This window comes from Pikeienuella piscinae (assembly GCF_011044155.1).
Lineage (GTDB): Bacteria > Pseudomonadota > Alphaproteobacteria > Rhodobacterales > Rhodobacteraceae > Pikeienuella > Pikeienuella piscinae.
Genome location: NZ_CP049056.1, coordinates 3,654,911 through 3,765,768 on the forward strand (window position 1 = coordinate 3,654,911; position 110,858 = coordinate 3,765,768).

A 110,858-nucleotide genomic window follows, 5' to 3' on the forward strand; every position below is an offset into this window, starting at 1 on the left:
GCGATGGCGATCATGGCCGCGCCCCTGATCTTCCTTCCGCCGTGGCGGCGCGCCGTGCAGCGCGCCCGCGCGCTGCGCGGCGGCTCGGCGCCAGCCTTTCGGTCGCAATAGCCCTGCCGGGCGTCGCATCCCGCCTTGCCCCCGTCGCGCCGCCGGCGTAGATAACGCGCGTTCTGGTCCGGGCGGGAAACTGTCCGGATAAAAGGGAATTCCGGTGCGCTGGGGAGGTACCCCGCAAGTCCGGAGCTGCCCCCGCAACTGTAAGCGGCGAGCGCGGCCGGCATATGTCACTGGGGCGATCCAAGCCCTGGGAAGACCCGGCCAAGCGACGACCCGCGAGTCAGGAGACCTGCCAGATCGATCACCCGGTTCGGGCGCGGGGCGCGCCATGAACGGCGGATTTTCCGTAGCGGTGACGTTCCACCGCCTGCGGAAGCTCAAATCTTCCAGAGGCGAATTTTCAATGGGCCGCATCGGCCCATGCTGCGGGAGACATGACGTGCGATCTATTTCCATACTGGCCATCGCCATCGGGGCCGCCGCCTCCGCCAAGCCGCTTCTGGCCCAGTCGCTTGTCGATGGAGAGCAGCCGGCCGAGCCGTTTCTCACCGAGGATCCGGCGGTCATCGAGCTTGACGAGATCGTCGTGTCCGGCGGTCTGACTCCGGCCCCCGCCGCCGCGCTCGGCCGCTCCGTCACAGTGGTGACCGCCGAGGAGATCGAGCGTCAGGGCGTTGCCTACGCGGTCGACGCGCTCCGCTCCGTTCCGGGCGTCGCGGTCAGCCGCACGGGAAGCAGCGGCGGCGTCACGACCGTGCGCATCCGCGGCGCCGAGAGCAGCCACACGCAGGTCTTCATCGACGGAATCAAGGTCTCCTCGCCCGATAATCTCGACTATGATTTCAGCGGTCTTCTCGCCGCGGATATCGAACGGATCGAGGTGCTGCGCGGCCCGCAATCGGCGCTTTTCGGGGCGAACGCCATCGGCGGCGTGATCTCGATCACCACCAAACGCGCGAGGACGCCGGGCGTCACCGCCCAGGGCTCGGCCGAGGGCGGCTCGGATGGCTCCTGGGGCGGCGATGTCGCGCTCAGGGCGCGGGGCGGGATGGGCGGAATCAGCCTGTCCGTGGCGCGCCGTTCGACCGGCGGCTACGACATTTCCGACACGCCCGGCGGCAAGGATGACGGCGACGACAACCTGACGCTCAATCTCGCCGGCGATCTCGATCTTTCCGACGCCTTCCGGCTTGGCGGGACCTTCCGCTATGTTGATCGCTCGTCTGATTTCGACCAGTTCAATTTCGCCGCGCCTGACCGCGCCGGGCTGGTGACCGACGCCGATCTCGAGGCGAAGCGCGAGGAGTTCTACGGCTCGGCCTTCGCCGAGGTCGATCTCTTCGACGGCCGGCTGGAGACGCGGCTCAGCCTCGGCCATATCGACTATGACGACGACCAGTTCGCCAATGATGTGAAAACCACCGCGACCACTGCGCGCCGCTCCACCGCGCGGCTTCAGGCGACCGTCGCGCTCGACGCCGCGACGGTCGCGACGGCGGACCACACGCTGACCGGAGCTTTCGACTATGAGCGCGAAACCTTCCGCAACACGGACCCGGCGCTGGTCTTCGACCCGACGCAGCTCGACAAGCAGAAGCGCGAGCAGCTGAGCGGCGCGCTCGAATATCGCGGGCGGTTCTTCGACGATTTCGACCTCCAGCTCGGCCTTCGCCATGACCGCAACGACAGTTTCGAGGATTTCACCACCTGGAGCGCCTCCGGCACCTGGCGGCTGCCCAACGGCTCGACCCGGCTGCATGGCTCGGTCGGGACCGGCGCGCAGAACCCGTCGCTGATCGACCAGTTCGGCTTCTTCCCCGGCAGTTTCGTCGGCAATCCCGATCTTGAACCGGAGCAGAGCTTCGGTTGGGATATCGGCGTCGAGCAGAGCTTTCTGGACGGGCGCGCGGTGATCGACGTGACCTATTTCCAGGACCGGCTGAAAGACGAGATCAGCACCGTCTTCGATCCGGTCACCTTTCTCTCGACCTCGGTCAACACGCCGGGAAAGAGCCGCCGGCGGGGGGTGGAGGTCGCGGCGAGCATCCAGCCCGTCGAGCGCCTCTCCCTCGGCCTCACCTACACCTATCTCGACGCCGAGGACCCCGGCGGCGCGACCGAAGTGCGCCGCCCGAAACATGATATCGGGCTGGAGGCGAGCTTCCTCTTTCCCGACGAGCGGACCCGGATCACGCTCGACGTGAACCATGTCGCGGGGCTTCGCGACAGCGACTTCACCGCGCCCTTCGTCGCCGGAAGCCAGGTGAAGCTCGATGATTACACGCTGGTCGGGATCGCCGCGTCCTACGCGGTCTCCGAGCAGGTCGAACTGACCGGGCGGGTCTCGAACCTTCTCGATCAGAACTACCAGGAGATCGACGGTTACGACGCCGCCGGGCTTACGGGCTTCATCGGCCTCCGGGCGCGCTGGTGAGCGCGGGGCGCGTCATCGGTGCGGCTTTCGCGGCGTTGGCCCTCGCCGGCGTCGCCACCGCCGACGGCGCGCCTCCCCAGCGGCCCGAGCGCGTCGTCTCGATCAATCTCTGCACCGATCAACTCGCGCTCTTGCTCGCGGCGCCGGGACAGCTCATCTCTGTCTCGAACATGGCGCATGATCCGCTGAGTTCGGCGATGATCGAGGCGGCCTCAGGCGTGCCGGAGAATTACGGGCGGGCGGAGGAGGTCTGGATGCTGCGGCCCGATCTGGTGCTCGCCGGCGCCTTCACGCCGGAGCCGACAGTGGCGATGCTGCGCCGGCTCGGGCTCAAGGTCGCGCGTTTTCCCGCCGCCGCGACAATGGCCGATGTCGCCGCGAACATGCGATTGATGGGAGAGGCGCTGGGGCGCGAGAAAGCGGCGGAGGCGGAGATCGCGGCGTTCGAGGCCAGGCTCGCCGCGCTCCCGATTGGTCACGGCCGGCGCCCGCGCGCCGCGCTCTATCAGGCCAGCGGCTGGACGGTGGGCGACGCCACGCTCGCCGGGCGCATCCTCGCGCGGGCCGGGTTCGCCAATCTCGCGGAGGATTTCGCGATTGACTACGGCGGGGTGATTCCGCTTGAAGCGCTGGTCATGGCCGCGCCCGATATCATCGTCACCGGAACGCGCTACGCCGGCGCCTCCAGGGCCGAGGAGGTCCCGCGTCACCCCGCGCTCACGACCCTCAACCGGGTGCAGGCGACCGACTCCGACTGGATCTGCGGCGCCCCGCACGTCCTCGACGCGGTCGAGGCGATGGCGGCGGCGCGCCGAAGGCTGGAGCCGGGCGGGTGAACCGGCTGGCGCTGATCGCCATTCTGGCTCTGATCGCGTCGCTCTTCGTCGGCTCACTTCTGATTGGACCGGCGGGCGCGGCGCCGGGGGCTTCGCTGCGGGCGCTTGTTCTCGGTGGCGACGGGCCGCTGGCGCTGGTGATGCGCGAGATCCGCCTGCCGCGCGCGCTTCTGGCGCTGGCGATCGGGCTCAGCCTTGGCGTGTCCGGCGCCGCGCTGCAGGGCTATCTCAGGAACCCGCTGGCCGAGCCGGGGTTGATCGGCGTCTCCGGCGGCGCCGCGCTCGGCGCGGTGATCGCGCTGCAGACCGGTTTCGCGCTCGCCTTTCCGCTGGCGTTGCCGGGGGCGGCGCTTCTCGGCGCGCTCGGGGCGGTCATGCTCATCCTCGGTCTCGCGGGGTCGCGCGGCTCCTCGCTCACGCTTATTCTCGCCGGCGTTGCGATCAGCGCGCTCGCCGGCGCGTTGACCTCGCTGGTTCTCAATCTTTCGCCCAATCCCTTCGCCGCCAGCGAGATCGTCTTCTGGATGATGGGTTCGCTCAGCGACCGGTCCTTCGCGCATCTATGGCTCGCGCTGCCTTTCATGGTGATTGGCTGGGCGCTGCTCCTGCCGCTCGGTCGCGGGCTGGACGCATTGACCTTGGGCGAGGATGCGGCGGAGGCGATGGGCGTGCGCCTGGCGCGCCTGCGGCTGATGCTGGTTCTCGGCGTCGCGGCGGCGGTGGGCGCCTCGGTCGCCGTCGCCGGCGCGATCGGTTTCGTCGGGTTGGTCGCGCCACATCTGATGCGACCCTTCGTCGGCGCGCGCCCGGCGCCGCTTCTCTACGCCTCGGCGCTTTGCGGCGCGGCGCTGGTGCTGGGCGCCGATATCGCCGTGCGGCTGGTGATGCCCGAACGCGACCTGAAGCTCGGCGTGATGATGGCGCTGGTCGGGGCGCCGTTCTTCCTGCATCTCGTCTTCCGGATGCGAGGGGCGTTCCGGTGACGCTGCTCAAGGTCGAGGACCTCACGGTCCGGCGCGGCGCGCGTGCGGTCCTGGACGGGATATCGCTTTCCGTCGCGCCCGGCGAATGCGTCGGGCTGATCGGGCCGAACGGGGCGGGCAAGACGACGCTGATGCGCGCCGCGCTTGGGCTCGAGCCGGCGCTGGGGGCCAGCAGCCTCGCGAAGCTCAAACCCGCCGCGCGCGCCCGCGCCGCCGCCTTCGCCCCGCAGGCGCGCGAGATCGCCTGGCCGCTGACGGTTGAGGCGCTGGTCGCACTGGGCCGCATTCCGCACCTGCCGCCCGGCGCCGCGCTCGGCCCGGCGGACGACGCGGCGGTCGATCGGGCGATCGCCTGGCTAGGGCTCGACGGGTTTCGAGGCCGCCTGGCGACCGAGATTTCGGGGGGCGAGCAGGCGCGCGTCTTGATCGCCCGCGCGCTGGCGCAGGAGACGCCCCTGCTAATCGCGGACGAGCCGACCGCCGGGCTCGACCCTGCGCATCAGATCGCCGCGATGAAGGTCTTCGCCGGGCTGGCGAAGGAGGGGCGCGCGGCGCTTGTTTCGTTGCACGATCTCGGATTGGCGCTGCGCTGGTGCACGCGCCTCGTCCTCCTCGACCGCGGCCGCATCGCGGCCGACGGGCCGCCGCGCGAAGTGTTGACCGCGCCGCTCCTCGCCGCCGTCTTCGGCGTTGAGGCGTTCATCGCCGAGACCCCGCTCGGCCCGGTCCTGCAACCGATGGAGATGCGCCGTTGAGCGCCGCGAGAGCCGCCCATGCGCCGCTTCCCGCCTGAGCGCATCGTCTGCCTGACCGAGGAGACGGTCGAGACGCTCTATCTCCTCGGTGAGGAAGCGCGGATCGTCGGCGTCTCCGGCTACGCCGTCCGCCCGGCGCGCGTGCGGCGGGAAAAGCCGCGCGTTTCCGCATTCACCACGGCCGATATCCCCAAGATCCTCGCGCTTGACCCGGATCTCGTCCTCACCTTCTCCGATCTTCAGGCCGGGATCGCGGCCGATCTGATCCGCGCCGGCGTCGCCGTCCACGCTTTCAACCAGCGCGATCTGGCCGGGATCATGGCGATGATCCGCAGCCTCGGCGCGCTGGTCGGCGCCGCCGAGCGGGCCGAGACGTTGGCGGCGGGCTTTGAAGCGCGGCTTGACGCGATGCGCGCCCGGCCCCTCGCAAGACGCCCGCGCGTCTGGTTCGAGGAATGGGACGAGCCGTTGATTTCCGCCATCGGCTGGGTTTCCGAGCTGATCGGGGTGGCGGGAGGCGAGGATGTCTTCGCCGGATTGTCGCGCCAAGGGTCTGCGAAGGGCCGGATCGTCACCCGGAAAGCGGTGCTCGCGGCGGCGCCGGAGGTCATTCTCGCCTCGTGGTGCGGCAAGAAGGTGCGCGCGGAGAAGATCTCTGCGCGGCCGGGCTGGGATGCGATTCCGGCGGTCCGCTCCGGCCGGATCGTCGAGATCAAGTCGCCGTTGATACTGCAACCGGGCCCGGCGGCGCTGACCGACGGGCTAGACGCGATCCGCGCGGCGCTGACGGCGCACTGACGAATCGCCGGCTCAGCCCGGCGTCCGCTCCAGCATCCGGCCGAGCGGCCGCCCGCCGAGCACGTGGACATGGAGATGCGGCACCTCCTGCACCCCGGCCTCGCCGGAATTGGCGATCAGCCGATAGCCGCCGGCGCCGGCGCCGGGGGTCACGCCGATCTTGCGCGCCACCGCGTCGATCGCGCGGGTGAAGTCGAGAATTTCGGCGTCCGACGCTTCAGCGGCGAAATGATCGTAGTTCACGTATGGGCCTTTGGGGATCACCAGCACATGCACCGGCGCCTGCGGCGCGATGTCGTTGAAGGCGAGGCTGTGCTCCGTCTCCAGCACCGTCGCGTTTGGAATCTCGCCGCGCAGAATCTTGGCGAAGATGTTCTGGTTGTCATAGTCATAAGGCATGTCTGCGGGTCCTTGCGTGAATTCGGCGGCGCAGGTCAGTCCGGCAGCCGCACCGGGTGCTCGCGCGCGAGCGCGTGAAAGGCGCCGAGCATCGCGAGGAGCGCCGGCATCTCATCGAGCGGGATCATGTTTGGCCCGTCCGAAGGTGCGCGCCCAGGCTCTTCATGGGTTTCGATGAAGACGCCGTCGACACCGACGCTGACGGCGGCGCGCGCCAGCACGGGCGCGAATTCGCGCTGGCCGCCGGAGGAGCCGCCCTGACCGCCGGGCTGCTGCACCGAGTGGGTGGCGTCGAAGATCACCGGCCAGCCGGTTTTCGCCATTTCCGGCAGAGCGCGCATGTCGGTAACCAGCGTGTTGTAGCCGAAGCTGGCGCCGCGTTCGCAGAGCATGATCCGCTCGCCGCCCGCGCCTTCCAGCTTCAGCGCGACGTTCTTCATGTCCCACGGCGCGAGAAACTGGCCCTTTTTCACGTTGACGGCGCGTCCGGTCTTCGCCGCCGCGATCAACAGATCGGTCTGGCGGCACAGAAAGGCCGGGATCTGAAGCACATCGACGGCCGCCGCGACCGGCGCGCACTGCGTCGGCTCATGGACATCAGTCAGCACCGGGCAACCGATCCGTTCGCGCACTTCGGCCAGGATCTCCAGCCCCTTCACCATGCCGAGGCCGCGCGTTCCGGAAAGGGAAGTGCGGTTCGCCTTGTCGTAGGAGCCCTTGAAGACATAGCCCATTCCCGCCTTCTCCGCCGCCGCCGCCATCTTCTCGGCGATCATCAGCGCGTGATCGAGCGATTCGAGCTGGCAGGGCCCGGCGATCAGCAGGAGCGGCGCGCCCGCGCCGGTAGAGACGCCGCCGCCGATTTCGACGGATCGGGGGTCAGAAGTCATGTCGGCTCCTCAGATGGCGGCCTGTTCATGGACGGGCGATATGGCGTGACGCCGATGATACAGGCGGCGGCAAGGATGAGAAAGACCGGCGCGCCCCGTCAAGGCGCGCCGAGGTTGGCGCGGTTCGCGGTCCAGTCCCGATGCCAGCGAACGAATCGGGCGAGGCCGTCCTCCAGCCTGGTGTCGGGACGAAAGCCGACCTCCGCCTCCAGTTCGCGGATATCGGCGCAGGTCGCGGCGACGTCACCGGGCTGCATCGGCGCGAATTCGCGGATCGCCTTCCGGCCGATCTCGCGCTCCAGAATATCGACGAAGTCGGTCAGCCGTTCGCTGCGCCGGTTGCCGATATTGTAGAGCCGCCACGGCGCCCAGGACCGGGCGGGGTCGGGGGAGGCGCTGTCGAAACCGGGGTCGGGTCGCGCAGGACGCGCCAGAATCCGGACGACGCCTTCGACGATGTCGTCGATATACGTAAAGTCGCGCTCCATCTCGCCATTGTTGAACAGCCGGATCGGCCGCCCGGCGCGAATCGCGTCGGCGAAGATGAAATAGGCCATGTCCGGCCGGCCCCAGGGCCCGTAGACGGTGAAGAATCGCAACCCGGTCGTTGGCAGGCCGTAGAGATGGGCGTAGGAATGCGCCATCGCCTCGTTCGCCTTCTTCGTGGCGGCGTAGAGGCTGACCGGGTGGTCGGCGCCATTGGCGACCGAGAACGGCAGCCGCGTGTTGCCGCCATAGACCGAGGAGGAGGACGCGAACGCGAGATGTTTCGCGCCGACCGCGCGACAGCCTTCGAGGACGTTGAGAAACCCGGTCAGATTGGATCGGGCGTAGGCGCCGGGGTTCTCGATCGAATGACGGACCCCGGCCTGCGCGGCCAGATGGCAAACCGTTTCGGGTCGCGTCTCGGCGAAGAGTCGGCGCACCGTGCGTTCGTCCTCCAGCCCCGCCTCCACGAAGCGGAACGCCTCATGCCGGTCGAGCCGGTCGAGCCGCGCGCGCTTCAGCGCCGGATCGTAATAGTCATTGAGATCGTCGAGGCCGACGACCGGGACTCCGTTGTCCAGAAGTCGCGTCGCAACGTGGAAGCCGATGAAGCCTGCCGCACCGGTCACCAGAATCGGCGGGCCGCCGCTCAACCTCGCCGCCCAGCCCGCCGGACCCCCGGCTTCTGTCATCGTCTTTCAGCCCTCTCGCTTCTCGACGCTGCATATCTTCGCCGCCGCGAAGGACATCGCCGCCGCGAAGAACGAGAAGAGCGCGCCCATTTTCGCCGCGTCCTGCACCGGACCCACCGGGAACGCCACCGCCGCGATGAAGAGCGAGACGGTGAAGCCGATCGCGGCGACGCAGCCGAGGACGAAGAGGTCGGATGTCTTCATGCCGACTGGCAGGCCCAGCCCGAGCGGACGCGCCGCGATCCAGCCCATCAGGAAGATGCCGACCGGTTTGCCGACAATGAGACCGAGGAGAACCAGCCAGGTCGCTTCGCCGATCGCGGAAAACTCGACCCCTGCATTCGCCAGCCCGAAGAAGAAGAGGATGACCTCGACCGGGTGCTTCAGGACATGCTCCATCCGGTTCAGAAGGTCGGTGAGGTATTTCTCGGCTTCGGAGAAGATGCCGAACTCGATATCGGAATGCGGGATCGCCGGTATGATCGGCAGAAGGCCGAGAGCGGGGTGAATCCCGGCCTCCTGAAAGCCGTACCAGGAGAGACAGGCGGCGATCAGATAGGGCCAGAAGTCGAGTGTCTTGTTGACGAAGGTTGAGTTCGGCCGGTCCTGTTTGCCGCGGTCCAGTCGCCGCGGCAGCCAGTGGAAGAAGAACCAGACGCCGACCGCCGCGCCGAGCGAAAGCAGAAGCCATTCAGGCGCCAATTCGCCGGAGGGGTAGAATATGGCGAGGATGATCAGCCCTGCGGCGTCGTCCGCGATGGCCAGAAGCAGAAGAAAGCCCACGGCCGGATGACCGGCGCCGAAGATAAGCCGCCCGACCAGATAGGAGAATGCGATATCGGTCGCGGTCGGGATCGCCCAGCCGTTGGCGACCGAGTTGAACGTCTCCCAGCCGATGAACGCGGCGAGCCCGAGATAGACGGAGATTGGCCCGAACATGCCGCCCGCCGTGGCGATCAGCGGAGTCAGGGCCTTCTTGCCGCGAAGACTGCCCTGCTTCAGCGCCACCGCCTCCCAGACTTCTTTCCCCGCGATGGCGAAGAAGAACGCCATGAGCAGGTCGTTGATCAAGTAATGCACGGTCAGCGTGCGCTCGACATGGCCATCGGCGCCCGTGTGCGCGTGGCCGATCCAAGCGTGATCGACCAGAGGGTAGTTGACGAAGTAGTGATAGCTGTCCGGGGAGGTGTTGGCCCAGATCAGCGCCGCGACTGCGCCGATGATCAGCAGAAGTGAGTACTCGGCCAGATATCCCCAGACACGATACATCGGCGGCTCCCCTCAGTGGAAAACGGCGGCGCCCGCCGGGGCGGGCGCCTCTCGTTCTCATCTCTAAAGCGAAGGCGACGGGGTTTCAAACAGTAGAACCGTCCCTTTCTCACCCCAGCGCGCTGTAGGCGAGGCCGGCGATGACCGCGCCCGCGACCGCGAACCCGAAATAGGCCGTGAACACCCTGGGACGCACCAGGCTGTAAACCGCGACCGCGGCCGGGATGCAGGTAACGCCGCCGGCGATCAGGAAGCTCATCGCCGCGCCCGGGTTCATGCCCTGTTCGATCAGTCCGGCGGCAAGCGGCGCCGCGGCGTAGCCGTTGAGATAGGCCGGCGCCCCGAGGGTGGCGGCGAGCAAGATCGACCCGAGGCCGCCGGCGCCGCCGCCGCCCAGAAGCCCGCCGATCGCCTCAGCCGGAACCCAGCGGAGCATCGCCGCTTCGAGGAGATAGGCGAGAAGCAGCCATTTGCCGAGGAAGAGCCCGTTCTCGACGAAGCTCTTGCGGAAGATCGGCGCGCGCCCCTCCTCGCGCCAGAAGGCCCAGACCGGCCGTTCGCCGAACGGGCTCTTCTTCGAGCAGCAGGAGGATTTCCCTGCCATACCATCGGGACGGAGCGGGTCGGCGAAGACCGCGCTCCGAGCCAGCGCCATCACCCCGAACCCTCCGAACAGCCCGATGCCGACGGCGGCGATCGACTTGGCGATGGCGAAGTCGAGGCCGAGCGCGCCGGTGGTGATCGCGAACATCGGCGGGTCCATCAGCGGAGAGGCGAGCCAGAACGCCATCACAGCCGGGAGCGGCGCGCCCATCGCGAGCAGCGCGGCGATGAACGGAATTACCTGGCACGAGCAGAACGGCGACAGCCCGCCGACCAGCGCCGCGAGGACGACCATGCGCGCCGGTTTCCCGGTGAACGCCTTCGCAACCAGCCCTTCGGCGTTCGCTGCGCGGAGATACGCCGTCGCCAGAACGGCGAAGAGTAGGAAGGGGAGGGTGGAGATGAAGGACTCCGCCATCTGCGTCGTCACCGGGCGGAGCGCCTCCGGCGCGATGAGCCCGATCAGCAGCAGGCCGAGCGGGATCGCGGCCCAGGCCCGGTCGATCTTCCGCCAGCCGGCCCGGAAGCCGGAGAGGGAGGCGCTGATATCGGTCATGAGGTCTGGTCCTCTTCAATCCGCGCCGCGTCGGCGTCGGCGCAGCATTCGCGCGTGAGATAGCCGGCGAGCGCGCGGATACGTTCGAAATCCGCCCGGCAGATGATCTGCCGCCCCTGGCGCTCCTGCTCCAGCAGCCCGGTCTGGGTGAGAAACCGGAGATGGTGCGACAGCGTAGAAGCGGGGGCGCCGGTGGCGTCCCTGAGGGCGCCGACATTCATGCCGTCCGGCCCGGCCCGGACCAGATGCCGCAGAACCGCGAGCCGGGCTTCCGAGCCGAGCGCGGCGAAACCGGCCGAGGCCTCCTCCGGGTCGAGAGGAAGCGAGTCCATATCGGGAAGGTGATTCGCATGGGTCATGAGAACGATATAACCGGAAATATCGAATTATTAAAGGGGCTATATAACCAGAAATATAGAACTATGTGGCGCCGGCCGCGCTTGACAGATGCGCGATGCGGCCCATCCTGCCGCGCCATGGCGCATGAAGCGGGCGATATCGAGATGCTGGAGGTAGAGATCGCCAGCTGCAGGGCCTGCGCCGCGGAGTTCGCCGCGACCCGGACCCGGCACGAACCGCGCCCGGTCACGCGGCTCTCCTCCACCGCCCGCATCCTGATCGCCGGGCAGGCGCCGGGAATCAGGGTGCACGAGAGCGGCGTTCCTTTCGACGACCGGTCCGGCGACCGGCTGCGCGACTGGATGGGGATCGACCGCGCGGCGTTCTACGACCGGGCGCGGATCGCGATACTGCCGATGGCGTTCTGCTTCCCGGGTTATGACGCGAAGGGCTCCGATCTGCCGCCGCCGAGGCGTTGCGCCGAACTCTGGCGGGAGCGGGCGCTCGGCGCGCTCCGGTCGGTGGAACTGACGCTGCTGGTCGGCGGGTACGCGCAGAAATGGACGCTGAAGGACCGCCGCCCGCTTTCCGCCCTCGTCTCCGACTGGCGCGCCTACGCCCCCTCGATCATGCCGCTGCCGCATCCGAGCTGGCGCAACACCGGCTGGCTGAAGAAGAACCCGTGGTTCGAGGCCGAGGCGGTGCCCGTCCTTCGCGCCCGGGTCGCGGCGTTGCTGTGAGAGCCGCGTTCGCCGTACTTCTCCTCGCCGTCGCCGGCTGCGTCGGCGGGCCGGCCGGGCCGGCGCCGCCGCTGGGCCCGGTCGAGTTCGGCGAAGGGAGCATCGCAGGGGCGTCAGGCCGAGAGCGGCTCGCGCTCTCGACCTGGACGCCGGAGGGGCCGCTCCGCGGGGTGATTCTCGCTCTTCATGGTTTTGGCGATTACGGCCCGAGCACCTTCGACGGGCCGGCCCGCTACTGGGCGGCGCGCGGCTTTCTAACCTTCGCCTACGACCAGCGCGGATTCGGACGGAACGAAAGCCGCGGGCGCTGGCCCGGCGCCGAACGGCTGATTGCGGACTTCCGCGAAATCGCTGAACTGATTCGCGGCCGCTATCCCGATCTGCCGCTCTTCGTCGTCGGGCATTCAATGGGTGGCGGGGTGGCGCTCGCCGGAGTGGGCGACGGCGCGCCGGTGGATGGGCTGATCCTCGCGGCGCCGGCGGTCTGGGGCGGCGACAGGCTGCCGGCACCTTACCGCGTCGCGGCCTGGGGCGGGACGCTGCTTTTCCCCGACCGGCGCTGGACCGGAAAGGGCATCGTCTCGATCCAGGCCTCCGACAATATCGATGCGCTGATCGCGCTCGGACGCGATCCGCTCTATCTCGCGCCGCCCTCCAGCCGGGAGTTCACCGGCCTTATCCGGCTCATGGACCGCGCCGTCGCCGCCGCGCCGCATGTCCGCACGCCCACGCTCACGCTTTACGGCGAGAAGGACGAAGTCGCGCCGAAAGACGCCGTGCTGGCGGCGCATGAGGCGCTCGCCGGACCGAAGACGCTGATTCTCTACCCCGAGGGCTGGCATCTTCTCTTCCGCGATCTGCAGGCGGAACATGTATGGCGCGATGTCGTCGATTGGATGGAGGCGAGATCGTGACCGAGACGCCGCAAACCCCGCTCGACCGCGCCTGGGCGGCGGCGGCGGACGACGGCGACGCCGGAATGGCGCGCTATTACGATGTTCTTGCTGGGGCGGAGCTTTTCCTCGCCATCGATCCCGCGACGCTCGATGGCGCGGCGCAGACCCCGGTTCTCTTTCCCGTCGATGGGGTGAAGACCGCGCTAGTCTTCGACACGGACTGGAGAATCGCCGAGTTCATGGGCGATGACGCCGCGCATCTGACGCTTTCCGGCCGCGCGGTTTTCGCGATGTTCGCCGGCAAAGGCGTGCAACTCGGCGTCAATCTTGGAGACGCGCCTTCGGCGACGATCCTTCCGGCGGTGGCGATCGACTGGGCCGCCGAAGCGCTCCGACAGCCGGTCGAGGAGGAGGCGGGCGGCGCCATGATTCTGACGCGGCCGATCGGCGCGACGCCTGATTTGCTCGCCCGCATCGATGCGAAGCTCGCCGGAATCGGCCCCGCGCTGGCGGAGGCCTGGCTCTGCGGGGCAGGGGAGCCGGACGGCGCTCTCGTCCTCTGCCTTTCGCTACGCCTGGAGAGTGCGGAGCGCGCCGTCGTCGCCGCGCTGGCGGAAACCGCGCGCTTCGCGGGCGACGCGCGGGCGGCCTTCGACATCGCGGTGCTGCGCGAGCACGACGCGCGCCTCGCGGCGGCGCGGAGGGTCGGGCTCGGATTCGAGATCGCCGCGCCGCCAGATACCGCCCGACAGGCGCCGGACAGGTCGCTCCCGCCCAAATTGCGAAGAAGTCCTTGATTTCGCGAACGGACATCGTTAAAAAGTCCGCCTTACGATGGCTGGACTTCTAACTACATATCCCTGCCGCAAACTGGCGGGAACGGGTTGGGTTTCCGAAAATCGAACTGCGCTTGAGCCCTGCAATCCCTGCGAGGCGGCGCGACAAAGGACGACCCAATGACCGTAGGCACCGTGAAATTCTACAACGACCAGAAGGGCTATGGATTCATCCAGCCCGAAGACGGCTCGAAGGACGTGTTCGTGCACGCGACCGCGCTCGAGCGCGCCGGCATGAGCGGCCTGAACGAAGGCCAGAAAGTCGAGTTCGAGACCGAAATCGACAAGCGTAGCGGCAAGACCGCCGTTAGCACGATCTCGGCCGTCTGATCAGGCTTCTACCTGATTGAGGAATTTGCGCCGCCCCGGAATCGCCGGGGCGGCGTTTTTTTGATTCAGGCGGCGATTTCCGGTGGCCAGGGGCGCAACGCTTCGGCCGCGCTCCACGCCCGCACCCAGTTCGGCGCCGGCGGATTCCAGCCGGGCCGGCCGAGTTCGGCCGCGACCCGCTCCGGCGGAACAAGGCGGCCATTCAGGGTGATCGCGGTCCGACACATCACCGCCGCCGTAGCCGCGCCGTCGCGAAACATTGCTTGCTCGATATAGACGAACCGCTCGTCGCGCGCGACGAGGCGGCTACGCGTCTCCACCTTCTGAAGCATCGTCACGCGCTTTCTGTATTGCGGGACGGAACCGGCCATGACGAGCCCCCAGCCGCGTCGCCGCATCACTGCGATCAGGCCGGTGCGCTGCGCCAGCGCGATGCGGCCGATATCCATCAGCGTCAGGATCCGGCCGTTGTTAAGGTCGCCAAATGGATCGATGTCCCAAGGCAGGACGCGAAACCGGTGAACATGCGTCTCGCCCGGCGCCAGAGGTGGCAGGCGGGCGGCCCTGATCGATTCCAGGATCTGCCGGTGAAACGGATACATGGACGAACCCCGGTGCGGATGCGGATCAGCTTACGCTGACGTAAGCGTCCGTTCTCCGCAATCGGTGACGTGGCGTCGGCGAAGGCGGCGCGCTCAGCCCGCCTTGTTGGTGAAATAGGCTTGCGTTCCCTTGTGACAGACCCGGTCCGTCGGCAGTACGTCCTGCGGTTTGTACGCCGCACCGTCCTTGAGACGCTCATAGAGCGGTCCGAAATCCCGCAACGTCGCCTCCAGCAGCGTCTCGAAGCCGTCGATCACGAAGTAACTCTGCTGGAAGTCGTCGATCCGATAATTCGTGCGCATCACCCGCTCCAGATCGAATCCGATCCGGTTCGGCGAATCGTCCTCGAGCGCGAACACCGTCTCCTTCGGCGACGATATGATCCCGGCGCCGAATATCCGAAGCGCGCCCATCTCCTCGATCAGTCCGAACTCGATCGTATACCAGTAGAGCCGCGCCAGATTCGCCAGCCGGCCGAGATTCAGCGCTCGGAGCCCTCCCTTCCCATACGCCTCCATGAAGTCGGCATAGGCCGGATCGGCGAGCAGCGGGACATGTCCGAAGACATCGTGAAAAACGTCCGGCTCCTCGATGTAATCCATCTCGTCGGCGTCCCGGATGAAGCAGCCGGCTGGGAAACGCCGATTGGCGAGGTGATCGAAGAACACCTCGTCGGGCACGAGACCGGGCACCCCGACGATGCGCCAGCCTGTCCGTTCCTTCAGCTTGTCGGAGAGCCGCTCAAAATTCGGAATGCCGCCCTCCGAGAGTTTCAGCGTTTTCGCGGCCTTCAGGAAAGCTTCGGAGGCGCGGCCGGGGAGGATGCCCATCATCCGTTCCGTCAGCGCGCCCCAGCGCGCGTGCTCCTCTAGCGTATAGGCGCTCCAGCGCTGGTCGATGGTATGGTCTACGGCGACGGGACCTGTCTCGCGCCGGGTGCGGGTCGATGCTTCAGCCATGGGTTTCTCTCCTATGCCCGTGCGAGATCATGACGCCGGCGGGATGGAAAAGGCTTTCAATCGTACCTTCGAGATGGCTGAATGCGGGGAAATCGTTCGAGATGGAGCGGATGAGCGAAGAAATTTCCCTCGATATCGCGGATCGCGCGATTCTCGATCTTCTTCAGCGCGATTCCGGCGCGACGCTCGATCGGCTATCCGAGGTCGCGCACGTCTCATCCGCTTCCGCATGGCGGCGGGTGAAGGCGCTGGAGGCGGCGGGGGTGATCACCGCCCGCGTCGCGCTGGTGAATCCGGCGAAGGTGGAGCGGAGGCTCTGTGTTTTCGCAGATGTCTCGCTGCACGACCACGATGACAAGAAACGCACGGCGTTCGAGCGTTTCATCGCCGCGGCGGACGAGGTGATGGAATGTCATTCGACCGCGGGCGGGCGCGACTATCTGCTGAAGATCCGCGTGCGCGACGTCGCCGCCTACGAAGCATTCCTGATGGAGCGCCTTCTCGCCCACCCCTCGGTCGCGTCGGCGGTCAGTTCGTTTTCGTTGCGCGAACTGAAGTTCACGACGGCGCTGCCGATCTGAGCCGTCTATTCGTTCCAGTGCGCCGCGATCATCTCATCGAGGAGCCTGAGCAGCCTGTCGATCCGTTCCGGGTCGGCGCGATCGTCGGCGAGCAGGCCGAGCCGGACGGCTTGGGCGATCGCGGCGTAATCGGTCGCCGCCGGGCTCGCCGGGTCGGCTTGCGCCGCGCGCAGCCGGGCGATGCGCGCAGCGTCCGCCGCCTCGACCTCGGACCGCGCCGCCGGCGCGGCCGCCGCCAGCCGCCGCATTCCCCGTTCGACCGCCCAGTCGTAGGGGCAGTGCGGTTTGTTCCCATCCGCAAGGCCGCGTCGCCACTCCGCCGCCAGCGCGGCGACGAAATCACCGTGGGTCGGGAAGTGATGGTAGAAGGAGCCGCGGGTCTTGCCGGCCCGCGCCGTCAGCGCCTCGACCGTAAGAGCCGCCGGCCCCGCCTCCGCGAGCGCCAGCCGCCCGAGCGCCAGCCAGTCCCGCCGAGAATACCGCGCCATTCAAGCGTCTCCGCCATCCATTCATGCAATACAATACTGTATGGTATGGTTTCATGCAAGCCGTTCGCGATTCTCCGGTGCGTGCCGCCCAGGATGCTCCGCGGGCTGCGTTGTCGCGTCGCATCCGGAGAAAGTCATTTAGTATCAATAAGATAAAAGTTCTCAGCCGACCCAATTGCGGCATTGACGCCCGCGCCTTGCGGCGCCTATTGTCCGCGCAGCCTGACGGACCCTTCGCGGCGAGGAGAATTGGAGGCGGCGCATGACACTGCGACCCCCCGACGACCCGCTGAAAGCGCTCGGCGCGAAGATCGATGCGGTTCGTGAGGCGCGCAAGCCGAAACCGGCGCCGCGGGGGGGCAAATACTCCGCCGCCGGTTATGGCTGGCGCATGACGATTGATCTCGTGACCGGCGTTCTCGTCGGCGCGGCGATGGGATGGGGCATCGACAGCCTTCTGGGCACGATGCCGCTCTTTCTCATCGTGATGGTGCTCTTCGGCTTCGCCGCCGGCGTCCGCGTGATGCTGAAATCCGCGGCGGAGTACGAGAAGGAACATGCGGGCCCGGAGCGGGACCCCGAGTGAGAGGGTGAAGATGGCGAGCGGACACGAGGGCGAGGTCGTCATCGACCCGATGCACCAGTTCGAGATCAAGCCGCTGTTCGGCGGCGATCTCGGCATGTTCTCGATTACCAATTCGACGCTCTGGATGGCGTTGGCGGTCATCTGCATCTCGGCGCTGCTGATCCTCAGTTCGCGCGGCCGACACCTGGTGCCGACCAGGATGCTTTCGATTTCGGAGGTGCTCTACGGTTTCATCCGGCAGATGTGCGTCGATGTGCTCGGGCAGGAGGGGCTGAAATTCTTCCCCTACATCTTCACGATCTTCATGTTCATCCTGTTCTCGAACCTGCTCGGCCTCATCCCCTACAGCTTCACCACCACTTCGCATGTCGCGGTGACCGGGGTCATGGCGCTCGCCGTCTTCCTGATTGTGATCATCATCGGCTTCGCCCGCCACGGGCTGAAGTTTCTCGGCCTCTTCTGGGTCACGAGCGCGCCCATGGCGCTGCGCCCGGCCCTGGCGCTGATCGAGATCATCTCCTTCTTCGTGCGTCCGCTCAGCCATTCGGTTCGACTTGCGGGCAACATGATGGCCGGTCACGCGGTGTTGAAAGTGTTCGCGGGGCTCGCCGCGATGATCGTCGCCGGCGGGCTCGGACCGCTCGCCATCCTGCCGATCGGCGCGATGGTCGGCATCTCCGCGCTGGAGCTGCTGGTCGCCGTGGTGCAGGCGTATATTTTCGCCATTCTCACCGCAATCTACCTGAACGACGCGCTTCACCTGCACTAAAGCGGGCGGAACGCATGGGATCCATCCAGAGGAGACATCACGATGGACGCTGAAGCTGCAACCCTTCTCGGCAAATATATCGGCGCCGGTCTCGCCTGCACCGCCATGGGCGGCGCCGGCGTAGGCATCGGCCATGTCGTCGGCAATTACCTCGCCGGCGCGCTCCGCAACCCGGCCGCGGCCGGCGGTCAGACCGCGACCATGTTCCTCGGCATCGCCTTCGCCGAGGCGCTCGGCATCTTCGGGTTCCTGATCGCGCTTCTGCTGATGTTCGCCGTCTGAGGACGGAACGACACGAACCGCAGTCCGCCGCGCGCCGTTTGGGCGCGCGGACCAGTGATCAGGAGGGCCGCATGGGCCTTTTGTCGAAATCGGTCGCTTCGGTCTCAGGGCCGGCCTTCGGCGGCGCGCTTCTCGCTTTCCCCGCGCTCGCGGCGGAGGAGGGCGTCGAACTGCTGGACCCGGAGCACGGCGGCGGCGGCATGCCGCAGCTCAATCTGGACAGCTACGCCAGCCAGATATTCTGGCTGGTGGTCTCGCTGGTCGTTCTGTTCCTGATCCTCAAGAACATCGCGCTGCCGCGCATCGCCGCCGGGCTTGAGGAGCGTTCCGACGCGATCGAGGACGACCTCGACCGCGCCGCCGAGTTCAGGAAAAAGGCGGAGGAGGCTGAGGCCGCCTACGACAGGGCGCTCGCCGACGCCCGCTCCAAAGCGCAGGAGATCGCGCAGAAGACCCGCGACGAAATCCAGGTCGAAGTCAACGCGGCCACCGCCAAGGCCGACGCCGAGATCGCCGCCCGCGCCGCCGAGGGTGAAAAGCGCATCGCCGAAATACGCGCCAGCGCAATGCAGGCGGTGGAGGAAGTTGCCGTCGACGCCGCCGAAGCGGTGATCGAATCCGTCGCGCCGCAGATGGCCGACGCCGAGGCGGCTCGCGCTGCCGTCGCCGAGATCGTGAAGGGATAAGCGCATGATGGGCTTTTTCGGGGACGCGAATCTCGTCGTTACGCTGTCGACGCTCCTTTTCGTTGCTTTGCTCGTCTATTTGAAGGTGCCGGGCAAGGTCGGGGCGATGCTTGATTCCCGCGCCGATCGGATCAGGCGCGAGCTGGACGACGCGAGGCGTCTGCGTGAAGAGGCGCAGACCCTCCTCGCCTCCTATGAACGCAAACACAAGGAGGTCGAGGCGCAGGCCGCCGAGATCGTCGAGCGGGCCCGCAACGAGGCGACCCGCGCCGCTGAACAGGGCAAAGCCGACCTGAAGGCCTCCATCGCCCGCCGGCTGAAGGCTGCCGAGGACCAGATCGCTTCCGCCGAAGCTTCGGCGATGAAGGAGGTCCGTGACCGCGCCGTCACCGTCGCCATCAAGGCGGCCCGCGAGGTCATCGCGAAGAAGATGACAGACAAGGCCGGAGCGGAGTGGATCGACGCCTCGATCAGGGATGTCAGCGCCAAGCTGCACTGACTTCGTCCAACTCGATGAACGGAAAGGCCCTGCGGATGCGGGGCTTTTTCATTTCTGGATACGACCCGACATGCGGCCGCGACGCTGACGCGGCGGGCTTCCACCGCGAATTTCTCCATAGCTTTTCGCCGATGAACCGATCGCGGTCGGCGTCTCCTCCGGTTCGGGCGCGGCCGTAGTCGAACTCTCTGCGCTGTCAGCGGAAGGGGGGGAGGTCCGGGCGGAACGCCCTGTTCGCCGTCGCGACGATATCCTTTTGCCACGCGCCCGGGTGAAGGAAATACGGATCTGCCGCGAGGTAGCTCGCCCGGCGGCCGAAGCTTGTGATTCGCACGAAGCTCATTATAGTCATGGTTATCCTTCCGGGAGGGATGCGGTGGATGGTGTCAGGGATTTCTGTGACGGCTGTCCGATGCTGGAACTCCACGCATTCAGTTCCGCCAGTCTGCGCCCGGTCGTCGCCCGCTACACCATAGAACGCCTGAACGCGCTGACCACAGGCGCGGGCAGGGCTGACGCCCCCCTTGCGAAGCCGCACAACGCGGGGAAAGACCAGTTCTGCGAGGTGTGCGCGTCGGTGTTTCTGAACAACGGCGACATTCGGCGCCATATCGTTACGATCAACCTCAATTCGAGCCGGATTCTCAAGTCACTCAGCGCTCAGGCGGCGAGTCTCTTGAACCTCCGCAAGCTGGGCTCCAGCGATGCGCTTGAGTTGGTTGAGCACTCGTCGAAGCTCGTCAATCTCCTGAACCGGAGCATGAAGTGAGAGGCGCCTCGATCGAGGATCACAAGAACAGCGACTACGCCGTCGTCTTTTCTGGAGGCGGCGCGCTCGGGTCTTGGGAGGTGGGGTGCCTCAAGGCGGTGCTCGACTTTCATTCCGGTAAGCCGCCCTCCATCGTTACCGGCGCCTCCGCCGGCGCGCTCAACGCGGCCGGCCACCATCTCGGTCTCACGCCGGAGGAGATCGGCGCTTTCTGGGCCGGGCTGGCGCCCACGGACATCTTTACCGAGGCCATCGACTTCAAGGCGCTCGCCGCCAGAATCGCTGGTAGCCGCGCCCACGCGTTCATCATGGGCTTTTTCGGCGACGGGAACGACCAAGGCCTCGTCGAGGCCATACGTAATGCTTTCGAGGGTAAGAAAAGCATCTTCGACACCGCGCCGATGGAGGGGACGCTCGACCGTATATTCGCCGACGAAGCGCGCTCGGAGGCGTTCTCGAAGGCGAAGAGCACGCTGGTCGTCTCCACGACACGGCTGGCGGACGGCGAATCCGAACTTCTCTACCGGCTTAAGGGAAGGAAGCGGTCTCTGCCCGCATCAGCCCGAAAGGGCCGCTACGCCGACGCCTGGACACCGGTAAGAAGCATGACGATGCTGAAGCAGGGGCTGATGGGCACCGCCGCGCTGCCGATCCTCTTTCCACCGATGGAGGGTCGTTTCGACGGCGGCGTACTTCTTAACCAGCCGATTGCGCCGGCGATTCTACTTGGCGCGCGCTTGATCTACGTATTCATCCCGAACGCCGAATCATTCGGCCGAACGACCCATTTTTTCACGCTGGCGCAGACGCTGCTCTCCACTTGGCTGACCGCGAGCCTCGAAGCGCAGATCCGTCAGGTCGGCGCCAACAACAAGATTTACAGTGAGTTGATCCGCCGATTGAAAGGTGGCCCCAACGGGGCGATCGAGAAGCTCGAATCCCGCCTGGTGCGCCTTTGCGTGATTCGTCCACAAAGCGATCTGAACGTCGGTTTGCTGGATTTCGGCAAGAACGTCGACGACATGATCGCTGACGGGGAGACGCGGGCGAAACAGAAACTCGACAATGAGTTCGACTTTCACGATTTCGAATCATGGGACGGTTTCATGGATCAGGACGGCCGGGTGCTATGACCGGCGGACCTTCGCCGCCGGCGCGGCGGCGCGGAGCGGCCCGAAGCGGCTGCGCCCCGCAGAGATAATCCGTCTCCTGAATTGCCGTCGCGCACCCTGCTGTCTGCTGTCGCTCAGAGGCTTTGCGCCACGATCGCTATCGGGAGAGCACTCCGGGCGTGCGAGGGGTTGATGTTCGATTAGCGGAATCCGGACGCCACCGTCAGGCCAATGAGTTGGCGATCTTGGCGCGTGCGATGGCGCGCGCCGATTTGCCGCTTAGAGCGCCCTCACCCTTGCGCCTTTCTCAGTGCCGGAAGTGCCGCATGCCGGTGAAGACCATGGCGAGGCCGCGCTCATCCGCCGCCGCGATCACCTCTTCGTCGCGAAGCGAGCCGCCGGGTTGGATCACCGCCGTCGCCCCGGCTTCCGCCGCCGTGATCAAACCATCAGCGAAGGGAAAGAAGGCGTCGGAGGCGACGACCGCGCCCTCGACCGGGCTCGAAGCCAGCCCCAGCGCCCCGGCCATGTCTTCGCCCTTGCGCGCCGCGATCCTTGTCGAATCGACCCGGCTCATCTGCCCGGCGCCGACGCCGACCGTCGCGCCCGCCTTCGCGTAGATGATGGCGTTGGATTTCACATGTTTGGCGACGATGCGGGCGAACAGCATGTCCTCGATCTCCGTTGACGAGGGCGCTCGCTTCGTCACGACCTTCAGATCAGCGGCGCCGATCGAGCCATTGTCGCGGTCCTGCACCAGGAACCCGCCCGCCACCTGCCGGAAGGCGAGCCCGGCCGCACCTGGGTCGGGCATCGCCTCCGTGGTCAGCAGCCGGAGGTTCTTCTTTCTTGCGAAGATCGCCTTCGCGGTGTCCGAGGCGCCGGGCGCGATCACCACCTCTGTCATGATTTCGGTGATCCGCGCCGCCGTTTCCTCGTCCAGCGGCTGGTTGAGCGCGACGATGCCGCCGAAGGCGGATGTCCTGTCACAGTCGAACGCGCGCCCATAGGCCTCCGCCAGCGACGCGCCCCGCGCCACGCCGCAAGGATTGGCGTGCTTGATGATGGCGCAGGCCGGCCCGCCCTCCGGAGCGAACTCCGCAACCAGTTCGAACGCCGCGTCGGTGTCGTTGATGTTGTTGTAGCTCAGGGCCTTGCCCTGATGCTGAACGGCGGTGGCGACGCCGGGCCGGGCCGGGCCGTCGGTGTAGAACGCCGCCGCCTGATGCGGGTTCTCGCCATAGCGCATGGTTTGACGCAGCGTCCCGGCGAAGACGCGCCGGCGCGGCGTCCCGGCTCCAATCGCGCCCGCCATCCAGTTCGAGACCGCCGCGTCATAGGCGGCGGTGCGGGCGTAGGCGATCTGCGCCAGCGCCTGGCGGAAGGCGAGCGACGGCCCGCCCGCTTCGATCTCCGCCAGCACCTGCTCGTAGTCCGCTGCGTCGACCACCACGGCGACATGCGCGTGATTCTTCGCCGCCGCGCGGATCATCGCGGGGCCGCCGATATCGATATTTTCGACGCAGTCCTCGTAGGCGCCTCCGGCCGCCACGGTGGCCTCGAACGGGTAGAGATTGACGACCAGCAGATCGATCGGCGCGATCCCGTGCGCCTCCATCGCCGCGACATGGCCTGCGTCGTTCCGAAGCGCCAGAAGCCCGCCATGCACCATCGGGTGCAACGTCTTCACCCGGCCGTCCATCATCTCCGGGAACCCGGTCAGTTCGGCGACGTCGCGCACCGCCAGCCCGGCCGCGCGCAGCGCCTTCGCCGTGCCGCCGGTGGAGATCAGTTCGATCCCCCGCGCCGCCAGCGCGGCGGCGAATTCGTTCAGACCGGTCTTGTCGGAGACGGAGATCAGCGCGCGCCGGATCGGCGTTCGTTCGGTCATGGGCGAGAGTCCTCTTCGGTTCAGGGTTCCGCACGGGAGGCGGGGGCGGTGGGCCGGGTTGGCTCCGCCCGGCGAAATGTCCATTTCACCTCGCCCCTGTAATCCTTCGCCAGCGCCCTGACCACGATCTGTTTTGTCGCGCGCGGCTGGGCCCTGCGTTCGTCGAGATAGACGCTTTCCTCGATCGAAAGCGCGCCGCCGGACTGGCGCATGACCCAGACATCGCTACCGCCCGGATTGAGCCGGATCGCAGAGCCGGCGAGAAAGACGTCCGCCTCAACATCGGGATGAAGATGAAATCGGATGGTGAAGCGGACGGCGCCATGCGTGTCGCGCGCCGCGGCCGCGTTGAATGTGGCGCGCGGCCCCGGCCCGCTGGCGACGAGCCGGTCGACGCCGCGAAGGTCGAAGCCATCCGCGGCCAGATAGAGACGACGCTGATGGATCAGACCATGGCTCCGGAGCCAGCCGTCATGCTCCGCGACAAGCCATATGCCGGTCTCGTCCTCTTCGCGCACGGCGCTGACATGCCCCGGCGCGGCCATCGGTGGCTCTTCCGTGTCGGCGAGCGTTCGGGATATCCGATCGATCGTCAGACCGCTATGCGCGGCGGCGGCGCGCGCCGCCCTGCGCCAGTCTGGGCTAAACCGGGCGCCGGGGCCGCAATTGACGATGACGGGGCGTCGTCCGATGGCCGCCTCGATGCAGAAAAGACTGGCGTGATCGGTCGCTGCGGCCCGTCGTCCTTCACCGCCGGAATCGAAGATCAGCGCAGCGCGGCCGGTGGCGAGCCGGTGGTAGCCCATCACCTCTTGCACGGGCGCGCCGGCCCGGACGCCCGATGCGGCCAGAGCGCGGTCGATCTGTTCCGGCTCGCCTGCGCCTCCGCCATGAAACCGCGCCAGAGAGCCATCGCCGAAGCGCAGCGCGCGGATCGCTGCGGCGAGCCGCTCCAGCGCGTCCAGGTGCGCCGGCGCCGGCTCACGCCGGGCCGCTGTGAGGCTTCGCGCCGTCCAGGCGAGTGTTCCCAGCGCCTCGACCAGGTCCTCGGGGTTGCGCGAGGCGAGCCCGCCATCGCCGCCGATACGGCGCGCGGCCTCCCGTCCCAGGGCGGCGACCCCCTCCGCGATCATCCGTTCGGCGCCGAGAGCCAGCCCGGCGTGGACCATCCCGGCGGCGGCCTCAAACCGCGGCAGTCCGGGCGGGGCGCGCCGCCAGCGACGGCGGAGGTAACGCGCCTGCCTGCCGATGGCGCGGAGGAACGCGCGAGCGCGATCGGGCCCGGCGTCGTCGAGGATCGCCGGCGCATGGCAGACCCAACACGTCAACCGCCTGCCGGTCAGGTCTGGGCGCCAGCCGGGTCCGTCTCCCGCGCCGTAGCGCTCGATCCACGCGAACAGCCAATCGGCGAGCCGGGCGCGGGTCGCGGCGTCCGGCGCGGCGGCGAAATCGTCAAGCCAGTCGAAGCTATGGAGGGCCGCCATCCATGCGCGGGACGGCGGCGGCTGATCCCAGGGGCTCTCGCCATGCGCCTCGACCAGCGCGCCGCCGAAGCGCAGCGCGCCGGCGGCGAGTTCCCGCGCCCTGCCGCCGTCGCCGGTCCAGAGAGGTTCGGGCGTGGCGACGAGGGTCTTCGGCGTCGCTCCGAACCGGGCGAGCCATGCATGAAAGCGGTCCCCGGCGCCGGGGCGCCAAGCTGCGACCGCGTTCGCTTGGATTTCTGTCATGATCCGCTCGACAACCGCGTTCCCGGCCCTCTCACCAGCCTACGCCGCGCTGGGCGCGCTGTCACGCGCGCCGCCGGAAGCGGGTGGCGAAGAACCCGTCCAGCCCGCCGCTCTCCGGCCAGAGGTCCGGGCGGGCGCGGAAATCCCCCGCCGAAGTCAGGAGCGCGGCGTCGCCGATCTCCGCCGGGTGGATCGGCGCCCGCTCCGCCTCGGGATGCGCTTTCATGAAGGCGTTGGCGCGCGACTCTCCCTCCGCCTTGATCAGCGAGCAGGTGGCGTAAATCAGCGCGCCGCCGGGCGCGACCAGCGCCCAGGCGGCGTCGATGAGCCGTGCCTGTAGCGTGGTCGCGGCCGGGAGGCCGGCGCCGTCGCGTATATGAGGCAGTTCAGGATGCCGACGGATCGTGCCGGTCGCGGTGCAGGGCGCGTCAAGCAGCACCAGGTCGAAAGGGTCGGCGGCCCATTCCAGCGCGTCGGCGACAATGAGTTCCGCGCTCAGCCCGGTTCGGGCGAGGTTCTCCTCGACCCGCTTCATGCGCGTTGCCGCAGCGTCGAGCGCCGTCACAACCCAGCCTGCGGCGGCGAGTTGCATGGTCTTGCCGCCCGGCGCCGCGCAGAGGTCGAGCGCGCGCCGTCCTTCGCCCGACCCGGCCAGCCGCGCCGGAACCGCGGCGGCGGCGTCTTGCGCCCACCAGTCGCCGGTGGCGAAGCCGGGCAGGTCGGTAAGTCGGCCCGGCCGCGCCAGCCGGACCGAGCCGGTCGGCGTCGCCACGCCGCCGAGCTGCGTCGCGAGCGCCGCCGCGTCGTCATTCTTCGGGGTCAGATCGAGCGGCGCCGGTCGCAGGTGCGCGGCGGCGATGGCGGCGGCGCCGACCCTGCCCCAATCGGCGCGGAGCGCGCGCCAGAGCCAGTCAGGCGCCCCGAGACGGGCGTGATCCAGCGTTTCCCAGACCTCCGGCCCTTCGGCGGTGACCCGGCGCAGCACGGCGTTGACGAGACCGGCGAGCGGTCGCGTGCGCTTGCCGGCCTTCGCGAGGCGCACTGCGGAATCGACGACGCCATGCGGCGCCTCGCGGAGCGCCAGGATCTCCGTCGCGCCGAGGCGCAGGATCGCATGCGTGTCCTTCGCCGCAGCGCGCTTCATGAAATGCGCCAGCGTGGCGTCGATCGGGCCGAGCCAGCGGATCACGCCGCGCGCCAGCGTCAGCGCGCGCGCCCGCTCCGCCGGGGCGAGCGCGGCCGGAAGCGCCGCCTCGTCCAGCATCGCGCCCTCTTCGGTGACGGACCGGATCAGAACAAGCGCCCCTTCGCGTGCGGAAAGGCCGCTCACCCCCAGGGTCCGCGCGCCGGGCGGGTGGCCGGCGACGTACGGCGGCCGAGGCTACGTCCGGCCATCTCCTCCAGCGCCTTGATCCTGTTTTCAGGGTTGGGGTGGGTGGAGAATAACTTGTCCGCCCCGCGCCCGGTCAGCGGGTTCATGATGAAGAGATGCGCGCTCGACGGGTTCCGCTCCGCGCTCGGCATCTCGATCCGCCCGGCGACTCCGGCGATCTTCGAGAGCGCGGAGGCGAGCGCGAGCGGGGCGCCGCAAATTTCGGCTCCGGCGCGATCGGCTGCGTATTCGCGGGTGCGCGATATCGTCATCTGCACCACGCTCGCTGCGATCGGCGCGAGAATCATCACCAGAAGCGCGCCGATCAACCCGCCGGCGCCGCGATTGTCGCGAAAGAAGAAGGCGAATTGCGCCAAGAAACCGATCGCACCGGCGATGGTCGCGGCGACGGTCATGATCAGCGTATCGCGATTGCGGATATGCGCCAGTTCATGCGCCATCACCCCGGCCAGTTCATCTTCCGACAGCATCCTGATCAGACCGGTGGTGGCGGCGACGGCGGCGGTCTCCGGGCTTCGGCCGGTGGCGAAGGCGTTCGGCTGCTCGGAATGAATGATGTATATTTTCGGCGTCGGTAGCCCGGCGTTCCGCGCCAACTGCTCGACCATCCCATATAGCGCCGGCGCGCCGGCGCGCGTCACGGGCTCCGCGTTGTGCATACGCAGCGCCATCTTGTCGGAGTTCCACCACGCCCAGCCGTTCATCGCCAGCGCGACGAGAAACGCGACCAGCGCGCCCCCCGCGCCGCCGAGAAGATACCCGACGGCGAGAAAGAGGCCGGTCATCGCCGCCAGCAGCAAGGCTGTCTTTGCGTAATTCATCCACTATACCCCGGAATGACGTTCAGGAGGGATATATGTCCGGAGAGCCGAAGGATAAAGAAGCCAAGACGGCAATGCGGATCGCGGAGGCGGCGACGCGGGCGCTGAAGGAGGCCGAAGCGCGCCGGGCCGCCAACAGGCAGCCGGTGTTGCCAACCGAACTTGGCGGCCGCGACGGACCCGAGCCGACGCGCTACGGCGACTGGGAGAGCAAGGGCGTCGTTTCAGATTTCTGACCTGACGACACAAATGTCTTGGTCACATTTGTCCTGTGGAGCGCCTCCCGATCGCGCGGCGCCTACCCCGCGGAGGTGAAGCTGTTGGCGCATTCTGGGCGCGAAACGACGCCGACGAAGCGGGGCGATTCGGTTGGAACCGCATGGCTGAACTCAGCCGCGATGTTCGACACGCCGGCGCCGATCTCTCTGATAAGGCGCAGGGCGGTCGTCAGTCTGCTCGCGGTGGGAATTTCATTGAGGCTGACGTTATGCCGCTATGGGCGCCGCCGGTAGGGGCGGGTTGTCGGACCGAACGCCCGTGCGGCGCGATTCGACGGGAGTTCCCCGGAGGAAATCAGTTGCGACAGGAAGCTCTCAGCGCTTCGATCGTCAAGTCTTCACCGACGCCGGCCGATCGCGCCGCGTGCGGCCAGGAGATGCTCAGACCCTTGAGGTCGTGCGCGCTGCGATCGCCAAGTGCGACGGTAAGTCCCGGGCGTGTGGGATCGGCGCGTTGCTTTCGTTGGTGAACTCCAGAACCGCATGGCGTCCGGTCCCGCCCGCCGGAAAAAGCGTATTCGCGACGGCGCGGGCCGAAACATATCCGAACAGGTCGACCACGAAGCATTCGGGCGGCTCGACGCCCGGCGGCGACGCCAATCTGGCGGCGTGAAGCGCGGCGACCGATTGGCGGAAGCCCAGATTCGCAGCCGAGCTCCGCGCCATGTTGGGCAAGCGGCGTCGGAGTCCTGCTCTCTTACGCTTAAGCCACCGAAGGATTGGTGGGTGATGTAGGGCTCGAACCTACGACCCGCTGATTAAGAGTCAGCTGCTCTACCACCTGAGCTAATCACCCGCCGGCGCTCGGATAGCGTTTTGATCGGGAAGGCGCAAGCGACTTTTGCCGCCCAGGCCCCGGCGACCCGCGGCTCGGGGGCGACGCCGGTCGCCAGTTCTTAACCAGCATGGCCTTAGGTTCGGCGACGCCCTGCGGATGGATGGCGTCCGGTAAGGAGGTCGGCGAGCGCATGATCCTGATGGTCGACGACGATCCCGCTCAGCGGCGGATGACCGGCGCCATGCTGACGGCGGTGAACCGGCGCTGGATCGAAGCGGAGGGCGGGAGCGCTGCGCTTGACGTCCTGAACGGGCCGCTCGGGCCCCGGGTTTCGCTGGTCCTTCTCGATCTCGCGATGCCGGACCTTGACGGGATGGAGGTCTTGGCCCGGCTTCGTCCGGCGCGCCGCGACCTGCCGGTGATCGCCTTGACCGCGCTCGGCTCAGTCGCTCACGCGGTCGCGGCGATGCGCGCTGGGGCGCAGGATTTCCTGATCAAGCCGGTCGCGCCGGAACGGCTGGAGACGGCGATCCGCGCGGCGTTGAGCCGCGAGGGCGCGGAGCGTTCCCGGCGCCGCGTCTCCGCGCCGCTCGCTATCGACGGCTTCGCCGCGCTCGTCGCCCGCAGCCCGGTCACGAGAGGCGCGATCCGGTTGGCGGCGCGCGCCGCGCGCTCGACGATCCCGGTGCTCATCGAAGGCGAGAGCGGCGTCGGCAAGGAGGTTTTCGCGCGGGCGATCCACGCCGCGTCCGATCGGGCGGCGGGCCCGTTCGTCGCGGTGAACTGCGGCGCGCTGCCGGAGATGCTGGTCGAGTCGATCCTCTTCGGCCATGAGAAAGGCGCTTTCACCGGCGCCGTGGCTCGGCGTATCGGCAAGTTCGAGGAAGCGGATGGCGGCGTTCTCTTCCTCGACGAGATCGGTGATCTGCCGCTCGGCGCGCAGGTCAAGCTGCTTCGCGCGGCGCAGGAGGGCGAGGTCGATCCGGTCGGCGGCGCGCGAACGATTCGGACCGATATCCGCCTGATCTCCGCCACCAACCGCGACCTGGCCGCCGAAGTCGCTGCGGGCCGCTTTCGCGAGGATCTCTTCTACCGGATCGGCGTCTTTCCTGTGACGCTGCCGGCGCTTCGCGAGCGGCGCGAAGACATCGCGCCGCTCGCTGAGCGCTTCGTCGCCCGTTTCGCGGCGCAGGAGCGCAAACCCGTCGTGGGGCTGGATACGGCGGCGCTGGCTTTGCTGACCGCAGCGCAATGGCCGGGCAACGTCCGCCAACTCGAGAACGCCATCCATCGCGCCGTGGTGCTGAGCGAAGGCGCGCTCCTCGGCGCCGCGGATTTCAGCCATATCGGCCCCCCCGCAGCCGGAGGACACGCGACGCGGACGTCCGAGCGCCAGGCGTTTTTCGACGAGGACGGTCATATCCGGCCCCTGGTGGAGATCGAGGCGGCGGCGCTGGAGGCGGCGCTCACCCGTTATGGTGGCGCCATGTCGGAGGCCGCGCGCCGTCTCGGCATCGGACGCTCCACACTCTACCGCAAAACGCGGGGCGGGACCGGGCAGGCCTGAATCCGGCTCAGGCGGCGGGCCCCGGAACCATGCCGAGCGCGTGGAGATATAGGTCGAGCATCGCCTCTTCCTCCTCGCGTTCCTCGGCCTTTTTCTTGCGCAGCCCGACGACCTTGCGGAGCGTCTTCACATCGAAACCATTGCCCTTGGCTTCGGCGTAAACCTCCTTCACCTGATCGGCGATCTCTTTCTTCTCCTCCTCGAGCCGTTCGATGCGCTCGACGATGGATTTCAGCTGCCCGGCGGCGACGGCGGTGGTCGAAAAGCCGGACTCTTCAAGGACATCATCGGCCATCAGATCTGTTTCTCCGGCATGCGGACGACGAGGCCGTCAAGCTCCGGCGTCACTTTCAACTGGCAGGTCAGCCGGCTTGTGTCTCCCGGCTCATAGGCGAAATCGAGCATGTCCTCCTCCATCGCCTCCTTTTCCGGCAGTTTGTCGGCCCATGTGGGGTCGACATAGACATGGCAGGTCGAGCAGGCGCAGGCGCCGCCGCAATCGGCGTCTATGCCGGGAATGTTGTTGTCGCGCGCTCCCTCCATGACCGTCAGGCCCAGGGGAACGTCGACGACATGCTCGGCGCCGCCGTGCTCGATATAAGTGATCTTGACCATCAGGAAGTCCCTCATGCGCGTCCTGTGACGCCCGTTTCGCGCCGTTCGGGCACGCTGTCTAGTCCAACGCGTCAGGTTTCGCCAGTGGCGCAGCGTCGCCCCTTCTCGCGTCCATCATCGCCATCGCGGCGCGGGCGGAGCCGGTCGGTGGGGGCGCGACTGGCCAGTCCGTCTTCTCCGGCGCAATGGTGAAGCCGATCGACCGGCTGAGCCGCCAGCCGGCGACGACCGCCGCGGCGCCGACCAGCACGCCGGCGACGGCTTGCGCGTAAACGACGCCGGGCGCGCCGAGCGTGGTCGGAACCGAGACCAGCGCCAGCGGGGTGACGACCGCGTCGCGCGTCCAGTTGAAGGCGGTCGACCACAAGGGACGGCCGAGATTGTTGAACGCGGCGTTGGCGACGAAAAGCGCGCCGTTGAACATGAAGCCGCCGGCGCCGACATAGCAGAATGCGAGAATGACGGAGGCGCCGGCGTCCGAGACGCCGAATCCACGGACGAGAACGGGTGCGAGCGTCGCGAGCAGCGCCCAGGCCGACACGACGTAGCAGGTCGCGAAGATCAGGGCGTCGCGATAGGTTCGGGCGACCCTTTCTCCGAGCCGCGCGCCGTAATTCTGTCCGATGATCCCGCCGATCGCCCCGGACAGCGCGAATATCCCGCCGAAAGAGAGCACGGTCAGCCGGCTCGCCACCGCCCAGCCGGCGACCGCGCTGTCGCCGAAATCGGACACCCACCAGGTGAAGAGAAGATTGGCGAGCGGGGTGGAGAGTTGCGTCGCGACCGCCGGTCCGGCGATGGCGAAGAAGGGCCGCGCCATGAGCCGCGCCCCCCTGAGCGACGGCGGCGCGAGAAGCGCGCGCCCCATGCAGAACCGGACGCCGGTGAGGGACGACGCCGCCCGGCTCACCACCATCGCCAGCGCCGCGCCGTCGACGCCCATGCCGAGCGTGAACATCAGCAGGGGCGCGAGGGCCAGCGCGACCGCTCCGCCGGTCATCGTCACGAGCATGGAGCGTCGCGCGTCTCCCTCCGCCCGGAGGATCGAGGCCGAAACCATGCTCATTCCGACGAAAGGCAGCGACGAGACGGAGATCAGGAGGAACCGTGCGGCGACCTCCGCGGCCTCGCCCTCGGCCCCGATGATCGCGCAGAGTGGCCGTCTGAGGGCGATGACGCTGATCGCGGTGACGGTGAGAACGCAGACGGTGATGACGATCGCCGACGTTGCTTCAGAGCGCGCCTTCTCCCGCTTGCGCGCGCCGATCGAGCGGCTGACCAGCGCCATCGCGGCGATCGAAAGCCCGATGCCGACCGACGCGGTGACGAACTGGATCGCCCAGGCGAATCCCACCCCCGCGGTCAGCGTCTCGTCGCCGAGTAGCGAGACGAAGAACAATGTGGCGAAATCGACGAGGAACAGAAAGAAGAGCCCGGCCGAGCCGGCCGCCGTCATCACCGCGACATGGCGCATTGTGGAGCCGGTGGTGAACCGGCCGGAGCCTCGATCCGCCAACGGTCTATTCGGCCGGTTGCGCCAGCGGCCCGCGCGCCAGTCGCGTCTCGCGCCCCTTCTCGGGATGGCGCGGCACGAGCGTGGCGAGAAAGAGCGAGACACAGGCCATCGCCGCGGCGAGGCTGTAGACGGATGCTGGATCGACCAGCCAGAGATAGCCGAGCAGCGCGGGAAGGAAAACCGCCGCGATATGGTTGATGGTGAAGGCGACCGCCGCCGTTGGGGCCTGGTCCTCCGGGTCGGCGATCTTCTGGAAATAGGTCTTTTGCGCGAACGCCATGGTGAAGAGGATATGATCGACGACATAGAGCGCCGCCGCCGCCTCCCATGGCCAGGCGAACCAGTAGAGCCCGGCATAGAACAGGAATACGGTCAGCAGCCCGGAATACTCGACGATCAGCGCGAGCCTTTCGCCGCGGCGCGCGATCACCCTGCCGATCAGCGGAGCCGCGAAGATCATCACGCAATAGTTCAGCAGCATCAGTCCGGCGACGTGATGGAGATGGAATCCGTAAAGCTCCACCATCATGAAGGCGGCGAAAACCGTGAAGATCTGCCGCCGGGCGCCGGCCATGAAGACAAGCGCGTAATAGAGCCAGTAGCGCCGCTTCACGACGAAATCCTTGCGCTGGACCGTGTCGGAGCGGAATTGCGGATAGGCGAGCCAGCAGACCAGGGCGACGGCCATGCAGAACCCGCCCGAGGCCCAGTAGATCGTGCGGTAGGAAAGATCGAAGAACTCCCAGGCGAGGACGATCGAGCCGTAGGAGACCAGCGCGCCCGCAGACGCCGCCGAAACGATCCGGCCCAGGATTCTCGGCGCTTCCGCCTTCGGCAGCCATTGCAGCTGCAGGCTCTGCGCCACGGTCTCGAAATAGTGAAAGCCGAGTGAAGAGATGAAGGTGACGACCAGAACGCCTTGAAGCGTCGGAAACTCCGCCGTCAGCGCCGAGCCGAACCCGAGAAGAAAGAGCGAGATCAGCCCGAATGTCTGCTCCTTGATCAGCGCGAAGATGAAGATCGCGAGAAAGGCCAGAAAGCCCGGGATCTCGCGCACCGTGTGCATCCAGCCATTGTCGGATCCGTCGAAATGGACGACCTCGATAATGAAATTCGCCGCCACCGCCATCCATGTCGAAAACGCCAGCATGGAGCCGAAGGCCATCAGGATCAGCATCGACTCAGGCCGGCGCCAGCGCGGCAGCGCGCGACCTTCGGCGAGGCTCATCTCCGGTCGATAGCGGGGGAGGGACATTGGGGAAGGCTCCTTCGGAGACTTCGTATACGCTATTGCGCCGCCGAGGCCACGAATTTTGCGCCGGCCCGGTCGATATGGCGGTGGGGGGAGGCGACGGCGACTCGCCCGATGGACTGAACGCGGCGCCGCCCGCCTTTTCCGGCGCGGGCGCGAAGATCGGCCGGCCGCCGCTTCGGCGCGGGCCGCTATGCCCTGCAATTTGACGACGCGCTGGTCGCGGTCGCCGCTTAAGCCGATGGCGATGGCTGACGCGCGGCGCTGACCTCGGCGCGGAACGCGCATCGCGCGCCGGAGCCCAGGCTCCTCGCCGCCGCGTTTGCGATATTCTGGCTCGATGAGGCCGATCTCGGCCCCGAACTGTCGCCGGTCAGGGCGACGGCCGGCGCTGAGCGGCTGATCGTTCCCTTCCGGACGCGCGTGGGGCTCGCCCACCAGGAATATGATCCTCGCGCCAGAGCGAGGCTCCTGAACGCGCATGAACCCATCGGCGCGTATTTCCTGAACCGGCGTGACGAGCGCGCTTTCAACGCCCGGCTCGCCTTTCCGACCGGCGGTGTTTTCGAGGGCGCGGCTGCGGCGGCGCTCTCGGGCTGGCTGCGCGACAGCGGCCGGTTGACCGGGGCGATCACAATCATTCAGGCCGAGGATATGGGCGCGCCCACGCGCCTCCACGCGGTCTCAACGGCCGAAAAGGGCGCGCCGGTCAGGGTGTCGGGCGCGACGCGACGTCTCGATTGAGCCTATCGCGCGACCGCCGGGAAATCGGCTATGCTGCGCGCCATGTCGATCTGGACCCGCATCGCCGAAGCGCTCTCCGCCCTTTCCAAGGGCGAGGGGCTTTCCGCTGTCTTCGACAGGCTGAAGACCCCGCCGGAACGTTCGGTTGGCTTCACCATCGCGGTGATCGCGCTCGGCGCGAAGATGGCGAAGGCTGACGGGCGGGTGACGCGCGACGAAGTCATGGCCTTTCGCGAGGTCTTTCAGATTCTGCCCGAGGACGAGAAGAGCGCAGCGCGCGTCTTCAACTTGGCGCGCAACGATGTCGCCGGGTTCGACGGCTACGCGCGCCAGATCGCCCGGCTATTCGGACCGGACAGCGCGGTGCTGGAGGACGTGCTGGAGGGACTGTTTCACATCGCCCTCGCCGACGGCGAGTATCACCCGTCGGAAGACGCCTTTCTCGCCGAGGTCGCGTCGATCTTCGGCCTGTCGGATGCAGCGTTCGAAGCGATCCGGGCGCGCTATTCGCCCGATCATCACGACCCTTACGCCGTTCTCTCGGTGACGCCGGAGACGCCACTGTCCGAAATCCGGAATCGCTGGCGCGCCATCGTGCGGGAGACGCATCCGGATCGTATGATCGCCCGCGGCGTGCCCGAGGAAGCGGTGAAGATGGCGACTAGGCGGCTCACCGAGGTGAACGACGCCTATGAGGCGATCAAGGCGAGACGCGCCGCCTGAAGGCTACTCAGCGAGCAGCCTCGCCACAGCGGCGCGGAGCGTCGGGATCCCTGCACCGGTTTCGGACGAGGTGGCGATGAGTGCTGGAAACGCGGTCGGGTGCCGCTTCAGGTCCTCGCCGACCCGTTCGACGACCTTCGCCAGCGCCGCTGCGCCGATCTTGTCGGATTTGGTCAGCACCGCCTGAAAGCTGACCGCCGCGCCGTCGAGCAGCGTCATGATCTCGTGATCGACCGGTTTGACGCCGTGGCGCGCATCGATCAGCACATAGGCGCGCCGCAATGTCGCCCGGCCCGCGAGATAGGTCTTCAGCAGCGCCTGCCAGCGCGCCACCACCTCGACCGGCGCCTCGGCGTAGCCATAGCCGGGCAGGTCTACCAGCCAGAGCGCGCCGGAAAGGTCAAAGAAGTTGATCTCCTGCGTTCGGCCCGGTGTATTGGAGGCGCGGGCGAGCGCCTTTCGCCCGGTCAGCGCGTTGATAAGGGAGGATTTGCCGACATTGGAGCGGCCGGCGAAGCAGATCTCCATCCGGTCGGCCGCCGGCAGCCCGTCCATCGCGACGACGCCCTTGACGAAGTCGCAGCGGCCGGCGAAGAGCTTGCGGCCGGCTTCGGCATCGGCGGCTTCCGGTTCTTTGGCGAGGGGGAAAAGGCTCATGTTCCGGCCTCATCGCGGATCGCGATTTCCCCGCCGCGCACGACCTGAGAGTAGACGCCGAAATCCGTGTGCCGGTACTGGGCGTGGAGCAGTTTCGTTACTTCGACGTCGCGGGCGCCCGTGTCCGGGCTCGCGGCCGGCGCCGTGCAGCGGGTGACGCGCGCGGTGACGCGGAGCCGGGCGGCGCCGACCGAAATCTCCCGGCCCAGCCAGTCGAACTCCTCCCACGGGGCGAAGCCGTCGAGCCAGAGATTCATCCGAAAGCGGATCGGCGCAAGTTTCCGCCCGGCGATCTCCTCCAGCGCGCGGAGCGTGGCGAGATTGCCGATGGAGACATGAGCGTCGGCGACATCGGTAAGCACGCCGCCGTTCGGCAGCCTGACCAATGTGTAGGGGCCGGGGCCGGAACCCGCGGCGACCGGCGCGATCCAATCGGCGATCCTCTCACCTTCCGCCCCGGGGTCGGCGTCGAGCGCGCCCAGCGCCGGATGCGAGAATGACAGCCGCCCGCCCGCCTCATCATAGGCGCAGGCGATCCGGGAAAGCTCGGGGCTGTTCGCCTGAACCACGAAATTCCGCCGCGCCACCCATTCGGGCTTCACGGGATCGAAGGCGGATTTCCCGTGCGCGACGGCCCAGGCGCGGTCCCAGGGAACGTGCCGGCCGGCCGAAAGGACGACCGCCTCAAGCCTCTCGTCGCCGAGACCCTTGACCGGGTGGCGGCGTATCCCGGTGAGCCGGCCCATGTCAGCCTTCCTTCGGTTTGCGCTTCAGACTCTTCTTCACATTGCCGAGGAAATCCACATCGACCCCCTGGCTTCGCATGATCAGGTATTGCTGGATGAAGGTGATGGTGTTGTTCGCGCACCAGTAGATCACCAGCCCGCTGGCGAAGCGGCCGAGCATGAACATGAAGATCCACGGCATCCAGGCGAAGATCTGCGCCTGCATCTTGTCCGTCGGGGCCGGGTTCAGCTTCTGCTGCATCCACATCGTGATCCCCATCAGGATCGGGAAGACGCCGATCGAGAGGATCGCGAGCAATGAATTCGGGTCCGGCGCCGCCCAGGGCAGAAGCCCGAAGAGGTTCAGGATCGAGGTCGGATCAGGCGCCGACAGGTCGTGAATCCACCAGATGAACGGCGCGTGCCGCATCTCGATGGTGACGAAGAGCACCTTGTACAGCGAGAAGAAGATCGGGATCTGCAGGATGATCGGCAGACAGCCCGCCGCCGGGTTGGCCTTCTCCTTCTTGTAGAGCGCCATCATCTCCTGCTGCATCTTCTGGCGGTCGTCGCCCACGCGCTCCTTGATCTTCTCCATCTCGGGCTGAAGCTTCTTCATCTTCGACATCGAGACATAGGATTTGTAGGCGAGCGGGAAGAGCGCCGCCTTGATGATCAGCGTCAGCACGATGATCGACCAACCCATGTTGCCGATCACGCCTTCGACCCAGAGCAACAGCTTGAAGATCGGCTTCGTCAGAAAGAAGAACCAGCCCCAGTCGATGCTGTCATCAAAGCGATCGATGCCGAGAGTCTCTTGATAGGCTTCGATCGTCTCGTACTCCTTGGCGCCTGAGAAGAGATAGGTGGACGCCTCGGATGACGAGCCGGCCGCGACGTTGCGGATCGGCAGCAGCGCCTCGGTCCGGTACTCGGGACCGCTCGCGCGCTTTATCAGCTTGAATGCGGCGTCGAAGGCGACGCCGGGGCCCGGCGCGATGGTGGTCATCCAGTATTTGTCGGTGAAGCCGGCGAAGCCGTCCTTGGTCGCCGACACCCGCTCCTGAAAGACGCCGGGTCCGGATGTCGGCAGATCCTCCATGTCGCCATAGTCGATCTCCTTCAATTCGCCGTCGATGACGCCGACCGCGCCTTCGTGGAGAATGAAGAAGTTCACCGTCTCCGGCTCGCCGCGCCGCGCGATATATCCGTAAGGCGCGAGGCTGACCGATGCCCCGGTGGTGTTCTCCACCGACTGGGTGATGGTGAACATGTACTTTTCGTCCACCGCGATATTGCGGCGGAAGATCAGTCCCTCGCCATTGTCCCAGATCAGCGTTATCGGCGTCTCCGGCGTCAGAACTTCACCTGTTTCAACCGACCATTCGGTGTTCGGATCCGGCGTCTTCTCGGTTCCACCCTCCGCGTTCAGCCAGCCATAGACCGCGTAATAGGGGTGCGTGGTTCCTACCGGGGCGAGTTGAACCACGGTGTCGGAGGTCGGGTCGAGCGTTTCCCTGTAATCGGTCAGATGCAGGTCGTCGAGCCGCCCGCCGCGCAGCGAGATGGTGCCGGAATAGGACGGCGTCTCGATCTTGATCCGGGCCGGCGCGGCGGCGGCGGATTCGCTCGCCGGGGCGGCGTCTCCGGGCGCGGCGCTCTGATCGACAGTCGGGGTGGAACTGACCGCCGCATCGCCTGTCGCATTGGCGGGCGCTTCGCCCGGCGCCACGACGCCTTCCGTCGCCACTGGCCCGGCGACATCTGGGTCGGGCGGCGGGGCGAAAAAGAAGGTCCAGGCGATGATCACGAGGAAACTGAGGCCGGCGGCGGCGATCAGGTTCTTCTGGTCGGACATTTCAGGCTCCTAACAGGCTGCGGCGGGTTGAACCCCCGACGCGGCCCAAGGTCAAGGGGTGCGGCGACGCCGCGTGCGCTCAGCGGCGGCGAATCCAGCGCCGATTGAGCCAGATCAGCGCGCAGGAGCCGACCACGGCGCCCGCGAGCCCGAGCAGGACGCTCGAGGCGGCGAGAAGCATGCGCAGCGTGAAACCGCCGACCAGCGCGCCGAGAACGCCGAGCGCCGCGGTTTCGATGAGCGAAAGTTCCACCTTCATCAGTTTCGTTGCGACGAACCCGGCGGCGAGGCCGATGAGGATCAGCAGGATGACCGACATGTGCGCCTCCTTCAGTTTCGCGGAAAAGCCTGAGCGCGCGGCCGCCGCGCGGCGAAGATCACGATTTGCTCTCCAACTCGACGCCAGCCGGAACCGGCCGGCCGCGCAGGAAGTCCCGCGCATCGAGCGGGCCGGCGCCGGCGCGCTGCAACCGGGTCAACCGCACCGCGCCCGACCCGCAGGCGATCGCGAGCCTGTCGTCCAGCACCGCGCCCGGCGCGCCGGCGCCCGGCGCGAGCTCCGACATGAGGACTTTCACGCGCTCGCCCCCAAGTATGAACCAGGCGCCCGGAAAGGGCGAGAGGCCGCGGATCAGCCGGTCGACCTCCGTCGCCGGCCGGCGCCAGTCTATCCCGGCCTCGCGCTTGTCGATCTTCGGCGCGTAGACCCCCTCCGCCGGCTGCGGGGTCAGCTGAAGCCGGCCTGCGCCGAGCAGTTCCAGCGCCTCGACCATCAGCGGCGCGCCGAGCGCGGAGAGCCGGTCATGCAGCGCGCCGGCTGTGTCGTCCGCCCGGATCGGCGTGCGCGCGGTCAGAGCGACCGGGCCGGTGTCGAGCCCCTTTTCCATCCGCATCACGCAAACGCCAGTTTCCGAGTCCCCCGCGATGATGGCCCGCTGGATCGGCGCCGCCCCGCGCCAGCGCGGCAGAAGCGAGGCGTGAAGGTTGAAGCAGCCATGGCGCGGCGCGTCGAGCACCGCCTCTGGCAGCAAGAGCCCATAGGCGACGACGACCGCCGCGTCGAGCCCGAGCGCCGCGAACGCCGCGCGCTCGGCCGCCTCACGGAAGTTAGCCGGCGTGCGAACCGCGATTCCCAGCGCCGCCGCCCGTTGCGCCACCGGCGTGGGCCGCGGCCGCCCGCCCCGCCCCGCAGGGCGCGGCGGTTGCGTGTAGACGGCGGCGATCTCATGGCGCGCGGCCAACGCCTCCAGCGCCGGTACCGCGAAATCCGGCGTTCCCATGAAAGCGATCCGCATCAACCGCTCCGCCGCAACCTGGCGTATCGGTCCAGCGGCCTCCGTCGCCTCACCAGCCCTCGCCCGTGTTCAGCTGCGTCCGCTGAGCGCGTCTGGAGCCAGCGCCGCGTCGGCGGGCTTCCCGCATATGTTGTGGCGAGACCGCGATTGCGCGCCGCTTTCCGACCTGTGAACGAGGAACAATTGCTCGGACCGCCATTGGCATTCATGATCCGCCGCGCGCCGGCGCCCCGGCTAGCTGCGTCATCCGGCGCCGCAAGAGCGGCGGCATCCATCCTGGCGCCGCTGCCGGCGCGACCGGGCGCGACGAAGGCCGGCGGCCACGCGCTGTTCTGGTCCGCCCAGGTCATGAAATCGTCCGCGCTCACGCCTTGGCGCGCTCGCGTTTCAGCTTCTTCATCTTCTGGGTGATCATCTGGCGGCGGACTGAACCGATATGGTCGATGAAGAGCCGGCCGTCCAGGTGGTCGATCTCGTGCTGGACGCAGGTCGCGCGCAGGCCGTCGAATCGTCGCTCGTCGGTCCCGTGCGAGGGCGTGGTCCAGCGTACGACCACTTCCGCCGGACGCGCGACCATCGCGTATTGCTCAGGGATTGAGAGGCAGCCCTCCTCATGTTCGTTCATCTCTTCCGAGATTTCGAGGATCTCCGGGTTGATCATCGCCACCGGGTCCGGTTCCTCCTCCTTCCCGGCGCAGTCCATCACAAGGACGCGCGCGTTGACGCCGACCTGCGCCGCGGCGAGGCCGATGCCCGGCGCGTCGTACATGGTCTGGAACATGTCCTCGATCAGGCCGGCGACGGACGCCGGGTCGGCGACCGGGTCGCAGACCCGCTTCAGGCGCGGGTCGGGATGGATCAGGATTGGCAGAATGCTCATGACAGCGAGGTAGGCGATGGCCGCGCGCCGGTCAACGGTGGCGCGCCATCGGCTAAAAGCAGCTTTCGATCAGCGGGCGCAGGTTCTCGCGCGTCAGTTCGATCGGGTTGCCGCCGCATGACGGATCCTTCAGCGCCGACTCGGTAAGTCTATCGATGTCGGGGGCCTCGACGCCCAGCCCTGTCAGCGTCGCCGGTATGCCGAGCGCGCCCGTGAGATCGTCGATGAAATCCGCGAACCCGTCGAAGCCGCCGGCGATGCCGAGATAGGCCGCCGCCGCGCCGATCCGCGCTTCGATCGCCTTCCTATTGAAGGCGAGCACCGGCGCCATCACCACCGCGTTCGTGGCGCCGTGATGGGTGTGATGGATGGCGCCGACAGGGTGCGAAATCGCGTGGAGCGCGCCAAGCCCTTTCTGGAACGCCACCGCTCCCATCATCGCCGCCGACATCATCTGCGCGCGCGCCTCGATATCCTCCGGGTCCTCATAGGCGACCGGAAGATTGTCCTTCACCAGTCGCATTCCCTCCAGCGCGATACCCTGGCTCATCGGGTGATAACGGGGCGAGCAATAGGCCTCCAGACAATGCGCGAAGGCGTCCATCCCGGTGCCGGCCGTGATCGCGCGCGGCATGCCGACGGTCAGCTCCGGGTCGGCGATCACGACGGCGGGCATGACTTTCGGATGGAAGATAATCTTCTTCTCTGCGGTCGCCTCGTTGGTGATGACCGAGGCCCGGCCGACCTCCGAGCCGGTGCCGGCTGTGGTCGGAACCGCCACGATCGGCGCGATGGCGTCGGCGTTCGCGCGCTTCCACCAGTCGCCGATATCCTCGAAATCCCACACCGGGCGGGTCTGCCCGGCCATGAAGGCGACCGCCTTGCCGAGGTCGATTCCCGAGCCGCCGCCGAACGCCACAACGCCGTCGTGCTCTCCGGCGCGAAAGGCCGCGACGCCGGCCTCGAGATTGGCGCCGGTCGGGTTGGCGTCGACCTCGGCGAAGACCGTCCGGCCGAGCCCGGCCGCCGCCATTGACTGAAGCGCGCTCTCGATGATCGGCAGCCGCGCGAGAGTGCGGTCGGTGACAAGAAGCGGGCGCTTCATGCCGGTGGCGGCGCAGGCTTCGCCAAGCTCGCTTATGCGTCCGGCCCCGAAACGGATGGCGGTGGGGTAGGACCAGTTGGCGTTGAAGGACATGGTCAGGTTTTCCTGAGGTAGAATGATTTCGGCCGGGTCAGGCTTTGGTAACCGATCACCGAGAGCGCGCCCCCCCGTCCGGTGTTCTTGCGGCCGGTCCAGCAGAGCGAGGGATCGAGATAATCGCAGCGGTTCATGAATACGGTGCCGGTGTCCAGCCGCGCGCCGAGCCGCTCGGCCCGCTCGATATCCTGCGTCCAGAGCGAGGCGGTGAGGCCATAGGCGCTGTCGTTCATCAGGTCCAACGCCTCCTCGTCGCCGTCGACTTTCATGACGCCGACGACGGGGCCGAAGTTCTCCTCGCGCATCAACTCCATCTTGTGGTCGACATCGATCAGGATCTGCGGCGCGAGATAGGCGCCGCCGGCCTCGGGAAACCGCGCGCTGTCGATCAGCTTTTTCGCGCCACTGTCGACCGCCGCCGCGACCTGCCTGCGGACAAGCTCGGCGAAGCGTTTCTGCGCCATCGGGCCGAGCGTGATTTCAGGGTCGAGCGGATTGCCGAGCACATGGCCCTCGACGATGCTGACCGCCTTAGCGATGAAACGGTCGAAGAGCGGCGCCGCCACATAGATCCGCTCGATACCGCAACAGCACTGCCCGGAATTGAACATCGCGCCGTCGATCAGCGCCTCGGCCGCCGCCTCCACATCCGCATCCTCGAGCACATAGCCGGGATCCTTGCCGCCAAGCTCCAGTCCGAGACCGGTGAAGGTTCCTGCCGCGGCTTTCTCGATCGCCCTGCCGCCGCCGACCGAGCCGGTGAAGTTGATGAAATCGAAGGCGCGTTTCGCGATCAGTTTCGTGGTCGTCTCGTGACTGACGAAGAGGATCTGGAAGACATCATCCGGCACTCCGGCTTTATGGAACGCCGCCGCCATACGCTCGCCGGTCAGCAACGTCTGTGCGGCGGGCTTGAGCATCACAGTGTTGCCCGCGATCAGCGCCGGGACGATCGAGTTGATCGCGGTCATGTAGGGATAATTCCACGGCGCGATGGCGAGGACGAGGCCATGCGGCTCGCGCCGGATCAGGCGGCGCAGGCCCGAATCACCGGAAATCTCGATTGGCGCCAGCGCCTCCTCCGCGATGCCGGCCATGTGGAAGGCGCGCTCCTCCACGCCGCCGAACTCGCCGCCGTAGCGGACCGGCCTGCCCATCTGCCAGGCCAGTTCCTCGGCGGCTTCGTCCTTCGCCCTGGTCAGTTCCTTGACGCCGGCCTCGACCAACGCCGCGCGTTCGTACAGCGGGCGCGCCGCCCATTCGGCTTGCGCCGCTTTCGCCCTCGTTGCGGCGGCGGCGGCCTCCCTCTCGTCCATCGCCGCGCGCTCCGCGTAGAGCGAGCCATCGATGGGCGAGATGCAGCGGATCGTGTCAGACATTTTCAGGCCCTCTCAAAACCGCGGGAAAGTTGGCAATCGGTCACTTTCCGGTCAACGTCCTCCTGCTCCTGCCGCGCGGCGTGAACGCAGTGGTCCATCAATTCGCCGCCCATCGCCTCCCGTAGCATTTCCGGCCTTTCCAACGCCACTGTCGCGTCGCGGGAATCGGGGGCGCGCTTTCGCCCGCATGGTCCTGAGCTCGGCGACGTAACGACGCATCACGACGTGACGGTCCGCGGGCTAGGGAAGTACCGGCGCGCCGTTTGTCCCGATCCGCGACTGGTGAGCGTGGCGGGAGGCCCCCGCCACACCGTCGCTGTAATTCGCCAAGGAGGTGAAGGCGCGGCCCTGAGCGCGGGCGATCTCCATCGCCGCCGCCGTCACCATCACGTGGTGGCGGGCGGCGTCCAGCGCGTCGGAATGGCGCAGGTTGGCCTCGGCCAACACCGCCGCCGCGCCCCTGGCGTTCTCGACCGGAACCCCGGCGCCCATGAGGCAGTTGCGAAGTCGCCTGCGGGGCGTACGAGACCGGAGCGCCGTGATGGTCGAGGGAGCCCGCCAGCGTCAGCGCGGCGCCTGGCGCCCGGGGAAGAAGGCGCATGTCGAGAGCTTCGGCTTCATGGCGCCGCCGTCGGCGCGGCGATCAGCCGATCGCCGTCATGCTTCCACGCGCCGCGAAGAACGAAGGTGATGCGCCGCCGCGCATGCTCCGCGAGGCCGGGCTTCTTCAGAAAACCCGGCCAGCTTCGCATCTGCCGAAGGCCCGTTATTTCCGGTAGGCGAACACGTCGTCTTGCGCCCAGGCCATGCCGCCCTCGCCGCCATCCCATTTCATCAGGAGGCAGGCGGTCTCCAGCCGCTGAAAATAGATGATCTTCAGCTCGTACCAGCCGGGTTCGGGGACCGAGACGTCCTGATAACCGGCGCTGTTGCAGGGATGCCGGCCATCATACCAAGCGACTTCCTGTCCACCGAGTTCGGCGCTGACGCCGTCATTGGAAAAAAACTCGATCTTGTGCGCTCCGGCCCGCTCGAAGCGGACATAGCCGGTGATCTCGGCGGCGACGCGCGTCGCCTTCTCGGAGGTCATCACCTTGTCGCCCTTGCGGGTGTCGATATAGTGCAGCCCGCTCAGCGGCGGGCCGACCTTTCGCGCACCGCCTAGCCAGTGCTCCGCGTCGCGGATCGATTTGACCTCTGGCGGATAGGCGTAGGTGACCGCGAGCCCTTGGGCGAGTTCCTCTGCGTTGGGCTGCGGGTTCGCCGGGCTGAGCTGTAACGTCTCCGCCTCCACATTGGCGGCGAACAACATCACCGCCGCAATCGCAGGCGCGGCCAGTCGGATTGCGCGCATTTGTCTTCTCCCCATTGTTGTCTGCGGGCCGTTCATAACATCGTGATCGCGACACTAGATCACCGCCGGCGCGAAAGTAAACGCGCGCCCTGCGGCGCGCCGGCCACTTGCGGCGTCGCTGACGCGGCACCATGCTCTCGTCGGATGACGCCCGGGCGGAGACTGGGCGAGAATCGCCGAAGGAGCGAAGGAATGACCGAGAACCTCGCCGTTCATGGCCTCGCCGCGCATGACAGCATCGTCGAAACAGCGCTGGACTGGATCGACGCCGGCAAGGGCGCCGCCCTCGCCACCGTGATACAGACTTGGGGTTCGGCGCCGCGGCCCACCGGATCGCAACTCGCGATCTCCTCGGACGCTGAACTGGCGGGCTCGGTTTCCGGCGGCTGCGTCGAGGGCGCGGTGGCGGCGGAAGCGCTGGAGGCGCTGGAGGACGGCGATTGCCGGGTGTTGGAATTCGGCGTCTCCGACGACGAGGCGTTCGCCGTCGGCCTTGCCTGTGGCGGCGAGATCAAGGTGATGGTCGAGCCGATCGGGATCGGACGCGGGCCGGACGCGGCGATGATCCGCGCGCTGGCCGAGGCGCGGGCCAAACGCAAGCCGGCAATCTATGCGGTGAAGCCTGAGACCTGGGAGCGTCGGCTGATTATGCCGGGCGCGGCGGACGACCTGGCGGACGAGGCGGCGACGGCGCGGCGCACCGACAAGTCTGGATTCGCGGGCGGAACCGGCTGGTTCCTCGGCGTGCACAACGCGCCGCTAAGGATGGCGGTGATCGGCGCCGTGCACATCGCGCAGCCGCTGATGCGGATGGCGCGGCTGACCGGCTATGATGCGCTGCTGATCGACCCGCGTGAGGCTTTCGCCACGCCGGCGCGTTTTCCCGACGAGAACATCACCCATGACTGGCCCGACGCCGCGCTCGCCGCGTTCGGGCTGGACGAGCGGACGGCGGTCGTCACCCTGACCCATGACCCGAAAATCGACGATCCGGCGATCATCGCGGCGCTGCGCGCGCCGGTCTTCTATCTCGGCTGTCTCGGCTCTTCGCGGACCCACGCCAAACGGGTGAAACGGCTTTCGGAAGCAGGCTTCAGCCCGGAGGAGATCGGCCGCATTCATGCGCCTGTCGGGCTCGATATCGGGGCGAAATCCCCGGCGGAGATCGCGGTGGCGATCATGGCGCAACTGGTCGAGCGGCTCCGAAAGGCCGCCTGATGGAGTTCGGCCCGGTTCCGGCGCGGGCGGCGGCGGGGCTCGTCCTCGCCCATTCGATCCGCGTCGCAGGGCGGCGCTACGCCAAGGGCGAGACGCTTTCGGCGGCGGACGCGGCGGCGTTGGACGAGGCGGGCGCGGCTGAGGTCTGGGTGGCGCGGCTCGGCCCCGGCGACATGCCGGAGAATGATGCGGCGGCGGCGATCGCGGCGCCGCTTGACGGGCCGGAGCTGACGGTCTCCGCTCCCTTCACCGGCAGGGCGAATGTCTACGCCGAGGCTGCCGGCGTGCTTCGTGTCGATTCGGCCGCAATCGGGGCGGCGAACGCCGTGGACGAGGCGGTGACCATCGCCACGCTGCCGGATTTCGCCCGCGTCGCCCCGCGTCAAATGCTGGCGACGGTAAAGATCATCCCCTACGCCGCCCCGGCCGACGCGGTGCGGGCCGCGGCGGAGTTGGCGAAGGGCGCGCTCCGGCTGCATCCGTTCCGGCCCCTCCGCGCAGCGCTGATCCTGACCCGGACCGAGGGCATGAAGCCGAAGCTGATCGAGAAGGGCGCGGCCGCCCTCGAGGCGCGGCTCGCCGCGCTCGGCGCAGAAGCGGCGGCCCATGTCGAGACCCCGCATGAAACCACGGCGCTCGCGGCGGCCCTCCGCGCGGCCGCTGGCGACGCCGTCCTCATTCTCGGCGGCTCCGCCACTTCCGACCGGCGCGATGTCGCGCCCGCCGCGGTCGTCGCGGCGGGCGGGCGGATCACCCGGTTCGGGGCGCCGGTCGATCCGGGAAACCTGCTCTTCATCGGCGAACTTGACGGGCGTCCGGTGCTCGGCCTGCCGGGTTGCGCGCGTTCGCCCCGGCTCAACGGCGCCGACTGGGTGCTTGAGCGGATGATCGCCGGCCTCGACGTGAGCGCGGCGGATATCGAGGAGATGGGCGTCGGCGGGCTGCTGAAGGAAATCCCTTCGCGTCCGCAGCCGCGCGACGGCAAGGCGGCGCGCGCCAAGCCGGGGCGGCCCTTCGTCTCCGCGGTTCTTCTGGCCGCCGGCTCATCGAGCCGGATGCGGGGAGCGGACAAGCTGACCGAGGATGCGGGCGGTCAGCCGCTGATCCGCCGGACGACGGCGGCGCTAATCGCGAGCCAGGCGGATGAGGTGGTGGTCGTCCTTCGTCCGGCGGACGAGGCGCGCCGCGCCGCGCTCGACGGGCTCCGGGTGCGTATCGTGGAGAATAACCAGGCGGTGGAGGGCATGGGCGCCTCGATCCGCGCCGGAATGGCGGCGATCGCGCCCGACGCTGACTGCGCCCTGATCGCGCTGGCCGACATGCCGGAGATCGGCGCGACGGAGGTCGACGCGCTCATCGCCGCCTATGACGCGGATGAGGGGCGGGAGATTATACGCGCCGCGACCGGCGACGGTGCGCCGGGCAATCCGGTGCTTTTCGGTAGACGTTTCTTCGAGCCCCTGCGCGCGCTCGAAGGTGATGAGGGCGCGCGCGCGCTGCTCGCCGCCCATGCCGATCTGGTGCGGCTCGTGAAGTTTGGAAGCGCCGCGGCGCGTATCGACCTCGACACTCCGGAGGACTGGGCGAATTGGCGGGCTGACGCCTGAAGTTCAAGCTCGGCGGCGTCTTCGTCTGCCGAGGGGGCGGGGCGGCCAACGCGCGCATCCGTCCAGCCTGCGGCGGGCTGCGCTCGGGGATGGACGCGCTGCGCGGGGATGCGGCGCATCCTCCCGGCGCGCCCGCGGCGCTGAATGGGCCGTTCCGAAACTCCACCGCGCGATGCCTGCTATTGCACGAGATCGAGGACCCGCGCCTCTCCGCCGCGGGTGATCCGCATCGAGGTCGCGTCGATCCTTGAGACCACCCAGCCCTCGACGACGGTGCCGCGGCTGACCCGCAAGACCTGGCCGTCGGCCAGCCGCAGAAGCGCGCGGCGTGCGCCGTCCGCGCCGAAGACGCCGAGAAGGTTCATATCCTCCAACTGGATCGCGCCCTTCAGCGTTGCCGCGTTGGCTACACCCGGCCCTCTAGGAGCCGGTCGCTTCGGCGCGCGAACCTCGCGCACGCCCTTCGCGCCGATCTCGACCGCCACGGGTGCGACGCGTTTTCTGATGGTGTTCGGGCGCGGGCTTGGTGAAGGCGATAAGGTCGCGATCCGGTCCGAGGGCGTCATGTCGAGCGCGTCAGGGCGGGATTTGGGGGCCGGCGCGCGAGCGACCGAGCCGGGGCCGGGCGGGCTGTCGGCCTCTTCCGGGCTGTCTGACGCCGCATCGGCCGCGGGCGGCGTCGGCGTAACTGTGGAGACGGGCGCTTCTTCCGGCGGCGGCGCGGCGTCGGAATTGGGCGCGGCGGGCGTCTCCGATCCCGGACGTGGAATGGGAAGCGGGGGGGCGTTCTCGGGCGCGACGGGCGTTCCCGAGGCGGTGAAGATCCTGGAGTCGGCCTCGGCTACGAGGGCGCCCGGCGTCTGGTCCGCCTGGTTTTCCCCGGACTCCGCCGATTCGGGCGGCGCGCTGGATCCCGGGCGGGGAGCGGGGACGGGGGGGGCGTCCTCGGCTGCGACTGGCGTTCCGGCGGCGGTGACGATCCTCAAGTCGTTTGCGGCGGCGTCCGGCGCTTCGGTTTCCGACGCCGCGTCCGTGGCCGCGGGCGGATCGGCGGGGGGGCTGTCGGGCGTCGCCTCTATCCGGGGTCCGGAGGCGACGCGCACCGGCGCGCCGGGCGGCGCGGCGTCTGCGACGGGCGGCGCCAGCGCCGTCAGTTCGTGGGGGCGTATCGGCGCGCCGCCTGCGGCCGTCAGCGGCGGCGGCGCGACCACCACCAGCGCCCGCGGCGCGTCGGAGGGGGTATCGGGTTCGGGTTTCGGCGCGCCGGTCGCGGGCGTTGACGACTTGTGCGCCGGCGCGGCGGGGCGGGCCGGGTCCGCCGGCGTCGGCGTGGAGACGCGCGCATCGAACGGGGATGCGAACGCCAGTTCTGCGGGCGCGGCGAGACGCGGCGGCGAGTCCGTTCCGAAGAGCATGGGCGCGACGAAGATCGCCAACACCGCGATGACCGCCGCCGCCGCCAGTGCCAGACCGGGCGCCATCCCGGTCGACAGACGCTTCAGGGGCGCGATCGCCGTCAGAAGGACACGCGGCGGCGCGGCGGTCTCGGCGAAGTCCGGCCCCATGGGAAAGGCCCTGAGCGCGACGCGTGCCGTCACCCTCGTCGGCGCGAAGCCCCAGCGGCGCGCATAGCGCAGCGCATCTTCGACCACGGAGTATTCGGTGATGACGACGACATCGCCCGCGGAGGAGAGATCGTGAACCAGTTTCTCCACGGGCGCCGGCGCGGCGGCGAGCGCGTCCTCGGGCGTCTCGTCCGGCTTCAGCCGGGAGATGAGAACCCGCTCGGGCGGCAGCCAGAGCTCGACCGCCGGCGCCTCCGTTCCGCTGATCGCGCGCGCCTCTTCGCCGATGCGGGAGATGGCGGCGTCGAAATCGGGCGCGGTGATCGGCGCCTCGAGCGGCGCCGCCGCCGCCTCTCGCCAGCTTTCGCCTTCGCGCTGGTGCAGCAAAAAGGCGTTGGAGCGGAATTCGAGGGCGAGCTGCGCCGCGCCCCCCTCGCCATTCGTCGCCGGGTCGTTCACCGCGCCCGCTCCTCGTCGCTTCTCGACATCGCTCGCCGGCGCGAAGTTAATCGCGCCGGCCGTCCCGCGTCGGTACGCTAGCCGGAGCTAGCCCGACGCGCCCCCGGTCGCCTTCGCCAGCCCCTGCTCGAGATCGGCGATCAGGTCGTCGGGGTCCTCGATGCCGATCGAGAGGCGGACAACCTCCGGCCCCGCGCCGGCCGCCGACTGTTGCTCCGGCGTCAACTGGCGATGGGTGGTCGAGGCGGAGTGGATGATCAGTGAGCGCGCATCGCCGAGATTGGCGAGGTGGCTGAAGATCTCCACCGAATCGACCAGCTTCACGCAGCTCTCGTAGCCGCCCTTCACGCCGAAGGTGAAAAGCCCGCCGGCGCCTTTCGGCGTGTATTTCTTCGCCCGGTCCGCGTAGGGACTGTCGTCCAGCCCGGCGTAGGAGACGTATTCGACGTCCTTGTGCTTCGAAAGCCACTCCGCGACCTTTTTCGCGTTGGCGCAGTGACGCTCCATCCGCAGGCTGAGTGTCTCGATGCCGAGCAGGGTCTGGAAGGCGTTCATCGGCGCCTGGCAGCTGCCGAGATCGCGAAGGCCGATGGCGATGCCGTGGAACGTGTAGGCCAACGGCCCGAAGGTCTCCGCGAATTTCAACCCGTGATAGGCTGGCTCCGGCTCGGTCATCGAGGGATGCTTGCCGGCGGCGACCCAGTCGAACTTGCCCGAATCGACGACGATTCCGCCCATCGAGGTGCCGTTCCCGGAAAGATACTTGGTGGTCGAATGCACGACCTGCGTCGCGCCCCATTCGAAGGGGCGGCATAGATAGGGCGTCGCCGAAGTGTTGTCGACGATCAGCGGCAGGCCGGCGTCACTCGCCAGCTTGCCGATCTTTTCGAGATCGGTGATGTAGCCGCCAGGGTTGGCGATGGATTCGCAGAAGATCGCCTTCGTATTCTCGTCGATGGCGTTCTGGATCGCCGCCGTGTCCTCGAGATCGACGAAGCGGCACTCCCACCCGAAGCGCTTGAAGGTCTGCCCGAACTGGGTGATCGTGCCGCCATAGAGCCGGTTCGAGGAGATGAAGTTGCTGCCCGGGTTCATCAGCGGGAAGAGCGACAGGATCTGCGCGGCATGACCCGAGGAGCAGGCGACCGCGCCGACGCCGCCCTCGAGCGCCGCAACCCGCTCCTGGAGCGCGCTGACCGTCGGGTTGGTCAGGCGTGAATAGATATAGCCGACTTCCTGAAGGTTGAAGAGCGCGGCGGCGTGATCCGCGTCCCGAAACACATAGGCCGTATTCTGGTAGATCGGAACCTGGCGCGCCCCGGTCGAAGGGTCGGGGCGGGCTCCGGCGTGAATCTGCAGTGTGTCGAATCCGTACTCGCGCTCGGCCATGGGACCTCCTCTTCTCGTTAACTTCTCTGATCTTTGGTCTAAGTCAGCTTCGAGGACAAGCGGCCGGTGTTGAACCCGCCCATTGAAAGCTCGCCCTTGAGCCGTTGATACTCCATCTTCGGGCAGAGGTTCATGACCACTTTCAGCCCCGCCGCGCGCGCGCGCTCCGCGGCCGCCTCGTCGATGACGCCGATCTGCATCCAGATCACCTTCAGCCCGTGATCGAGAAGATGCGCGATCGCCTCATCGACCACGGCGCCGGCCTCCTCGGAGCGGCGGAAGATGTCGACCATGTGGACCTCGGCGCCGCTTTCCGCCAGCGCCTTCAGAGAAGGCTGCACGGTGACGCCGAAAATCTCCTTGCCCGCGGCGACCGGATTGACCGGCAGAACGCGATAATCCTTCAGCCCGAGATAGCGCCCGACATAATACGACGGACGCACGGGATTGGTGGAGATCCCGACAACAGCGATGGATTTCACATCGTCGAGGATCGTTCTGATTTCACTGTCCGAATGGCGCATGCATAGCGGTGTCGCAAGGCGCGGCGCGGTTGTCAAAGCGTCGCGCACGCGCATGACGCGAGACCGGAAGCGGTGTCGGACAAAAAAATGCGCCCGCCGAAGCGGGCGCAGTCAGAACGAGGGACAGTGAGTGGATGAAGGAGACATAAGTGAGCCCGCCTTCAAAACTCATGTGGGTCTTATAGCAGAGATTATCCAGACCGCGCTCGCATTTTTGTGTCGGTTTGTTGCAGAGAGTGTTTACTTTTGCACAATCATGGCGCCCCTGCGTCGAACCCGCGAATTTAACATAAACGAATTCAGCGTGTTAGGCGTTTTCCGGATTGACCGAAGGTTGTCGGACGCCTGGTTGATGCGCGATCACAAGTTTATGTCTTCGCCGCTCGGACTGCGCCATGCTTTGGCTTCGGGGCTCAAATGCAGCGAGCATCGACTGGTGTAATATACCTTGGGTTGAGAAGATTCGCAGGCGGAGAATCAGTCGCTCAGCCCCGCGTCTCGCGCGCCCGATAAAGCGCGACGGCGGCGGCGTTGGAGACATTGAGCGAGCCGAAACTGGCGGCGGACGGAATGCGCGCCAGCGCGTCGCATGTCTGTTTCGTCTTGTCCCTGAGGCCCGGCCCTTCGGCGCCGAGGACGAGGCCGAGCGGACCGGGGGCGGCGAACGCCGCGCCGATCTCCATCTCCGCCTCGCCGTCGAGACCGATAAGCCGGTAGCCGCGCTCGCGAAGGCTCTCCATCGTCGCGGCGAGGTTCTTGACCCGCAGATAGGGCTGGCGCTCCAGCGCGCCGGAGGCGGATTTCGCCAGCGCGCCGGTTTCCGGCGCGGCGTGGCGCAAGGGCGCGATCACCGCGCGGGCGCCGAACACCTCGGCCGAGCGGAGGATAGCGCCGACATTATGTGGGTCGGTCACCCGGTCGAGAAATACGGCGACCGGGGCTGGGTCTTCATCGGTCGGCGCGCAGATCTCGGCGACGTCGCCCCAGTCGAGCGGCCGCGTCATCAGCGCCGCGCCCTGATGCACGGAGCCGGGATCGAGCGGCGCGGGAAACCGGCGGGGATCGGCGATCTCCGGGGTCAGACCAGCAGTTTCAATCGCCTCGCGCAGCTTCTCGGCGGCGTTGCGGGTGACGATGAGGCGCTCATGCGCGCGCGCCGGGTTGAGAAGCGCGTCGCGCACCGCGTGAAGGCCGAATAGCCAGACCGGGGCCGGGCCTTCGCGCCGCGCGCGTTCCTTCTCGATCACCCATGCGGGTTTCACTGGTCTCGCTCCACTCATGGCGCCTGATAGCGCGCCGGGTGAAAAAACGCCATGCTGCGCCGCTGGCCCCCGGCGCGCGGGCGGGTCATATAGGGGGTATGGCGCGCAACAGTTATCATCACGGCAACCTCAAGTCGGCGCTCGTCGAGGCGGTGCTGTCGCTGATCTCGGAGAAGGGGCCGAACGGGTTCTCCTTCGCCGAGGCGGCGCGGCGCGCCGGGGTCAGCCCGGCGGCGCCCTATCGGCATTTCAAGGACCGGGACGAGTTGATCGTCGAGACGGCGCGCCGCGGTTACGAGCTTTTCGCCGGGCGGCTGGAAGCGGCCTGGGACGAAGGGCGCCCCTCCGCGCTTTCGTCCTTCGAGCGGGTCGGGCGGGCCTATCTGGGCTTCGCGAAGGCAGAACCCGCCTATTTCGCCGCGATGTTCGAGGCCGGAGTCTCGCCCGACCATGACCCTGAGTTGAGGGTGGCGGCGGACCGGGCGTTTCGCGCGCTGGAACGGTCCTGCGCCGCGCTGGCGCTGAAACTGCCGGAGGACAAGCGCCCCCCCGTCCTGATGATGGCCTACCATCTCTGGGCGCTCAGCCACGGCGTCACCGCGCTCTTCGGCCGGGGCGACGAGGCCCGACGGCGCGCGCCGATCCCGGCCGAGGAGCTTCTTGAGGCGGGGGCGGCGATCTATCTGCGCGGGCTCGGGTTCCTTCCCGAAGAGCCCTGATGGATTTTTTCACATGAAGCGGTTGACGGCGCGAGGCGCCTCCCCCAAATATGTGAATGTGATTAACATTAACATGCCGGCAAGGAGGCGGATCAGGTGGACAAGGTTCTTCAGTGGCCGAAACGCGCGGAGACATGGCTGGACTCGAAAGGCAAGCCAGCCTGGATCACCGCGATGGTGCTCGGCTTCGTTTTCGTCTGGCCGATCGGCCTGGCGATCCTCTTTTACATGCTCTGGAGTGGCAGGATGGGATGCAACAATGGCGGCTGGCGCCGCAAATTCACGCGAGTCGATGCGACTGGTAACGCCGCGTTCGACGAATATCGCGAGGAGACGTTGCGGCGACTGGAAGAAGAGCGCTCGGCCTTTGTCGGCTTCCTCGACAAGCTGCGCCGCGCCAAGGACAGGGCGGAGTTCGATCAGTTCATGAACGACCGCAACCGGCCGGCCGAGAGCGACCCGACGACGGCCTGAGCCTTCCTCTCCAACGACGAAGGGGCGCGTGAAAAGCGCGCCCCTTTTTTCTTGCGTCGCATAGGCGAGGGTGGTGGATCACCCTGCCGGCGCCGGCTCCGCCGTCTGCGACGGGTCGACGGAGGCGAGGGTCAACTGCGGTGCGAAGAGGTCGATATTCTTCTCCTGCAACGCTTTTTGAAGCGCCGCGTAAATAACCCGACGAACGGCGAACTGCTCCCCCGGACGCGTCGTGAACTTGCAGGCGATGGTGTAGCTCTTGCCGCTGATCCCGACCGCGCCCTGCGACTTGAGCGGCTCCAGAAACTTGGATCCGACATCCGGATCCTCGAGGAGGGCCACGCCCACCTTCTTTACGGTTTTGCGAACCATCTCCAGATCGGTGTTCGCGGGGACTGCGAAGCTGAACTTCATCGTCACCCAGTCGCGGCTATGGTTCTGGATCGTCCCGACATCGGAGAAGGGGATCGTGTAGACAGCGCCGCGCGGGTGCCGCAACACGATGGAGCGAAGAGTGATCCGCTCGACCGTGCCTTTTCCGCTTGCGGTTTCGATGTATTCGCCGATGCGGAACGAATCCTCGTAAAGATAGAACATGCCGCTGATGATATCCGCGACGAGCTTCTGCGCGCCGAAACCGATGGCTAGGCCGAACACGCCGGCCCCGGCCAGAAGCGGCGCGATATTGGCGCCGAGCGCCGCGAGCGCGGTCATCGCGGTCATGAGCGCGATGAGGACGAGCGCGGTGCTGCGCAGGATCGGCATGATCGTGTCCCGGCGCGTCTGCTCCGCCTTCGTCTCTTCATTGGCGTCGCCGTCGGCCGCCGCTTCGGGCGGCGCGAGCAGGATGGAGGCGACGCGCCAGAGCGAGAGGCCGATGATCAGAACCATCGACGCCTCGACGAGCGCGGGCACGAACTTGCCGAATCCGCTGGCCGCCGCCGGCGCGAACGGATCGAGCCCCCAAGACTGCAGGAGGGTGACCGCAGCCGTCAGGATCACCGCCCCTTCGGCGATGGCGAAGGCGCCGGCGCCCCATCCTGCTCCGCCACGCTCACTGCTTTCCGCGCTCCAGACCCGGAGCCCGGCGACGGCGAGGCAGGCCATGATGATGATAAAGAGCGTCGGCCCCGACGCCCTGACCGATGCATCGCCGAGCGCGCCGAGAAGGCCCGCCATCTTGACCAAAAAGTCGAGAAGAATGACCAGCATGAAGAACGGTGTGAAGAGTCGGATGGCCAGCCTCGCCACGCGCGACGGCGCGGGGTCTTCTCCGGCGGCGCGTCCCATCAGCGCGCGAAGCGGCGTCCGGATCCAGATGAAATAAAGCGCGGTGATGACGGAGCTTCCCGCAGTGAGCGCGATCAGCGCGAGTTTGCCTGAATCGCCGTCCCCTGACGCGAGTATGACGATCACGCGCATGGACAGCACGACGCCCAGGGCGATCGCCACCCATAGCGTCGCCCGATTGACGCGGGCCGCTTCATCTTCGGTGAAGCCCATCAGGCGCCGCGCGGGCGCGCCCGGCGCGATGAGGGCGTTGACGATCGTGTATTGGGTGCGAGGAAGAACGACCGCCATGATCAGCGCGCGGGCGGATTCCATGGACCCGGCCGGTCCGGCCCCGCCCGAATCGCCGATGATGAACCGCGCGGCGAGGACAGATGCGGCGTAGAAGATCGCGATGCCGAACAGCCGGACGATGAGCCGCCGGAGGCCGCGCGGCGCGCGGACGGTGAACGGCTCCCCGATTGTCGAGCGATCTTTCTTCGCCGCGATGAGCGCATGTATGGCGTACTCGACCGCCAGCCCGATCGCGATGCAGATGAGGAAAGTCAGAATCAGCGTGAAACCGCCGCCGATCCCGCTCCACCAGGCGGCGATCCGCCCGGGAAGATCGGGCGCGGCCTCGACGAGCCGCGCGACGACGTTGTCGAGCGGAACACCGCTCGCCGCCTCAGCGTTCGCGTCCGCCGGCAGGCCGTCGATCGACGCGTCCGGAAAGGCGAGCCGGAGCCGTTCGATGAGGTCCGGCCCCGCATTCTCCGGAAGCTGGATCGTGACTGAATCTTCGGCCATCTGGCAAATTCCCCCTTCGCATGTATTCGGCGCGCGCCGCCGACCCTGCGTGCCCGCGCGCGGGGAAAGTATTAGGGTGCGAAGCCAGCCCCGTCCACCAGCAGGGCGGACGAGGGGGAGCGCCCCCGCCGCGCCCGACGCCGGGGCGCGAGTCGATCAATGTCGTTGCCGGCCGCCCGCGATGGAGCGGTCTGCAGCGCCGTGGCGCTGTCCCTGACGCCCCCGGTCAGTCGAACCCGTCGATCAGGCCCTCGGTCCAGCATCTGAGGATGACCTGCGCCACGGCGCCTTTTCTGGCCGGCGCGATGCTGTCATGGCGGCCGGCCAGCGCGGCGGCGATTTCGTCCTTCGGGACCCAGATCGCATCCTCCAACTCGTTCTCGTCGAGCCGGATCGTCGTCGCCTCGGCCCGCGCGGCGCAGCCGATCATCAGCGAGGCGGGAAAGGGCCAGGGCTGCGAAGTGACGTAGCGGACTTCGCCGACGGGAACGCCAGCCTCCTCCATCACCTCGCGGCGCACCGCCTCCTCCACCGTCTCGCCAGGCTCCATGAACCCGGCGAGAAGCGAATACATCCGTTCCGGCCAGATCGCCTGTCTGCCGAGAAGCACATTGTCGCCGTCGAGGACCAACATGATGACGACCGGATCGGTGCGCGGAAAATGCTGGCGTCCGCAGGACGGGCAGTCGAAGCGCCAACCGGCGAAGACGACCTCGTTCCGCGCGCCACAATTCGAACAGAACCCGTGCGTCAGACGCCACTCGAAGATGCCCTTCGCGGCCGCGGCGACGCCGGCGTCGTGATGGTGGATATCGCCCATGATGGCGCGAAGGTCGACGAATTTGCGCTTTTCGGAAAGGTCGAGCGTCCGGCGATCGACAAACTCCGCCGGTTTCTCGTCCGGCGGCGCGATATGGGAGACGTCGGCTGCGAAATACGCAACACCGCGCTCGTCCAGTCCCATGAAGAGCGGCGGCTCGGGGCTTTCCGTAACCAGTCTGTCGGCGGCGGAGAGCCAGGTCAGCCGCGGGCCGTCCGGCGTGAGATCGAAAAGTGGCTTGCCGCGCCAGAACGCCGAGACCTGCGAGGCGGGGTCCGCAAGCAGGCGGGCCACCTCGTCCGCGTTGCTGCGCAAACGGTCGGCGCGGTCGAGGAAGCTGCCGGCGAATGTGACTTCGGATTCGGGGATCATGACCGGGAAGATGCACCGCCGCGCGCGGGCCGGCAAGCCCCGGCTCGCGCGGTCGAGCTGGACCTCTCCGCGCGCCTTGGACGCCGCCGCGTCGCGCAACAATTACGTCGGCCTTTCGGTCGGCCTCAAAGAAGGAGTCGCGTTGAACATCAACGCTTACCCGGAGATTGAAAGGGGAAGAATTGCAGGGGGGCGGCCGCCGCTGAGGGGCGATCGAAAGGCTTTGTGCGTCACCGCCTGCGACGCGACGCGCTAAAGCGGGCTCGGCCCTGATCATGCCGGCGGGTCGGACGGCGGCGGCGCCCATACATTGTATGAGCATAGTTTCGTGTCCTCTCTTGCGTCGAAATGTGGCTGCGTCGGTTTCAGCGTTTCGGGTGGGTCCCTGCTACCGGGGTCCGCATGATATCGCACGGCAAGGCGCGTCGACGCTTTAGCGAAGGTTGTCGGAGGCGCGGCGGAGCGAGAGCGCGTCGCTCTGCGTCGGGTCTGTGTGGATACGGCTGACATAGGTGGCGTAATCGCCGAACGTGCGCGCGCGGCCGCACCGCAAAACCGGGCGCGGCGGGCGGCCGCCGCGCCCGGCGGCGTCAGATTTCGTTTTTCGCCATCATCCCGGAGATCGCGTCGGCCTGACGGATCGCCAGCGCGACGATGGTCAGCGTCGGGTTCTCCGCCGCGCCGGTGGTGAACTGCGAGCCGTCCGAGACGAAGAGATTGGCGATGTCGTGGCTCTGGCCCCATTTGTTCACCACGCCGTCTCGAGGCTTTTCCGACATCCGGTTGGTGCCGAGGTTATGGGTCGAAGGATAGGGCGGCGTCGGGAAGATCCGCGTCGCGCCGACCGCGTCATAGATCGCGGCGCCCTGCTTGTAGGCGTGGGTCCGCATCGCGACGTCATTCGGGTGGTCGGTGAATTTGACGTTCGCCACCGGCACGCCATGCGCGTCCTTGACGTCGTGATTGAGTGTGACGCGGTTGGTCTCTTGCGGCATGTCCTCGCCGACGATCCAGAGGCCGGCCATGTTCTCGTAGCCGTCGAGCGCGGTCGTGAACTCCCTCCCCCAGGCGCCGGGATCAAGGAAGGCCGCCATGAACGGCAGGCCGAGGGACAGCGTCTCCAACTCATACCCGCCGACGAAGCCGCGCGACGGATCGTGCCGCGCCTCGTCCTGGACGATGCCGGCCATGGTTGTGCCGCGCCACATCCGCACCGGCTTGTCGAACACCGCGTAGACCGAACCGGTCATGTGCCGCATGTAGTTGCGTCCGACCTGACCCGAGGAGTTGGCGAGCCCGTCCGGAAACATCGACGAGGCGGAGTTGAGAAGAAGGCGCGGGCTTTCGAAGGAATTGCCTGCGACGCATACGACGCGCGCCGCCTGACGCTGCTCGGCGCCCGATTCATCCGCGTAGACGACGCCGGTCACCTTGCCGTCCGCGTCATGCTCGATGCGGAGCGCCATGCATTTCTCGCGCACCTCAAGATTGCCGGTCGCCTCGCCCCGCGGGATGTCGGTATAGGCGGAGGACCATTTCGCCCCCCATTTGCAGCCCTGAAAGCAGAAGCCGGTCTGTTGGCATGCCATTCGGTCGTCATTGTCGACCGAGTTGATCGCCATTCGGCCGGTATGCACCTCCTTGTAGCCGAGCGCTTTCGCGCCCTTCTCCAGCACCTTGTAGTTGTTGTTGCCGGGAAGGCCCGGCCAGCCATTGGTGCGGGTGACGCCGAGCTTCTTTTCGGCGAGATCGTACCAGGGCTCCATCTCCGCCAGATCGATCGGCCAGTCGAGCAGGTTGGCGCCCTGCACCGACCCGTAATTCGTCGCCGCCTTCCATTCATGCTCCTGAATCCGCAGGCTGGCGCCCGCCCAGTGGGTGGAGGTGCCGCCGACCGCCTTCACGATCCAGGCCGGCAGGCCGGAAAAGTCCTTCGCCACCCGCCAGTCGCCTGAAGTGGTGCGCGGGTCTGTCCAGGCGAGCTGGCCGAAGCTTTCCCATTCGTCGTTGACGTAATCCTCCGGCAGATAGCGCCCGCCCGCCTCAAGCGAGACGACGGAGACGCCCTTTTGCGCAAGCTCGTTGGCGAGAACCCCGCCGCCCGCTCCGGTGCCGATGATGACGACGACGCTGTCGTCGGTGAGTTCAAATGGCGCAGTCATGGCTGATCCTCCCTCAGAGCCAGGCGATGTCGTCGAAGCCGCGGTCGATGTAACCGCCCTTCGAGTAACTCTCGCCCTCGTAGCCGAAGATCGGCCAGACCTCCTTCTGGTTGTAGAGCCCGGTGACCAGCCCACCACGAATAGTTTGGAAGAACGCGCTTTTCTCGATCCCCTGAAGGATCTTCACGCGGTCCTTTTCCCAGCCGATGCTCAGGTAATCGGCGTGGCCCCGGCCCGTCGCGGCGGCGTCGAGCGCGGCGATCCCGGCTTCGACGGCCGGCGCCGCTTCGGCGGTGTCGTAGCCTTTCATCGCGACGGCGTAATATTCGTCGCCGACGCGATCGTGCGGATAGATGTCGCGCGCCATCTGGATCAGCGTCGCTATGGTCTTCGGCTCCAGCGCCGTGGTCTCCATCGCCCAGGCCGCGTCGCGCCCGGCGACGAAGCCGGGGCCGGTGACGAAGGCGGCGCCGATCGCCGCGCTTCGGGCCAGCAACTCACGTCTGCTGAGTGTCGCTTTCGAAATTCGGTCGCTCATCTTGCTCCCTTTCTTTGTTGTTGTGTCGTTGTTGGGGTTCGCTCACTTGAACCGGCCGGCCCTTTCCAGAACCTCGATCTCGTAGCCGTCCGGGTCGGCCACGAAGAAGAACCGCCCGACGAGCTTTCCGTCGGGCGCGAACTCCACCAGCTTGCGGGGATTGAGACCCTCGGCGGCGAACCGCGCATGTTCGGCCGCGAGATCCGCGACCGAAACGGCGAGATGGCCATAGCCGTCGCCAAGGTCGTAAGGCTGCTCGCGGTCCTTGTTGATCGTCAGTTCGATCTCGAACTCCGTTTCCGGGTTCGACAGATAGACCAGCGTGAACTTCTCGAAATCGAGGCGGTCGGCGACGCGCAGGCCGAACGCGCGCCCGTAGAAATCCACCGAGCGCGCCTCGTCGAGCACCCGGATCATGCTGTGGATCGCCTTCGCCATCTGCGTCTCCCTCTCCTGGGCTCCATGCGCCTTTCAGGGGAGTAAACGGCGCGCGGGGCGGCGCGGGGTAGTATGGACCTACTACATCGCCCGACTCTCCGGCCGCCCGGCCGTCCGGCGCGTCATTCCGCGGCGATCGCCGCCGGGGCGGCCTGACCCTCCATGTAGATCATGCAGCTGCACCGCAGGAGCGAAGTGAAGTTCGCCGGCTCGCCGCGAAGCTCCAGCACTTCCGAATGAAGTTTCGAGACAAAGGCCGGCGTGGAGACGCCCTCGCCCGCGGCGATCTCATCGAGAATCCGCCAGAAGGCGTTCTCGAGGCGAATGCTGGTGCTCTGGCCATTGAGGCGGATGTGTCTGGTTTCGCTGGCGTATCGGGCGGGATCCTGTCCCGCGAATATCCTGCACATGGCGGCGTTCCTTCCCCGGGGCGCGGCTTCGGAGCCGCGCCTGTCTTTCAATGGCGACGCGCTTGCGGCGCGCGCTTGCGGCGGGGAAAGCATAACAGCGTGCGCGCGAATGGCCTACTCGACCAATTTCCGCGCGAAATCACGGGACTTTAGGGCCGGGTGAGGCGAATCGCCTCGCCCGGTCCGCTCCGTCGTTCAGCCCTTCTTCAACACCCTGCGGCCCAGAAGCTCCGCGATCTGGACCGCGTTGAGCGCGGCGCCCTTTCGGAGGTTGTCGGAGACGCACCAGAGCGAAAGCGTGTTGTCCTGCGTCGGGTCGGTGCGGATTCGGCTGACATAGGTGGCGTAATCGCCGACGCAATCGACCGGGGTGACGTAGCCGCCGGCCTCGCGCTTGTCGACGACGAGGATACCCGGCGCCTTCCGCAGAATTTCACGCGCCTCTTCCTCGTCCAGCTCTTCCTCGAACTCGATATTGATCGCCTCGGCATGGCCGACGAAGACCGGAACACGGACGCAGGTGGCGTGAACGCGGATTTTCGGATCGACGATCTTCTTCGTCTCCGCCACCATCTTCCATTCTTCCTTGGTGGCGCCGTCCTCCATGAAGACGTCGATATGCGGGATGACGTTGAAGGCGATCTGCTTCGGGAAATGCTTCGGCTCGACCTCCTGCCCCGGCACATACATACCCTTAGTCTGGTTCCAGAGCTCGTCCATCGCGGCCTTCCCGGCGCCGGAGACCGACTGGTAGGTCGAGACCACGACGCGCCTGATCGTGGCGCGGTCGTGCAGCGGCTTCAGCGCGACGACCATCTGCGCGGTCGAGCAGTTCGGATTGGCGATGATGTTCTTTTTCGCATAGCCCATCACCGCATCCGCGTTCACCTCAGGCACGATCAGCGGCACGTCGGAATCATAGCGGTAGAGTGAGGAGTTATCGATCACCACGCAGCCGGCCTTCGCCGCTTTCGGCGCGTATTTCTTCGTCGCCTCGGAGCCGATGGCGAAGAGCGCGATGTCGAATCCTGTGAAGTCGAACCTGTCCAGGTCCTGCGCCTTCAGGGTTTTCTCGCCATAGCCGCATTCCTGGCCGAGCGATTTGCGGCTGGCCAGCGCAACCACCTCGTCCGCCGGAAACTCCCGGTCAGCTAGGATGTTCAGCATTTCACGGCCCACATTGCCGGTGGCGCCGACGACGGCGATACGGTAGCCCATGTCTGGTTCACTCCAGTTCTGATCCGGCGCGCTCATACCGCCTTCGCTGCGCCGGCGCCAGTGCGCCGGGGATTGCCGTCGACGAACGATGGGATAAGTTCAGGCGATGAAATCACTCGTCATCGCCGCGCTCATTTGCTCTCTCACCACGCTGGCCGTCGCCGGCGAGGTCGCCGTAATCGACGCGAAGGCGGAGAGATCAGGCGCCGCCTGGCGCTTCGATGTGACGGTGAATCATGCCGACGAAGGCTGGGATCATTACGCTGACGCGTGGCGCGTCATCGGACCGGACGGGACGGTTTATGGTGAGCGCACGCTTCTGCATCCGCACGTCGATGAGCAGCCCTTCACCCGGTCGCTCTCGGGCGTGGCGATTCCGGACGGCGTGGAAACCGTGCTGATCGAGGCGCATGACAGCCGGCACGGATGGGGCGCGAAGGTGCTGGAGCTTCGCCTGCCGCGCTAAAGAAAGCCCCCGATTTTTCTCAGGCGCCGCGTCGAACGGAGCGCCCGTGGCCGGCGTCACACCCGCGGCGCGCGGGAATGTCGCGCCTGCGGCGAGGGGAAGAAACAGCGCCAAAGGCGCATCGGCCGCGGCGCGCCGCGGGCCCGCTGGCGCCGGGGGCGGGAGGGTTGCTGCGGCGCCTCTTTCATTCCTGCCGGAACAGGATTCGCCGGGCCTTGTCGTCATGCGGCCGGCTGGGCCGAGATTCCTTGCCGAGCGCGACGCCGCGCCGCACCGCTGGGCGGGCCTTCACCCGCGCGCGCCAGTCCGTGACGCTTGGATGCCGGTCGAGCGGGATCTCCATCGCCTTCATGATCAGCGCCCAGGGAAAGCACATCATGTCGGCGATGGAGTAGGCCTCGCCCGCCAGCCAGTCGCGTCCCTGCAGCCGCCGCTCCAGCACGTCGAGGCAGCGGATCGTCTCGCGCCGATAGCGTTCGAACCCGTAGCCCTGCCTGCGCTCGGTCTCCGGCGCGTAATTGAAGAAATGGCTGTGCTGCCCGGCCATCGGCCCCTGATTGCCTGTCTGCCAGAACAGCCATTCGACGGCTTCCTTCCGGCCGAGCTGGTCCTGGGGGAGGAACCGCCCGGTCTTTTCGGCCAGATAGAGCAGTATTGCGCCGCTCTCGAAGACCGGAACCGGCGGCCCGGCGACGTCATGGTCGAGAATGGCCGGCATCCGGGCGTTCGGGCTGATCGCCAGGAACTCCGGCGCGAACTGGTCGCCCTCGCCGATATTCACCATGCGGACCCGGTAGGGCAGGCCCAGCTCCTCCAGCAGGATCGCGACCTTCCAACCGTTCGGCGTCGGCCAGTAGTGAAAATCGATCATCGGATCAGCGCCCTGATCTCGGCTTCCGGAAGCCCCGCCTCGCGGAGCGCCTCGCCGGTGTGCTCGCCGAGGGTGGGCGCCGGGCGGCGGATCGCGGTCGGCGTTGCTGAGAATCGCGGCGCGGCGCGAGCCTGACGGAGCCGCCCGGCGATCGGGTGGTCAGTTTCGATCACCACGCCGTTGGCCGCAATTTGCGGATGCCGGATCATCTCCCGCCGCGTCAGGACCGGCGCGCAGGGCACGTCATGCGCTTCGAAATGGGCGAGCCAGTCGGCGGCGGTCCGCGCCATCAGCGCCTCCTGCGTCAGCGCGAGGCGAGCGTCGATATTCTCGCCGCGGAGCGCGGCGGAGGCGAAGCGTGGGTCCTCCAGCCATTCCGGTTTGTCGAGCGCGCGGGCGAGGGCGGCCCATTCCTTGTCGGACTGCACGGCGACGGAGATATAGCCCTCTTTCGTCTCGTAGATCAGATCCATGAAGCTTTGCGCGCGTTCCGCGTCAGGCTCATCGCCCACGAAGGTCCGCCCGCCCATGTCGGAGCCCCAGAGGAAGGCGACGACGGCGTCCAGCATCGAAAGGCGGACATGCTGGCCCTCGCCGGTCTTCAGCCGGTGATAGAGCGCAGCGGTGATCGCCTGCGCGGCGACGAAGCCGGTGAGCTTGTCGGGAAGAATCGTGCGCACCAGTTTCGGGCGTTCAGCGTCCGAACCGGCCTGCACCGAGGCGAGGCCGGAAAGCGCCTGGATCAGCGGATCGTAAACCGGCTTCTGCGCATAGGGTCCGTCCTCGCCGAAGCCGCTGATCGAGACATAGACGATATCGGGCCGCACAGCGCGGAGCGCGGCCTCGCCCAGCCCCATCCGCTCCGCAACGCCGGGGCGGAAATTCTGCACCGCGACGTCGCAACTCGCCGCCAGCGCCAACGCCGCCTTCAACGCCTCCGGCTGCTTCAGGTCGAGCGCGACTGAGCGCTTGTTGCGGTTGTTGTTGACGAAGCTGGCGGAGACGCCGTTGCGATGGGTCGAAACGGCGCGAGTATGGTCGCCGACAGACGGGCGCTCGACCTTGATCACGTCGGCGCCCTGATCGGCGAGCACCATGGTCGCCGTCGGACCGGAGATCATCGCCGTGAGGTCCAGCACCCGCACGCCTTCAAGGGGTCCGCTCGCGTTCGTTCCGTTCATTGGCCGCTCCTTCATGTCGGAGCGCGACCCTAGCCCGGCGTGGGGCGCGGGGGAAATCAGCTAAGCGCGAGGTCGCCGTAACGCCTGCGGATCCGGCCGGCGACGCCGGCCCGGTCGAGATCGTGAACGGCCAGTTCGGCGTCGGTCATCGCCTCGTAGCGGCGTCGGTCGTGCGCCGCCCAACGGCGGTTCAGCGCGGCGCGGACGCCGCGGCGCACAGCCCCGGCGAGGGCCGCAAGACTCAGTCTGGGGAAGTCGGCCGGCATGACGGCCTCCGTCTTTGTTGCGTTGCAGCATATATAGGGTGCTGCTCCGGGCGCTGCAGCATGACGTGGCGCAACCCCGTCATGCGGGCCGGGCGGCCGCTCAGGCGGCGCTCGCGGCGTAATCCCAGTAAAGTTCGCGCGCACGGCGCGAGATCGGCCCGTATTGCAGGTTCCGATCCTCCAGCTGCGTCACATGCATGACTTTCAGAGCGTTGCCGGTGGTGAATATCTCGTCTGCGGCCATGAAGTCCTCCATGACGAGCGTCTGCTCGCGTACGGTGACTCCGTCTTGGCGCAGGAGCTTGATGACCCGCTGGCGGGTGATTCCGTTCAGGAAGCAGCCGGAGGGAATCGGCGTCAGCACCTCGCCGTCGCGCACCATGAAGATGTTCGAGGTCGCGGTCTCCGCGATATTGCCGATCGCGTCGCGGACGATGGCGTTCTGGAAGCCGCGCGAGGCGACCTCGCGCAGCATTCGGGCGTTGTTGGGGTAGAGGCAGGCGGCTTTCGCGTCGACTGGCATGCAGTCCGGCGTCGGGCGACGATAGCGCGTCGCGCCCATGGTGATCCCGTCCGGCGCAGGCATCGGCCGCTCTTCGAAACAGAGCGCGAAGCATGTGCTTTCCGGCTCCGGCAGAATCATGAACATGCCGCCGGTCTTCGCCCAGAGCATCGGGCGGATATAGAGCCCCGTGCCGGCGGGGAACTTGGCGATTCCCTCACGCGCCAGCGCCGTCACCTCCTCGTCCGACAGCTTCGGCGCGAGGCCCATGCGCCGCGCGCTCTCGTTCACCCGCGCGCAGTGGAGGTCGAGATCGGGAACCATGCCGTCGAAGGCGCGAGCGCCGTCGAAGACCAGCGAGCCGAGCCAGGTTCCGTGATCCGCCGCGCCGAGGATCGCCGTCGCGCCCTCGCGCCATTCGCCTTCAAACCAGGTCCAGATCCGCCGCCCGCTCATCGCTCTCTCCCGCCATTGCGCGAAAAACCCCTAGAGCGCGGCGGCGGCCGGGGCAAGTGCGGCGCTCAGAGGAGGAGCGCGTCATCGACGGCGGCGAAAGCGCCGCCCCCGTCATCCCCGCTCCCGTCGCCGGTCAGGTTCAAGCCGCCATAGGTCGTGTTGCTGATGAGGCGGTGAAAGGGAACCGCCGGATCCGCGACCCCGTTCGCCGCGTCGTCGTCTCCGGCGAAGCTGTAGAGCGTGTCGTTCCCGGCGCCGCCGACGGGGATGAAGTCCGTTGCCGTCGGCTGGTCGCCCTGGACCGTGTCGTTGACGATGCGGTCGAAGGGAGCGGTCGCAGCCGTATCTTCGATCTCCATCGCGGGGCTGGCGACAAAAGCGAAGCTGTCGCCGCCGGATGACGCGGTGGAGGAGGTCGACGCGTCGCGCCCGTCGTCTGAATGGATGCGATCATATGGCATGACTTGTCTCCTGCGTGGGGTTTCAAGGTCTGCACTTTGCAGATGGAGCCGCCCCGGCGCGACGCAATGGCCCCGCCCGGCCGGATGTGACCTGGCTCACAAGGTCCGGCGCGGCCGGGTGAGATTGTTCACATCGAGGCCCGCGCGCGTGCTCCGCCGCCCGTCAGCGCGTCAGCCCGACCCCGCCGGTCCGGATCGCCGGCGCCGGCCCGGCGTCGCGCGCCAGACGCGCCGCGATCAGCGCCGCGACCTCGGGCGGAAATGGCGCCGCCGCCGGCCCCGCCGCCTGATCGACATGAAGAAGCACCGCCTCGACCGCCGCCAGCGCCGCCCCGGTCGTCTCGTTGCGGATCATGGAATGCAGATGCAGCCGCTTCGCATCCGCCGCCAGAAGCCGCATCTCCACCAGCAGCCGGTCGCCCCGATGCGCCTCCTTCAGATAGCGCACCCGCATGTCGAGATTGTAGAGTGTACGCCCCGTCTCCCGCAGGTAACGCGGCCCCATGCCCAGCTCGTCCATGGTCCGGTCATTGGCGAAACTCACGAGGAGCATGTAATACGCGTCCCGCATATGCCCGTTGAAATCGACCCACGATCCCGGGCAGGTTCGTCTGAGTTCGAGCATGTCGCGGCGGTCCCTTTCGCGTCAGCCCTTTCTAATCGGTCAGCGCAATTGACGGAATGCCTTCCCGGCGAGCGCATGCCGGGTTTCGTCAACTACAGCCGCCAGGGCGACGCCGCGGCGCATTGCGGCGGGGTGGTTTCTGTCCCGCAGCGGGCGCGGGAGGCAGGCTGGCGTCGAGAGAAAGCGCGACTTGCTTCGAAACTGCCCGCGCGCTGGGGTTATTTCCCTTAATAGAGAATTCATCAGTGATCTTAGTTGTGACTGCACAGTATCTTGAACCTTAGAACATTGGTTGCGCCCGCTGGCCCCCTCGCGTTGCAATCCGTCGCCCCGCGGATTATCTCTCGCCGGCGCGCCAGAGCGCCCGAATGGGGCGACGGGGAACCCGATGAACTGGATCTCGAACTACGTCCGGCCGAAGATCAACTCGCTCTTTTCTCGGCGCGAGATGCCGGAGAATCTTTGGGCGAAATGCGACGAATGCGGCCAGATGATCTTTCATCGCGAGCTGGCCGACAACCTCCATGTCTGCCCGTCCTGCGACCATCACATGGCGATCACCCCGCGTGAGCGTCTGACCGCGCTCTTCGACAACGGGGTCCTCGTCGAGGTGAAGACGCCGGAGGCGAAAGCCGACCCGCTCGCCTTTCGCGACCAGAAGAAATACCCCGACCGCCTCCGCGACGCCCGCCGCGCGACCGGCGAGCAGGAGGCGATGCTGGTCGCCCGCGGCGCGATCGGCGGCGTCGAGGTGATCGCGGCGGCGCAGGATTTCAGCTTCATGGCAGGCTCGATGGGCGTCGCCGTGGGGAACGCGATGATCGCCGCCGCGCAGGCCGCGGTGAAGGCCCGCGCTCCCCTCATCGTCTTCGCCGCAGCAGGCGGCGCGCGGATGCAGGAGGGGATCCTCTCGCTGATGCAGATGCCGCGCACCACGATCGCGGTCGAGATGGTGAAGGAGGCCGGGCTCCCCTTCATCGTCATCCTCACCCACCCGACCACCGGCGGGGTCACCGCCTCCTACGCCATGCTGGGCGACATCCAGATCGCCGAGCCGAACGCGCTGATCTGCTTCGCCGGGCCGCGGGTGATCGAGCAGACGATCCGTGAGAAACTGCCCGAAGGTTTCCAGCGCGCCGAATACCTGCTGGAGCACGGCATGCTCGACATGGTCGTGGACCGCCGCAAGATGCGCGACGAGCTGGCGACGGTGCTGCGGCTGCTCCTGAACATGCCGCCTCGCATATACGGCGACCTGCCCGCGCCGACCCCCGCGCCGGAGGAAGAGGCCGATGCGCCGGCGCCCGAGACCCCCAAGGCGCAGGACAAGAAGAAGTGAGCGCCGGGCCGCCCGGCTCGGACGTCATTCTCGAAAGACTTCTCGCGCTCCATCCGAAGATCATCGACTTGACGCTGGAGCGGCTTGAGCGGCTGCTCGCCCGGCTTGGCCATCCGGAGCGCGACCTGCCGCCTGTCGTCCACATCGCCGGAACCAACGGCAAGGGCTCCACCCTCGCGGTGATCGACGCCGGGCTGGCGGCGGCGGGGCTGAGTGCGCACGCCTACACCTCGCCGCATCTGGCCCGGTTCCATGAGCGGATCAGGATTGCCGGCGCGCCGATCGGGGAGGACGCGCTGGCGGCGTTGCTGGCTGAATGCGAGGGCGCCAATGGCGGCGCGCCGATCACCTTCTTTGAAATCACCACCGCCGCCGCGCTTCTGGCGTTCGCGCGCAACCGGGCCGATTATACGCTGCTCGAGGTCGGGCTTGGCGGCAGGCTTGACGCCACGAATGTCGTCGCGCGCCCGGCGTTGACGGTAATTACGCCGGTCTCCATCGACCATCAGCAATATCTCGGCGAGACCATCGCCGAGATTGCTGCGGAAAAGGCCGGCATCCTGAAAGCCGGCGTTCCCTGCGTCGTCGGTCCTCAGGACGAGGCCGCGCTCGGCGTGATCGAAGCGCGGGCCGCCGCGTGCGGCGCGCCGCTCAGTCTGTATGCGCAGGACTGGATGGCGGGGCTGGAGGCGGGACGGTTCGTTTTTCGCGACGCGAATGGACTGCTCGACATGGCGCCGCCGGCGCTGCGCGGCGCGCACCAGGTCGACAACGCCGGCGCCGGCGTCGCGGCCCTCCGCGCCCTTGGCGTCGACGATGCGGCGGTTGAGGTCGCGCCGGCGCGCGCGGTCTGGCCTGCGCGCATCCAGCGGTTGACGAAAGGCGCGCTCGCCGAAGTCGCGGCGGCGGCGGAAGCCGAGCTCTGGCTCGATGGCGGGCACAATCAGGCGGCGGGCGTCGTGATCGCCGCGCATTTCAAAGCCATGCCGAAAGCGGAGACGCATCTCGTGTGCGGGATGCTCGACACGAAAGATCCGGCGGGGTTCATCGGTTCGTTCCGGGGCGTCGCCGCGCGGCTCCACGCGGTCGCCATCCCCGACAACCTTTCGGCGGTGAAGCCCGCCGCGCTGGCGGCGTTCGCCGAGTCGGCCGGCGTGCCGGCGACGGCGGAGGCGAATGTCGCTGAGGCGCTCGCCCGCGCGCTGGACGAGGGGGCGAAGCGGGTGCTGATCTGCGGCTCGCTCTATCTTGCGGGCGCGGTGCTGAAGGCCGGCGCCGGCTGAACGGGCGGGGCGGCGATTGCGCGCCGCGCCGCCGCAGCCTAAAGCAGGCCATGGCCACTGATCGTCCGCTTCTTGGCGTCCTTCTGATGCTCGGTTTCTGCGCGCTGGCGCCGATGGGCGATTCGATGGCGAAGCTTCTCGGCGCGACGATACCGCTGCTCCAGCTGCTTCTCGTCCGCTTCGCCATCCAGGCCGCGCTCCTCGCGCCGCTGGTGCTGGCTGGCGGCGGGATGCGGCTTTCGAACCGGGTGCTCCGACTGTCGGCGCTCAGAACGGCGCTGCATATCTCCGGCATCGGCGCCATGTTCGCTTCGCTCCGCTTTCTGCCGCTGGCGGACGCGGTGGCCATCGCTTTCGTCATGCCATTCATCCTGCTGCTGCTTGGGCGGTTCTTTCTCGACGAGGAAGTCGGGCCGCGGCGGCTTTCGGCCTGTGCGGTCGGCTTCCTCGGAACGATGCTGGTCGTCCAGCCGAGTTTCACGGAGGTCGGCGCGCCGGCGCTGCTGCCGCTGGTCGTCGCGGTTGTCTTCGCGCTTTTCATGCTGGTCACGCGACGGATCGCGAAAGAGGCGGACCCGCTGGCGCTGCAATTCGTCTCCGGCCTGATGGCGAGCGGCGTGCTCGCGCTGGCCTGGGCCGTGCTGGGCGGCCTCCATCCCGATCTCGACGTGGTCTGGCCGGCCGGACGAGAGGTGGCGCTGCTTGTCGCGATCGGTGTTCTCGGCACCGTCGCGCATCTCTTGATGACATGGTCGCTGCGTTTCGCGCCATCGGCGACGCTGGCGCCGATGCAGTATCTTGAAATTCCCTTCGCGACGCTGATCGGCTGGCTAGTGTTCCGCGATCTTCCTGACGGGCTCGCGGCTCTCGGCATCGCGGTTACGGTCGGAGCCGGACTCTACATCATCTATCGCGAGCAGATGACGGCGCGCGCGCTGACCCGGCCGGCCCCGCCTGCGATCTGAGGGTTATTTCGGGCTGCGCTTGGCGAGGATCCGTTGAAGTGTGCGACGATGCATGTTGAGCCGGCGCGCGGTTTCCGAGACGTTGCGGTCGCAAAGCTCGAACACCCGCTGGATATGCTCCCAGCGCACCCGGTCGGCGGACATCGGATTCTCCGGCGGAGGCGGCTTCACTGCTTTCTGAGCCAGCAGCGCCGCCGTGACGTCGTCGGCGTCGGCCGGCTTCGAGAGGTAATCCGTCGCGCCGACTTTCACCGCGGCGACCGCGGTGGCGATGGCGCCGTAGCCGGTCAGCACCACGATCCGCGCCGTGTCGCGCCCCGCGCGCAGCGCTTCGACGACATCTAGACCGTTGCCGTCCTCAAGCCGGAGGTCGACCACGGCGAATGCGGGCGGCGCGCTTTCGACAATGCGGAGCCCTTCGGCGACGCTTTCCGCCATGACCGGCTCGAAGCCGCGTTTCTCCATCGCGCGGGCGAGGCGACGGCGAAACGCTTCATCATCGTCGAGGATCAGGAGCGATCTGTCTGGCCCGATTGCGGCGGCTACATCCTCAACCATCCGGTTTTCCCATTCAATGCGGCGGGGCTGCGTTTTTCAGCTTCATAACCTGATGAAGTCGCGCGCGCAAACCGGCCGGCGGGCGGCCGGACCGTGCAATCGTGCACTTGGCGTTCGCGACGCGCGCGCCCACTCAGGTCTGTCCTGCAACCGTCTCCAAAAAGGCCGAGAACATGGGAGAAAGCCACGGCATCAGGCAGATCGCGGCGCCTTTGTTTGTGTTCCTCTGGAGCACTGGGTTCATCGGCGCGAAATACGGTCTGCCCTACGCCGAACCAATGACGTTTCTCACGCTGCGCTTCGCGCTGGCGGCGGCGGCGCTCGGCCTCTGGGGATGGATGGCGGGGGAGTTGCGCGATGGCGGACCAGTAGATCCTGTCGGCGCCGTCATCGTCGGCGTCCTGATGCACGCGCTCTATCTCGGCGGGGTGTTCACCGCGATCTGGCTCGGCGTCGGGGCGGCGCTGACGGCGCTGATCGTCGGTTTGCAGCCGATCGCCACGGCGCTGCTCGCCCGACCGATGCTTGGCGAGGCGCTGCGACCGCGCCAATGGGCCGGCATGGCGCTCGGCCTCGGCGGGGTCGCGCTGGTGGTAGGGCGGAAGCTTGAGTTGGGCGCCATCGACGTCACGAGCGTCCTGCTCTGCTTTCTCGCGCTGATCTCGATCTCATTCGCCTCGATCCTGCAGAAGAAACGCGCGGTCACGGCGGGGCTGGTCACGGACAGCGCGATCCAGTTCGCTGCGGCCGGTCTTGTCACCGGCGCCGCCGCCATGTTTTTCGAGGAGCGCGTGATCCACTGGACGCCCGAGTTCGCCCTCGCCCTCGGCTGGATGGTGGCCGGGCTCTCTCTCGGGGCGATTTCGCTTTACTATCTCTTGCTGCGCAAAGGCGAAGCCGCGGCGACGGCGAGCCTTTTCTTTCTCGTGCCCGGCGTCACCGCGCTGATGGCGGTGCTGGTGTTCGACGAGGGGAGCGGTTGGGCCGAACTCCTCGGCGTTGGCGCCGCGACGCTGGGCGTTCGGCTGGTGACGCAGCCGGCTCAGGCGCCGTTGGCGACCGCGTCGAGATAGCAGGCGGTCTGTTCGGCGATCGTCTCCGGCGCATCGCCGTGACGGAAAATCGCGAGGTAGCGGTCGCCCTTCGTCATCAGGTAGATGAATGCGCTGTGATCCATCAGATAGTAGTCGGGGTCCTCGGAATCCTGCTTCGCGTGATAGGCCTTGTACGCGTCGGCCGCCGCCGCCACCGCTTCCGGCGAGCCGGTGAGGCCGAGCATCTTCGGATGCACGTTGGCGGTGAAGTCCGCCAGCACTTCGGGCGTGTCGCGTTCAGGGTCAATGGTGACGAAGACCGGCTTCACGTCGTAGCCGCGCTCGGCCAGAAGGTCGGTCGCCTGCCCCATGATCGCGGCGTCGACCGGGCAGACGTCGGGGCAGAAAGTATAGCCGAAATAGATCAGCGTGGGGCCGTCGATCACCTGCTTCGATGTCACCGTCTCACCGGTTTCGGAAACCAGCGTGAAGGGGCCGCCGATCGAAGCGCCGCCGGTGGAGATCCCACCGCCGCAATCCGCGAAATCACCGCCGGAGAACATCGCATACCACGCCCCGGCGCCGAGTCCGGCTGCGACGAGAAACGCCGCTGATATCGCGTAGGTTCTGGTGCTGGGCATCGGCTGATCTCCTGTCGATTTTCACTGGGGCGAGATACGCCTCCCGCGCGCGCCGCGCCAGACCGGCGCGGCGATATGCGGCGGTGCGCGCGGCGTCTAGGCGGCGTCTCGCGTCAATGTTACCTGTTCGAAATGGCGAACTGGCTTTTTCAGGAGATGACGCGCGGCGAAGCTTCGGGCCGCTGGGTGCGGCTGCAGACGCTGACCACGCTTCGCTGGCTCGCCGTCATCGGTCAGGCGACAGCGGTGATCGCCGCCGATCAGGTCTTTGGCGTTCAGCCGCCGCGCGCGCTCTGCGCCCTCGCCATCGCCGTTTCGGTCATCTTCAACGTGATCGCGATGCAGGTCTTCCCGGCGACGATGCGGCTCAGCCAGCGGGCGGCGACTTTCTCCATGCTGTTCGATCTTGGGCAGGTCTCGATCCTGCTGATGATGACGGGCGGTCTCGCCAATCCGTTCGCCATGCTCATGCTCGCCCCGGTGACGATATCCGCGTCGGCGCTGACGCTGCGTTCGACTCTGGTCGTCAGCGCGGCCGCGCTTGGATTGATCGCGCTGATGTCGCAGTGGAGCCTGCCGCTGATCCTCGCCAGCGGCGAGCGGCTGACGGCGCCGCCGATCTACATTTTTGGCATATGGGTGGCGCTGACGATTTCGGTTCTGTTCATGACCTTCTACGCCCGCAGGGTCTCGGTCGAGACCTACCGGATGTCGAGGGCCCTGCGCGAGGCGGAGGCGGCGCTGGCTCGCGAACAGCGACTGACGGCGATCGGCGGGCTCGCGGCGGCCGCGGCGCATGAACTGGGCACCCCGCTCGCCACCATCAAGCTGGTCTCCGCCGAGCTCGCCGGCGAACTTTCCGACCAGCCGGAGCTGCGTGAGGATGCGGAGCTGATCCGGGCGCAGGCCGACCGGTGTCGCGACATTCTCGCCGACCTGGCGCAAGGCGGCCGAGCGGACGCGCAGGTCAGGAGCGCGCCGGCCTCGGCGGTGATCCATGAAGCTGCGGAACCCCATGCCGATCGCGGCCGCCGGATCATTCTCAGGATCGACGGGAGGCTGGCCGAGACGGTCGGCGACGCGCAACCGATCCTGAGGAGGACCCCCGAATTGGTGCACGGGCTTCGGAATCTGGTGCAGAACGCCGTGGATTTCGCGGCGACGACGATCTGGATCGACGTCAATTCATCGGGCGCCGCTCTGCGCATAACCATTGGCGATGACGGGCCGGGTTTTCCCGAAGAGCTGTTGCAGAGGCTGGGCGATCCTTACGTCACGTCGCGTGCGCGCGCCGCGAGTCGGCCGGGCCGCTCCGGCGGGGCGGGGGAGCCGCATACCGGCATGGGACTCGGGCTTTTTATCGCCAAGACGCTGCTGGAGCGCACCGGCGCGCGACTCTCGTTCGCGAATTCCGACCGCGCTCAGCGGCGCGGGAATCGCGGCGTGCAGCTGGAGCGTCAGCGACCGCCCGGCGCGGTGGTCGCGGCGGTTTGGCCCGAGGGCGCCATCATCGCCCCGAAGGTCGAGGCGCGCAGCGCGCTCGGCCGTAATGAGCGCTTCACGCTCGACAATATCTGAGCTCCGCGCGACGCGCGATTTGACAGCGAACGTATTCGCCCATAGGTTTAACTTTGGATGTTGAGCAACCGAGGGTCGCAGCTCGACATCAGTTGGGTGGGGGCGCTCAATGAACGATCTGACAGGGCTGGAACTGCTTGGGCTGGTGTGTCTTGCATTTCTGGTTGGTGGAGGAACGCTTACCCTGGCGGCGATGCGCGGATCATTCCGCGCCCGGGCCCCGACAACAAGGCGCACGCCGCTCGAACTCGCGGCTCCGGTTCTGAGAATCACGAGTGAAGGTCACGTAGAGGCGACGCCGGAAGCGCGCGCGTTGCTCGGGGTCGGCGAAGAGGTCGCGCTCCGCCGTGACGCGCTGCTCGCCGGGCTGAAGGCCGGGCGCGACGCGCTTGAGACCGCTTTGACGCGCCTCGTTGCCAAAGGCGCGGCGTTCCGGGAAGTGGTCGAAACGCGCGACGGCCGGATTCTGGAGGCGTCGGGCGCGCCGCTCGGGATCGATGTTTCAGTGACGCTTCACGATCAGACCTGTCTTTGGCGCCGGCTCGATGCGGCCGAGCGTCGCGCCGACGCGGCCGAACGCGCGCTCGCCGATCTCGCCGCCGCGCGAGAGGCGGCCGGCCTTGTCGCCTGGCGCGCCGGAGACACCGAATACGGCGCCGCCGCGCTTGACCCGCATGTCCGCGCCGCGCTCGAAGCAGCGGCGGAAACGCTGGACACGGTCGGCGCGCGCGAACGGGTGATCGTCGAGCCGCAATCGGATTCGGCGGAAGCCGTCTACGCCGTGATCGCCGCTAGGGGCGGGCTTTTCGTCGCTCTGGACGACAGCAGCGCGCTCTCAGCGGAGCGGTCGATGAGCCGATTCGTCGACACGATCTCCGAGACCTTCGCGCATCTGAAGGTCGGGTTGATGATCTTCGACGCCGAACGAAGGCTATCGCTGTTCAACCCGGTGATCTCCACGCTTTGCGATGATGATACGGAGTGGCTGGCCCGGCGACCCAGACTCCGCGATCTGCTGGACCGCATGCGGCGCGCGCGCGCCCTGCCGGAGCAGCCTGACTACGCCGCCTGGCGCGCCCGGCTTCTGGGGCGGGTCGGCGCCGAGATCGCGGCGCCGATCGAGGAGACCTGGCATCTGCCCGACGGCCGGACGCTGATCGCGAACTTCCGCCCGCATTTAGCCGGTGGGCTCGCCTTCGTCCTCGAGGACGTCACCGATACGCTCGCGCTCCGGCGCATCAACGCGATCGAGCGTGCGGCGCGCGATGCGACCACCGAGATGCTGGAAGAGGGAATCGCGGTGTTCGGCCCGGACGGGCGGCTTCGCATGGCGAATGGCGCATTTCGCCGGCTCTGGGGGTTTGAGGACGGCGCGCTGCGCGCCGGAGACCATGTCGACGGCGTGATCGCGGCCTGTCGCGCGGCGTCCGGACCGCATCCGTTCTGGGAGGAGATGAAAGGCGCCGCAGCCGGTGGGCTGGAGCGCCGCGCGACCGCCGAGTCGGTGGAGCTGAAAAACGGCGGCTTTCTCTCCGCCCGCGTCTCGCCGATGCCGGATGGGGCGACGCTCGCGGTCTTTTCCGATGTGACCGCGAGTGAACGGGTCGCCGCCGCGCTGAAGGAGCGCAACGAAGCGCTCGAACAGACGGAGGAGATGCGCGGCGCGCTGGTCGACCAGATCTCGCACCAGATGCGAACTCCGCTAAACTCGATCTTCGGCTTCGGCCAGCTTCTCGAGGATGGCCGCATCGGCCCGCTCAATGCGCGGCAGGCGGACTACGTTCGCGGCATAGTCGCAAGCTCCGGCGATCTCATTGAAGCGATCGACGCGATGGCCGATCTCATTTCCGTTGGCGCCGACGCGCGACGAGAATCACGATCGTTCTTCAACCCCGCCGTCGTGGCGCGCGAGGCCGCCGCGCTGGCTGAGCGGCGAACCGGACGATCCGTGGGCGACGTCGAGATCGTCAACGACGACACGCAGGAGGAGACATCCGGCCATCGGGCGCGGTTCCGGCAGATCGTTTTCAACATGGCGATGGACGCCCTGGAGAAGACGTCGCTAGGCGGCCGGATCAAACTTTCCGTCTGGTCCGAGGGGCGCGACGTACTGCTCGAGTGCAGCCATGAGATCGTGGAGGAACTGGTCGAGCAGGGCGTGGCGCTGACGTTGGTGCGGCGGTTTGCGAGGCTTGACGGCGGTGAGGTGAAGGTCGGACGCGGGCCGGACGGGCGGCGCGTCGTGCGCTGTCGCATCACCGCCGACGACACGATGAATAACGGCCGTGAGCATCTGACGGAGGCTCTCGCACAGCGGGCGCGAGCGGGTTAACAAGGGCGTTCAGACCAGCCGGGACGCCAATGCCTAATATAAACGCCGAATCGCCGGAACTTGAACTCGCCGGCGTGGTTGAGCTTGCAGATGACGCCGCTACCGCGCGCATCGGCGCCGCGCTCGGCGCCGCTCTGGCGCCCGGCGACGCCGCGCTGCTCCTTGGGTCGCTCGGCGCCGGCAAGACCGCGCTCGCCCGCGCTGCGATCGCCGCGCGGCTCAGGATGGCGGGGCGACCGCCCGAGGACATCCCCTCTCCGACCTTCACGCTGATTCAAGTCTATGAGGCCGACGCGCCGATCTGGCATGCGGATCTCTACCGGCTCGATGGCGAAGACGAGGTTCTGGAACTTGGCCTCGATGAGGCTTTCGCGGACGCGATCGTTTTTGTCGAATGGCCGGAGAAGCTAGGCGCGCTTGCGCCGACGCGGCGTCTGGAGCTCTCGCTCACAGCCCCGGCGAAAGGCGGACGCCGGCTGGACTGGCGCGGGAAAGGCGGCGGCTGGGGCCGGGTCGCGGCGGTGTTGGAGCGCGCGTCGTGACCGCGGAGCGCGCGGCGCTGAAGCGCGCGTTTCTGGAGCGGGAGGGGTGGCGCCGGGCGCAGCTCCGCCCCCTGTCCGGAGACGCGTCGAACCGGCGGTATGAGAGGGTGGCGAGCGCGGGTCGGCGGGCGGTCCTAATGGACGCGCCCGCGGAGCGCGGCGAGGATATCGGTCGCTTCCTCGCCTTCACCGCGTATCTTCGCGGGCTGAACCTCAGCGCGCCGGAGATTTACGCCGCGGACATTCCCGCCGGCCTGGCGCTGATCGAGGATCTTGGCGATGCGCTTTTCACGCGCGTCGCTGCCTCGCATCCGGAGATGGAGACGACGCTCTATTCAGAAGCGGTGGAGCTTCTGCCTCTCCTCTCCGCGCCGCCTGCTTCGGTATCGTATTCGCGGACCGAGGCGCGCGTCGCGGCCTATGACGGCGTCGTTCTGGAGCGTGAGGCGATGCTGGCGCTCGACTGGTGGGCGCAAGCCGCCGGCGCCGATGTCTCACCGGCGCTCAGGGCGGAGTTCGCGGGCCTGATCGCGGCCGCCTGCGCCCCGGTGGCGGCGATGCGCGGCCATCTCGTCCTCCGCGACTACCACGCCGAGAACCTGATCTGGCTGCCGGAGCGACGCGGCGCCGCGCGTGTCGGCCTGCTTGACTACCAGGACGCGCTGGCTGGCGCGTCGGCCTATGACCTCGTCTCGCTGCTGGAGGATGCGCGCCGCGACACTTCAGCGGAGCTGCGTGCGGCGATGATCGCGCGCTATATCCGGGTGAGCGGTGCGGAGGAAACCACGTTTCGCGCCGGATACGCCGCCCTTGGCGCGCAGCGGAACCTCAAGATCGTGGGTATCTTCGCGCGCCTCTGGCTCCGCGACGGCAAGCCGCAATATCTGGGTCTGATCGACCGGGTCTGGGCGCATCTGGCGCATGATCTCTCCCATCCCGCGCTCTCGCCCCTGGCGGAGTTCGTGGCGCGGCGCATCCCCATGCCCGACACAGCTACGCTTGCGCGGGTCCGGGCGGCGCGCGCATGACCGGGCCTGCGCGCGCGATGGTCCTCGCCGCCGGGTTCGGCACGCGGATGGGGGCGCTGACGGCGGAGGTCCCCAAACCGCTGCTGAAAGTCGCCGGGCGGGCGCTGATCGATCATGCGCTCGACCATCTCGCCGTTTCCGGGGTCGAAAGGGCGGTGGTCAATCTCCATTACCTCGGCGGAAAGATCCGCGAGCATCTGGCCGGCCGGACTGCGCCGCAGGTCGAGTTTTCGGAGGAGACGGCGATTCTGGAGACCGGCGGCGGCGTCGCGCAGGCGCTGCCGCTTCTTGGCCCGGCGCCGTTCTACTGCGTGAACGCCGATGCGATCTGGACCGGCCCGGCGCCCCTGCCGCCGCTCGCCGGCGCGTGGGATGGCGGGCGGATGGGCGCGCTCCTGCTGCTGGTCGCGCGCAAGGACGCGGTAAGCCACAGCGGCCCCGGCGATTTCTTCGCCGACTCTGACGGCCGGTTGTCGCGGCGCGGGGCGGCGGAGAGCGCGCCGTTCGTCTACACCGGCGCGCAGATCATCGCCCCCGGCGCCTTCGCCGACGCGCCGGAGGGCGCGTTCTCGACCAATTTCATATGGGACAGGCTGATCCGCGAAGGCCGGCTTTTCGGCGTCGTCCATAGCGGCGGATGGGTTGATGTCGGAACGCCGGAAGGGCTTCGCCTTGCTGAAGGGATGTTGAGGTGATCCGGCTGTTCGACACTCCGGGCCCGCGCGTCTTCGCCCTTCCGCCCGGCGCCGACTTCGTGTCCGGCCTCGTCTCCGGCCTGCGCGACAGGTTGGCGGGTCAGCCGCCCGAAGCTGTCGCCGGCGTCGAGGTTGCGCTCAATACAAGGCGCGCCGAGCGCGCGGCGCGTGAAGCGTTCGAGGCGGCGGGCAAGGCGGTCTTCCTCCCCCGTCTCATCAATATCGAGGACCTCGCCACCGGGCGGACGGACGCGCCGGCGGCGGTCGGTCGTCTTGATCGGCTGCTTGCGCTGATGAAGATGGTTGGCGCGCTGCTTGCCGCGCGACCTAAGCTTGGCCCGGCAGCAGCCGCAGGGCCGTTGGCGGAATCGCTCGCGGCTCTTCTTGATGAGTTCCAGCGCGAGGGGATCGCGCTCGCCGCGCTGGACCGCGCGGTCGATGTGGATCAGGCGGCGCACTGGCGCCGGGTTCTGGAGTTTCTCCAATTGGTGCGGGAGCTCTGGCCGGCGCAACTGGCGGCCGGAACCGCCGCTAGCGATCCGGAGGCGCGGCGGCGCGGTGAGGTCGAGGCGCTGGTCGCGGCATGGCGGACGGCGCCGCCCGATCGGCCGGTCATCGCCGCCGGGTCCACCGGCTCGACCAGAACGCGGGCCGATCTTCTGGTCGCGGTCGCCGGAGCGCCGCAGGGCGCGGTGGTGCTTTCGGGTTTCGATTTTGCGCTCGACGCCGAAGGCTGGGCGGGGGTGACGCCGGACCATCCGCAATACGGCCACGCGCGGCTTCTGGACCGGCTTGGCTTGACGCGCGACGACGTTCGTCCGTGGTCGGGAATGGCGGAACCCGGCGCGCGTGCGGCGCTCCTCGCCGAGACGCTGCGCCCGGCGCCTGTCACCCATCGCTGGCGCGCGGCGCTGCCCGCGCTCGCGCGCGACGCGGCGGCGGCGACTGAAGGGTTGGAGCTGATCGAAGCGGCGAGCCCGGCGCGCGAAGCGGACGCTATCGCGCTGGCGATGCGCGCGGCGCTCGAGCGGCCCGGAGGGCGGATCGCGCTGGTGACGCCGGATCGGAATCTCGCTCGCCGGGTGACGGCCGCGCTTGGGCGGTGGGGGCTGAATCCGGACGATTCGAGCGGTCCGCCGCTGGCGCAGACGCCGCCGGGCGTTCTGGTCACGATGATCGCGGAGTTGCTTTGCCGGCCTTTCGACCGGGTGACGCTGCTGGCGCTTCTGAAGCATCCGCTGACCGCGGCCGGGCCAGAACGGAAGGAACATCTTCAGGGCGTCTGGCGGCTGGAGCGCGCCGGACTTCGCCGACGCCAGATCGCGCTCCGTCTCGATTCCGTTGCGGCGATCGAGGCGATGAACGTCAAGGAGCCGGCGGGAGGGGAAGCGCCGCTCGCCGATGACGCGCTCCGCGCCGCCCTGACCGCGCTCAGGCCGTGGGGCGCGCGGAAGCCGCTGGCGGCGATGGTCGCGGACCACCGGCGCGCGGCGGAGGCGTTGGCCGGCCCTGCGCTCTACGAGAAGGAGGCGGGCGAGGCGCTGAAGGCGGCGTTCGATCGGTTCTCTGAGGCCGCCGGGAATTTCGGCGAAACCGCCCCCGGCGATTATCCGGAACTCCTCGCCGCTGCGCTGGCTGATGCCGGCGAGGTGCGCGAGGAGCCCTGGGCGCCGCATCCGCGGCTCAAGATCTGGGGACCGCTCGAAGCACGAAGCCAGATGGCGGAAACGGTGATACTGGGCGGGCTCAACGAAGGGTCATGGCCGGCGCCGCCGGCCATCGATCCCTGGCTCAGCCGACCGATGCGCGAGAAGATCGGCCTGCCGTCGCCGGAGCGGCGCGTCGGCCTTTCCGCGCATGACTTCATGCAATGCGCCGCCGCCCCCCGCGCCATCTTGAGCCGCGCGTTGAAGGCCGAGGGCGCGCCGACCACGCCGGCGCGTTGGCTTTCGCGACTGACCGCGCTTCTGGGCGCCGTCGATGGCGGCGCGCCGCTTGCCGCGATCCGGGCGCGGGGCGCGCGCTGGAGCGGGTTGGCGGAGCGGATCGGGACGCCGGATTTCGAGATTCCGCCTGCCTCGCGCCCCGCTCCGCGCCCGCCCGTCGCCGCGCGTCCGCGCCGACTGTCCGTCACGCGGATCGAGACGCTTATCCGCGACCCGTATTCGATCTACGCTCGTGAGATCCTGCGACTGCGGGCGCTCGACGAGCCGGGCGCGGCGGCCGATCAGCGCGACCGGGGCGAAGTGTTGCACGAGGTCGTCGAACGTTTCATCGTTGCGACGAAGGCGGCGTGGCCGGGCAGGGAGGCGGCGGCGGCGCATTTTGACCGGATCGCGGCAGAGGTCGTCGCCGCTTCGGTCGCCGCGCCGGTTCAGGCCCTCGCCTGGGAGGCGCGGCTCGCTCGCGTCAGGGACTGGTTCCTGGAACGGGAGGAAGCGCGCCGCGAGGGCGGGGCGCCGCTGGCGCTGGAGGCGTCCGGCGCGCTCGATTTCACCACTGCGGGCGGGAGATTCACGCTGCGCGGGCGCGCCGACCGGATCGACGCGCTCTCAACCGGCGGCTACGCGATCTATGATTACAAGGCGCAGTCGATCCCCTCGGAAAACCAGATGAGGATCTTTCAGAAGCAGCTTCCGCTTCTCGCGCTGATCGTCTCGAACGCCGGTCTGGACGAGGTTCCGGCGGGGCCGGTCGAACGGCTCGCCTATCTCAGCCTGTCGGGCGACGGCAAGGGCGGGCTGGAGCGCGATGCGCCGCTGGAGGCGGACGCGCTGGCGCGGCTCGTAGCGTTGCTCGAAGCCTATGAGGAGCCGGATCGCACCTATCCGCCCCGAGCCTATCCTGAAGTGATGAACTACGCTTCAGATTACGACCATCTCTCACGCTATGGCGAGTGGGACGACGCGCCGCCCTCCGCGCCGCCGCCGGGGACGCCCCCGCGGAGCGCGTCATGACTGTGGTCGAGCACCCGGCCGCCGCGGCGCAACGGCGGGCGGCCGACCCGTCCGGTTCGGCCTGGGTCGCGGCGAACGCCGGGGCGGGAAAGACCAAGGTGCTGACGGAGCGCGTCGCGCGGCTGCTGCTGGCGGGCGCGCGGCCGCAGAAAATTCTCTGTCTAACTTACACCAAGGCCGCCGCGGCCGAGATGCGCAGTCGCCTCTTCGCGATGCTCGGCGGGTGGGCGATGGCGGATGACGCGACGCTGGCGGCGGATTTGCGGGATCTGACAGGCGGCGAAACCCCGCCCGACTTCGAGCGCGCGCGGCGGCTTTTCGCGCAGGCGCTGGAGACGCCCGGTGGCCTGAAGATTCAGACCATCCATGCGTTCTGTGACAATCTTCTGCGCCGCTTCCCGCTCGAAGCCGGAGCGCCGCCCGGTTTCCGGGTGATGGAGGAACGCGAACGCGCGGCGCTGATCGAGGAGGTGCTCACCAGGATCGCATCGGGCGAAGCGCGCGGCGCGATCGCGGCCGTCGCGGAAGAGAAGAACGAGAGCGGCATCGTCGAACTGGCGCAATTCGTCGCGGCTCACCCGGCGCTTTTCCCGGATCCGGCGGATGAGGTCGGGCTTTGCGCGCTGTTCGGCGTCCCCGATCCACCAGATGAAGGCGCGGCGCTGGCGAGAGCGATGGATGCGCTCGATCCGGCGGCCTTGTCGCGGATGATCATCGCCTGGGGCGCCGGCGCCCCAGGCGATCGGGAGAAGGCCGCGAACCTGACCGCCGCGAAGCCGGACAGCGCCGCCGTCGCGGCCGAGCTTCAGACCGCGCTGCTGAAGAAGACCGGCGAGCCGCGAAAGAACCCGGCGAGCAAGGGCGCGCAGGCGGCGGAGCCGGACTGGCGCGCGCTCTGCGACCATCTGACCGAAGTCGCGCTGGCGGCGCGGGAGGCGCGACTGGCGGCCGCGGCGGCGGCGCGGGCGATCCGGCTGGCGCGATTTGGCGCGGCGTTCGGCGCGGAATACGAGGCGGCGAAGGCGGCGCGCTCACTGCTCGACTTCAACGATCTCGTCGGTCGGGCGCGCGCTCTTCTCACCCGTTCGGAGATGGCGGCGTGGGCCCTCTACCGGCTCGATGGCGGGATCGAGCATATTCTTGTGGACGAGGCGCAGGACACCTCGCCAGGTCAGTGGGACGTGATCGACGCTATCGCAGCCGAGTTCCGCGCCGGCGCTGGAGCGCGGGCGGAGGCGCGCACCAGCTTCGTCGTCGGTGACGAAAAACAGTCGATCTACTCCTTTCAGGGCGCCGCGCCGCGCATGTTTGAGGAGATGCGCCAGCGCTTCAGAACAGGGCTCGAGCCGGTCGGCGGATTGAGGGAGGAGGCGCTGGACGTCTCGTTCCGTTCCGCTCCGGCGATCCTGCGGGCGGTGGATGCAGCTTTCGGGGGGGCGCGGGCCGAAGGGCTGACCGCCGCCGGAACTCCGCCGCGTCACAGCGCATTTCATGCAACGCGCGCAGGGCGGGTCGAACTCTGGCCGCTGGCGCCGCCCGACCCGAAAGCCGAACCGCCCGAGCCTTGGTCGCCGGTCGATATGCCAGGGCGGCGCGATGCGCGGGTGAAGCTCGCCGACGTGGTCGCGGCGCATGTCGCCGCGCTCTGCGCCGGCGCGCGAATGCCGGGGGAGGGGGGGCGTCCGGTCGAGCCGGGCGATATCCTCATTCTCCTGCGCTCGCGTACGCAGATGATGGCGCCGCTCGTTCAGGGGCTGAAACGGCGCGGCGTGCCGGTGGCGGGGGCCGACCGGCTGGACCTGAACGCTTCGCTCGCTGTGCGCGATCTTCTGGCGCTGATGCGCTTCGCCGTGACGCCGGATGACGATCTGACTCTGGCGGCGCTGCTTCGCTCGCCGCTTTTCGATGTCGACGAGGGGGGGCTTTTCGATCTCGCCCATGGCCGGAAAGGGACGCTGTGGCGTAGTCTTAGAGACGCCGCTGACCGCTGGCCACGGGAAGTCAGGCTGCTTTCGGAAGCGATGCGGGACGCGGATTTTCTGCGCCCCTACGAGTTCCTCGAAAAGGCGCTGCTCACGCCGGAGAGTCCGGGCCGCGACGGGCGGCGTCGGTTCATCGCCCGGCTCGGCCGGGACGCCGAAGACCCGATCGACGAGTTGCTGGCGCAGGCGCTGAGCTATGAAGCGACGGAAACCCCGAGCATCGAGGGTTTTCTCGGCTGGCTTGCGAACGGTTCGGTCGAGATCAAGCGCGAGAACGAGAGCGGGCGCGGCGAAGTCAGGGTGATGAGCGCGCACGGCGCGAAAGGGCTGCAGGCGCCCATCGTTATCCTGCCCGACACGATGGCGAAGCCGGATGCGCACCGGCGCGATCCGGTCGCGGAAATCGAAACCGCCGCTGGGCCGCGGGCGGTCTGGCGCGGGGTGAAGGGGCAGGAGCCGGAGATTCTGGCCCGGCTTCGCGATGCGGAGAGCGCCGCCGAAGCGGCGGAGCATCGGCGGCTTCTCTATGTCGCGATGACCCGCGCCGAAGACTGGCTGATCATCGCCGGCGCGGGCGAGGATGACCCGGTCAAGACCGATGGGACCTGGTACGGTCAGGTTCGCGACGGCTTCGCCGAACTGAAGGTGAGCGAAGTGGATGCTCCCGGTGGACTTGGCCGGATGCTGCTGCATCTGGGCGCCGGCAAAAGTCGGAGGAAAAGGAAAGAGATCGCCGCGGCCGCGTCTGTCCCGGCCGAATCCTGGATGGAGGTTCGCCCGGCGGCGGAGCCTCTTCGGACGCTAAGGCGCCGGGCGGCGAGCGCGCTTGGCGAAATGACCGAAACTGGCGGCGCCGGCCTCGACCCGGCGGCGGCGCGGCTTCGCGGCGAGGCGATTCACGCGGCGCTTGAGCATGGCGCGACGGACCGGGACGCGTTCCGCCGGATTGTCGCCGGGATCGCGAAGCCCGATGCGTTCGACGATGCGGCGCTCGACGAATGGCTTGCGGAGGCCGCTCGCGCCCGTGCGTTGCCGGAGGCGGCGACCTTCTTCGCTCCGGACGCGGTGGCGGAGGCGGCGGTTTCCGTGGAGATCGGCGACGCCCGCGTCTCCGGGCGGATCGACCGACTGCGCGTGACCGCCGATACGGCGGCGTTCGTCGATTTCAAATCGGACGCGGCTCCCCCCGCTACGGCGGCGGATACGCCGGTCGCCTATCTCGCGCAGATGGCCGCCTATCGTGAGGCGTTGCGCGGAATCTATCCGGGCCGCGCTGTCGCGGCGCATATCCTCTGGACCGCCGCGCCGCGGCTCGACCGGCTGCCGCCGGCGCTTCTCGATACGGCGTTTGCGGGCGTCCGGCGTGACGCCCAGGCGTCTTGACCGGTCGGCGGCGGCTGCATATTTTCCTTTTCCGCGCCGAGAAAGAACTAGCCCCCGAAGGCGCTGCGTTTTGAAAGAGAGGCCCTTATGGCTACCGTCGCTGTTACCGATGCGAGTTTCGATACCGACGTTCTGAAGGCCGACAAGCCAGTCGTGGTCGACTTCTGGGCCGAATGGTGCGGTCCCTGCAAGCAGATCGGCCCGTCGCTGGAAGAGATCGCCGCAGAAATGGGCGATGATGTGATCATCGCCAAGGTGAATATCGACGATAACCCGAATGCGCCTTCCCGCTACGGCGTTCGGGGGATTCCGACCATGATCCTGTTCAAGGATGGTCAGGCCGCCTCAACCAAGGTCGGCGCTGCGGCGAAAACCGCGATCGAGAGCTGGATTCGCGAGACGATCTGACGTGAATCGGCGGAATGATTCAGGCCCGGCGGCGACGCCGGGCCTTTTTCGTTCCGGGGCGGGCCGGTCAGAGGATCTGGCTGAGGAACTCCCGCGTGCGCGGATCGGAGGCGCGCTCGAAAAACGTCGCTGGCGGCCCGTGTTCGACGATCACGCCGCGATCCGTGAAATAGATATGATCGGCGATCTCGCGCGCGAATCCCATCTCGTGCGTCACCAGGATGCATGTCATTCCCTCCGCCGCGAGGTCCTTGATCGTCACCAGAACCTCCTTCACGGTTTCCGGGTCGAGCGCGGCGGTGACCTCGTCAAAGAGCATCACGTCGGGCTGCATGGCCAGCGAGCGGGCGATCGCCACGCGCTGCTGTTGGCCGCCCGACAACTCGCCGGGATAGCTGTCTTCCTTCCCTTCCAGCCGGACCTTGGCGATTAGCGCCCGCGCCCGCGCCTCGACTTCCGCCCGGTCCTGTTTCAGCACTTTCAGCGGCGCCATCATGACATTCTCTAGCGCGGTCTTGTGCGGAAAGAGATTGTATTGCTGGAACACCATCCCGACCTTCCGGCGTAGGGCCCGCTTGTCGAGTTTCGGATCGTGCACCGCGATTCCCTCGACGGTGATCGAGCCCTGCTGGATGTCGTTCAGGGCGTTGATGCAGCGGATCAGCGTCGACTTACCGGAGCCGGACGGCCCGATGATGCAGATCACCTCGCCCTTCATCACGTCGATGCTGACGCCCTTCAACACTTCGAGATCACCGAAGGACTTGTGCACGTCGCGGATCGAGACGATGGGGGCGTCGGGCGTCCAGTCGGTCATGGCGCGAACCTCAGAGTTTGACGGCATATCGCCGCTCCAGCCTGATTGTCAGGCGCGCGATCGGATAGCAGTAGAGAAAGAAGCAGACGAGCGCGAACCCGTAAAACGGGACCAACAGCTCCGGCTGGTTGTTCTCCGCCTCCATCGCCTGGCGCGAAAGGGTTATGATCTCGCCGACGCCGAGAAGTGAGCAGAGTGGCGTCGCCATGGTCAGGATGGCGTACCAGTTCATCCAGGGCGGGATCATCCGTCTGAAGACCTGAGGCAGAATGATCTGCCAGAGCGTCTGGTGACGGGAAAAGCCTAGCGCCTCGGCCGCCTCCCACTGCGCGGTCGGCGCGGACTGGATCGCGCCGCGGACGATCTCGGAGATATTCGCCATGACCGGCAGGCTGAGGCCGAACACCGCTTTCATCCAGGCCGGGATCTGGATGACAAGGCCGAAGACCCTGATTTCGAACGGCAGCGCCAGGAGAACGATGAAGAGAATCACCAACCAGGGCGAGTTCCGGAAGAGTTGGGTGAAGAACCAGGCGAAACGGCGAACGACGCCGGTTCGCGATACCTGCCCGAGCCCGAGCATGACGCCGATCAGCGTTCCGATCAGCATCGCGAAGAGAGAGATGATGACGTTGAAGAGAAATCCGCTCTCCAGAAGGAATGGAATCCAGCGCAGAAGCGCCGCGAACGCGTCCGCCGTCCCGTAACCGCCCTGCGCTGCGGCGAGCGCGGGCCAGAGCGCCAGAAGGGCGAGGGGCGCCCAGAGCGGAAGCGCGCCGAGCCAGCGGCTGAAACCCAGTTCCGGCGGCGCATGCGCCGCTACGTCGAACGGCAGCAGGATCGGCAGGTCGGTACGCGCGCCGGCCGTCACGCCGGGGATCGCTCTATACGCCATAGCCGGGGATCTTCATGCGCCGCTCCCAGCCGTTCATCCCGAGGACGAGGATTCCGACGAGCCCGATATAGACGACGAACAGCAGCAGCATCGTCGGGTATTGCGCCGAAGGAAAATCGTTCCAGACCGAGACGGATTCATAGAGAAGCTCTGGCACCGCGATGGCGTAGGCTTGCGTCGTCGTCTTGACCAGATTGACCAGATTGTTGTTGAGCGCCGGGATCGAGACTCGGAGCGCCAGCGGAAAGACGATGTAGCCATAGGTCTGCGCGCGCGACATGCCGAGGCTTTCTGCCGCCTCTTGCGTCGCGTCAGGGACCGCTTCGATGCCGGCGCGGAAAATCTCCATATTGAAAGCGGCGGCGAAGAAGGAGAGCGAGATGATCGCCCAGCCGACATTGGAGATGATCGGGATTTCCAGCCAGCCGTCCGGGCTGTAGCTCGGGGTGAATTGGCCGAGAGCGAAATAGAAAAAGAGCAACTGGACGAGCGGCGGCGTGTTGCGGAAGAACTGGATATAGCCTTGCACGACGGCGCGGACCCATCGGCTCCGCGCGCCCTGCAGCCAGGCGCCGAGCACGCCGAGGACGACGCTCAGAATCACGCAGGCGATGCTGAGCCTGATCGTCATAAAGAGGCCGGACAGGATACGTCCGGCCTGCTTCTCGTCATAGAGCCAGATGAAGTTCCAGCGCGGGTATTCCTCGGCGAGATGCCTGAAATACTCCTCGATTCCGGTCACCTGCTCCGACCGCCGCTATTCTGAGGCGAGATGGTCGGCCATGCGTTCGTGCATCTTCTGGAGGAAGCCGGAGGGCTTCACGCCCCATTTCTTCTCAAGCTCGATCAGCGTCCCTTCGCTGTGCCATGCGTACTGCATGCCGGACATGAAACGCCCGAAAAGGCAGTTTCTCTCGGCCAGAGGCACCGCGAGACCCCAGGGACTGTCATCCTCGGATGCGAGCGGCATCTCGAAATCGTCCCAATTGCCCGAGGCGATGTCGGAGCCGATGGCGCTATCGTCATAAATATAGGCGACGCATTTCTTGTCGCGCAGCGCCTGCTTCGCCTCGGCGGTGCCGCCGAAGGCGACGATCTGGACGCCGTAGCGATCCTCGACGATCTGGTTGTAGAAGGCGCCCTGGATGCCGCAGACCGGCTTGCCGCGCAGGTCCTCCCATTCGGTGAAGCCGAGCGCCTTCGGCGACATGATGTTGGTGCCGGAGGTGTAATAGGCCGGGCCCGGAATGCCGACGATGGCGCGCCGGTCGGGCCGGTCAGTCATGGTGGCGATCATCAGGTCGATCTGACCCTGCTCCAGGAACTGCATGCGGTTCGAGGAGACGACCGGCATCAGCTCAAGCTCGACCCCCATGGTCTCCGCCACGTCGCGCGCCATGTCCGGCTCCATGCCGATGATGTCGCCGCTCGTATCGCGAAAGCCCCAGGGCTTGTAATCGGCTTTCACGCCGACGACGATCTTCCCGCGCTCCATGATCTTCTTCCAGGTGTCGTTCGAACACTCGGCCGCAATGGCTGACGTGCTGGACATCAACAGTGCGGCCGCCGCTAGGCCGGAGAAGAATTTCAGCATGCGAAGCCTCCCTTGTTATTTCTCGTAAAGGCGAAGCCTAACCGCGCTTTCCGGTCATGACCAGCAAAGCTTGGACGCAGGCGGGACGCCCCAGGGTGGGGGAGGGAAGCCGCAGGAAGGGTTTCGTCAGAGGCGAGAGAACTGTTCCGTCGCCGGGTCCATGCCGTACATGTCCGCATTCGCGATATCGATCCATGCGCCGTGCAGCGTCAGCATGCCGGCCTTCACCGACTCCTCCACGAACGGGAAGGTTGCCAGATTGCGTAGCGACGTGCGGACCGCCTCGTGCCCGAGCGAGACCAGCGCCACTTCGCGTTCCTCCTTCTCGTCGTGCACCCGGTCGTAGCCGGGGCGGAGGATGTCCATCCAGCGGCCGATGAAGCTCGTTGACTTCTCGAGCTCCGGCGCGGCGCCGGAGCACATGTCATGGCAGGCCTCGACGCCGCCGCAGTTCGAATGGCCGACGATGACGATATGCGCCACTTTGAGCACATTGACGGCGTACTCGACTGCGGCGGAGGTGCCGTGATGGTTCTGGTCAGGGGCGTGGGGCGGGACCAGATTGGCGATGTTGCGCACAACGAAGAGATCGCCCGGCTCCGCTCCGAAAATCGAGACCGTGTCCAGCCGACTGTCGCAGCAGGAGATGAGCATCGCCCGCGGATGTTGCCCCTCCGACATCAGCCGCGCGTACCAGGCGCGCGAATCGTCGTATTTCGCCAATTTCCAGGCCCGAAAACGATCATGCAGATAGTTCGGGAACGGTTGTGCGAGCATCGCCATGAGCCGCCCTTTCCGCTGACGGGCGGCCTTCGCCCGCGTGACAAGACTGCAGCGACATGCCAGACCCGGAAGGTGAGGTAAAGGGGGCAGTGGGGTGATGCGACGGCAGGGCGCTACTGTCTCCGATGTCGCATGTCGCGCGCTCCGGCTTCGGCATTGCGACCGGATAAGCGCCGATCTGAAGGCGCCGCGCGGGGCGATGGCTCAGCGGCTCATCGCCCCGGCGATCATGGCGGCGAAGGCGACGAGATGGACCAGGATGAGCGCGCGGTCGCCCCAAAGCAACCCGACGGTGAACCACCCGAGCACGCCGACCAGAAAAAGCAGGATATTCCAGGGTTCGAGGCCGAGTCCGGTCGCGCCATAGCCAGCGATCTGGAAGAGCGAAGCGACCCATTTGATGACGAAGGCGGCGCGCGCCGCGTCAATCCGCGTGCGGCCGGAAGCGGCGGCGCCGTTCGCTGTCGCCAGGGTCTGGTTTTCTATTGTCATAGCGGGGCGCTCCTACGAAGCTGGGTTAATGCGTCCGGCTGCATATATGCGGGTCTCATGTTGTTTTCGCACGTCAGGTATTCTGCGTCATGGCAGTAGAAAAACGATTGACTACAGCGCAAAGGGCCCTGCCGCCGTTGAATGCGCTTCGGGCGTTCGAAGTCGCCGGGCGACGGCTGAACTTTCGGCTGGCGGCGGAGGAGCTTGGCGTCTCTCAAGGCGCGGTCGCGCAGCATGTGCGCGGGCTGGAGGCGCGGCTTGGGCTGAAGCTGTTCGAGCGGTTGCCCAAAGGGCTTGCGCTCACCGACGCCGGGCGCAGCTATCACGAGGAGGTGGCGGAGGCGTTCGTCCGGCTCCGCGAGGCGACGGTGCGGCTGGAGCCGCAGGCCGCGCGCGTAACGATCACCGCGACCACGACATTCGCGTCCAGATGGCTGATACCCCGGCTTACCGCTTTCACCGGGCGTCACCCTGACATCGATCTCAGGGTGCTGGCGACGGACAGCGTGCTGAACTTTCAGAGCGACGGAGTCGATCTGGCGGTGCGGCAGGGTCGCCCGCCCTTCGGCGCCGGCGTGGAGGCGGAGCGGCTTTTCCGCACCGAACTGGTCGCCGTCGCGGCGCCCGACTTCCTCGACGCGCGGCCGAAGGCGGCCGGCCTGGCGGCGCTTGAAGAGGCGCCGCTTCTTCACGACTCACACAACCTCTGGCCAGTCTTTCTGGATGCGCTTGGCGGGCGGCGGGAGAGGGCGCTGCGCGGTGGGCTTCGCTTCAACCAAACCACGCTCAGCGTCGATGCGGCGATGGCGGGGCAGGGGGTCGCGCTTGTCGCCCGCTTTCTGGTGGCGGAAGATCTACGCTCCGGCCGGCTTCGGCTCGTCGTCGCGGATTCGCTTGCACGGGAGCCGGATTACCATCTTCTCGCGCCGCGAAGCCTGCGCCGCGCGTCGGCGACGGAGATTGTCCGAAGCTGGTTGCTCGAGACGGCCCGCGCCGTGGAATGAAGCCGATCTGGCGGGAAGTCAGCTCGCGCGACGGACCATGCCGAACAGGTCGCGCGGATCGTCCGGGTCCGCGAGCATGTCGAGTTCGATGTAGGCGCCGGTCCGCTCCAGTTGGTCGCGGATATAGCGAAGCGCGGAGAAATCCTCGATGGCGAAGCCGACGCTGTCGAAAAGCGTGATCTGCGTCTCGGTGCGGCGCCCAGGCTCCTCACCCATGATCACCCGCCAGAGCTCGGTCACCGCGTGGCCGGGGTCGAGCTGCTGGATCTCGCCCTCTATTCGCGTCTGCTCCGGGTATTCGACAAAGATTTCGGAGCGAAGAAGTATGTCGCGGTGCAACTCGGTCTTGCCGGGACAGTCGCCGCCGATGGCGTTGATGTGGACGCCGGCGCCGACCATGTTGTCGGTGAGAATCGTCGCGTACTGCTTGTCGGCGGTGCAGGTGGTGATAACCTCCGCACCCGCCACGGCCTCCTCTTTCGATCTGCAGGGAACGACGCGGAGGCCGCTCCCCGCGAGGTTCCTCGCCGCCTTGGCGGTCGCCGCCGGGTCGATGTCGAAAAGCCTGACTTCCTCGACGCCGACCAGCGCCCGAAAAGCGATCGCCTGAAATTCGCATTGAGCGCCGTTGCCGATCATCGCCATCGTGCGCGCGCTTTTTGGCGCGAGATATTTCGCCGCCATCGCTGAGGTCGCGGCGGTGCGCAGCGCAGTGAGGACGGTCATTTCGGTCAGGAGAACCGGATAGCCGTTATCGACATTGGACAGAACGCCGAACGCGGTGACGGTCTGGTAGCCGTCGCGCATGTTTTTCGGGTGGCCGTTGACATATTTGAAGCCGTAATTCTCGCCGTCCGAGGTCGGCATCAGCTCGATCACCCCCTCGTTGGAATGGGCGGCGACGCGCGGCGTCTTGTCGAAGCTTTCCCAGCGGCGGAAGTCGCGCTCGATATATTCGGCCAGTTCGGTCATCATTTTCGCCGAGCCGATGCCATTCACGATCTCCATCATGTGAGCCACCGAGACGAACGGCACCATCGCGAGACGCGAGGGAGAAGGTTTCTGTGTGGTCATCAGTAGCTCCTCGTCATGCGGTCGAGAACCTTGCGGCCCATAAGCGAGGCGGCAAGATCGACCATCAGTTTCGCGGTCCGCCCGCGCTCATCCAGAAACGGGTTCAGTTCGACCAGATCGAGTGACGAGGCGAGGCCGCTGTCGTGGACCATCTCCATGATCAGATGCGCCTCGCGGAAGGTCGCGCCGCCCGGCACCGTGGTGCCGACCGCAGGGGCGATGCCGGGTTCGAGGAAATCGACGTCGAGGCTGACGTGGAGACGACCGTTCGCCGCCTTCACCCGCTCCAGGAACGCCCGGAGCGGCGCGGCGACGCCATGCTCGTCGATCGAACGCATATCGCGGACCTCGAACCCGTTGGCGGCGATGCGGGCGTTCTCCGCCGGATCGACGGAGCGAAGGCCCATCATCATCACGTTTTCGGGCTCCACGCGCGCGGCGAGCGGCGGGTAGTCATCAAAGCCTTCCGCGCCGGTGACATACGCCATCGGCGCGCCGTGAAGATTGCCGCTGGTCGTCGTCGCCGGGGTGTGCAGATCGGGATGCGCGTCCAGCCAGAGGACGAAGAGTGGGCGCGCTTCGCGCGCCGCCCGCTCCGCCATCGCGGAGATCGAGCCCGCCGCGAGGCAATGGTCGCCGCCGAGGAAGACGGGGAACCCGGCCTCACTCAGCCCCGCATCCCGGATCGCTCGCGTCCATGCGACGGTCTCGCCCAGATTTTTCACCACCTTGTTGCTGTGGGGGATTCCACCCGCGTCGCCGGGGCGGATGTCGCCCCGGTCTTCGACCACATGGCCGAGGGCGCTCAAGGTTTCCGCCAGCGCGGCGGTGCGATAGGCTTCCGGCCCCATTTGGCAGCCGCGTTGCGCGGCGCCGGCGTAGGTCGGAACGCCGATCAGAGCGATGTTCGTCATGGCTGCGTTTCTCCTTTTCCGTCACCCGCGAAGATAGGGGGGCGGAGTGGACGACGCATATCCTAAGAAATGACCGGTTCGGTCGAAGCGCTGGTCGAATTGAAAGGTGGGTTGGCCGATCTGTCGCCGGGAGGGTCAACCCCGAAGCGTATCCAGCAGCAGGCTCGTCTGGCTGTTCGAGACGCCCTGGATCGCCCTCACTTCGCGCAGCACCCGATCGAACGCGGGGAGCGAGCTTGCGTTGATCTCCGCCACGAGGTCCCAGGCGCCGTTCGTGGTGTGGATCGCAGTGATCTCGGGAGTCATTTCGAGCGCGCGGATCACCTGCCGCGTCATCGAACCCTTCAGTTCGATGGTCATCACCGCGCGCACGGTCTCCGGTTCGAGCGCGCCGCCGATATCGATCGTGAAGCGGCGAATCACCCCACGCGCGCGCAGGCTTTCGATTCGAGCGCGCACCGTGCCGCGCGCGAGTCCGAGATTCGCGGCGAGGGCGGAAATCGACGCGCGCCCGTCCTCGCGAAGCACGGCGACGAGCCGGCGGTCGGTCGCGTCGAGCGGTTCTCCGCTCATGCCTCGCGCCTTGGATGCGCGGCCTCATACACGGCCATCAGCCGAGCCTGATCGACGGAGGTGTAGACCTGCGTCGTCGCGAGCGAGGCGTGACCGAGCAGCGCCTGGATCGCCCGGAGATCGCCGCCCGCCTCCAGCAGATGCGTCGCGAAGGAGTGCCGCAGCGCGTGCGGAGTCGCGGTGGCCGGCAGGCCGAGCGCGGCCCGCGCGCGCGCCATCGCGAGGCGCACGAGCCGCTGGTCGAGCCGCTTGCCGCGCGCGCCGAGAAACAGCGGGTCCTCCGGCCCGGTCTCGTAGGGCAAGAGCCGCAGATACTCCTCCACCGCCGCACGCGCTGCCGGAAGCACCGGCGCGATCCGCTCCTTGCCGCCCTTGCCGCTGATCCGCAGCGTCTCCGGCAGCGGCGCGTCAGCGCGGTTGAGCGCCAGCGCCTCGGAGACGCGGAGGCCGGCGCCCCAGAGCAGCGTCAGGACGGCGGCGTCGCGGGCCGCGATCCAGGGTTCGGGGTGGCTGTCGGCGGCGTGCGAGATCATCGCCCGCGCCGCGTCCGCTGCGACCGGTCTGGGCAGGCGGCGCGGCGCTTTCGGGGTGCGGGCGGCGAGCGGCGCCGCGGCCTCCACCCCCTCGGCCTCACCCAGCCAGCGGTGAAAGGACTTTACGGCGGAGAGCGCCCGCGCGGCGGAGCGGGCGGAAAGCCCGTCGGCGCGGAGCCGGGCCTGCCAGGCGCGCATGTCGCGCGGGTTGATCGCGCCGAGCGCCTGTCGCCCCATCGGGCCACCCCTGTGTCCCGCGAGGAACCCGAGATAGCCGGCGACGTCGCGCCGATAGCCGGTGATCGTGTGCGGCGACGCCGCGCGCGCGCCGCTCATCGACGCCAGCCAGCGCCGGAGAAGATCGGCGGCGCCGGCGGACGCCTCCGTCATCAGCTTTCGGGCGCCAGCCAACGGCGGAGCGCCCGCTCCACCACGCCGCCAAAGAACTCCAGAAGGTCGCCGCCATGCTCCGGCCCGAAGCGGCGCGCGTCTTCGGCGCCGAAAACCAGCAGCCCTTCGCGGCCGTCGCCAAGATCGAGCCGGACCAGCGCCTCGGAGCGGATCGAATCCGCCGTGTCGCCAAAGACCGCGTCGGCCTCCGCTACCGCTGGGCGCAGGCTGATCGGTCGCCCGGCGGCGCCGCCAAGCGCGAAATAGGCGTCGACCCCGCCCGGCGGCAGGATCACCAGACTCTCGCTGAGACTCTCGTCGAGTCCGGTCAACGGGCCGGGGGCGGCCTCGTCTGTCTCGATGCAGAGCCGGGCGCAGTCCACTGCGACCATCTCCGGCGTCTCCAGCGTCAACGCGCGGAGGAAATCCACGAAGCGGTTCTGCGCCAGAAGCAGAAGCACCGCCTTCTGAATCTGTGTCGTTCCGGCGAGGTTCTCATAGGCCGCGGCGATGACCGAGCGATGCGTCGTCTCCAGCCGGTCGAGCCGGGCTTCCAGCCGCGTGACCAGCGCGCCGCGCAGATCGACCACCTTGCGCCCGCCAGGCGCCGGCTCGGCGTCGATCAGCGCCTGCATGACGACGCGATCCTCAAGCACGATCGCCGGATCGGCGAGGATTTCTTCGCGAAGATCGCGGGGTGCGGCCGCCGCCTGCGTCTCAGCCAAGGATCTTCTGCCCGGTTTTCGCCCAGTCCTTCAGGAACGCGTCGAGTCCCTTGTCGGTCAGCGGATGCGCCGCGAGCGCCTTGATCACGTTGGGCGGCGCCGTGATGACGTCGGCGCCGATCAGCGCCGCCGCCTTCACATGGTTCACGCTGCGGATGGACGCGGCGAGAATCTCGGTGGAAAAATGGTAGTTGTCGTAGATCTGGCGAATCTCCTGGATGAGATCCATGCCGTCCAGGGAGATATCGTCGAGCCGTCCGATGAAGGGCGAAATGAATGTCGCCCCGGCCTTGGCCGCGAGCAGGGCCTGATTGGCGGAGAAGCAGAGCGTGACGTTGACCATCCGCCCCTCGCCCGTAAGCGTCTTGCAGGCCTTCAGCCCCTCCCAAGTCAACGGTACTTTGATCGCGATATTGGGCGCGATCTCCGCCAGCTTCTTGCCTTCGGCGATCATGCCCTCGGCGTCCGTCGCGACGGTCTCGGCGCTGACCGGGCCGTCGATCAGGTCGCAAATCTCCTTGGTCACATCGGTGATGTCGCGACCGGATTTCATGATCAGCGACGGGTTGGTGGTGACGCCATCGACCATTCCGGTCTCGGCCAGTTCGCGAATCTCGGCGATTTCCGCCGTGTCGACGAAAAATTTCATTGGGTGTTCTCCTGCTTCTCGCCCGCGCTTCTCTCCGCTCATGCGGGTATGGCGCTTTTCGGGCCCACCTCTTCGGGCGAAGCATAATGCAAGGCGCGGCGCGTCGCCATGGGAAATGGCGTGACGGACGTCGCTGAACGCTTCGCGCCGGGCGCGCTGGTGGCGGTGCTGACGCCGCTGCCGGTGGAACGCGCCTATGATTACCGGACGGGGCCAGACATGGCGTTGGCGCCGGGTGATTTCGTCGAGGTGGAGGTTGGACCGAACGTCGTCATCGGCGTGGTCTGGGGGAAGGGCGCGGGAGATGCGGACGCCGCGAAGCTGAAAACCGTGCTCCGCCGGCTCGACCTGCCGCCGGCGACGGCGGCGCTGCGGGCGTTCCTCTCTCGCGCCGCCGACTACACGTTGACGCCGCTCGGCGGCATGTTGCGGCTCGCGACGCGCGCCCCCGATCTCGGTCGCCCGCCGCGCCCGCGCGTCGTCTATCGCCCCGGCGCGCCGGCTGCGCGTGAGACCTCGGCGCGAAAGCGCGTTCTCGCTGCGCTGGCGGAAACCGGCGGCGCCATGTCTGCGGCTGAGCTTTCCGCCTTCGCCGGGGTGTCTGCGGGCGTCGTCAAGGGGATGGCTGCGCTTGGCGCGCTGGTGGCGGAGGAACGCTCCGGCGGACGGCCCTTCGCGCCGCTCGACCCGGCCGTCGCGCCCGCCGCGCTATCGGAGGATCAGGAGGCCGCGGCGGCGCGGCTTCGCGCAGCGGTCGCGGCGCGAACCTTCAGCGCGATTCTCCTGCGGGGCGTCACCGGCTCCGGCAAGACCGAGGTCTATCTCGAAGCCATCTCCGAATGTCTGAAGCAGGGGCGCCAGGCGCTGATCCTATTGCCGGAGATCGCGCTGACCGCGGCCTTTATCGACCGGGTCGAACGGCGCTTCGGCGCGCGCCCGGCGGAATGGCATTCCGGAATCGCCGGGGCTGAGCGACGGCGCGTCTGGGTTGGCGTCGCGACCGGCGCGGCGCGGCTGGTCGTGGGGGCGCGCTCGGCGCTGTTCCTTCCCTTCGCCGATCCAGGCCTGATCGTCGTGGATGAGGAGCACGACGGCTCCTACAAGCAGGAGGACGGCGCACTCTATAACGCGCGCGACATGGCGGTGCTGCGCGCCTCGCTCGAAGGCGCGGCGATCGTGCTCGCCTCCGCCACGCCTTCGCTGGAGACATGGGCGAACGCCGAGGCGGGGAAATACGCCCGTGTCGAGTTGTCGGAACGGTTTGGCGTCGCCGAACTGCCGGAGGTCCGGCTGCTCGATATCCGCGAGGAAGGCCCGCCCGCCGGACGCTGGATCGCGCCGGCGCTTGCACGCGCCGCCAAGGCGCGAATCGATGCGGGCGAGCAGGTGCTGTTCTTCCTCAACCGGCGCGGCTACGCGCCGCTCACCGTGTGCCGCGCCTGCGGGCATTTCTTCGAATGCCGGGATTGCGACGCGCGCATGGTCGAGCACCGTTTCCGCAAGCGCCTCGTCTGCCATCAGTGCGGCCGGACGGAGCCGATCCCGACCGCTTGCCCCGCCTGCGGGCGCGAGGACCGGCTCGCCGCCACCGGCCCGGGCGTCGAGCGGCTGGCGGAGGAGGCGGAGCAGATCTTCCCCGATTCGCGAATCGCGATCCTCTCCTCCGACATCGCCGCCGGCGCGATCAAGGAGGAAATCGCGCGGATCGCCGCCGGCGGCGCGGACCTGATCATCGGAACGCAGATCGTCGCGAAGGGGCATAATTTCCCGCTTCTGACGCTGGTCGGCGTGATCGACGCCGATCTCGGCCTTCAGGGCGGTGATCTTCGGGCGGCGGAGCGGACATTCCAGCTTGTGCGCCAGGTCGCCGGCCGCGCCGGACGGGCGGAGCGGCCGGGCGTCGCGCTGGTCCAGACGGCGGCGCCGGATCACGCCGTGATGCGGGCGTTGGTCTCAGGCGACGCGGAGGCGTTTCTGAACGAACTGGCGGCGGAGCGCCGCCGCGCCGGGGCGCCGCCCTACGGCAGGATGGCGGGGGTGATCCTGTCCGGTCGGAACGAGGCGCAGGTCTGGGCGACGGCGGAGGCGCTGGCCAGGGCGGATGAGCCGCTGCGCGCGGCGGGGGCGGAACTGTTCGGCCCCGCCCCCGCCCCGATCGCACGAATCCGCGGCAAGGCGCGGGTGCGGCTGTTGGTGAAGGTGGCGAAGGGCGCGCCGCTTCAGGCTGCGCTCCGGCGCTGGCGCGCGGCGGTGAAGACGCCTTCCGCGGTGCGCGTCGCCATCGATATCGATCCGCAGAGCTTTCTCTGATTCCCGCGACCGGAGGGCGGGAATCGCTCGGGTTTCCCCGCATTGCAGCAAAAAAACTGCGCCGCCCGCGCGGGGCGCCTTCCGATTTTCCACAACATGTTGAAAGAGCTGCGATCAGCTTCCCCAAGATGATCGCAGCGGGCATTGCAAAGCTTGCGAGGCCCATGATAGGCAACGCGCGGCTTCGGGGGCCGCTGCGCCCGGGAAGAAATCGCCATGCCGTCTGGCCGGAACACCCGGCTCGAAACTGACGACGACGAGGGAATTGGATGAGCGACAGGTCAGCCTCGACCGCAGGGATCGCCGGGCGCTATGCGGCCGCGATTTTTGAGTTGGCGGAGGAGAGCGACAAGCTTGAATCCGTCGAAGGCCATCTTGGCGCGCTGAAGGCCGCGATCGGTGAGAGCGACGACTTCGCCGCCCTGATCGCAAGCCCGATCGTGTCGCGCGAGGATCAGGGCGCCGCGATGGCGGCGATCTGCAAGGCGATGGAGATCGGCGCGCCTGTCTCCTCGCTGGTCGGGCTGATGGCGGCCAAACGGCGGCTTTTCGCCTTGCCGCAGGTGATCGAAGCATTCAGCGCGCTTCTCGCCAAGAAGCGCGGCGTTGTCGCCGCCGAGGTGACTGCCGCGACGCCGCTGACGGCGGCGCAGCAAGAAGAGCTGGAAGCCGTTATCAAGAAATTCGCGGGCGCGGACATCGCGCTCGACGTCACCGTGGACGAGGCGCTAATCGGCGGTCTCGTCGTCAAGGTGGGCTCGAAGATGATCGACACCTCGATCCGCTCGCGCCTCGCCTCCCTTGAAACCGCTATGAAAGAGGTCGGATGATGAGCATCCAGGCTGCTGAGATCTCCGCGATCCTGAAAGAGCAGATCAAGAATTTCGGACAGGACGCGGAAGTGGCCGAGATCGGCCGGGTGCTTTCCGTCGGCGACGGCATCGCGCGCGTCTATGGCCTCGACAATTGCCAGGCCGGCGAAATGGTCGAGTTTCCCGGCGGCATCCGCGGCATGGCGCTGAACCTCGAGGCTGACAATGTCGGCGTCGTGATCTTCGGCGACGACCGGACGATCAAGGAAGGGGACACCGTCAAGCGCACGGGCAACATCGTCGACGTGCCTACCGGCGACGAGCTTCTGGGCCGCGTTGTGGACGGGCTCGGCAATCCGATCGACGGCAAGGGGCCCCTCAACGCCTCCAAACGCTCGCGCGCGGAGGTGAAGGCCCCCGGCATCATTCCGCGGAAATCGGTGCATGAGCCGATGGCGACCGGGCTCAAGGCCGTCGATGCGCTGATCCCGATCGGCCGCGGCCAGCGCGAGCTGATCATCGGCGACCGCCAGACCGGCAAGACCGCCGTCGCGCTCGACGCGATCCTGAACCAGAAATCGGTGAACGACGCCGCCGGCGACGATGAATCGAAGAAGCTCTATTGCGTCTATGTCGCGATCGGGCAGAAGCGCTCCACCGTCGCGCAGCTTGTGAAGAAGCTGGAGGAGACCGGGGCGCTGGCATACTCCATCGTCGTCGCCGCCACCGCGTCCGACCCGGCGCCGCTGCAGTTTCTCGCGCCCTATTCGGCCTGCGCCATGGCGGAGCATTTTCGCGACAACGGCCGTCACGCGCTGATCATCTATGACGATCTCTCTAAGCAGGCTGTCGCTTATCGCCAGATGTCGCTTCTGCTGCGTCGTCCGCCGGGGCGTGAGGCTTATCCGGGCGACGTGTTCTATCTTCACTCGCGGCTTCTCGAGCGCGCGGCGAAGCTCAATGACGACAACGGGGCCGGCTCGATCACCGCCCTGCCGATCATCGAGACTCAGGGCGGCGACGTTTCCGCCTTCATCCCGACCAACGTCATCTCGATCACCGACGGCCAGATCTTCCTTGAAACCGAGCTGTTCTACCAGGGCGTCCGGCCGGCGGTGAATGTCGGTCTCTCGGTCTCCCGCGTCGGTTCTTCGGCGCAGACCAAGGCGATGAAATCCGTCGCCGGTTCGATCAAGCTGGAGCTGGCGCAGTATCGCGAAATGGCGGCCTTCGCACAGTTCGGCTCCGATCTCGACGCGGCGACGCAGCGGCTTCTTAACCGCGGCGCTCGGCTGGTCGAACTTCTGAAGCAGCCGCAATACTCGCCGCTCACCAACGCCGAACAGGTCTGCGTCATCTATGCCGGCACCAAGGGCTATATCGACGAGATCAGGGTGGATCAGGTCGGCCCGTTCGAACGCGGGCTGCTGGAGCATCTTCGCGGCGAGCATCAGGATCTCCTGAACGAGATCCGCGACAACGATCAGAAGATCGCGGGCGAGATCGAGGAAAAGATCAAGGCCGCCGTCGACGATTTCGCGAAGACTTTCGCCTGAGCAAAAACCGGAGGGGGATAGCGCCCGATGGCGAACCTCAAGGTACTGAAGAACCGGATCGCGTCGGTCACGTCGACCCGGAAGATCACCAAGGCGATGCAGATGGTCGCCGCCGCCAAGCTGCGCCGGGCGCAGGAGGCGGCGGAGGCCGCGCGCCCGTTCGCCGAGCGTATGGACGAGGTGCTGGAGAATCTGGCCCGCGCCACCGCTGGGGCGGCCAACGCGCCGAAGCTGATGGCCGGAACCGGCGACGACAAGGTGCATCTGCTGATCGTCGCGACGGCCGAGCGCGGGCTATGTGGCGGATTCAACTCCTCCATCGTTCGCCTCGCGAAGCAAAAGGCGGACGAGTTGATCGCCGCCGGCAAGACGATAAAGATCCTGACCATCGGCAAGAAGGGTCGTGAGCAGCTACGCCGGAAATACGGCGATTATTTCATCGACCATGTCGATATGACCGAGGTGAAGCGCGTCAGCTTCAGCGATGCGCGCGGCGTCGCCGCTGAGATCCTGAAGCGGTTCGGCGCCGGCGAATTCGACGTGGCGACGATCTTCTTCAACCGTTTCCAGTCGGTCATCAGCCAGGTGCCGACAGCGCAGCAGCTTATCCCGGCGGTGGTCGAAGCGAGCGACGACAAAGACGCCGGCCCGGCCAAGGCCTATGAATACGAGCCTGACGAGGATGAGATCCTCGCGGAGCTTCTGCCGCGCAATCTCGGGGTGCAGATCTTTCGCGCGCTCCTCGAGAACGCCGCTTCCGAGCAGGGCGCGCGGATGTCGGCGATGGACAACGCGACCCGCAACGCCGGCGAGATGATCGACAAGCTGACGATCCAGTACAATCGATCGCGCCAGGCCGCGATCACCAACGAACTTATTGAAATCATTTCGGGCGCCGAGGCGCTCTGACCCGCTCGGAGAGAGAGAACATGGCGAAATCAGGCAAGATCACCCAGGTCATCGGCGCCGTCGTCGACGTGCAGTTCGACGGCCATCTGCCCGCGATCCTCAACGCGCTGGAGACCGACAATAACGGCCAGCGGCTGGTGCTCGAAGTGGCGCAGCATCTCGGCGAGAACACGGTGCGGACCATCGCCATGGACGCGACCGAGGGGCTCGTGCGCGGCGGGGAAGTGAATGACACCGACGCCCCGATCTCCGTGCCTGTCGGCGACGGCACGCTCGGCCGGATTCTCAACGTCGTCGGCGAACCGGTGGACGAGGGCGGCCCTGTCGAGACCGAAGAGCGTCGTCCGATCCACCAGCCGGCGCCCGACTATGTCGATCAGTCGACCGAGTCGGAGGTTCTGGCCACCGGCATCAAGGTCGTCGACCTTCTCGCGCCCTACGCGAAGGGCGGCAAGATCGGCCTCTTCGGTGGAGCGGGCGTCGGCAAGACGGTGTTGATCATGGAGCTGATCAACAACATCGCCAAGGTGCACTCGGGCTACTCGGTTTTCGCCGGCGTCGGCGAGCGGACGCGCGAGGGGAACGACCTTTATCACGAGATGATCGAATCGGGCGTCATCGTGCCGGACAACCTGACCGAATCGAAAGTGGCGCTCGTCTACGGCCAGATGAATGAGCCGCCGGGCGCGCGCGCCCGTGTCGCGCTGACCGGCCTGACGCTGGCCGAGCAGTTCCGCGACCAGTCCGGCACCGATGTTCTCTTCTTCGTCGACAACATCTTCCGCTTCACCCAGGCGGGCTCCGAGGTCTCGGCGCTTCTGGGCCGCATTCCCTCGGCGGTCGGCTACCAGCCGACGCTGGCGACCGACATGGGCGCGCTGCAGGAGCGGATCACGTCCACCAACAAGGGCTCGATCACCTCGGTGCAGGCGATCTACGTGCCGGCGGACGACCTCACCGACCCGGCGCCCGCGACATCCTTCGCCCACCTCGATGCGACGACGGTGCTCTCGCGCGCCATTTCGGAGTTGGGCATCTACCCGGCGGTCGATCCGCTCGACTCGACCTCGCGCCTGCTCGACCCGGCCGTGATCGGTGAAGAGCATTACGCCGTCGCGCGTAATGTTCAGGAAATTCTCCAGCGCTACAAGGCGCTGCAGGACATCATCGCCATTCTCGGCATGGACGAGCTTTCCGAGGAGGACAAGCTGGCGGTGGCGCGCGCCCGGAAGCTGCAGCGCTTCCTCTCGCAGCCCTTCGACGTCGCGCAGGTCTTCACGGGCTCGCCGGGCGTTCAGGTGCCGCTGGAAAAGACCATCGACGGGTTCAAGCGGGTTTGCGCCGGTGAGTTCGATCACCTGCCGGAGGCGGCGTTCTATATGGTTGGCGACATCGACGACGTGATCGCGAAGGCCGAACGGCTGGCCGCGGACGCGGCCTGATCGCGCCGACAGGGAGGCTGAGATGGCCGACAAGATGAACTTCGAGTTGGTCTCGCCCGAGCGCCGGTTGGCGGCGGGCGAGGCGGACATGGTGACGATCCCCGGCATGGAAGGGGATATCGGCGCGCTGCCCGGCCACGCGCCGTTCCTGACGACGCTCCGCCCCGGCGTCCTGACCGTGACCGGCGGTGAGGCGGAAGGCGAATACTTCGTCACCGGCGGCTTCGCCGAGATCACGCCTGAGGGCGTCGCAATCCTCGCCGAGGAAACTCTCGCGCGCGCCGAGTTGGACCGCGAGTTTCTCGATGAGCGGATCACGAAGGCGCGCGCCGAGCTTGACGAGATCGACAGCCAGGATCATCATGGCCAACGAACCGCGAGCCAACGGCTGAACGACCTCCTCACAGCCGTCGAACATATGTTCTGAAATTTCGGACAATTGGCGGTACGAAAAATGACCGCCCTTCGCCATTCGGCGGGGGCGGTCTTTTGATGCCGGCGATCGGTTGGCGTCCTTGAGCAGAGATACGACGAAAGAGGCCGTCGCCTGGCCCACGACGCGCAAAAGGCGTGAAGCCGCCCCGGATTGCTCAGGAGCCGAGGGGCGCCGGCCCCGTAGAACACCCCTACCGCGGAAGATGCGAACCCGTTGAGAACGCGTACTCCGGCGCAGATGAGCCTTGCCAGTCATATTCGTCCTCTGATCGCGAATCGCGATGCGGCGATGACGCCGGCAATGTGGGGATAACCCGTCGAAATCCGAATTTGCGCCAGAACCGGCGAGATTGGGGTTGTTCGGCCCCGGCGTTCGGGTGGCCGATGCCGGAGTTGCGGTCAATCGATCTGAGCCTCGAGCGGCGCCTGGATCTCCACCGGGTCAAGCGGGCTGAACCGACTGGATGATCTCACGGCGCGAACCTCTCTCAAGCGCACATGGATAGGTGTTCGTGGCGCGGCGTATCGCGCGTCATGTGCCTGTCGCACAGGACGTAGACGGAATCAGGCCGAAAGGCGTCGCGCACGCGCCAACGCCGCGGCCGGACTGGACGCATCTTCCGACCGAGGAACGCACGGACCGACCGAGGAGCCTAGGATGAGAACCCACGCCCGCGCCGTCGTCGTCGGAGGCGGCGCTGTCGGCGCCTCCATCGCTTATCATCTGGCGAAGGCGGGCTGGACCGATGTCGTGCTGCTGGAGCGGGACGAACTGACCTCCGGTTCGACTTGGCATGCGGCCGGATTGCTGCCGCTCTTCAACATGTCCTACGCGACGAGCCACATCCACGACTACAGCGTAAAATTCTACAAGGAATTGGAGGCCGAGACCGGGCTCGACGCCGGATTCTCGGTCGTTGGCAATCTGCGCATGGCGCAGACCGATGCGCGGATGGACGAATACGCGCTTTACGCGGCGACGGCGGAGAGCGTCGGCATCCCCTTCGAATGGCTGACGCCGAAGGAGATCGGCGCGCGATGGCCTCTGGTCAGAACAGATGATCTGAAAGGGGCGATCTTTCATCCGACCGACGGTTACATCAACCCGGCGGACGTGACGCAGGCGATGGCTAAGGGCGCCCGCCAGCGGGGGGTGGAGATCATTCGCCGCGCCCATGTCACGGGGTTCGAACGGCGCGGCGACGAGTGGGTGGTGAAAGCGGCGAAGATGGTCGAGAAGGGCGGCAATCTTGTCACCTCCGACGAGACGTTCGAGATCGCCTGCGAGCACGTCGTCACCGCGACGGGAAACCACGCGCAGGCGACGGCGGCGATGGTCGGCTGCTACATCCCGGCGATGCCGGTCGAGCACCAGTATATCGTGACCGAGCCAGATCCGGCCTTGCTGGAATGGCGCAAGGCGAATGGCGAGCATCCTGTCCTCCGCGACGCCGACGCGAAATGGTATGTGAGGGAAGAGCGCGGCGGGTGGATTCTCGGCCCCTATGAGCGCGGCGCCCCGGCGCGGTTCCAGTTTGGCGTGCCGGAAACATTCCGCGCCGATCTCTTTCCGCTCGATCTCGAGCGGATCGAGACGGAATACCTCTCGATGATTCACCGGCTGCCCTCCTCCGAGAACGCCGGTCTCAAGGACGATTTCAACGGCCCGATCTGCTACACGCCGGATGGAAACCCACTGGTCGGCCCGGCCCCGGGGGTGGAGAATTTCTGGTTCGCGGAGGGGTTCTCCTTCGGTATCACCGCCGCCGGCGGAACCGGCCACTATCTTGCGCAGGTGATGACGGAGGGCGAGGCGGAGATCGACATGTGGTCGCTCGACCCGCGCCGCTACGGACGCTGGGTCAACCGCGAGTACGCGCGGCGCAAGAACGAAGAATGCTACGAGCACGTTTTCATTCTTCACCATGCCGACGAAGAGCGCGAGGCGGCCCGCCCGCTTCGCACCGCGCCCTGTTACGAGCGAATGAAGGCGGCCGGGGCGCAGTTCGGGCAGGTGAACGGTTGGGAGCGGCCGAACTACTTCGCGCCCGAAGGGTTCGACGACCATGCCAGCCGCAGCTTCCGCCGTGGCGGCTGGTGGAAATATGCGGTTGAGGAAGCGAAAGCGGCGCGCGAGCGCGCCGGGCTCTTCGATGCCACCGCATTCACCAAGCACCGTATCGCCGGTCCGGGCGCGACGGCGTTCCTCGACTGGCTGACCTGCAACAAGCTGCCGCGGATCGGGCGGATCAACCTCACCTACGGTCTGACGGAGGCCGGCACGATCCGGACGGAGCTGACCATAGTGCGCGAGGGCGAGGATGAATATTACGTTGTCACCGCCGGCGCCGCGCAGGCGTATGATCATGATTGGTTGGTGAAGGAGGCGGCGGCGAAGCGCGCTGATCTCGGTTGGATCGAGGTGCAGGACGTCACGTCCCAATGGGGTGTCTTCGCGCTGGCGGGGCCGCGCGCGCGCGATATCCTGAAAGAGATCATTGTCGACGCGGACCCGGCGACCGCGCTTACAAACAAGGCGTTCCCCTGGCTTTCGGCGAAGAACATCGACCTCGGCATGGTTCCGGTGAAGGCGATCCGCGTCGCCTATACCGGCGAGTTGGGGTGGGAGCTCCATCACCCGATCGAGATGCAGAACCATCTCTTCGATCTTCTCGTCGCTGCTGGCGCGAAACACGGCATGAAGCTCTGCGGGGCGCGGGCGCAGAACTGGCTCCGACAGGAAAAGAGTTACCGCGCCTTCGGATCCGATCTCGGCCGCGACGCGACGCCGCTCGAGGCCGGGCTCGACCGGTTCGTTGATATGGAGAAGGTCTTTCGCGGCAAGGAGGCGATGGCGGCGACCGGCGTGCGCGCCCGATGCGTGACGCTTCTGATCGACGGACCGGAGGACGCCGATCCCTGGGGCCGTGAGGCGCTCTCACTCGATGGCGAGACGGTCGGCCGCCTCACCTCCGGCGGCTATTCCGTGCATTTCGGCAAGCAGATCGGAATCGGTTACGTGCGGCCCGATCTCGCGGCGGTCGGAACGAAGCTGAAGGTCAGCATGTTCCGCGCGCTCTGGGACGCGGAAGTTGTGGAGGACAGCCCCTATGACCCGACGAACGCCGCGATCCGCATGAACGGTTAAAAAACCCCCGGCGTGGAGGCGCCGGGGGTCAGTGAGAGAGAGTTCGCCCCGAAGAGCGACGGACTGCGAGGCGGAACAGGCGGGGGCGCTCCCCCCTCCTGTCCGGCGGGATCTTTCCGGCGCCTCGGTCAGGACGACGCAAACGAAACTGCGCTCGTCCGGTGCCGAAGAGATGGCCCGCCGTCCAATGATCATCTGAACTGCGATATTTCAGTCGGGATCAATGTTCCGATGAGAGGAGTCCTACCCGCGCGCCGTGACCTGCGCGTGAGACCGGTCGCGCGCCAGCGTCAAATCGAGTGATCTATTGTACATCGGCGGCGGATTCCGGCGTCGCGAAGAAAAACCCCCCGGCCGAGACCGGGGGGTGCGCGGGAGCAACGCCCCACGTCTCAGTTCGATCCGGCGCGCGAGGCCTCCCCCGACGCCGTGCGCCTGTCTGATGACGCCGCCAGCGAACGCAATTCCGCCGACGCCGCCGACGCGCGGCGGCCCGATCAGATCACAATAAGCGAGTAAAACCCCTTCGGCCTTTTCTGGCCCGATGCCGCGATAATCAATTGGCGGGCGTGACTCGCGCGTGACAGGGGCTGTAAAACAAGAAAAACTGACGTTTTTGTTGAGAAATTGCCGGCAGACGTTAGCGCGAATCACCGGCGGCGGAGCCTTTCTATGCTGGACCAGGCGAGTGCGGAGATGATCATCGCGCCGCCGATCAGCGTCGTGTCGCCTGGATATTCGCTGAGCGCCCACCAGACGAGCAATGGGCCGATCACCGCTTCGATCAGCATCAGAAGGCTCACCTCGACAGCCGGTATATGCCGCGGTCCCATGGTGAGGCACCACGTCGCGACGGGCATGACCAGCAGGCCCATTGCGAGGAGCGGCGGGAGCGCCGCCGCCGGGACGGTGAAATCGGCGACAAAAACGCTGGCCACCACCGCGCTCATCAGCGCCGCGGGGCCAAGCATCGGCGTCATGTCGAGCGGGCGCACGCTCCGTGAAATCACGAAGGACGAGGCGAGAAAGAACGCGGCGCCGAGCGCGGCGAGGTCTCCGATCAGGGAGTCTGGACCGCCTTCGTTCGCGCCGCCGAAGGCGATCAGGGCGATGCCGGCGAGCGCGATCGCTATCGTGCGGATGGTGCGCCGGTCCGGCCGTTCGCCGAGCGCCGCCCAGGAAATCAACGCGGAAAAGACCGGTGAGGTCGAGACGATGAAGAGCGTATTGCCGACGCTGGTTTCGCGCACCGCGAAAATGAAGCAGAACGATGTGGCGACGAAAGCGGTTGCAAAGGCGAGACCATAGCCGCGAAGCGCCAATATCTTCGCTGGATAGCCCCGGCCATACATGAGGATCAGGACGAGTGTGACCGCACAGCCGCCGATCAGCCCGCGCCAGAACATCGTCGGCCATTGCTCCATCGCCATCAGGCGCAAAAGCAGGCTGTCCGGCGAATACATCAGCGCGCCGAACGCGACCGTGATGACGCCGCGTCGGTAGTCGGCGCTGTCGATCGTGGCGGGTCTCAGGGCGCGTCTCCGTAATCCGACAGCGCGGCGGCGAAGACGCCGGGGTCTACATTTCCGCCGGAGACCGTGCAGATCACCGCGTCGCCCTCGATCTCCTCGCGCCGGAAAAGCACCGAGGCGAGCGCGACCGCGCCGCCGGGCTCCGCGACGATTTTCAGATGCTTCCAGGCGGTCGCCATGGCGCAGCGCGCTTCTTCGTCGCCGACCACGAGGCCAGGCCCGCAAAGGCGGCGCATGACGGGAAAGGTCAGCTCGCCCGGCTGCGGCGTGAGTATGGCGTCGCAGATCGAGCTACCGACGCCGTCGTTCCGCTCACGCCGTCCGGAGCGAAGAGAGCGCGCGGCGTCGTCGAAGCCGGCGGGCTCCGCCGGGCGCACGCGAAGCCTGGGCGCCGCGGCCTCCAGCGCCAGCGCGGCTCCGGCGGTGAAGCCGCCGCCGCCGCAGCAGATCACGACATCCGCTTCCGCCACTCCGACGGCCGCCGTTTGCGCCGCAATCTCCAGCCCGCACGTTCCTTGCCCGGCGATCACCATCGGCTCATCGAACGGTTTGATCGGCGTCAGCCCGCGCTCCGCCGCGAGGGTGGCGCCGAGCGCGTCGCGATCCTCCGACCGACGGTCGTATAGGACGATTTCAGCGCCGTAGCCGCGCGCGCCTGCGATCTTCGCCTGTGGCGCGTCCGATGGCATGATGATCACCGCCGGCGCGCCGTGCAGCTTCGCAGCGAGGGCGACGCCCTGCGCGTGATTGCCCGATGAGAAGGCGATGACTCCCTTCGCGCGCGCCGCAGGGTCGAGCGCGGAGAGCGCGCTCCAGCCGCCGCGGAACTTGAAGCTGCCGGTTCTTTGCAGACATTCAGCCTTCACCAGCACACGGCGCCCTGCGATGACGTTGAGGGTGTCCGATTCCAGAAGCGGCGTCACCCGCGCCGCGCCCTCCAGGCGGCGCGCAGCCGCGCGGATTTCGGCGATGCCGACCGAATCAGTCATCGAGCCCGTCCAGAAAACCGTTGATCGCTTCGAGCGCGGCGGGCTCGTCGAGCCGGGGAATATGGCCGCGGCCGGGGATCTCGGCGGTGATGAGGGCGGGTATTTGCGCCGCCATCTCGACCAGGGTGGCGGCGCTCAGGAGGTCGGAGTTCGCGCCCCGGAGCGCCAGTGTCGGTATCGGCTTCAGCGCCGCGAAGAGAGGCCAGAGATCACCGCCTTCCGGGCCGGCCGCGGCGACCTGCGCCAGCGTCGCGTCGCGCAGCTTCGGATCATAGGCGAGCGTCAGCCCTTCCGCCGTCACCACATAGCTTCGCTCCGCCCAGTCGGACCAGAAGCCCGCATCGACATCGGTGAAGGCCGCGCCGAACAGCGCCTTGAGGCCCGCTGCCGCCTCCGTCATCGTCTTCGCCTCGGGCGGGATGCCGAGATAGCCGATGATCTTCGCGATCCCGTCCGCCTCGATCACTGGGCCGACATCGTTCAGAACGATGCCCGCGAGCCGTTCGGGCCGTGTCGTCGCGATCATCGCCGCGAGGATGCCGCCACGCGAGGAGCCGACGACCACCGCGCGTTCGACGTCGAGATGATCGAGTAGCGCCAGCGCGTCGCCGGCCTCGACCATCGCGTTGTAATGGCTGAAATCCGGGTCGAAATCCGATGCGCCGCGCCCCCGGCAGTCGAGCCGGATGAGTCGCCGCCGCGCTTTCATCGCGGTTGCGAAATGGTCGAAATCACGACCCGAACGGGTCAGCCCCGCGAGGCACAGGAGAGGGGCGCCCGGTCCGCCCGGCTCATCCCGATAGGCGAGTTGCAACCCGTCGGCGGTGCGAAAGCGCTTCATCGTCCGGCCTGCGCCAGCTCCGGAATCCTGGTGAGATCTTCAAGTGTCGTCCGGGGGCGCCAGGGCAGCCGTTCCTCCGGCTCGCCCGCGCGGTTCACCCAGACGGTCTGAAAACCGTAACCCGTGGCGGCGGCGGCGTCCCAGCCGTTCGAGGAAACGAAGAGCACGTTCTCGGGCCTGGTCATGAATTTCTCGCCGACCAGATCATAAACCCTGCGATGCGGCTTGAAGACGCCGACGCTTTCCACCGAAAGCACGGCGTCGAGGAGCGCGCCGAGCCCGGCGCTCCTGATCGCCGCTCCCAGCATCTCCGGCGAACCGTTGGACAGGATCGCGGTGGCGAAGCCCGAAGCCTTCAGCGTCGAGAGCATTGCGGGAACCTCGGCGAAGGCGGACAACTCCCAGTAAAGCGCGAGGAGCCGCTCGCGAAGCTCGGGGTCGTCGATCCCTTCCGCCGCCAGCGCGTAGTCGAGGCCGTTCTGCGTCACCTCCCAGAAGTCCACATGCGCGTCGGCCACGGCGCGGAGCCAGCTGTACTGAAGTTGCTTCAGCCGCCATGTGGCGGCGATGGCGGGCCATTTTGCGGCGAAGCCTTGGCGTCCGGGTTCGCCGGCTGCGGCCCGCGCCGCCGCGGTCACGTCGAAGAGCGTGCCGTATGCGTCGAATACGCAGGTCGTGATCGTCATCGGAACATCCTCTCAGCGCCCGAGCGCATCCTGTTTCAGCCGGAAGGCGACCGGCTGGCCGGCTATGCGGCTGCGGTAGATCTGCAACCCCTCCAGCACGCGCTGGACGTAGTTGCGGGTCTCGTCGAATGGGATCGTCTCCAGCCAGTCGATCCAGTCGATGGCGCCGGTGCGCGGATCGCCATAGGAGGCGATCCACCGGTCCACGCGGCCGGCGCCGGCGTTATAGGCCGCCGCCGCCATCGCCACCGAGCCGCCGAACTGCTCCAGTCGCCGTGCGAGATATGTTTGACCTAGCGTCGCGTTATAACGCCAGTCGCCTGTCAGCCGCGCCAGCGAATAGGGCTGATCGATCCAGCCTGCGACCTTTCTTGCGGTCGCTGGCATCACCTGCATCAGTCCGCGCGCGCCGGCCGGGCTGATCGCTTCGGGGTTTAACTCGCTCTCCTGCCGGCCGATCGCCATGGCGAGCGCGGGCTCGACGCCGGCGTTGAAGCGCGCGAGTTCGGTGACGGGATAGTAATCGCCCCTCAGGACATGGCCTTTTCGCGCCGCGATCTTACCGATCCGGATAGCGGCGTCGGGCCGGTTCAGCGTGATCGCGAGATTGGCGGCCCCGGCGAGGTCGTCATAGGTGGAGAGGGTCGAGGCGAGATGGGTCAGGAACCAGTGCGCGCGGCGCCGGTCGCCGGCGGCGGAAAGGAGTTGCGCGGCGCGGACGATCGAGCGTCCGGCGAAACTGGCGCGCCGCCAGTCGCCATCCGGTCCGGCCGCGAGCGCGCTATCGGTCGGCACGCCGGCGCGTTCCGCCGCAAGCTGGCCGTAGAAGCTGGTCTGATGCTGGGCGCCGGTTCGATAGGCGCGCATCGCCCCGGACTCGTCCCCGCCGGCCTCATAAGCCCGGCCAAGCCAGTAATATCCCCGCCCGAGGCTGATCGGCGTCTCCACCGCGGCGATGAAACGGCTGAAATGCGTCGCCGCCCTGCCGGGATCGTTGAGCCGCCGGAGCGCGATCCAGCCCGCAAGCCATTCGAGATCGGAGTAATCCGAGCCGCCGA

At 67.4% G+C, this 110,858-nt stretch carries 111 protein-coding genes, 1 tRNA gene and 1 riboswitch (2 of these 113 running past the window's edge); of the genes, 47 read left to right on the forward strand and 65 right to left on the reverse strand.

Annotated features, from left to right (window positions below; translation table 11 throughout):
* From G5B40_RS17365 to G5B40_RS17390, 6 genes are all read left to right on the forward strand, one after another.
* On the forward strand, positions 1-111 hold the end of the coding sequence (locus G5B40_RS17365; RefSeq protein WP_165101266.1) for a protein-methionine-sulfoxide reductase heme-binding subunit MsrQ. 765 nt of this gene lie to the left of the window's left edge; 111 of the gene's 876 nt are visible here — the last part of the coding sequence; its start codon lies beyond the left edge, outside the window; the stop codon is at positions 109-111.
* Between the two features lie 46 nt (positions 112-157).
* Positions 158-371: riboswitch (cobalamin riboswitch) on the forward strand.
* Between the two features lie 128 nt (positions 372-499).
* The gene (locus tag G5B40_RS17370) at positions 500-2,494 is read left to right on the forward strand and encodes a TonB-dependent receptor plug domain-containing protein (RefSeq protein WP_165101268.1); all 1,995 of its coding nucleotides are present in this window, start codon (positions 500-502) and stop codon (positions 2,492-2,494) included.
* Entirely contained in the window at positions 2,491-3,330 is an 840-nt protein-coding gene (locus tag G5B40_RS17375; protein ID WP_165101271.1) for an ABC transporter substrate-binding protein, read from the forward strand. Before G5B40_RS17370 ends, G5B40_RS17375 begins: the two co-directional genes overlap by 4 nt.
* Positions 3,327-4,313: a FecCD family ABC transporter permease gene (locus G5B40_RS17380; protein WP_165101274.1), complete on the forward strand. Its 987-nt coding sequence runs from the start codon at positions 3,327-3,329 to the stop codon at positions 4,311-4,313. Before G5B40_RS17375 ends, G5B40_RS17380 begins: the two co-directional genes overlap by 4 nt.
* Complete coding sequence (locus G5B40_RS17385; RefSeq protein WP_165101276.1) at positions 4,310-5,068, forward strand: ABC transporter ATP-binding protein; 759 nt, start codon at positions 4,310-4,312, stop codon at positions 5,066-5,068. Before G5B40_RS17380 ends, G5B40_RS17385 begins: the two co-directional genes overlap by 4 nt.
* Before the next feature lie 18 nt (positions 5,069-5,086).
* On the forward strand, positions 5,087-5,866 hold the full coding sequence (locus G5B40_RS17390) for a cobalamin-binding protein (protein WP_165101279.1): 780 nt from the start codon (positions 5,087-5,089) through the stop codon (positions 5,864-5,866).
* Positions 5,867-5,878: 12 nt separating this feature from the next.
* On the opposite strand, the gene G5B40_RS17395 is transcribed toward G5B40_RS17390, so the two are convergent.
* The 6 genes from G5B40_RS17395 to G5B40_RS17420 form a co-directional block, all read right to left on the reverse strand.
* Positions 5,879-6,265 carry an HIT domain-containing protein gene (locus tag G5B40_RS17395; RefSeq protein ID WP_165101282.1) on the reverse strand — a complete coding sequence of 129 codons (387 nt, stop codon included), beginning with the start codon at positions 6,263-6,265 and terminating at the stop codon, positions 5,879-5,881.
* A 35-nt stretch (positions 6,266-6,300) separates the two neighbouring features.
* Entirely contained in the window at positions 6,301-7,155 is an 855-nt protein-coding gene (kdsA, locus tag G5B40_RS17400) for a 3-deoxy-8-phosphooctulonate synthase (RefSeq protein ID WP_165101285.1), read from the reverse strand.
* Between the two features lie 98 nt (positions 7,156-7,253).
* The gene (locus G5B40_RS17405) at positions 7,254-8,333 is read right to left on the reverse strand and encodes an NAD-dependent epimerase (RefSeq protein ID WP_165101288.1); all 1,080 of its coding nucleotides are present in this window, start codon (positions 8,331-8,333) and stop codon (positions 7,254-7,256) included.
* A 6-nt stretch (positions 8,334-8,339) separates the two neighbouring features.
* Positions 8,340-9,602 carry a Na+/H+ antiporter NhaA gene (locus tag G5B40_RS17410; protein ID WP_165101291.1) on the reverse strand — a complete coding sequence of 421 codons (1,263 nt, stop codon included), beginning with the start codon at positions 9,600-9,602 and terminating at the stop codon, positions 8,340-8,342.
* A gap of 109 nt (positions 9,603-9,711) precedes the next feature.
* Positions 9,712-10,761: a permease gene (locus tag G5B40_RS17415; RefSeq protein WP_165101293.1), complete on the reverse strand. Its 1,050-nt coding sequence runs from the start codon at positions 10,759-10,761 to the stop codon at positions 9,712-9,714.
* Entirely contained in the window at positions 10,758-11,093 is a 336-nt protein-coding gene (locus tag G5B40_RS17420; protein WP_246209601.1) for an ArsR/SmtB family transcription factor, read from the reverse strand. The genes G5B40_RS17415 and G5B40_RS17420 overlap by 4 nt, the downstream gene beginning before the upstream one ends.
* 144 nt (positions 11,094-11,237) lie before the next feature.
* Here G5B40_RS17420 and G5B40_RS17425 point away from each other — a divergent pair, with 144 nt between their 5' ends.
* The 4 genes from G5B40_RS17425 (at position 11,238) to G5B40_RS17440 (ending at position 13,902) form a co-directional block, all read left to right on the forward strand.
* Entirely contained in the window at positions 11,238-11,840 is a 603-nt protein-coding gene (locus G5B40_RS17425) for a uracil-DNA glycosylase family protein (RefSeq protein ID WP_165101299.1), read from the forward strand.
* Positions 11,837-12,754 (forward strand): alpha/beta fold hydrolase, encoded by a 918-nt coding sequence (locus tag G5B40_RS17430; RefSeq protein ID WP_165101302.1) that lies wholly within the window; start codon positions 11,837-11,839, stop codon positions 12,752-12,754. Before G5B40_RS17425 ends, G5B40_RS17430 begins: the two co-directional genes overlap by 4 nt.
* The gene (locus G5B40_RS17435; protein ID WP_165101305.1) at positions 12,751-13,533 is read left to right on the forward strand and encodes an SseB family protein; all 783 of its coding nucleotides are present in this window, start codon (positions 12,751-12,753) and stop codon (positions 13,531-13,533) included. The genes G5B40_RS17430 and G5B40_RS17435 overlap by 4 nt, the downstream gene beginning before the upstream one ends.
* A 159-nt stretch (positions 13,534-13,692) precedes the next feature.
* Positions 13,693-13,902: a cold-shock protein gene (locus G5B40_RS17440; RefSeq protein ID WP_165101308.1), complete on the forward strand. Its 210-nt coding sequence runs from the start codon at positions 13,693-13,695 to the stop codon at positions 13,900-13,902.
* A gap of 65 nt (positions 13,903-13,967) precedes the next feature.
* On the opposite strand, the gene G5B40_RS17445 is transcribed toward G5B40_RS17440, so the two are convergent.
* Positions 13,968-14,504, reverse strand: coding sequence for an acyl-CoA thioesterase (locus G5B40_RS17445; RefSeq protein ID WP_165101311.1), 537 nt, complete (start codon positions 14,502-14,504; stop codon positions 13,968-13,970).
* A 93-nt stretch (positions 14,505-14,597) separates the two neighbouring features.
* Positions 14,598-15,464, reverse strand: coding sequence for a phenylalanine 4-monooxygenase (gene phhA, locus G5B40_RS17450; RefSeq protein WP_165101314.1), 867 nt, complete (start codon positions 15,462-15,464; stop codon positions 14,598-14,600).
* A gap of 110 nt (positions 15,465-15,574) precedes the next feature.
* On the opposite strand from phhA, the gene G5B40_RS17455 reads away from it, so the two are divergent.
* Complete coding sequence (locus tag G5B40_RS17455) at positions 15,575-16,045, forward strand: Lrp/AsnC family transcriptional regulator (protein ID WP_165101317.1); 471 nt, start codon at positions 15,575-15,577, stop codon at positions 16,043-16,045.
* A gap of 5 nt (positions 16,046-16,050) precedes the next feature.
* Here the strand turns inward: G5B40_RS17455 and G5B40_RS17460 are convergent, their stop codons facing one another.
* The gene (locus G5B40_RS17460) at positions 16,051-16,533 is read right to left on the reverse strand and encodes a TetR/AcrR family transcriptional regulator (RefSeq protein ID WP_165101320.1); all 483 of its coding nucleotides are present in this window, start codon (positions 16,531-16,533) and stop codon (positions 16,051-16,053) included.
* Between the two features lie 262 nt (positions 16,534-16,795).
* Here G5B40_RS17460 and G5B40_RS17465 point away from each other — a divergent pair, with 262 nt between their 5' ends.
* From G5B40_RS17465 to G5B40_RS17495, 7 genes are all read left to right on the forward strand, one after another.
* Complete coding sequence (locus G5B40_RS17465; RefSeq protein ID WP_165101323.1) at positions 16,796-17,119, forward strand: AtpZ/AtpI family protein; 324 nt, start codon at positions 16,796-16,798, stop codon at positions 17,117-17,119.
* A 10-nt stretch (positions 17,120-17,129) separates the two neighbouring features.
* Positions 17,130-17,888 (forward strand): F0F1 ATP synthase subunit A, encoded by a 759-nt coding sequence (locus G5B40_RS17470; protein WP_165101326.1) that lies wholly within the window; start codon positions 17,130-17,132, stop codon positions 17,886-17,888.
* A 42-nt stretch (positions 17,889-17,930) separates the two neighbouring features.
* Entirely contained in the window at positions 17,931-18,170 is a 240-nt protein-coding gene (locus tag G5B40_RS17475) for a F0F1 ATP synthase subunit C (protein ID WP_165101329.1), read from the forward strand.
* A 200-nt stretch (positions 18,171-18,370) separates the two neighbouring features.
* Positions 18,371-18,856: a F0F1 ATP synthase subunit B' gene (locus G5B40_RS17480; RefSeq protein WP_246209865.1), complete on the forward strand. Its 486-nt coding sequence runs from the start codon at positions 18,371-18,373 to the stop codon at positions 18,854-18,856.
* Positions 18,857-18,860: 4 nt separating this feature from the next.
* Positions 18,861-19,355, forward strand: coding sequence for a F0F1 ATP synthase subunit B family protein (locus G5B40_RS17485; RefSeq protein WP_165101335.1), 495 nt, complete (start codon positions 18,861-18,863; stop codon positions 19,353-19,355).
* 412 nt (positions 19,356-19,767) lie between these two features.
* A complete protein-coding gene (locus tag G5B40_RS17490) occupies positions 19,768-20,124 on the forward strand; it encodes a hypothetical protein (RefSeq protein WP_165101338.1) in 357 nt (118 codons plus the stop codon).
* Positions 20,121-21,257 (forward strand): patatin-like phospholipase family protein, encoded by a 1,137-nt coding sequence (locus G5B40_RS17495; protein ID WP_165101341.1) that lies wholly within the window; start codon positions 20,121-20,123, stop codon positions 21,255-21,257. The genes G5B40_RS17490 and G5B40_RS17495 overlap by 4 nt, the downstream gene beginning before the upstream one ends.
* A 286-nt stretch (positions 21,258-21,543) precedes the next feature.
* Here the strand turns inward: G5B40_RS17495 and purH are convergent, their stop codons facing one another.
* The 4 genes from purH to htpX form a co-directional block, all read right to left on the reverse strand.
* Positions 21,544-23,127 (reverse strand): bifunctional phosphoribosylaminoimidazolecarboxamide formyltransferase/IMP cyclohydrolase, encoded by a 1,584-nt coding sequence (purH, locus tag G5B40_RS17500; protein WP_165101344.1) that lies wholly within the window; start codon positions 23,125-23,127, stop codon positions 21,544-21,546.
* Between the two features lie 20 nt (positions 23,128-23,147).
* On the reverse strand, positions 23,148-24,854 hold the full coding sequence (locus G5B40_RS17505) for a heparinase II/III family protein (RefSeq protein ID WP_165101347.1): 1,707 nt from the start codon (positions 24,852-24,854) through the stop codon (positions 23,148-23,150).
* 61 nt (positions 24,855-24,915) lie between these two features.
* Positions 24,916-26,184, reverse strand: a complete 1,269-nt coding sequence (locus G5B40_RS17510; RefSeq protein ID WP_246209602.1) for an RsmB/NOP family class I SAM-dependent RNA methyltransferase — start codon at positions 26,182-26,184, stop codon at positions 24,916-24,918.
* The gene (gene htpX / locus G5B40_RS17515) at positions 26,181-27,068 is read right to left on the reverse strand and encodes a zinc metalloprotease HtpX (protein WP_165101350.1); all 888 of its coding nucleotides are present in this window, start codon (positions 27,066-27,068) and stop codon (positions 26,181-26,183) included. Before htpX ends, G5B40_RS17510 begins: the two co-directional genes overlap by 4 nt.
* 35 nt (positions 27,069-27,103) lie before the next feature.
* Between htpX and G5B40_RS17520 the strand changes: the two genes are divergently transcribed.
* Positions 27,104-27,304: a DUF1674 domain-containing protein gene (locus G5B40_RS17520; RefSeq protein ID WP_165101353.1), complete on the forward strand. Its 201-nt coding sequence runs from the start codon at positions 27,104-27,106 to the stop codon at positions 27,302-27,304.
* Positions 27,305-28,066: 762 nt separating this feature from the next.
* On the opposite strand, the gene G5B40_RS17525 is transcribed toward G5B40_RS17520, so the two are convergent.
* Positions 28,067-28,142, reverse strand: a tRNA-Lys gene (locus tag G5B40_RS17525).
* Between the two features lie 172 nt (positions 28,143-28,314).
* Between G5B40_RS17525 and G5B40_RS17530 the strand changes: the two genes are divergently transcribed.
* Complete coding sequence (locus tag G5B40_RS17530) at positions 28,315-29,691, forward strand: sigma-54-dependent transcriptional regulator (protein WP_246209603.1); 1,377 nt, start codon at positions 28,315-28,317, stop codon at positions 29,689-29,691.
* Positions 29,692-29,698: 7 nt separating this feature from the next.
* On the opposite strand, the gene G5B40_RS17535 is transcribed toward G5B40_RS17530, so the two are convergent.
* From G5B40_RS17535 to G5B40_RS17550, 4 genes are read right to left on the reverse strand one after another with little or no spacing between them, the layout of a single operon-like run.
* Positions 29,699-29,986, reverse strand: coding sequence for a DUF2312 domain-containing protein (locus G5B40_RS17535; RefSeq protein WP_165101358.1), 288 nt, complete (start codon positions 29,984-29,986; stop codon positions 29,699-29,701).
* Positions 29,986-30,306: a 2Fe-2S iron-sulfur cluster-binding protein gene (locus G5B40_RS17540; RefSeq protein WP_165101361.1), complete on the reverse strand. Its 321-nt coding sequence runs from the start codon at positions 30,304-30,306 to the stop codon at positions 29,986-29,988. The genes G5B40_RS17535 and G5B40_RS17540 overlap by 1 nt, the downstream gene beginning before the upstream one ends.
* A 58-nt stretch (positions 30,307-30,364) precedes the next feature.
* Positions 30,365-31,822 carry an MATE family efflux transporter gene (locus G5B40_RS17545; protein ID WP_165101364.1) on the reverse strand — a complete coding sequence of 486 codons (1,458 nt, stop codon included), beginning with the start codon at positions 31,820-31,822 and terminating at the stop codon, positions 30,365-30,367.
* 4 nt (positions 31,823-31,826) lie between these two features.
* Positions 31,827-33,077: an MFS transporter gene (locus G5B40_RS17550; protein WP_246209605.1), complete on the reverse strand. Its 1,251-nt coding sequence runs from the start codon at positions 33,075-33,077 to the stop codon at positions 31,827-31,829.
* Between the two features lie 399 nt (positions 33,078-33,476).
* Between G5B40_RS17550 and G5B40_RS17555 the strand changes: the two genes are divergently transcribed.
* Complete coding sequence (locus G5B40_RS17555; RefSeq protein ID WP_246209869.1) at positions 33,477-33,818, forward strand: PhzF family phenazine biosynthesis protein; 342 nt, start codon at positions 33,477-33,479, stop codon at positions 33,816-33,818.
* A 42-nt stretch (positions 33,819-33,860) separates the two neighbouring features.
* Entirely contained in the window at positions 33,861-34,541 is a 681-nt protein-coding gene (locus tag G5B40_RS17560; RefSeq protein WP_165103814.1) for a J domain-containing protein, read from the forward strand.
* Between the two features lie 3 nt (positions 34,542-34,544).
* Here G5B40_RS17560 and yihA read toward each other — a convergent pair whose 3' ends face one another.
* The 11 genes from yihA to G5B40_RS17610 form a co-directional block, all read right to left on the reverse strand.
* A complete protein-coding gene (gene yihA, locus G5B40_RS17565) occupies positions 34,545-35,198 on the reverse strand; it encodes a ribosome biogenesis GTP-binding protein YihA/YsxC (RefSeq protein WP_165101367.1) in 654 nt (217 codons plus the stop codon).
* Positions 35,195-35,944 carry an MOSC domain-containing protein gene (locus tag G5B40_RS17570; protein WP_165101370.1) on the reverse strand — a complete coding sequence of 250 codons (750 nt, stop codon included), beginning with the start codon at positions 35,942-35,944 and terminating at the stop codon, positions 35,195-35,197. The genes yihA and G5B40_RS17570 overlap by 4 nt, the downstream gene beginning before the upstream one ends.
* A 1-nt stretch (position 35,945) precedes the next feature.
* Complete coding sequence (yidC, locus tag G5B40_RS17575) at positions 35,946-37,781, reverse strand: membrane protein insertase YidC (protein ID WP_165101373.1); 1,836 nt, start codon at positions 37,779-37,781, stop codon at positions 35,946-35,948.
* 79 nt (positions 37,782-37,860) lie between these two features.
* Positions 37,861-38,100 (reverse strand): GlsB/YeaQ/YmgE family stress response membrane protein, encoded by a 240-nt coding sequence (locus G5B40_RS17580; RefSeq protein WP_165101376.1) that lies wholly within the window; start codon positions 38,098-38,100, stop codon positions 37,861-37,863.
* Between the two features lie 58 nt (positions 38,101-38,158).
* Complete coding sequence (gene fmt / locus G5B40_RS17585) at positions 38,159-39,076, reverse strand: methionyl-tRNA formyltransferase (protein WP_165101379.1); 918 nt, start codon at positions 39,074-39,076, stop codon at positions 38,159-38,161.
* Positions 39,077-39,440: 364 nt separating this feature from the next.
* Complete coding sequence (def, locus tag G5B40_RS17590; protein WP_165101382.1) at positions 39,441-39,956, reverse strand: peptide deformylase; 516 nt, start codon at positions 39,954-39,956, stop codon at positions 39,441-39,443.
* 52 nt (positions 39,957-40,008) lie between these two features.
* Positions 40,009-41,154, reverse strand: coding sequence for an iron-containing alcohol dehydrogenase (locus tag G5B40_RS17595; protein WP_165101385.1), 1,146 nt, complete (start codon positions 41,152-41,154; stop codon positions 40,009-40,011).
* Positions 41,155-41,156: 2 nt separating this feature from the next.
* The gene (locus G5B40_RS17600; RefSeq protein ID WP_165101388.1) at positions 41,157-42,536 is read right to left on the reverse strand and encodes an aldehyde dehydrogenase family protein; all 1,380 of its coding nucleotides are present in this window, start codon (positions 42,534-42,536) and stop codon (positions 41,157-41,159) included.
* A gap of 240 nt (positions 42,537-42,776) precedes the next feature.
* Positions 42,777-43,028 (reverse strand): glutamine synthetase, encoded by a 252-nt coding sequence (locus tag G5B40_RS17605; protein WP_165101391.1) that lies wholly within the window; start codon positions 43,026-43,028, stop codon positions 42,777-42,779.
* 125 nt (positions 43,029-43,153) lie between these two features.
* Entirely contained in the window at positions 43,154-43,288 is a 135-nt protein-coding gene (locus G5B40_RS21445; RefSeq protein WP_281350525.1) for a hypothetical protein, read from the reverse strand.
* 14 nt (positions 43,289-43,302) lie between these two features.
* Positions 43,303-43,890 (reverse strand): PA14 domain-containing protein, encoded by a 588-nt coding sequence (locus G5B40_RS17610; RefSeq protein ID WP_165101394.1) that lies wholly within the window; start codon positions 43,888-43,890, stop codon positions 43,303-43,305.
* 192 nt (positions 43,891-44,082) lie between these two features.
* On the opposite strand from G5B40_RS17610, the gene G5B40_RS17615 reads away from it, so the two are divergent.
* Together G5B40_RS17615 and G5B40_RS21475 are read left to right on the forward strand one after the other, a co-directional pair.
* Entirely contained in the window at positions 44,083-45,108 is a 1,026-nt protein-coding gene (locus G5B40_RS17615; protein ID WP_165101397.1) for an XdhC family protein, read from the forward strand.
* Positions 45,108-46,715: an NTP transferase domain-containing protein gene (locus G5B40_RS21475; protein WP_165101400.1), complete on the forward strand. Its 1,608-nt coding sequence runs from the start codon at positions 45,108-45,110 to the stop codon at positions 46,713-46,715. The genes G5B40_RS17615 and G5B40_RS21475 overlap by 1 nt, the downstream gene beginning before the upstream one ends.
* A gap of 179 nt (positions 46,716-46,894) precedes the next feature.
* Here G5B40_RS21475 and G5B40_RS17625 read toward each other — a convergent pair whose 3' ends face one another.
* The 4 genes from G5B40_RS17625 to rlmB form a co-directional block, all read right to left on the reverse strand.
* Positions 46,895-48,739 carry a hypothetical protein gene (locus G5B40_RS17625; protein WP_165101403.1) on the reverse strand — a complete coding sequence of 615 codons (1,845 nt, stop codon included), beginning with the start codon at positions 48,737-48,739 and terminating at the stop codon, positions 46,895-46,897.
* Positions 48,740-48,826: 87 nt separating this feature from the next.
* Positions 48,827-50,128: an O-acetylhomoserine aminocarboxypropyltransferase/cysteine synthase family protein gene (locus tag G5B40_RS17630; protein WP_165101406.1), complete on the reverse strand. Its 1,302-nt coding sequence runs from the start codon at positions 50,126-50,128 to the stop codon at positions 48,827-48,829.
* Between the two features lie 38 nt (positions 50,129-50,166).
* The gene (locus G5B40_RS17635) at positions 50,167-50,652 is read right to left on the reverse strand and encodes a CoA-binding protein (protein WP_165101409.1); all 486 of its coding nucleotides are present in this window, start codon (positions 50,650-50,652) and stop codon (positions 50,167-50,169) included.
* Between the two features lie 485 nt (positions 50,653-51,137).
* The gene (rlmB, locus tag G5B40_RS17640) at positions 51,138-51,932 is read right to left on the reverse strand and encodes a 23S rRNA (guanosine(2251)-2'-O)-methyltransferase RlmB (RefSeq protein ID WP_165101412.1); all 795 of its coding nucleotides are present in this window, start codon (positions 51,930-51,932) and stop codon (positions 51,138-51,140) included.
* An 80-nt stretch (positions 51,933-52,012) separates the two neighbouring features.
* On the opposite strand from rlmB, the gene G5B40_RS17645 reads away from it, so the two are divergent.
* Together G5B40_RS17645 and G5B40_RS17650 are read left to right on the forward strand one after the other, a co-directional pair.
* Positions 52,013-52,633 carry a TetR/AcrR family transcriptional regulator gene (locus tag G5B40_RS17645; protein WP_165101415.1) on the forward strand — a complete coding sequence of 207 codons (621 nt, stop codon included), beginning with the start codon at positions 52,013-52,015 and terminating at the stop codon, positions 52,631-52,633.
* A gap of 96 nt (positions 52,634-52,729) precedes the next feature.
* Entirely contained in the window at positions 52,730-53,107 is a 378-nt protein-coding gene (locus G5B40_RS17650; protein ID WP_246209606.1) for a DUF2852 domain-containing protein, read from the forward strand.
* Between the two features lie 78 nt (positions 53,108-53,185).
* On the opposite strand, the gene G5B40_RS17655 is transcribed toward G5B40_RS17650, so the two are convergent.
* From G5B40_RS17655 to G5B40_RS17685, 7 genes are all read right to left on the reverse strand, one after another.
* Positions 53,186-55,186 (reverse strand): mechanosensitive ion channel family protein, encoded by a 2,001-nt coding sequence (locus G5B40_RS17655; RefSeq protein WP_165101418.1) that lies wholly within the window; start codon positions 55,184-55,186, stop codon positions 53,186-53,188.
* 226 nt (positions 55,187-55,412) lie between these two features.
* Entirely contained in the window at positions 55,413-56,378 is a 966-nt protein-coding gene (gene nudC / locus G5B40_RS17660; protein ID WP_165101421.1) for an NAD(+) diphosphatase, read from the reverse strand.
* 590 nt (positions 56,379-56,968) lie between these two features.
* Positions 56,969-58,540, reverse strand: a complete 1,572-nt coding sequence (locus G5B40_RS17665; RefSeq protein WP_165101424.1) for a GMC family oxidoreductase — start codon at positions 58,538-58,540, stop codon at positions 56,969-56,971.
* Positions 58,541-58,553: 13 nt separating this feature from the next.
* Positions 58,554-59,078, reverse strand: a complete 525-nt coding sequence (locus G5B40_RS17670; protein WP_165101428.1) for a Twin-arginine translocation pathway signal — start codon at positions 59,076-59,078, stop codon at positions 58,554-58,556.
* Between the two features lie 42 nt (positions 59,079-59,120).
* Positions 59,121-59,516, reverse strand: a complete 396-nt coding sequence (locus tag G5B40_RS17675) for a VOC family protein (RefSeq protein WP_165101431.1) — start codon at positions 59,514-59,516, stop codon at positions 59,121-59,123.
* A 122-nt stretch (positions 59,517-59,638) separates the two neighbouring features.
* Positions 59,639-59,926 carry a ribbon-helix-helix domain-containing protein gene (locus tag G5B40_RS17680; protein WP_165101434.1) on the reverse strand — a complete coding sequence of 96 codons (288 nt, stop codon included), beginning with the start codon at positions 59,924-59,926 and terminating at the stop codon, positions 59,639-59,641.
* A gap of 195 nt (positions 59,927-60,121) precedes the next feature.
* Positions 60,122-61,144 (reverse strand): aspartate-semialdehyde dehydrogenase, encoded by a 1,023-nt coding sequence (locus G5B40_RS17685; RefSeq protein WP_165103818.1) that lies wholly within the window; start codon positions 61,142-61,144, stop codon positions 60,122-60,124.
* Between the two features lie 106 nt (positions 61,145-61,250).
* Between G5B40_RS17685 and G5B40_RS17690 the strand changes: the two genes are divergently transcribed.
* The gene (locus tag G5B40_RS17690; RefSeq protein ID WP_165101436.1) at positions 61,251-61,610 is read left to right on the forward strand and encodes a hypothetical protein; all 360 of its coding nucleotides are present in this window, start codon (positions 61,251-61,253) and stop codon (positions 61,608-61,610) included.
* A 184-nt stretch (positions 61,611-61,794) separates the two neighbouring features.
* Here the strand turns inward: G5B40_RS17690 and G5B40_RS17695 are convergent, their stop codons facing one another.
* From G5B40_RS17695 to G5B40_RS17720, 6 genes are all read right to left on the reverse strand, one after another.
* Positions 61,795-62,481: a glutathione S-transferase N-terminal domain-containing protein gene (locus G5B40_RS17695; RefSeq protein WP_165101439.1), complete on the reverse strand. Its 687-nt coding sequence runs from the start codon at positions 62,479-62,481 to the stop codon at positions 61,795-61,797.
* Complete coding sequence (locus tag G5B40_RS17700) at positions 62,478-63,662, reverse strand: CaiB/BaiF CoA transferase family protein (RefSeq protein WP_165101442.1); 1,185 nt, start codon at positions 63,660-63,662, stop codon at positions 62,478-62,480. Before G5B40_RS17700 ends, G5B40_RS17695 begins: the two co-directional genes overlap by 4 nt.
* A gap of 56 nt (positions 63,663-63,718) precedes the next feature.
* Entirely contained in the window at positions 63,719-63,928 is a 210-nt protein-coding gene (locus tag G5B40_RS17705) for a hypothetical protein (protein ID WP_165101444.1), read from the reverse strand.
* A 100-nt stretch (positions 63,929-64,028) separates the two neighbouring features.
* Positions 64,029-64,886, reverse strand: coding sequence for a branched-chain amino acid aminotransferase (locus G5B40_RS17710; RefSeq protein ID WP_165101447.1), 858 nt, complete (start codon positions 64,884-64,886; stop codon positions 64,029-64,031).
* A 65-nt stretch (positions 64,887-64,951) separates the two neighbouring features.
* On the reverse strand, positions 64,952-65,347 hold the full coding sequence (locus tag G5B40_RS17715) for a hypothetical protein (protein WP_165101450.1): 396 nt from the start codon (positions 65,345-65,347) through the stop codon (positions 64,952-64,954).
* Positions 65,348-65,510: 163 nt separating this feature from the next.
* Positions 65,511-65,972, reverse strand: coding sequence for a thioesterase family protein (locus G5B40_RS17720; protein WP_165101453.1), 462 nt, complete (start codon positions 65,970-65,972; stop codon positions 65,511-65,513).
* Between the two features lie 388 nt (positions 65,973-66,360).
* On the opposite strand from G5B40_RS17720, the gene accD reads away from it, so the two are divergent.
* Genes accD through G5B40_RS17735 form a run of 3 tightly spaced genes read left to right on the forward strand, consistent with a single transcriptional unit; the run spans position 66,361 to position 69,559 of the window.
* Positions 66,361-67,311, forward strand: a complete 951-nt coding sequence (accD, locus tag G5B40_RS17725) for an acetyl-CoA carboxylase, carboxyltransferase subunit beta (protein ID WP_165101456.1) — start codon at positions 66,361-66,363, stop codon at positions 67,309-67,311.
* Complete coding sequence (locus G5B40_RS17730; protein WP_165101459.1) at positions 67,308-68,594, forward strand: bifunctional folylpolyglutamate synthase/dihydrofolate synthase; 1,287 nt, start codon at positions 67,308-67,310, stop codon at positions 68,592-68,594. Before accD ends, G5B40_RS17730 begins: the two co-directional genes overlap by 4 nt.
* Before the next feature lie 50 nt (positions 68,595-68,644).
* Complete coding sequence (locus tag G5B40_RS17735; RefSeq protein WP_165101462.1) at positions 68,645-69,559, forward strand: DMT family transporter; 915 nt, start codon at positions 68,645-68,647, stop codon at positions 69,557-69,559.
* Positions 69,560-69,562: 3 nt separating this feature from the next.
* Here the strand turns inward: G5B40_RS17735 and G5B40_RS17740 are convergent, their stop codons facing one another.
* Entirely contained in the window at positions 69,563-70,117 is a 555-nt protein-coding gene (locus tag G5B40_RS17740) for an ActR/PrrA/RegA family redox response regulator transcription factor (RefSeq protein ID WP_165101465.1), read from the reverse strand.
* A gap of 173 nt (positions 70,118-70,290) precedes the next feature.
* Here G5B40_RS17740 and G5B40_RS17745 point away from each other — a divergent pair, with 173 nt between their 5' ends.
* Complete coding sequence (locus tag G5B40_RS17745) at positions 70,291-71,190, forward strand: DMT family transporter (protein ID WP_165101468.1); 900 nt, start codon at positions 70,291-70,293, stop codon at positions 71,188-71,190.
* Here G5B40_RS17745 and G5B40_RS17750 read toward each other — a convergent pair.
* The gene (locus G5B40_RS17750; RefSeq protein WP_165101471.1) at positions 71,160-71,792 is read right to left on the reverse strand and encodes an SCO family protein; all 633 of its coding nucleotides are present in this window, start codon (positions 71,790-71,792) and stop codon (positions 71,160-71,162) included. The genes G5B40_RS17745 and G5B40_RS17750 overlap by 31 nt on opposite strands.
* A gap of 132 nt (positions 71,793-71,924) precedes the next feature.
* Here G5B40_RS17750 and regB point away from each other — a divergent pair, with 132 nt between their 5' ends.
* The 8 genes from regB (at position 71,925) to trxA (ending at position 84,697) form a co-directional block, all read left to right on the forward strand.
* Positions 71,925-73,370, forward strand: coding sequence for a sensor histidine kinase RegB (regB, locus tag G5B40_RS17755; RefSeq protein ID WP_246209607.1), 1,446 nt, complete (start codon positions 71,925-71,927; stop codon positions 73,368-73,370).
* A 109-nt stretch (positions 73,371-73,479) separates the two neighbouring features.
* Complete coding sequence (locus G5B40_RS17760) at positions 73,480-75,702, forward strand: sensor histidine kinase (RefSeq protein ID WP_165101474.1); 2,223 nt, start codon at positions 73,480-73,482, stop codon at positions 75,700-75,702.
* Positions 75,703-75,731: 29 nt separating this feature from the next.
* On the forward strand, positions 75,732-76,244 hold the full coding sequence (tsaE, locus tag G5B40_RS17765; protein WP_165101476.1) for a tRNA (adenosine(37)-N6)-threonylcarbamoyltransferase complex ATPase subunit type 1 TsaE: 513 nt from the start codon (positions 75,732-75,734) through the stop codon (positions 76,242-76,244).
* A complete protein-coding gene (locus tag G5B40_RS17770; RefSeq protein ID WP_165101479.1) occupies positions 76,241-77,272 on the forward strand; it encodes an aminoglycoside phosphotransferase family protein in 1,032 nt (343 codons plus the stop codon). The genes tsaE and G5B40_RS17770 overlap by 4 nt, the downstream gene beginning before the upstream one ends.
* Positions 77,269-77,967: a nucleotidyltransferase family protein gene (locus tag G5B40_RS17775; protein WP_165101482.1), complete on the forward strand. Its 699-nt coding sequence runs from the start codon at positions 77,269-77,271 to the stop codon at positions 77,965-77,967. The genes G5B40_RS17770 and G5B40_RS17775 overlap by 4 nt, the downstream gene beginning before the upstream one ends.
* The gene (addB, locus tag G5B40_RS17780; protein ID WP_165101485.1) at positions 77,964-80,924 is read left to right on the forward strand and encodes a double-strand break repair protein AddB; all 2,961 of its coding nucleotides are present in this window, start codon (positions 77,964-77,966) and stop codon (positions 80,922-80,924) included. Before G5B40_RS17775 ends, addB begins: the two co-directional genes overlap by 4 nt.
* Entirely contained in the window at positions 80,921-84,289 is a 3,369-nt protein-coding gene (gene addA, locus G5B40_RS17785) for a double-strand break repair helicase AddA (protein WP_165101488.1), read from the forward strand. Before addB ends, addA begins: the two co-directional genes overlap by 4 nt.
* A gap of 87 nt (positions 84,290-84,376) precedes the next feature.
* Positions 84,377-84,697, forward strand: a complete 321-nt coding sequence (trxA, locus tag G5B40_RS17790; protein ID WP_165101491.1) for a thioredoxin — start codon at positions 84,377-84,379, stop codon at positions 84,695-84,697.
* A 67-nt stretch (positions 84,698-84,764) separates the two neighbouring features.
* Here the strand turns inward: trxA and G5B40_RS17795 are convergent, their stop codons facing one another.
* The 6 genes from G5B40_RS17795 to G5B40_RS17820 all read right to left on the reverse strand — a co-directional run bounded on the left by G5B40_RS17795 (position 84,765) and on the right by G5B40_RS17820 (position 89,278).
* Complete coding sequence (locus G5B40_RS17795) at positions 84,765-85,514, reverse strand: amino acid ABC transporter ATP-binding protein (protein WP_165101494.1); 750 nt, start codon at positions 85,512-85,514, stop codon at positions 84,765-84,767.
* A gap of 10 nt (positions 85,515-85,524) precedes the next feature.
* Positions 85,525-86,409 carry an amino acid ABC transporter permease gene (locus G5B40_RS17800; RefSeq protein ID WP_165101496.1) on the reverse strand — a complete coding sequence of 295 codons (885 nt, stop codon included), beginning with the start codon at positions 86,407-86,409 and terminating at the stop codon, positions 85,525-85,527.
* Positions 86,399-87,151 carry an amino acid ABC transporter permease gene (locus tag G5B40_RS17805; RefSeq protein ID WP_165101499.1) on the reverse strand — a complete coding sequence of 251 codons (753 nt, stop codon included), beginning with the start codon at positions 87,149-87,151 and terminating at the stop codon, positions 86,399-86,401. The genes G5B40_RS17800 and G5B40_RS17805 overlap by 11 nt, the downstream gene beginning before the upstream one ends.
* A 15-nt stretch (positions 87,152-87,166) precedes the next feature.
* Complete coding sequence (locus G5B40_RS17810; RefSeq protein ID WP_165101502.1) at positions 87,167-88,003, reverse strand: transporter substrate-binding domain-containing protein; 837 nt, start codon at positions 88,001-88,003, stop codon at positions 87,167-87,169.
* A gap of 126 nt (positions 88,004-88,129) precedes the next feature.
* A complete protein-coding gene (locus G5B40_RS17815) occupies positions 88,130-88,786 on the reverse strand; it encodes a carbonic anhydrase (RefSeq protein WP_246209608.1) in 657 nt (218 codons plus the stop codon).
* Positions 88,787-88,990: 204 nt separating this feature from the next.
* A complete protein-coding gene (locus G5B40_RS17820) occupies positions 88,991-89,278 on the reverse strand; it encodes a DUF6552 family protein (RefSeq protein WP_246209610.1) in 288 nt (95 codons plus the stop codon).
* A gap of 107 nt (positions 89,279-89,385) precedes the next feature.
* Here G5B40_RS17820 and G5B40_RS17825 point away from each other — a divergent pair, with 107 nt between their 5' ends.
* Positions 89,386-90,282, forward strand: a complete 897-nt coding sequence (locus G5B40_RS17825) for a LysR substrate-binding domain-containing protein (protein ID WP_246209613.1) — start codon at positions 89,386-89,388, stop codon at positions 90,280-90,282.
* Between the two features lie 18 nt (positions 90,283-90,300).
* Here G5B40_RS17825 and G5B40_RS17830 read toward each other — a convergent pair whose 3' ends face one another.
* From G5B40_RS17830 to fsa, 6 genes are all read right to left on the reverse strand, one after another.
* Positions 90,301-91,356: an ornithine cyclodeaminase gene (locus tag G5B40_RS17830; protein ID WP_165101508.1), complete on the reverse strand. Its 1,056-nt coding sequence runs from the start codon at positions 91,354-91,356 to the stop codon at positions 90,301-90,303.
* The gene (rocF, locus tag G5B40_RS17835; protein ID WP_165101511.1) at positions 91,356-92,270 is read right to left on the reverse strand and encodes an arginase; all 915 of its coding nucleotides are present in this window, start codon (positions 92,268-92,270) and stop codon (positions 91,356-91,358) included. The genes G5B40_RS17830 and rocF overlap by 1 nt, the downstream gene beginning before the upstream one ends.
* 135 nt (positions 92,271-92,405) lie before the next feature.
* Positions 92,406-92,843 (reverse strand): Lrp/AsnC family transcriptional regulator, encoded by a 438-nt coding sequence (locus G5B40_RS17840; protein WP_165101514.1) that lies wholly within the window; start codon positions 92,841-92,843, stop codon positions 92,406-92,408.
* Positions 92,840-93,766, reverse strand: a complete 927-nt coding sequence (locus G5B40_RS17845) for a tyrosine recombinase XerC (protein ID WP_165103826.1) — start codon at positions 93,764-93,766, stop codon at positions 92,840-92,842. The genes G5B40_RS17840 and G5B40_RS17845 overlap by 4 nt, the downstream gene beginning before the upstream one ends.
* A complete protein-coding gene (locus tag G5B40_RS17850) occupies positions 93,766-94,491 on the reverse strand; it encodes a DUF484 family protein (RefSeq protein ID WP_246209615.1) in 726 nt (241 codons plus the stop codon). The genes G5B40_RS17845 and G5B40_RS17850 overlap by 1 nt, the downstream gene beginning before the upstream one ends.
* Positions 94,484-95,140 carry a fructose-6-phosphate aldolase gene (gene fsa, locus G5B40_RS17855; RefSeq protein WP_165101517.1) on the reverse strand — a complete coding sequence of 219 codons (657 nt, stop codon included), beginning with the start codon at positions 95,138-95,140 and terminating at the stop codon, positions 94,484-94,486. The genes G5B40_RS17850 and fsa overlap by 8 nt, the downstream gene beginning before the upstream one ends.
* A gap of 120 nt (positions 95,141-95,260) precedes the next feature.
* Between fsa and G5B40_RS17860 the strand changes: the two genes are divergently transcribed.
* The 7 genes from G5B40_RS17860 (at position 95,261) to G5B40_RS17890 (ending at position 105,752) form a co-directional block, all read left to right on the forward strand.
* Positions 95,261-97,450, forward strand: coding sequence for a primosomal protein N' (locus G5B40_RS17860; protein ID WP_246209617.1), 2,190 nt, complete (start codon positions 95,261-95,263; stop codon positions 97,448-97,450).
* A 269-nt stretch (positions 97,451-97,719) separates the two neighbouring features.
* Positions 97,720-98,280, forward strand: a complete 561-nt coding sequence (locus G5B40_RS17865; protein WP_165101522.1) for a F0F1 ATP synthase subunit delta — start codon at positions 97,720-97,722, stop codon at positions 98,278-98,280.
* Positions 98,280-99,818, forward strand: a complete 1,539-nt coding sequence (atpA, locus tag G5B40_RS17870) for a F0F1 ATP synthase subunit alpha (protein WP_165103830.1) — start codon at positions 98,280-98,282, stop codon at positions 99,816-99,818. The genes G5B40_RS17865 and atpA overlap by 1 nt, the downstream gene beginning before the upstream one ends.
* Before the next feature lie 27 nt (positions 99,819-99,845).
* On the forward strand, positions 99,846-100,727 hold the full coding sequence (locus G5B40_RS17875; RefSeq protein WP_165101525.1) for a F0F1 ATP synthase subunit gamma: 882 nt from the start codon (positions 99,846-99,848) through the stop codon (positions 100,725-100,727).
* 20 nt (positions 100,728-100,747) lie between these two features.
* Positions 100,748-102,169: a F0F1 ATP synthase subunit beta gene (gene atpD / locus G5B40_RS17880; protein ID WP_165101528.1), complete on the forward strand. Its 1,422-nt coding sequence runs from the start codon at positions 100,748-100,750 to the stop codon at positions 102,167-102,169.
* 22 nt (positions 102,170-102,191) lie between these two features.
* Entirely contained in the window at positions 102,192-102,596 is a 405-nt protein-coding gene (locus tag G5B40_RS17885) for a F0F1 ATP synthase subunit epsilon (RefSeq protein WP_165101530.1), read from the forward strand.
* Positions 102,597-103,262: 666 nt separating this feature from the next.
* Entirely contained in the window at positions 103,263-105,752 is a 2,490-nt protein-coding gene (locus G5B40_RS17890) for a GcvT family protein (protein ID WP_165101533.1), read from the forward strand.
* 650 nt (positions 105,753-106,402) lie between these two features.
* Here G5B40_RS17890 and G5B40_RS17895 read toward each other — a convergent pair.
* The 5 genes from G5B40_RS17895 to G5B40_RS17915 form a co-directional block, all read right to left on the reverse strand.
* Positions 106,403-107,215: a DMT family transporter gene (locus G5B40_RS17895; protein WP_165101536.1), complete on the reverse strand. Its 813-nt coding sequence runs from the start codon at positions 107,213-107,215 to the stop codon at positions 106,403-106,405.
* A gap of 65 nt (positions 107,216-107,280) precedes the next feature.
* Positions 107,281-108,273 carry a threonine ammonia-lyase gene (locus G5B40_RS17900; protein WP_165101539.1) on the reverse strand — a complete coding sequence of 331 codons (993 nt, stop codon included), beginning with the start codon at positions 108,271-108,273 and terminating at the stop codon, positions 107,281-107,283.
* Positions 108,266-109,114: an alpha/beta fold hydrolase gene (locus G5B40_RS17905; RefSeq protein ID WP_165101542.1), complete on the reverse strand. Its 849-nt coding sequence runs from the start codon at positions 109,112-109,114 to the stop codon at positions 108,266-108,268. Before G5B40_RS17905 ends, G5B40_RS17900 begins: the two co-directional genes overlap by 8 nt.
* Positions 109,111-109,800 (reverse strand): haloacid dehalogenase type II, encoded by a 690-nt coding sequence (locus G5B40_RS17910; protein WP_165101544.1) that lies wholly within the window; start codon positions 109,798-109,800, stop codon positions 109,111-109,113. Before G5B40_RS17910 ends, G5B40_RS17905 begins: the two co-directional genes overlap by 4 nt.
* A gap of 12 nt (positions 109,801-109,812) precedes the next feature.
* Positions 109,813-110,858, reverse strand: partial view of a lytic transglycosylase domain-containing protein gene (locus G5B40_RS17915; protein WP_165101547.1) — the 3' portion only. The gene runs 895 nt beyond the window's last position; 1,046 of the gene's 1,941 nt are visible here — the last part of the coding sequence; its start codon lies beyond the right edge, outside the window — the gene reads right to left on this strand; the stop codon is at positions 109,813-109,815.

Coding starts and splice junctions, on each gene's coding strand:
- G5B40_RS17390 (WP_165101279.1), top strand. CDS start 5,087: ATGCGCCGCTTCCCGCCTGAGCGCATCGTCTGCCTGACCGAGGAGACG.
- G5B40_RS17395 (WP_165101282.1), bottom strand. CDS start 6,265: ATGCCTTATGACTATGACAACCAGAACATCTTCGCCAAGATTCTGCGC.
- kdsA (WP_165101285.1), bottom strand. CDS start 7,155: ATGACTTCTGACCCCCGATCCGTCGAAATCGGCGGCGGCGTCTCTACC.
- G5B40_RS17405 (WP_165101288.1), bottom strand. CDS start 8,333: ATGACAGAAGCCGGGGGTCCGGCGGGCTGGGCGGCGAGGTTGAGCGGC.
- G5B40_RS17410 (WP_165101291.1), bottom strand. CDS start 9,602: ATGTATCGTGTCTGGGGATATCTGGCCGAGTACTCACTTCTGCTGATC.
- G5B40_RS17415 (WP_165101293.1), bottom strand. CDS start 10,761: ATGACCGATATCAGCGCCTCCCTCTCCGGCTTCCGGGCCGGCTGGCGG.
- G5B40_RS17420 (WP_246209601.1), bottom strand. CDS start 11,093: ATGGACTCGCTTCCTCTCGACCCGGAGGAGGCCTCGGCCGGTTTCGCC.
- G5B40_RS17425 (WP_165101299.1), top strand. CDS start 11,238: ATGGCGCATGAAGCGGGCGATATCGAGATGCTGGAGGTAGAGATCGCC.
- G5B40_RS17440 (WP_165101308.1), top strand. CDS start 13,693: ATGACCGTAGGCACCGTGAAATTCTACAACGACCAGAAGGGCTATGGA.
- G5B40_RS17445 (WP_165101311.1), bottom strand. CDS start 14,504: ATGTATCCGTTTCACCGGCAGATCCTGGAATCGATCAGGGCCGCCCGC.
- phhA (WP_165101314.1), bottom strand. CDS start 15,464: ATGGCTGAAGCATCGACCCGCACCCGGCGCGAGACAGGTCCCGTCGCC.
- G5B40_RS17455 (WP_165101317.1), top strand. CDS start 15,575: ATGAGCGAAGAAATTTCCCTCGATATCGCGGATCGCGCGATTCTCGAT.
- G5B40_RS17460 (WP_165101320.1), bottom strand. CDS start 16,533: ATGGCGCGGTATTCTCGGCGGGACTGGCTGGCGCTCGGGCGGCTGGCG.
- G5B40_RS17465 (WP_165101323.1), top strand. CDS start 16,796: ATGACACTGCGACCCCCCGACGACCCGCTGAAAGCGCTCGGCGCGAAG.
- G5B40_RS17470 (WP_165101326.1), top strand. CDS start 17,130: ATGGCGAGCGGACACGAGGGCGAGGTCGTCATCGACCCGATGCACCAG.
- G5B40_RS17475 (WP_165101329.1), top strand. CDS start 17,931: ATGGACGCTGAAGCTGCAACCCTTCTCGGCAAATATATCGGCGCCGGT.
- G5B40_RS17480 (WP_246209865.1), top strand. CDS start 18,371: ATGCCGCAGCTCAATCTGGACAGCTACGCCAGCCAGATATTCTGGCTG.
- G5B40_RS17485 (WP_165101335.1), top strand. CDS start 18,861: ATGATGGGCTTTTTCGGGGACGCGAATCTCGTCGTTACGCTGTCGACG.
- G5B40_RS17490 (WP_165101338.1), top strand. CDS start 19,768: ATGCTGGAACTCCACGCATTCAGTTCCGCCAGTCTGCGCCCGGTCGTC.
- purH (WP_165101344.1), bottom strand. CDS start 23,127: ATGACCGAACGAACGCCGATCCGGCGCGCGCTGATCTCCGTCTCCGAC.
- G5B40_RS17505 (WP_165101347.1), bottom strand. CDS start 24,854: ATGACAGAAATCCAAGCGAACGCGGTCGCAGCTTGGCGCCCCGGCGCC.
- htpX (WP_165101350.1), bottom strand. CDS start 27,068: ATGAATTACGCAAAGACAGCCTTGCTGCTGGCGGCGATGACCGGCCTC.
- G5B40_RS17520 (WP_165101353.1), top strand. CDS start 27,104: ATGTCCGGAGAGCCGAAGGATAAAGAAGCCAAGACGGCAATGCGGATC.
- G5B40_RS17530 (WP_246209603.1), top strand. CDS start 28,315: ATGATCCTGATGGTCGACGACGATCCCGCTCAGCGGCGGATGACCGGC.
- G5B40_RS17535 (WP_165101358.1), bottom strand. CDS start 29,986: ATGGCCGATGATGTCCTTGAAGAGTCCGGCTTTTCGACCACCGCCGTC.
- G5B40_RS17540 (WP_165101361.1), bottom strand. CDS start 30,306: ATGGTCAAGATCACTTATATCGAGCACGGCGGCGCCGAGCATGTCGTC.
- G5B40_RS17550 (WP_246209605.1), bottom strand. CDS start 33,077: ATGTCCCTCCCCCGCTATCGACCGGAGATGAGCCTCGCCGAAGGTCGC.
- G5B40_RS17560 (WP_165103814.1), top strand. CDS start 33,861: ATGTCGATCTGGACCCGCATCGCCGAAGCGCTCTCCGCCCTTTCCAAG.
- yihA (WP_165101367.1), bottom strand. CDS start 35,198: ATGAGCCTTTTCCCCCTCGCCAAAGAACCGGAAGCCGCCGATGCCGAA.
- G5B40_RS17570 (WP_165101370.1), bottom strand. CDS start 35,944: ATGGGCCGGCTCACCGGGATACGCCGCCACCCGGTCAAGGGTCTCGGC.
- yidC (WP_165101373.1), bottom strand. CDS start 37,781: ATGTCCGACCAGAAGAACCTGATCGCCGCCGCCGGCCTCAGTTTCCTC.
- G5B40_RS17580 (WP_165101376.1), bottom strand. CDS start 38,100: ATGTCGGTCATCCTGCTGATCCTCATCGGCCTCGCCGCCGGGTTCGTC.
- fmt (WP_165101379.1), bottom strand. CDS start 39,076: ATGCGGATCGCTTTCATGGGAACGCCGGATTTCGCGGTACCGGCGCTG.
- def (WP_165101382.1), bottom strand. CDS start 39,956: ATGAGCATTCTGCCAATCCTGATCCATCCCGACCCGCGCCTGAAGCGG.
- G5B40_RS17595 (WP_165101385.1), bottom strand. CDS start 41,154: ATGTCCTTCAACGCCAACTGGTCCTACCCCACCGCCATCCGTTTCGGG.
- G5B40_RS17600 (WP_165101388.1), bottom strand. CDS start 42,536: ATGTCTGACACGATCCGCTGCATCTCGCCCATCGATGGCTCGCTCTAC.
- G5B40_RS17605 (WP_165101391.1), bottom strand. CDS start 43,028: ATGGGCGCCGGGGTTCCGGTCGAGAACGCCAGGGGCGCGGCGGCGGTG.
- G5B40_RS21445 (WP_281350525.1), bottom strand. CDS start 43,288: ATGCGAAGCTGGCCGGGTTTTCTGAAGAAGCCCGGCCTCGCGGAGCAT.
- G5B40_RS17610 (WP_165101394.1), bottom strand. CDS start 43,890: ATGCGCGCAATCCGACTGGCCGCGCCTGCGATTGCGGCGGTGATGTTG.
- G5B40_RS17615 (WP_165101397.1), top strand. CDS start 44,083: ATGACCGAGAACCTCGCCGTTCATGGCCTCGCCGCGCATGACAGCATC.
- G5B40_RS21475 (WP_165101400.1), top strand. CDS start 45,108: ATGGAGTTCGGCCCGGTTCCGGCGCGGGCGGCGGCGGGGCTCGTCCTC.
- G5B40_RS17630 (WP_165101406.1), bottom strand. CDS start 50,128: ATGGCCGAGCGCGAGTACGGATTCGACACACTGCAGATTCACGCCGGA.
- G5B40_RS17635 (WP_165101409.1), bottom strand. CDS start 50,652: ATGCGCCATTCGGACAGTGAAATCAGAACGATCCTCGACGATGTGAAA.
- rlmB (WP_165101412.1), bottom strand. CDS start 51,932: ATGAGTGGAGCGAGACCAGTGAAACCCGCATGGGTGATCGAGAAGGAA.
- G5B40_RS17645 (WP_165101415.1), top strand. CDS start 52,013: ATGGCGCGCAACAGTTATCATCACGGCAACCTCAAGTCGGCGCTCGTC.
- G5B40_RS17655 (WP_165101418.1), bottom strand. CDS start 55,186: ATGGCCGAAGATTCAGTCACGATCCAGCTTCCGGAGAATGCGGGGCCG.
- nudC (WP_165101421.1), bottom strand. CDS start 56,378: ATGATCCCCGAATCCGAAGTCACATTCGCCGGCAGCTTCCTCGACCGC.
- G5B40_RS17665 (WP_165101424.1), bottom strand. CDS start 58,540: ATGACTGCGCCATTTGAACTCACCGACGACAGCGTCGTCGTCATCATC.
- G5B40_RS17670 (WP_165101428.1), bottom strand. CDS start 59,078: ATGAGCGACCGAATTTCGAAAGCGACACTCAGCAGACGTGAGTTGCTG.
- G5B40_RS17675 (WP_165101431.1), bottom strand. CDS start 59,516: ATGGCGAAGGCGATCCACAGCATGATCCGGGTGCTCGACGAGGCGCGC.
- G5B40_RS17680 (WP_165101434.1), bottom strand. CDS start 59,926: ATGTGCAGGATATTCGCGGGACAGGATCCCGCCCGATACGCCAGCGAA.
- G5B40_RS17685 (WP_165103818.1), bottom strand. CDS start 61,144: ATGGGCTACCGTATCGCCGTCGTCGGCGCCACCGGCAATGTGGGCCGT.
- G5B40_RS17690 (WP_165101436.1), top strand. CDS start 61,251: ATGAAATCACTCGTCATCGCCGCGCTCATTTGCTCTCTCACCACGCTG.
- G5B40_RS17695 (WP_165101439.1), bottom strand. CDS start 62,481: ATGATCGATTTTCACTACTGGCCGACGCCGAACGGTTGGAAGGTCGCG.
- G5B40_RS17700 (WP_165101442.1), bottom strand. CDS start 63,662: ATGAACGGAACGAACGCGAGCGGACCCCTTGAAGGCGTGCGGGTGCTG.
- G5B40_RS17705 (WP_165101444.1), bottom strand. CDS start 63,928: ATGCCGGCCGACTTCCCCAGACTGAGTCTTGCGGCCCTCGCCGGGGCT.
- G5B40_RS17710 (WP_165101447.1), bottom strand. CDS start 64,886: ATGAGCGGGCGGCGGATCTGGACCTGGTTTGAAGGCGAATGGCGCGAG.
- G5B40_RS17715 (WP_165101450.1), bottom strand. CDS start 65,347: ATGCCATATGATCGCATCCATTCAGACGACGGGCGCGACGCGTCGACC.
- G5B40_RS17720 (WP_165101453.1), bottom strand. CDS start 65,972: ATGCTCGAACTCAGACGAACCTGCCCGGGATCGTGGGTCGATTTCAAC.
- accD (WP_165101456.1), top strand. CDS start 66,361: ATGAACTGGATCTCGAACTACGTCCGGCCGAAGATCAACTCGCTCTTT.
- G5B40_RS17735 (WP_165101462.1), top strand. CDS start 68,645: ATGGCCACTGATCGTCCGCTTCTTGGCGTCCTTCTGATGCTCGGTTTC.
- G5B40_RS17740 (WP_165101465.1), bottom strand. CDS start 70,117: ATGGTTGAGGATGTAGCCGCCGCAATCGGGCCAGACAGATCGCTCCTG.
- G5B40_RS17745 (WP_165101468.1), top strand. CDS start 70,291: ATGGGAGAAAGCCACGGCATCAGGCAGATCGCGGCGCCTTTGTTTGTG.
- G5B40_RS17750 (WP_165101471.1), bottom strand. CDS start 71,792: ATGCCCAGCACCAGAACCTACGCGATATCAGCGGCGTTTCTCGTCGCA.
- regB (WP_246209607.1), top strand. CDS start 71,925: ATGGCGAACTGGCTTTTTCAGGAGATGACGCGCGGCGAAGCTTCGGGC.
- G5B40_RS17760 (WP_165101474.1), top strand. CDS start 73,480: ATGAACGATCTGACAGGGCTGGAACTGCTTGGGCTGGTGTGTCTTGCA.
- tsaE (WP_165101476.1), top strand. CDS start 75,732: ATGCCTAATATAAACGCCGAATCGCCGGAACTTGAACTCGCCGGCGTG.
- G5B40_RS17775 (WP_165101482.1), top strand. CDS start 77,269: ATGACCGGGCCTGCGCGCGCGATGGTCCTCGCCGCCGGGTTCGGCACG.
- addA (WP_165101488.1), top strand. CDS start 80,921: ATGACTGTGGTCGAGCACCCGGCCGCCGCGGCGCAACGGCGGGCGGCC.
- trxA (WP_165101491.1), top strand. CDS start 84,377: ATGGCTACCGTCGCTGTTACCGATGCGAGTTTCGATACCGACGTTCTG.
- G5B40_RS17795 (WP_165101494.1), bottom strand. CDS start 85,514: ATGACCGACTGGACGCCCGACGCCCCCATCGTCTCGATCCGCGACGTG.
- G5B40_RS17800 (WP_165101496.1), bottom strand. CDS start 86,409: ATGGCGTATAGAGCGATCCCCGGCGTGACGGCCGGCGCGCGTACCGAC.
- G5B40_RS17810 (WP_165101502.1), bottom strand. CDS start 88,003: ATGCTGAAATTCTTCTCCGGCCTAGCGGCGGCCGCACTGTTGATGTCC.
- G5B40_RS17815 (WP_246209608.1), bottom strand. CDS start 88,786: ATGGCGATGCTCGCACAACCGTTCCCGAACTATCTGCATGATCGTTTT.
- G5B40_RS17820 (WP_246209610.1), bottom strand. CDS start 89,278: ATGACAATAGAAAACCAGACCCTGGCGACAGCGAACGGCGCCGCCGCT.
- G5B40_RS17830 (WP_165101508.1), bottom strand. CDS start 91,356: ATGACCACACAGAAACCTTCTCCCTCGCGTCTCGCGATGGTGCCGTTC.
- rocF (WP_165101511.1), bottom strand. CDS start 92,270: ATGACGAACATCGCTCTGATCGGCGTTCCGACCTACGCCGGCGCCGCG.
- G5B40_RS17840 (WP_165101514.1), bottom strand. CDS start 92,843: ATGAGCGGAGAACCGCTCGACGCGACCGACCGCCGGCTCGTCGCCGTG.
- G5B40_RS17845 (WP_165103826.1), bottom strand. CDS start 93,766: ATGACGGAGGCGTCCGCCGGCGCCGCCGATCTTCTCCGGCGCTGGCTG.
- fsa (WP_165101517.1), bottom strand. CDS start 95,140: ATGAAATTTTTCGTCGACACGGCGGAAATCGCCGAGATTCGCGAACTG.
- G5B40_RS17865 (WP_165101522.1), top strand. CDS start 97,720: ATGAGCGACAGGTCAGCCTCGACCGCAGGGATCGCCGGGCGCTATGCG.
- atpA (WP_165103830.1), top strand. CDS start 98,280: ATGAGCATCCAGGCTGCTGAGATCTCCGCGATCCTGAAAGAGCAGATC.
- G5B40_RS17875 (WP_165101525.1), top strand. CDS start 99,846: ATGGCGAACCTCAAGGTACTGAAGAACCGGATCGCGTCGGTCACGTCG.
- atpD (WP_165101528.1), top strand. CDS start 100,748: ATGGCGAAATCAGGCAAGATCACCCAGGTCATCGGCGCCGTCGTCGAC.
- G5B40_RS17885 (WP_165101530.1), top strand. CDS start 102,192: ATGGCCGACAAGATGAACTTCGAGTTGGTCTCGCCCGAGCGCCGGTTG.
- G5B40_RS17890 (WP_165101533.1), top strand. CDS start 103,263: ATGAGAACCCACGCCCGCGCCGTCGTCGTCGGAGGCGGCGCTGTCGGC.
- G5B40_RS17895 (WP_165101536.1), bottom strand. CDS start 107,215: ATGTATTCGCCGGACAGCCTGCTTTTGCGCCTGATGGCGATGGAGCAA.
- G5B40_RS17900 (WP_165101539.1), bottom strand. CDS start 108,273: ATGACTGATTCGGTCGGCATCGCCGAAATCCGCGCGGCTGCGCGCCGC.
- G5B40_RS17905 (WP_165101542.1), bottom strand. CDS start 109,114: ATGAAGCGCTTTCGCACCGCCGACGGGTTGCAACTCGCCTATCGGGAT.
- G5B40_RS17910 (WP_165101544.1), bottom strand. CDS start 109,800: ATGACGATCACGACCTGCGTATTCGACGCATACGGCACGCTCTTCGAC.